A 113,369-nucleotide genomic window follows, 5' to 3' on the forward strand; every position below is an offset into this window, starting at 1 on the left:
CGAACAATCTCCCGAACCTTAGCACCACCAGAACACAGCGCCAAAACCCGGGAAACCCCACCAACAAACCCGACCAGACACAAACCAACCCCGAAACAAGAACCACGGAAAGGAATGCAAACCCGACCACCAACAACAGCCGAGCACCTGGCCGACCCCTGCCGGCTCGACTACCTTACGCGCCCGGGCTGGACGCCGCAAAGCAGGGTCCCCCAAAGTGGCGTCTGCCGGATACCCGCAGGTCACCAGAGGTTGGGCGGCCTCTGCTTCGGGCTGGACCGCGGATGGGCGCGCTGGGGGTGGGCGCGGGTGCTTGCCCGCGAGCATCACACAGACAGACAGACGGAGGGGCGGGCGGCCAACACGGCCGCCCGCCCCTCCGTCAACAGCCGCTCAGCTGGTGATCAGCTGGGCGCCGTAGCGCTGCAGGATCTCGTTGACAGGCTGGAAGTAGGTAGTGCCGCCGCTACTGCAGTTGCCACTTCCGCCAGAGGTGACGCCCTGGGCCTGGCTGCCGGAGATCGCCGATCCGCCCGAGTCGCCAGGCTCCGCGCAGACGTTGGTCTGGATCAGCCCGGTGACGCTGCCCTGCGGGTAGGTCACCGTCGCGTTGTAGCTACGGATCGTGCCGCAGTGCCAGCCCGTGGTGGAGCCGGAACGGCAGATCGAAGCGCCCACCGTCGCCGGGGTGGAACCGGCGACCCGGACCACACCGCCTTTGTAGTTGTTGACGGCGCCCTGCAGGTTGTGACCCCCGTCTACCTTCACCACGGCGAGGTCATCGCCGGGGAACGTCGAGCCGTGGAACGAGCCCAACGCGGCGCCCTCGCGGGTGGTGACCCGCGCGCCGGTCTTGCCACAGTGGCCGGCGGTGACGAACCCGCCCTGCACCGCGAAGCCGACGGAGCAACGACCTGAGCTGTTGATCATGTAAGCGTTACCGCCCACGATGTCAGCGAGCAGTCGCGGGCTCTCGTTGGTAACCTCGTACCGGACGGCCTCGGCGGCCACACCGGCCGCCTTGACGAAGGACCGGGCCTTGGTCATGGAGTTGGCGGGCGCCTGGACGACGACGGCGTTGGTCGTCGGGTCGACGTACCAGACCGAGACGCCGGCCGGGGCCTTGCCCTTCGCGGCGTCTAGGCGGGCGACGGCCCCGTCGAGTTGGGCGAGGGTGCGCGACACCGCCCGGACCTCAGCGCCGGCCGCGCGGGCCTGGTCGGCGCGGGCCTGGTCGGTCACGCCGACGACGAGCCGGCCGTTGTCGAGCCAGGAGCCACCGAAGACGTCGCCGAGGTCGGTGCGGAGCCGCTCCCCGGTCAGGCTCGCCTGGTGCTCGGCGGCCAGCCGGGCGCGGACGGCGGTCGTGGTGAGGCCGAGGTCCCGGCTCATCGCGTGGACGACGTCGTCCGAGACCGCCGGCGCCGGGGCGGGGCGGGTCGTCGCGCTGGCGGGCAGGGTCGTGGCCATGAGACCAAGGACGGATGCGGCGCCGAGGAGCGCCGTCACAGCTGTGCGTTTGCGGGTCATGGGGGGTGCTCCGATTCTCGGGGGTGGCCGACGGAGGTCACATCAGGGATCGAAAGACACGATGTCAGACATCGATGAATGTGACTTGATCGCCCGACTGTAGCCAAGGAGAACGAGCATCATCAATACCTTCATCAAAATCTTTGAGCAGAGCTAGCGCCACACACCCGAGGACCCACGCCGGTGACTGCCGACCAGATGCGTATCCACCATGCCAATGGCCTCCATCAGGGCGAACATCGTCGTCGGCCCAACGAAGACGAACCCTTTACGACGTAACGCCTTCGACAACGCCGCCGACTCCGCAGACACCGTCGGCGCCTCGGCCAGCGTTCGCGGCGACGGCGTCGAATCCGGCCGGAACGACCACACGAACGCGTCCAGACCGCCCTCGTCCCGCAGCGCCAACGTCGCCGCCGCGTTCCCGACGGCCGCACGGATCTTCGCCCCGTTGCGGACAATGCCCGCGTCTGCGAGCAGCCGCTCCACGTCAGAGTCGCCGTATCCGGCCACCACCTCCGGGTCGAACCCGTCGAACGCCAGCCGGAACGCCGGACGCTTCCGCAGGATCGTCACCCACGACAATCCGGCCTGGAACGCTTCAAGGGTGATCCGCTCATACAGCTCCCGCTCGCCGTGGACCGGCATTCCCCACTCGTTGTCGTAGTACTCCCTCAACAACGCGTCACCCGCCGCCCAGGCCGGCCGGGCCAGCCCGTCGTCACCGACCACCAGATCGGTCATGCCGCGCCACGCTCCAGATCGATCAGCCACCGCTTCGCCACGACGCCACCCGCATAGCCGCCGCAACCGCCGTCGGCACGCACCACCCGATGGCACGGCAGCACCAACGGCACCGGATTGGCCGCGCACGCCGACCCCACCGCGCGCACCGCCAGCGGACTCCCCACCTCGGCGGCCACCTGCGAATACGTTGCCGTACCCCCGAACGGGATGGCCGCCAACCGGGCCAACACCGCAGCCCGGAACCGCGGCCCCACGGGAAGATCCAACGGGACGTCGAAGTCCCGACGGCCCCTGGCGAAGTACTCGTCGAGCTGCCGGGCCACCGGATCGAGCCGGGCCGGGGCGGCCAACACCCGGGGGCTCACCGTCGCGGCGAGATCCGCCAGCACGGCGTCATGGCCCTGAGCCGGCAGCCCGACCCGGACCAGGCCCCGCGCCGTCGCTGCCAGGAGCAACGGTCCGAGCGGCGAGTCCACCACCCGGTACGCCACGTCCAACAGGCCCTCGTCCTGCGCCGCCCGGACCAGGCGCTCACGCAACCGGTCCAGCTCGCCGCCCGTCACCGGGAACGCGCCGAGGACATCCGCCCCCACGTTGTGATCCATCACTACGCCTCTCTCCGATAGCGCCGGCGGAGCGCGCTCACCCCGTCCGCGGCCGCCCGGCGGGCGGCGTCCACCGATCCGCCCACGACCTCCGCGACCTCCCGGTACGGCAGCCCGCCCAGGTAGTGCAGCGCCACCACCACCCGCTGCTTGTCGGGCAGCGCCGCGAGCGCCGCCCGCAGATCCAGATCGCCCGCCGCCTCCGGAGCCGCCCGCTCCGGCGGCGTGCCGACCGGGACCGCCCGACGGGTCCGCGCCCGGAGCAGATCGACACAGCGACGGTGGGCGATCGTCACCAACCACGCCTCCAGGTTCGCGTCCGCGGGAAGCGTCGGGTAGGCGCGCAAGGCCGACAGGAACGTCTCGGACCAGGCGTCGTCCGCGTCGTCGGGGCCGACCAGGGCACGGCAGACCCGCAGCACGGTCGCCGCGTGTCGGGCGACCGTCAGCTCGAAGGGGGGCAGGCTCACGACGGGTAGACGCTGCTGACGCACCGAACGTGAGCTGCTCAGAACAACCGATCCGGCTGTTCGAGATCAAGCAGGAAGCGTTTGCGGTCCAGACCGCCGGCGTACCCGGTGAGCGAACCGTCAGCGCCGATCACCCGGTGGCAGGGGATGATCACCGCGATCGGGTTACGGCCGTTCGCGGCGCCGACAGCCTGCGCGGCGAGCGGTTGGCCGAGCTGTCGGGCCACCTGCCCGTAGCTGCGGGTCTGCCCGTGAGGGATCTCGCGAAGGGCTGACCACACCCGGCGCTCGAAGACGCCGCCGGCCGGGCGCAACGGCAGATCGAAGCTGGTCCGGCGGCCGGCGAAGTACTCGTCGAGCTGGCTGGCGACAGCAGCGAGCACGGGATGCGCCTCGGGCGCGACCTCATCGACACCGGGCCCGTCCTGATCGGGGCCTGGTATCGGGCACCGGTCGGGGCCGGTCTCGGCGGCGCGTCCGGCGCCGAAGGTCAGCGTGGTGAGGGCGCCGTCGACGACAGCTGCGGTGAGGTCACCGACCGGTGACCTCAGCACGGCCCGTGTCAGGCTCATGACGGCTCCTTCGCGCACAAGGTCGCGCCGCCGCGCGGGCCGCGGAGCGGACGGAACCCATCCCATCATGTGACTCGGACACCGTGCCGCGGCGACAGGCGTGACGCTCAGGCGACCTTGGCGTTGAGGGCCCGCACCGCCGGGTTGGCGTCCAACCACTCGACCACCTTGGTCACCGAGACCCTGCTGTCGCCGAAGTGGCTGACCACCATCGAGATGAGGGCGAAGTCCTCCATGGTGTCCAACGTCAGCCGCAGGTGCGCGCGGCGCGGCGGCACGGTCAGGCCCACCACGCGGTAGTCGTCGAGGTGATCCCGCAGGTAGCCGGTGAGCTCGGCCCGGTCCTCGCCGGCGGCCAGCGAGTCGACCGCCCGCAACGTGGACGCGCGGACCACCTCGATGTCCATGCCCTGTGGCAGGGTGCGCGGCAGCGCCGTGCTGAGGTAGTCCAGGCCGGGCATGGCCCGGAACACCCGGACGCCGACCGCGATCAGCTCCGGGTCCAGCAGCGGGCAGTCGGTCGAGAACGGCATGACAGCGTCGGCCGGGTGGTCGTCGAGCGCGCCGACGACCTGGCGCAACGGATCGCCCGCCGGACCCCGGTGGACGGCCACGCCGAGCCGGGCGCACTCGGTGGCCACCGCGTCGTCGCCGGAGCCGGTGGTGGTGACCACGACCAGCCCGTCGAGCTCGGCGCTGTCGCGGACCGCGCGGACCATCCGTTCCAGGACGCTGCACCCGCCGAGTAGCTGGAGAACCTTTCCTGGTAGGTGGGTAGTGGCCATGGGGGCCTGCATGATGCCGACGACGCGCACCGTCGCTCCTTTCGTCAGTGAGGGGGTCGTGAGAGTGGGCGACGGCGAGCGCTGGTCAACCGAGGATCTGGCGAAGCTCGGCGACGACCTTGTCCTGCTCGGCGTCGGTGAGATCGGGGAAGATCGGCAGCGAGAGCTGGTCGGCGTAGAAGGCTTCGGCCCGCGGGCACATGCCGCGCCGGTAACCACGTTCGGCGAAGACGGGGTGCCGGTAGACCGGCAGATAGTGGACGGCGACGCCGATCCCGGCGGCGGTCATCCGGTCGTAGACCTCACGGCGACGGCCGTCGGAGACACGCACCGGATACAGGTGCCAGGCGTGGGTGACGTCGTCGCGGACGGTAGGCAGGCCGAGGCCCGGGATGTCGACGAGCAGTTCGGCGTAGCGCCGGGCGATGGCCGCGCGGCGGGCGGTGAAGAACGCCACCCGGCGTAGCTGGCTGCGCCCGAGGCCGCAGAGGATGTCGGAGAGCCGGTAGTTGAGCCCCAGCTCCTGGACCTCCTGATGCCAGCCGCCCTCATTGGGCTGGCGTTGGTCGCCGCCCTCGCCGACCTGGCCCAGGTCCCGGAAGTAGCGGGCGCGACGGCGTAGCGCCGGGTCAGCGACGGCCAGCGCGCCGCCCTCGCCGGTGGTGATCGGGCCGTTGGGAAAGAAGGAGAAGGCGGTGAGATCGGCGAGTGTGCCCACCTGGGCGCCCCGATAGGTGGCGCCGAACGAGTGGGCGGCGTCGGCGACCAGGGCGGCGCCGGCGTCGGCGGCGACGGCGCGCAGCGGCTCGTACTCGGCGGGGTGGCCGGCGTAGTCCACCACCGAGATCACCCTGGTTTTCGGGGTGACGGCGGATCGGACGGCGTCGGGGTCGATGGTGGGGGCGCCGTCGTCGCGGACGTCGGCGAAGACGACGGTGGCGCCCCGGAGGACCGCGGTGGTGGCGGTGGCCGCGAAGGTGATCGGCGAGGTGATCACCTCGTCGCCGGCGCTGAGGCCCGCCGCCGCGTACGCGGTGTGCAGCGCGGCGGTGCCGCTGCTGACCGCGACGCAGGGCGTCCCGCCGACGTGCTCGGCGAGCTCCTTCTCGAAGGCCACGACCTGCGGGCCGGAGGTCAGCCGGTCCCCACGCATGGCCTCGACCACGGCAGCGATGTCATCGGAAGTGATTGATTGACGACCGTACGGAAGCATTGAGCTACCACCTCTGACTGGATGTCGCACGCCAGCGCCTCGCGGTGGACGCCCCGTACGTCCACCGGCCGCAGCCGCACGCTGCCGTCACCGTGACGAACGGCCGGGTCGCGGTCGAAGCCATGGAGCGCAATGCAATATCCCCCATTTAGGGGTGAATTTAGAAGTTATGAGGTGTTTCCGGGTGGCAAACCCGGCGCCAGCAGCACCCGATCACATGACAGTCTGAACCCGTGACTGATCTTGAAAAGGCCGCGCCACCGCTGCCACCGGCCGCCCCCACCCCGGCCGAGGCGCTCGCCGACCTGCTGGCGGGAAACCACCGGTTTGTCACCAACACCCGGCTGCACCCCCACCAGGACGCCGAGCACCGCGCCGCGCTGGCCACCGCCCAGCGCCCGTTCGCGGTGCTGTTCGGCTGCTCCGACTCGCGCCTCGCTGCCGAGATCATCTTCGACCGCGGCCTCGGCGACCTGTTCGTCGTGCGCACCGCCGGCCACATCGTCGGGCCAGAGGTGCTCGCGAGCATCGAGTTCGGCGTCGCCGTCCTCGGGGCGCCCCTGGTTGTCGTGCTCGGCCACGAGGACTGCGGCGCGGTCAAAGCCGCCGAGTCCGCCCTCGGCGGCGCGCACGCCCCCGACAACCTGCGACCCATCGTCGACGGAGTGCTGCCCAGCGTGCGTGCGGCACACGCCGACGGCGTCACCGACTACATCGGGATGGCCGACATTCACGTCCGACACACCGCCGCCGCTGTCGCGAAGGCCGGCTCGGTGGTCGACGCCGTCGCCGCCGGGCGCTGCGCCGTGGTCGGCATGTCCTACTGGCTCGCCGAAGGCCGGGTCTCGGTCGTCGCTCCGCTGTGACCGCCGCGCCGACGACCACCGCCCAGCCCGGCGCGTCCGGGTAGAGTCCCGGCCGTGGAGCCCACCGACGCCGATCCCGCGCCCACCGGCGAGCCGAGCTCGGAGAACGCGGCAGCCCCCGCGGCGCCAACACTGTCGGTGGTCGTCCCCATGTTCAACGAGGAGGACGCGCTCGTCCCACTCATCGACCGGCTCCGCCCGGTGCTCGACGCCCTCGGCGAGCCGTACGAGGTCGTCGCCGTCGACGACGGCAGCGCCGACGCCACCGCCATGCTGCTGCACGGGGCACGGCGGGTCTGGCCGCAGCTGCGGGTGCTGCGGCTACGCCGCAACAGCGGCCACCAGGCCGCCCTGACCGCCGGACTGCGCCGGGCCCGCGGCCGGTACGTGGTGAGCATCGACGCCGACCTTCAGGACCCGCCGGAGAAGATCGTCGACATGCTCGCGCTGGCCCGACGGGACGGCCTGGACGTCGTATACGGGGTCCGGGACGACCGCGCCACCGACACCGCCTTCAAACGTCACACCGCCGCGGCCTACTACCGGCTCATGCGTTCGCTCGTCGGCGGCTGGGTGCCCGGCCAGGCGGGGGACTTCCGGCTACTCAGTCGCGAGGTCGTCGACACCCTCGCCCAACTGCCCGAACACGAGCCGGTGTACCGCCTGCTGGTGCCGTCGCTGGGCTTCCGGTCCGGGCAGGTCCGGTACGCGCGGGCGCCCCGGGTCGCCGGGACGACCAAGTACCCGCTGGCCCGGATGCTCCGGCTGGCCTGGGACAGCGTCACCAACTTCTCCGCCGCGCCGCTGCGCCTGGCCACCTGGCTGGGCCTGGCCAGCTTCGTGTTCTGCCTGCTCATGATGCTCTTCGGCGTGATCGCCTACGCCAACGACGTCACCGTGCCCGGCTGGGCGTCGCTGTTCGTGGCGGTGCTGCTGCTGGGCGGGGTGCAGCTGGTCTGCCTGGGCCTGCTCGGCGAGTACATCGGGCGGATCTACACCGCGGTCCAGGACCGGCCCCGCTACCTGGTGGCCTCGGACTCCCTGCTCGACCCGCCCGGGACCCCCACCCGGCCGGCCGGAACAGACGACGCCATGCGTCCCTCCGCCGGCACAGCCACCACAGGTCCCTGACCACGGCACGACGGCACGACCTCGCCGAGGAACACCCGGCGCGCCACCCGCTCCGCGGCCCGGCCGTCCTCCCAGGAACAGAAGCGACGCCGGAACGCCGCCCGCGCCCGCTGGGTCGACTCCGACTCGACCTCGTCCTTGCGGAACAGCTCCGCCAACGCGTCAAACGTCGTCGCCACCGGCCCGGGCGGCGTGGCGAACAGGTCGAAGGTGACGCCGCGGGTGCTGCGGTACGTCTGCCAGTCCGGGGCGTAGATGACGATCGGCCGGTCCAGCACCGCATAGTCGAACATCGCCGACGAGTAGTCGGTGACGAGCACGTCGGCCGCCAGATACAGCTCCTCCACGCTCGGCCGGTCGGACACGTCCAGCACCCGACCCAGGCCGGCGCCCACCGCCCGCGCCCCGGCGCCGTCGCCGAAGTAGTGCCCGCGCGCCAACAGCCGACCCCGCGGCCCGAGCGCCTCGGCCAGCTCGTCCACGTCGAACGGCGGACGGTACCCGGGGTGGTTCGACCGGTGCGTCGGGGCGTAGAGCACCACCAGGTCGCCGTCGGCCGCGCCCACCGAGGCTTTGGCCCGCGCCACGTCAGCGGCGTCGGCCAGCGCCAGCCGGTCGTTACGCGGGTACCCGAACTCCAGATGCTCGTACGCACACGGGTACGCCCGCTCCCACACCTCCGTCGACAGCGGGTTCGACGACAGCGAGAAGTCCCAACGGTCACAGCGACGCAGCAGCCGCCGGTAGTCGATATCCGCGCCGCCAGGGAACCGTGCCTGTTCCACCCCCATCACCTTCAACGGGGTGCCGTGATGGGTCTGCAGGTGTTTCGTGCCCCGCCGCTTCACCACGAAGTCGGGGAAGTTGACGTCATTGACCAGGTAGCTGGCGCGGGCCAGCGCACGGTAGTAGGCCAGGCTCCCGGCGACCACGGTCGGCGTCCCGGGCGGGAACTGGCCACGACGGTCCCGACGGGTCACCCAGACGCCCCTGACCTGTGGCGCCAGCCGCGTCACGGCCTCGTAGACCGCGGCCGGGTTGCCCGAGTACCCCCGGTACCAGTAGGAGGCGAAGACAGCCAACCGCTCGTCGCGCGGCAGCAGCAGGCACAGTCGGTACCAGGCCCGACCGACCACGCCCACCGCGGACCGCGCCGTGCCCGACGCCACCCGGACGACCGGTCGGAGCGCCCGACGCGCCACCGCGACCCCACGCCGTCGCAGCCGCACCACCGCCCGCAACAACAGGAACGTCCGCCAGGACCGGCTGGCGACCAGCCGGTGCTTGAGGCCCTCGATACCCGCGGGCACGCGGTAACCGGCGTCCGGACGGCGCGCGGCGAACTCATCGCAGATCCGCAGGAAGAACCGGCGCCGGGAGCCGCGCGGGACCCGACGGTCGCTGCCGAGCACCGTCAGGAAATGCCAGACCATCCGACCGAACAGCTCCGGCCGCAGCTCATCGATCAGCCCACCGACCGCATCGAGGCGCTCCCAGGCGCGGTCCCAGTGGTCGAACATCTCGAAGTGCCGGTCGTTCACGGTGCTGGTGATCGCCCCGACCCGGCGCTGCCGGTACTCCACACACACCCGGCTGAGCGCGCTGATCCGCGCCGCCGCCGCGACCGCCGGGTAACTGAACGACACGTCCTCGTACCAGCCCGGTTCGAACCGCAGGCCCAGCCGCAGCAGGAACTCACGACGCACGATCCGGTTCCAGGCGACATGCAGAATCCACAACACCTGCGGCTGCTGCCGGGCGTCGAAGACCAACGGGGCGTCCGCCAACACCCTGGCAAGGTCGCTGCGAACGGTGCCGCCGTCATCGCCAAACCGCACGAAGTCGACGATGAGCACGTCCGGATCGGTCTCCACCAGCCGCCGGGAGACCGCCTTCAACGCCCCCGAGGAGAGCCGGTCGTCGCTGTCGACGAACCAGACGAACTCGCCGGACGCGGCCTCCAGGCCATGGTTGCGGGCCGGGCCGAGGCCCTCGTTGACCGGCAGCGAGACGAGCCGGACCCGCGGGTCGCGCTGGACGTACTCGGCGGCGATCGCCGCGCAGCTGTCCGGCGAGCCGTCGTCGACGACGATCACCTCCAGGTCGTCAACACCCTGGTCGAGAATCGAGTCGAGGCACTCGCGCAGGTAGCCCTGCACCCTGAAGGCCGGAACGACGACACTGAGCAGTGGCACACGACTCCCTACGGCACCGGCGGATCGGACTAGGCGGGGCTGGCGTACCCCAGCCAGCCCCGGTAGACGCCCCAACAGAACACGACAACGACGTATGTTGACAACAGGACTAACAACGGCAGCGCCACCGGGGTTACCGACGCCACCGCGACGGCAAAGACGCGCACATGCCAGGGCACGTCCCATCGGGCCCGGGGAACCGTGGGGGCGCCCTTCTCCGCGCGGGCCATCGCGTCGTAGTACCGCAACGCCAACGAGGCGAGCAGTCCGTACACCACCGGCCACGGCACGTCGGCGACCGCGCCGACGGCCACCACCGCCAGCAGCTCAGCCGCGCGCAGCCCGGCCGGGACCAACCAGTCCAACGGTCCGTCGTGCGGGTGCCGCAACGGCAACCGGCCCACACCCACCAGCAACAGCGCCACGAGCACCGCCAGGCTCGCCGTCCCCGCCGGCGCCATTCCCCCCGCCGCCAGCAGCGCGCCCCCAGCCGACGCCACGGCCACCGCGACCCACGGCAACGGACCCAGCCGCTGGATCGCCGGGTGCGACACACCCCGTCGCATCGACCATGGCTCGTCACGGTGGTAAGGCAGGTCGACGGTCGTCATCACCGGAACCCGCATCGACCGGGCCCGCATAGACCGCAGCGCCAACGTGTACGCCCCGGCGAACGCGCCCCAGGTCAGCACCGCCAGCAGGGCCACCCGGCCGTCGAACAGCGCCGCCGTCACCGCGATGAGCGCCCATCGCTCGCCGATCGGGAAGACCACGATACGTTTGAGCCAGTAGGCCGGCGAGCCCGTGCCCGACTGGACCCGCTGCGACATCCGCCCCAACGCCCCGCCGACGTCCCCGCCCGGACGCCGGGCAGCCTCGTCGTGCAGCGCGCCGTACCAGTAGTCGGTCTGGTGCCGGACCGTCTGTAACACCAGCGCCGCCACCGCCAACGGCCACACCCCGGTCGCGCCGACGCGCTCGGCGCCGAAAGCCAGCCCGGCGTAGACCAGGTACTCCTTGCCCCGATCGGCCATCGTGTCGAGCCACCCGCCGAACGGGCTGAACTCACGGGTGTAACGGGCGAGCTGGCCGTCCACACAGTCCAGCACGAAGCTCAGGTACAGCAGCGCCGCGCCGGCGACGAGCCCGCCCCGCAGGCCCGTGGCGAACCCGACGGTCGCCAGCGCCGCCAACGCCACCGACAGCCCGGTGACCGCGGCCGGAGTCAACCGCAACCGGGCGCACGCCTTCGTGACCCACGGCGACCAGGTGCTGATGAAGTAGGTCGTGAAGAAGTCGTCGTGCTCCTTGACCGCCATCCGCAGCCGGGCGGCGTCCTCGTCGATGGCGTCCCGCTCGGCCCGGCGACGCTCGGCATCGGCCTGGTCGACTGCCGTCGCGGCGTAGAGCCGGCCGGCGCGCTGGCGACCCACCCGGGCGCCGGTGGCGACGAGGTCGGCGAGCAGCCGGTCCAGCGGACGCTCGTCAGCGCCGGCCGCCGCCAGCAGCGGCAGGTCCGCGGGCGCCACCCGGACCGCGCCGAGGAGGACGGCGTCGCCACCGACCCCCACGATCTGGCCTCGCTCCTCGCGCACCGCGAGCCCACCGCCCACCCCGCCCGGGTCGCCCGGCGGCGAGTCCCCCCGCGCGCCGATGAGCACAGTGGTCCGGCCCCCGGGCTCGGTGGCCAGGTTCCGAAGGACCGCGGTGTGTGCCACCAGGTCGGCACGGACCACCAGGACGGGTCCGGGTCCGTCGAGCGCGGAACCCGGTGTGCCGTCCACCGCGTCGACGTGCGTGATCCCGGCGTCCCGGAGCTGGTCGATCAGCGGCGATCCGGTCGCGGGGAAGCCCTCCACGCCCAACAGCAGCGCCCCGATCACACAACCCCCTCGTTCGTCTCGGTCAGCATTCGATGACGTTGACGGCCAGTCCGCCGCGCGCCGTCTCCTTGTACTTGACCTTCATGTCGGCCCCGGTCTCCCGCATCGTCTTGATGACCTTGTCGAGGGAGACGAAGTGCTGCCCGTCGCCGCGCAGCGCCAACCTGGCGGCGGTGATGGCCTTGACCGCCGCGACGGCGTTGCGCTCGATGCACGGGATCTGCACCAGACCGCCGACCGGGTCGCAGGTGAGGCCCAGGTTATGTTCCATGGCGATCTCGGCGGCGTTCTCGACCTGGCTCGGCGTGCCGCCCATCACCTCGGCCAGGCCGGCGGCGGCCATCGAGCACGCCGACCCGACCTCGCCTTGACAACCGACCTCGGCGCCGGAGATCGATGCGTTTTCCTTGAACAGCACGCCCACGGCGGCCGCGGCCAGCAGGAACCGGACCACGCCGTCGGCGCTGGCGCCCGGCACGAACCGCCAGTAGTAGTGCAGCACCGCCGGGATGATGCCGGCGGCGCCGTTGGTGGGGGCGGTCACCACCCGACCGCCGCCAGCGTTCTCCTCGTTCACCGCCAGCGCGAACAGGGTCACCCAGTCCATCACCCGCAGCGGGTCGGTGGCGAAGTGCTCGGACTCCAGCGCCTTGCGCACCTCGCCAGCCCGGCGGCGGACCTTGAGACCGCCGGGCAGGATGCCATCGGTGGCGCAGCCGGCCGCCACGCAGTCCTGCATCACCTGCCAGATGCGCAGCAGCCCGGCGCGCACGTCGTCCTCAGATCGGCGGGCGGTCTCGTTGGCCATCATGAGGTCGCTGATCCGGTGGCCCGACTCGGCGGCCATCGCCAGCATCTGGCCGCCGGTGAGGAACGGGTACGGAACGGCGGTGGTGTCCGGCACGATCCGGTCGGCGCCCGCGGCGTCCTCGTCGACGACGAAACCCCCGCCGACGCTGTAGTAGGTGCGGGCGCGCATCAGCTCGCCGGCGCTGTCGAACGCCGCGAACGTCATTCCGTTGGGGTGGTACGGCAGCGACTTGCGTCGGTGCATGAGCAGGTGGACGGCCGGATCGAAGGTGACCTCGTGGACGCCGAGCAGCGTGAGGCGCTTGTCGGCGACGATCTCGCCGACCCGTGCCTCGATGGTGGCGGTGTCGACGGTCTCGGGCTCGTCACCGGCCAGGCCCAGCAGCACCGCCTTGTCGCTGCCGTGGCCGTGCCCGGTCGCGCCCAGGGACCCGAACAGCTCAGCTTTCACCACGCCGACGGAGGTCAGGAGTCCATCGGCTTTGAGCCCGGCGACGAAGGTGCGGGCCGCGCGCATCGGGCCGACGGTGTGGGAGCTGGACGGCCCGATCCCGACCGTGAAGAGATCAAAAACGCTGATCATGTGGCGCCACTCCCTTGTTCCAGCCCGCGCGCTGACCGCCGCCGGCGGACCGGGGGCGAGCCTACGGCAACAGGAGGCGCCCGGGCCGGACACGGCCGTTGATCACACCGTACGGCCGATCCGGTCCAGGACGTTACGGGTGGCCCGTTCGATTCTGGGATCGCGCCGACCAGGGCGGGCCATCGCCACCGGCCAGTCCATCGATCCGGCCAGGAACACCAGCGCCCCGTTCGGCAGCTCCCGAACGACGGTGTGCTGAGTCTTCGACGCGCCGCCCCGGTCCCGGTACGGCGAGGCGGCCAGGACGGTGCGCGATCCCTCGACCGGGACCGAGGACGCGACGCCGTCCGCCTCGACGCCCACCACGCCGCCGATGTGGTCGCCGTCGGCGACCCCGCACCCGGCCCAGAACCAGTGATCAGCGCCGGTGACCACGAGTGGCCAACGGCCCCGGACGATGCCGTTGAACTGGGCGCCGAGCAGCCGCTGCTCCGGTTCCCGCGGGCTGGCGCGGTCGTCGCGCCAGCGGTGGGTTCCGCCCGGTCGGGGGTCGGGGGCCTCCTTGTAACAGACCAACGTCCGGGCCGGCCGGCCGCGTCGGGCGCCCTCGACCCGCGACCGCCAGTACACGTTGTTCGCGGCCAGGAAAGCCAGGCTGACGCCCTGCGCCAGCAGCGACTCAGCGTTACCGCGCATGGCCGCGGTCCAGTACTCGTCGTGGCCGCAGAAGACCAGTCCACGCTGACGGCCCGCCTCGGTCCGGCCGATGTCCAGATCGTCGCTGGCCAGGTAGGCGACGTCGTAGCTGTGGCGCTCCAACCACCGGACCGCGTCCAGGTCGACGGCGCACCGGGACGGCAGGCCGGCGCCGGCGTAGGGCCGGTCGAAGGAGACCTTGGCGGCCCGCTCGGTCCAGACCCGCTGCCCGGCCCGGTCGTAGCCGTAGTACAGGCTCTTTCCGGCCCGGCCGTCCGCTGGCCACTGGTTGTACGCCTGGTAGGTGTAGAACGGCAGCACCACCCGTAGGGCTGCGGTCCGGCTGTCGTCGCGGACGACGAATGGCGTAGCCGATCGCCAACCGTTGGCGCTGCGGAAGACGGCCAGGTAGACGCCAGATGTCCAGTCGGGGGGCACGGCCAGCCGCCATGAGCGCGGCCACCGGCAGCGGATCTGGCCGGCGTCGCCGGCAGCGGGCGCCCGTCGCGGACGACCCCGTAGGCGTGGGCTCCGGGCGACCCGACGTCCGCCGGCGCCGCCATAGTGGCCGATCCGGACGATGTCGATCGCGAAGTCCTCTGCGTTGGCCAGCGCGACGTGGAAGTCGATGTTCTCACCAAGATTGACGCTGGAGTGTGAGGCGTATCCCTGGATCTGCCGGCCAACGTCGTCAACGACCCGCAGGCCGCCGACCTTCCACCGGGTGTCGCCGCGAAGTGCGTTCTCGATCCCGACCGGATTCACTCGTCTTGCCCATTGGCGAGGGATGCCGGCGTGTGTGCGCTCAACGGTGGGGGTGAGGTGTGGGCCGGGAGCACGACCGGCCGGCGTGCCCGCGCCCTGTCCACCGCCGACGGCAGACGCCGGGTGGGTTGTCGGCCCGGGGCGGCGCTGGCTGGCGATCACCGCGGCGCCGATCGCCCCGACCCCCAGTAGCGACAGCAACGAGCGGCGCGATACGCGTCCCAATCGACTGCCCTTCGTCGGCAACCAGACCAATAGGCGGGGATGGTATCGATATCGGAAGATCAACAGAAATCGGTCACCTCACTGGACTGCCGCGACGACGACCTCCACCTGGTCGAAGCCCAGCGACCGCAGCAGGCCCTCGATCATCTGTCGGGTGTTGCCAGCGGCCCGCTCAAGCAGGCCGCTGGCGCCGGCCGCGGCGCCGATCCGCTGCTCGGCAAGCTGGTAGACGACCCGCTGCCGGTCCGGGGCCCCGCCGAAGACCTCACTGAGCCGGTTGAGGAGGCCGCGCTGCTCGGCGAAGACGTAGCTACGCGCCAGGTCCAGCCGGGGTGGACCGAGCTGCGGGCCGGGCAGCGCCACCCTGACGGAGCGGCGATCCTCGGACACCGTGACGGCGCCGTCCGCCAGGGAGGCGAAGTCGACGTACGCCTCAGCAGTGCCGGTCCCGACGAGGAGGGTGCGCTCTTCGAGGAGAAAATCGGGGACGTAGCGCCGGTCGCGTTGAAGGTCGATGACGACCTGGTAGGTGCCCTCGGCGGCAACGAACCGGGACAGGTCCCGCATCGACTGGAGCAGCACCGGCTGGCTCCGGTCGGTGGTCTGGGCGCCGAAGACGCCGCCGAGACCAGGCCACCGGGACCCCACCAGGCTCCCGACGGCCAGCCCCGCCACCACCAGGAGCGCCGCGACCGCGGCAGCCCACCGCAGCCGCCTCGGAAACGCCGACAGGCCGGACGCACGGACGGGGACAGTGGCGTTGCCCTGCGGGGATGGATCGCTGCCAACCATGGTCCGAGCCTAGAGGAGCCCGCCGACAGCACGGAATGGACAATTCGCCTGTATGCCATTCGGTGGACCAAGATCGGGTTACTCAACTGATTGTTCAGCCCCGATGGTGTCCTTTACCTTTTCTTCACGCCGAGTACACCCCCGCTGGCGGACGTGAGGTCACTGGATGAGCAACCGAGTTTCCATCGACGAGATCAGGTCCCGCACCTACAAGGCCCGGGACGCCTGGTGGACCGTGATCCTCGTCGACCCCGTGGCCTCCCGTCTCGTTCAGTGGGCGGCGCCCTACCGCTGGATCACCCCGAACCTCCTGACCGGCGTGGCGCTGCTACTGGGCCTGGCGTCGGCGGCGTGCTTCGCCACCGCCGAATCGGCCTGGCTGATCGTCGGTGGCCTGCTCTTCCACCTGAGCTTCGTCGTCGACTGCATGGACGGCAAGGTCGCCCGGCTCAACGGCACCGGCTCGTTCTTCGGCGTCTGGCTCGACTTCATCGTCGACGAGATCCGCATCATCATCGCGGCGGCCGCGCTCATGGGCGGTCAGTTCGCGGCGACCGGCAACCCGCTGTACCTGTGGGCGGCCTTCGGCATTCTCGCCGTCCACCTCATCCGCTACATGAGCGCCTGGCACATGGGCAAGGTGCGGGCCGCGATGCGTCGCCGCCGGCGGGAGATCGCCGAGCTGGGGGCCGACTACGACGCCCGGTCGCAGGCCGAGCAGGCCGAAGTGGACGCCGAGGACGACGACGACTCCGCCGAAACGCCACGTGACTCGCTGAGCCTGGTCAGCCGAGTCCGCACGGCGCTGCTGCGGCGCCGGATCCGCACCCACCTGGTCAGCGGCATCGAGTTCCAGATGGCGGCGTTCATCATCGGTCCGATCACCGGTGCGGTGATCGCCGCGCCGGTGATCGCGGGAGCGGCGATGCTCGCCTTCGAGGTGCTGCTCGCCGCCCGGCTGCTTCGTCAGGTCGACCGGTTCGAGGCCACCAACCCGACGCCCGCGGAGATCACCGCCACCATCCCCAGGCCGAGGTCGGCGACCGCCCGGGTGCCCGCCGACGCCTGAAGACCGGTCAGACGAACGCCGCCTGACCCGTCAGCGCCTGCCCGATGACCAACTGGTGGATCTCGGACGTGCCCTCGTAGGTGAGCACGCTCTCCAGGTTGTTCGCGTGCCGCATGATCGGATAGCCGCCGCTGACCCCGTTGGCGCCCAGGATCGTGCGGCACTGCCGGGCGATCGCCAGCGCCTCCCGCACGTTGTTGAGCTTGCCGAGGCTGACCTGCTCCGGGCGGAGCCGGCCGGCATCGGCGAGCCGCCCCAGGTGCAGCGCCAGCAGGTACCCCTTGTGCAGCTCGACGGCCATGTCGGCGAGCTTGGCCTGGGTGAGCTGGAAGGTTGCGATGGGTCTGCCAAACTGCTCCCGGCTGGTGGCGTAGTCGACAGCCACGCGTAGGCAGTCACGGGCCGCGCCGAGCGCCCCGAACACGATCCCGAACCGCGCCTCGGTCAGGCACGACAGCGGCGCCTTGAGCCCCCGGGCTTCGGGCAGCAGGGCGTCGGCGGGCAACCGGACGTCGTCGAAGGTCAGCGCGCCGGTGGCCGAGGCCCGCAGCGACAGCTTCTGCCCGATCTCCCGGACGCCCACCCCGGGCAGGTCCAGCGGGACGATGAACCCGTTCACACCGGCCTCGGTGCGGGCCCACACGACGGCGACGTCGCCGACCGGGGCATTGGTGATCCACATCTTCCCGCCGGTGAGCAGCCATCCGTCGCCGTCGCGGACGGCGCGGGTGGCCATGGACGCCGGGTCGGAGCCGTGGTCGGCCTCGGTGAGCCCAAAGCAGCCGATGGTCTCCCCGGCGGCCATCGACGGCAGCCAGCGCAGCTTCTGCTCCTCGGCGCCGTACTTCCAGATGGCGTACATGGCCAGCGAGCCCTGCACCGACACCAACGAGCGCACCCCGGAGTCCCCGGCCTCCAGCTCCAGGCACGCCAGTCCGTAGGCGACGGCGGACGAGCCGGCGCAGCCGTACCCGTCCAGGTGCATGCCGAGGAGACCGAGCTTGCCGAACTCGCGGGCCAGCTCCCGTACCGGCGCCCGCCCGCTCTCGTACCAGTCGGCGACCTGCGGGCGCACCTTCTCGTCGACGACCCGGCGGACGACGTCGCGGATGTCCCGTTCGGCGTCGCTGAGCAGGCGGTCGGTGTCGAGGAGCTCCATCACGTCGGCAGGCATGCGCTCCACCCTAGGCGAGCGGGTTGACGCCGGTGAGCGCCAGCAGGTGCCAGGCGCTGGCGGCCACATCACATAATGTGAACGCGCGCGTGGATCTGCGTGCGCTGCTGCAACGCGGCCCGCAGCGCCCGGTGCAGTCCGTCCTCGAGATACATCGACCCTTCCCACTCCACGACGTGCGGAAAGAGGTCGCCGAAGTAGGTCGAATCCTCCGCCAGCAGTTTGTCCAGCGCCAGCTCCCGCTTGATCGTGATGAGCTGATCGAGACGCACCTGCCGTGGCGGGATCGCCGCCCACTCCTTGAGGGTCAGCTCGTGCGGGGGGTAGGGCCGCCCCTCGCGAACCGCTTTGAAAATCACGTCGCAGCCCTCCTCCGGCTCGGTGGCCGCGCCCAGCTTAACTTTCGACTCCGAAGACGTGATCCATACCAGAGTGTCGGATTTCCGTCATTTACCACGCCACCTACCATGGTGCACCACGTCGTCAACCGGGCGTCTCCGCCGACGCGCCGCCGACCCGGAGGCGACCGACCCGGACGGCCCAGACGCCGACTCCGCGGGGAACCCCACCGTCAGCGCCCCCACCGGCGCGAACTCGGCAGGCACCCCGAACGCCGCCCTCAGCTGACCGACGCGGCCCGGCGGAACCCCGAAGAAACAGGCGCCGAGGCCCTCGTCCACCGCTGTCAACAACATCAGCAGCGCCGCGAAGCCCGCGTCAACGTGCCAGTAAGGGGCCGACCAGCGCGCCGGGTCCCGGTCCGTCCAACCCTTGTCCGGCTCGGCGTAACGGTCCAGATAGGCGGACTCGCTGGAGAACGGCACCACGATCAAGGGCGCCCGGCGCAGCCCCTGACGCCACCGGGACCGGCCCGTCGGCCGGTCAGTAGGCGTGGCCGCCGTCCAGAACGCGGCACGATCATCCCGCTCGGTGAGCGCCAGGAACGCCCAACCCTGGGCGAAGCCGGCGGACGGCGCCCGCGTCGCATGGTCCAACAGCCGGTGGACGACCTCCGCCGGGACCGGCCGGTCCGGGTCGTAGTCGCGAACCATCCGGCGGCGCCGGATCACCTCCCGCAGCTCCATCAGCCCGCCCGTCGCGCCGTCACGGCATGAGCCGCTCGATGAGCCACCCGTCGCCGTCGCGGCGGTACCGCAGCCGGTCGTGCAGGCGGTTGGTCTGACCCTGCCAGAACTCGACCGTCTCCGGCCGCACCCGCACGCCACCCCAGCTCGGCGGCATCGGCACCTGCTCGACGTCGGCGAACCGCTGCTGGACCTGCTCGAACGCGGCCACGACCTCGGCCCGCCCGCCGACCACGGACGACTGACGGCTCGCCCACGCCCCAAGCTGGGAGCCACGCGGCCGGGACGCGAAGTACCCGGCGCTACGCTCGCGTGCGAGCGCTTCGGCCCGCCCGCACACCACCACCTGACGGTGCAGCGGCAGCCACGCGAACAGCAGACTCACCCACGGGTTCGCGGCGATCTCGACGCCCTTACGCGACTCAAGGTTGGTGTAGAACACCAACGCATCGTCGGCAAGCTCCTTGAGCAGCACGGTCCGGCTGCTTGGCCGTCCGGTGGCGTCCGCGGTGGAGACCACCATGGCGTTCGGTTCGGGCAGGTCGGCGTCGACGGCGTCGGCGAACCACCGGCCGAACTGCGTCCTCCAGTCAGGGGCCAGCATCCGCCTGGTCAACGCGCCGCCGCCGTAGTCGCGGCGCATCGGCGCCGGATCAGGTGTGTTCACTGTCACGTCGCAAGCCCTCCATGTGGGCGTTGAGCAGGCAAGACAATGGTTAGTGGAGCCTCAGCGAGTTAGCCCACCCCACCAGCCGCGCGTTTCAGCGGTGATGATGACACCCGGTTCCGTCAGCTCCGGCCCGGGACCCACCACCTGTTGACCGAACCGGCGCACCCGGCAGACCCGGGACCGCCCAATCACAAGGGGGCCGGCATGTCCGACTTCAAACCTGGTCTCGAAGGCGTGGTGGCATTCGAGACTGAGATCGCCGAGCCCGACAAGGACGGCGGCTGCCTTCGCTACCGCGGTGTCGACATCGAGGATCTCATCGGCCGCGCCTCCTTCGGTAACGTCTGGGCGCTGCTGGTCGACGGCGAGTTCGGCCCCGGATTGCCGCCGGCCGAGCCGGTCCCGGTGCCAGTGCGCTCCGGCGACATCCGGGTCGACGTCCAGTCCGCCGTCGCCCAGCTCGCCCCGCACTGGGGCCTGGGCCAGCTGCTCGACATCTCCGACGACCAGGCTCGCGACGACCTGGCCCGGGTCTCGGTCACCGCGCTGAGCTTCGTCGCCCAGTCGGCGCGCGGCGCCGGCGTCCCCGCGGTGCCGCAGAAGGAGATCGACAAGGCGACGACGATCGTCGAGCGGTTCATGCGCCGCTGGCGCGGCGAGCCCGACCCCCGGCACGTCCAGGCCGTCGACGCGTACCTCATCTCGGCCGCCGAGCACGGGCTCAACGCGTCCACGTTCACCGCCCGGATCGTCGCCTCCACCGGCGCCGATACCGCGGCCTGCATCTCGTCGGGCATCGGCGCGCTGTCCGGACCGCTGCACGGCGGGGCGCCCATGCGGGTGCTCAGCATGATCGAAGAAGTGGAGCGCACCGGCGACGCCGAGGGCTACGTGCGGGGGGTGCTGGACCGCAGCGGGCGGCTCATGGGCTTCGGACACCGCATCTACCGGGCCGAGGACCCGCGGGCGCGCGTGCTGCGCCGCACCGCCAAGGAGCTGAACGCCCCCCGCTACGAGGCGGCGGCGGCGCTGGAGCAGGCGGCCCTGGCCGAGCTGCGGGCCCGCAAACCCGACCGGGTCCTGGAGACCAACGTGGAGTTCTGGGCCGCGGTGGTCCTCGACTTCGCCGAAGTGCCCGCGGACATGTTCGCCTCGATGTTCACCTGCGCCCGGGTCGCCGGATGGAGCGCGCACATCCTGGAGCAGAAGCGGCTCGGCAGGATCGTCCGGCCGGCGGCCCGGTACGTAGGCTCGGGTCCGCGTCGCCCCGACGAGGTGGCGGGCTGGGACCTGGTCGTCTCCTGACCCCGGCGGTCCACCGCGGAAAGGGCAGGTCCACCTGGACGGGCCCTTTCCGCGTGTCGATCAGTCACCGGTCGCACGGGTGCGCCGGCCGCGGTGCGAGGATGGGCGGCGTCGCGACCAATCCGAGGAGGCCATGGTGGACATCCGTATCCCTGACGAGTTGAAACCCGCCGACGGCCGGTTCGGCTGTGGGCCGTCCAAGATCCGGCCGGACGCGGTCGCGCGGCTGGCCGCGGTCGCCGATGGGTACCTGGGCACCTCGCACCGGCAGGGCACGGTGCGCGGCCAGGTGGCCCGGCTGCGCGGCGCCATCACCACCCTGTTCGACCTGCCCGCCGGCTACGAGGTGATCCTCGGCAACGGCGGCGCCACCGCGTTCTGGGACATCGCCGCCTTCGGCCTCGTCCGGGACCGGGCGCAGCTGGCCTCGTTCGGGGAGTTCGGGTCCAAGTTCGTCACCGCCGTCGCGGACGCGCCGTTCCTGGCCGAGCCGAGCGTCCGGCGGGCTGACCCCGGCTCGGCCCCCGCCCTGGTCGCCGAGGCCGGCGTCGACGCGTACTGCACCCCGCACAACGAGACCTCCACCGGCGTCGCCGTTCCGGTACGGCGGGTCGACGGCGCGGACGACGGCGCGCTCATGCTGCACGACGCCACCTCGGCGGCCGGCGGGCTGGACGTCGACATCAGGCATACCGACGCGTACTACTTCGCCCCGCAGAAGGCGTTCGCCTCGGACGGCGGCCTGTGGATCGCCGTGCTGTCGCCGGCGGCTCTCGCCCGCGCCGCCGAGATCAAGGCGTCCGGACGCTACATCCCGGCATTCCTCGATCTCACCACCGCGATCGACAACTCCCGCCTGGAGCAGACCTACAACACCCCGGCGCTGGCCACGATCTTCCTGGCCGCCGAGCAGGCCGAGTGGCTCATCGCCAACGGCGGCCTGCCGTGGGCGGCCAAGCGGTGCGCCGAGAGCGCCGGCATCCTGTACGGGTGGGCTGACCGCAGCCCCGTCGCCGAACCGTTCGTCACCGATCCTGACCTGCGCTCCCCCGTCGTGGCGACGATCGACTTCGCCGACGACATCGACGCCGCCAGGATCGCGGCGACGCTGCGGGCCAACGGCATCGTGGACACTGAGCCCTACCGCAAACTGGGACGAAACCAACTCCGGGTGGCGCTGTACCCGGCGATCGATCCGGCCGACGTCAGCGCATTGACCAGCTGTCTGGATTACCTCATCGAAAGACTGTGATCGGGATCGTCGGCGTGGCCTCACCCCAACGGGTGACCCATGTCGTACCGTGGACCCGCGGATTGACCCTGCATGTCAGGCTCCGGCATGGAAGGCTTCCGCATGGGAGACCCTCGGCGGAAGCTCCGTCGTACGGGGCTCCACACGGTCCACAACGGCGCCGCGACCGAGCTGACGTGCGAGCGCCACAGCGGGAGGGGAGGCAACGCGATGCGGCCAGTGCGCTTCGTCGCCCTCGCTGAGGACGGCCAAGGTCTTGTGCTCACCGACGAGGTGGGCCGTCTGCTCGCCCTACCCATCGACGATCGCCTGACGGTCGCGCTGCGCAACGACCGCGCGGCCGGCGACAAACCGGCGCCCGTGGCGACGGTGGTCGACCCGTCCCGTTCGTTGGCGCCGCGCGACATCCAGGCGCGGATCCGCTCCGGCGAGTCCGCCGAGGACGTCGCCCGCATCGCGGGCGTGCCGGTCGACCGGGTGCTGCGGTACGCCGGCCCGGTGCTCCAGGAACGGGCCATGCTCGCCCAGCACGCCCGCCGGACCAGGCTGCGCGGCTCGGAGAAGGGCGCGTCGCTGGCCGACGTGGTCGATGCCCGGCTCGCCCAGCACGGCGTTGACGCCGACAAGATCTCCTGGGACGCGTCCCGTCGCGACGACGGCGCCTGGCGCATCGTCGCCACCTGGCCGTCCGGCAAGGCCACCGCGCAGGCGGTGTGGGAGCTGGACAAGTCCCGCCAGCAGGTCAGCGCCTACGACGACATGGCCCAGTACCTGTGTGCCGAGCGCCCGGTGCCGCTGCTCGGCCATGATCAGCCGCTCGACCGGCCGGGGCAGGCCGCCTCCGCCCGGGTCGAGTCCGGCCGGGGCCACGGCCTGCCGTCGGTGGTCGAGTCGCGCTCCGAGCACAGTAGGGCGACCGAGCCCGCGGCACGCGGTCGGGCGCTGCCGGCGGCGCTGGCCGAGCCGCCACGGCGGGACCCGATCCGGTCCGGCCGGGACGCCCTGTTGGCGAGTCTGGAACGTCCGCTCAGCGGGGCCCAGGCCGGCGGTCTGGCCGAGCCGACCCGTGCGGGCCGTTCCGCCGCCGGGGGCGCCGCGGCGCTGCTCGGCGGGGCGGGCTCCGCCTTCGACGACGACCCGGACGCGCCGAAGGAGATCCCCGACGTGCCGTCGCTGGCGGTGCTGCGGCCGCGCCGCACCCCGGCCGACGGTCAGGAGGCGCCCCGGTCGCGCAAGCGCCTGCCCAGCTGGGATGACGTGCTGTTCGGCGGCGCCCCGGCCGCCGCCCGCGAAACGTCCTGACCCGAGGGGCGCTAGCCGCTGGCGCTCAGTGGCGCCCGGGCGATCACCCGGTGCTCCGGCGCCGGGCCCAGTTCGCTACGGACCAGGCACAGCTCGTCGATCGTCCACTCCGGTCCCTGGTACCCGTCCAGCGCGGCGAGGTCGGCGCGCACGTCAACCCGGTCGCCGGGACGGGCCAGGGTGAGGTGGGGTCGTAGCGGCCTGCGGTCGGACGGCAGTCGCGTCTTGCGCAGCTGGGCCCGGGTGGCCCGGACCAGAGTGTGCAACGCCCCCACGTCGCCGGCGACACCCGCCCACAGGATGATGAACCGTCCGCGACCGAAGCAGCCGCCCCCGGCGATCCGCAGCTTCGGCGCGCTCTCCGCTGACGCGCGGGCCGCGGCGGCCTGCCAGATCACGGCGGCGCGGTGTGTCGCCCCGGTCGCCACCGCCAACTGGTCTCGTTCCACGTCACCGAGAAACGCCACGGTGAGGTGCCACTGCCATGCCGGGACCAGTCTGGCGTTGACCCCGGCAGCGGCGGCCCGGCCGACAGCAAGCCCCTCGACGAACCGACGCAGGTGCGTTACCGCCGCCGGTGGTGGGTAGAGCGCCAGGAACAGCCGCGCCGGTCGGTCAGGACCGGCTGGTTCGGCTGCCGGGCCGGACGGCGCCGCCCGGTCGCGCCCCTGGGCGGCCGGCACGCCTGACGCTACTGGGTGACGGCACGCATGAGCGCGCTCAACCGGGCCAGCGCCGCGTTGTCGCCAGAGAGCTGGACCACCTCGGGGCCGACCCGGCGCCACAACCAGCGCAGCACCGGGTCCGGATCGCCTGCGACCACGGCGGCCGGGTCGGCGGCCCGGCCGTCGCTGACGGTGACCCCACCCGCCGCCGCTGTCAGCGTCCACGCCTGGTCACCGGCCGCGACGACGAACGTCAGACCGAACGCCTCGGCCAGCGCCGCCCCGCATTCGTCGGGCCACTCGGCGGTGCTGAACTCCAGGAACACCCGGAGAACCTCGTCGATGCCGTCGAGAGCCAGCCCGGCGTCGATGGCGGTGACCGCCGAGCCGGCAGTCAGCTCGGCGTCGACGCGGTGGATGAGCGTCTCGTGCGCCATCCGCCTGATCCAGAAACCGACCGTCTGGTCCGGCTGGTACCAGGTGTATGCCGCCGATTCCGGCTCACGCTGGTCGAACTCGTCGGTCAACGTCTGGTAGCTGGAGCGCAGCAGGTCGATCGGGGCTTCGTCAGGGTGCTCGGGCGGCCAGTTGGCGGGTTCGCCGTGCCGCATGCACTGGACCTTGTCCAGGTAGACCAGAGCGACATGCCGCGCCAGCTCGGCGCCGGTCCACTCCGGGCAGGTCGGAACCTTGGCGTCGAGCGCGGCCGGCAGCGCGGCGAGCAGCAGGTCGCGCTCGTCGTCGAGGTGGCGGCGGAACTGGGGCGCGTTCATCTCCATGAGCGTCACCTCACCACAGCCCACTGACGCTGGCGCTCGGATTTGCGCTAATCGCCGCCGGTCAGGGCTGCTGGACAACGCTGAAGCGTGGGATCGGCAGCAGTCGCACCCGGAGTCGTTCACCGGTGCGGTGCAGCTTCCACAGCAGGCCGACGGCCGCGGCGAGCGCGGAGCCGACCCCGCCCAGCCAGATCGACGCGCCCGGGTCGATGTGCTCGGCGATCCAGCCGACGAGCAGCGCCCCGACCGGCGTGGTGCCGAGGAAGACCACCACGTACAGGGCCATCACCCGACCCCGGTAGGCCGCGGCGGTGCCCATCTGCACCCGCTGGTTCGCCGCCTGCGCGAACAGGATCATGAAGAACCCGGTGGGCAGGAGCAGAAGCGCCGCGGCCAGGAAGCTGGGAGCGAAGCCGACGACGGTCTCCAGCGCGCCGAACGCCATGGCCGCGCCCAGCACCAGGTAGACCGAAGGGCGGGCGCGACGTCCGCTGCCGGCGAGCGCCCCGGCCAGCGCTCCGGTGGCCAGCGCGGTGGTGAGCAGTCCGAACGAGGCGGGTCCGGCGGCGAAGACCGTCTTGGCGAGGACGGCCAGGGTCACGGTGAAGTTGAAGCCGATCATGCCGATGACGGCGATGAGGCCCATCGGCAGCAGCAGATCGGGCCGGGCGGCCACGTACCGCAGCCCATCCATGATCTTGGCTTGCGGGCGGGCGCCCTTACCGGCGGGCGGGTCACGGAATAGGTCCGCCGAGCGCATCAACCGGTAGGTGACCACTGGGGCGATCGCGGCAACGGCGCTCACCACAAACGCTCCACCGGTGTCCCAGACGGCGATGACCAGCCCGGCGAGCGCTGGGCCGACGACCCGGGCGGAGTTGAAGGTGGCCGCCGAGAGCGCCAGCGCGTTGGGCAGCAGGTGGTTGCCGACCAGCTCGGAGACGAACGCCTGCCGGGCGGGGGTCTCGATGGCCCCCTGGACGCCGAGCGCGGCCGCGAAGACGAAGACATGCCACAGCTGGACGGCGCCGGTGACGACCAGGACGGCCTGGACGACCGCCAGGACCAGCCAGACGATGTTGGTGATGGCGAGGAGCTTGCGCTTGTCGAACCGGTCGGCGAGGGTGCCGCCGTAGAGGCTGAGCAGCAGGACCGGGGCGAACTGGAGCGCGGTGACGGCGCCGAGCGCGGTGGCTGAGTCGTCGGTGAGCTGGAGGACCAGCCAATCCTGGGCGGTGAACATCATCCACGCGCCCACCAGCTTGATCATCTGGCCGGTGGCGAAGAGCCGGTAGTTACGGACCTGGAGTGACGCGATCGCGCTGTTGAGCTTGCCCCGCACGCCTGATACGCCTCCTCGAACGCTCGCTCGTCACGGCGGATACGGTCCGCCGGCCGGACGGAGCGCCCCGGCGGCTACTCGCAGGCGAGCCGGCGCAGGATCGCCGCCGCCGCCAGGAGCGTGCGCCGGTCGGCGTCGCTGAGCCCTTCGAGCCGCTGGGCCAGCCAGGCGTCGCGCTCCCTGCCGAACCGGGCGTTGATCTCACGACCCTGCTCGGTGGCGGCCAGGATGACCTGGCGTCGGTCCCGCGGATGCGGCGTGCGCGCGACGAGACCGCGCTCTTCGAGCTTGGCGACAATCTTCGTCATCGTCGGCGGCCGTACCCGTTCGACCTCGGCCAGGTCGCCGGGGCTCAGCGCGCCGGCCAGCTCAAGGCTGGTCAACGCCGACAGCTGGGCGATGGTCAGATCCCCGACCGCCCTGGCCTGCCGGACCCTGCGTCCCAGCCTGGTGATCGCGTCACGCAGCTGGGTGGCCAGGTGGTACGGGTGGACCGGTTCGCTGTGGTGCTCCGTCACTTGTTACCCAGCCTAACTGTGAGCATGGCTAACGAATAGCAGTTTACGGTGGCCATCACCGAGGCGCGGATCACACCTGCGGCGCGTACCCTTGCGGAATGCCCGATACAGGATCATCGGCGCCCGCCCGGCGGGACGGGCTGCGCCGGCTCACGCCGCTGGATCCCCCGATGACACCGTTCATGATCGGCGGCCTGGTGATCTGGGCCGCCGCGTGGATCGTCGGATACGCCGCCGACGACCTTCCCAACGCGGCCGACCGGGAACGCTGGCTCGGCATCTGCGCGGCCGGGTTCCTCCTCGGTCTCGCCGGCCTCGCGCTCATGATCAGACACGACGCCCGCCGCGACCGCGACAGCTGACCTACCGGTCAGCCGTGCCCGTACGGCTCCTCGGACTCCTCCGCGGAGACCGAGCCGGCGGAACGGGACACCTCGACCGACTCGACCTCGCTGTCGTCGTAGACCGTCGGCAGCTCCTCCACCACCGCGATCTGCTCCACCAGCACCTCGGAATGGGCGCCGCAGCCGTGGTCAAGGCTGACGACGCGGCCATCGTCCGGGGCGAAGACGTTGCCACAGACGCCGAAGGTCTGCCGCAGGGCGCCGGCCAACGGCAGGTAGAAGCCGCAGGCGCCGCAACGCGCCGCCTTCGGGGCGGCCGTCGCGATCGGCGCCTGCGGGCCGTGTTCGCCGTCATACCAACGCTGCGCGGTCTCCAGCCGGCCCAGACGCGTCATGACCCGGACCCGGCCGAGGCCCAGCTCCCACGGCACGTCCTCGACAGCCGGGTCGTCCGAGAGCAGGTACGCCGGTTCGAGCCGATCGTCGTCCGGGGAGGTCGGTAGGAGATCGCCGACACCGAGGTCGCCGGGCTGGAGGCGCTCGTGCCACGGCACCCAGGGCGGCGGGCTCAACGCGCCGTCGCCGGGCAGCAGGACCGTCTCGCAGACCGTCACCGTCTTGCTGCGCGGAACCCGGGTGAGCGTCACCGACCACCGCCAGCCGACATAGCCGGGCAGGCCGCAGGCGAAGTAGTGGCTGACCAGACGCTCCCCCTCGGGGACGACGCCCAGGTGCTCGCCAACCGCGTCCGGCTCGACCTCGACGACCGCGGCACGGGCCAGCGCGACGGCCTCGACGCAGACCTGGTCGAGTTTGGCCGCCCGACCGGCGGCCGGGCGCGTCGACACGCCGCCGGCTGGGTCGTGCTTGGACCCGGCGTGACCGGCGCCGCCCACCCCGCCGACGGCCTCGCTGTCGCGGGCGTCAGGGTCGTGGGTGTCGATGTCGTCGGCCGCGCTGATCTCGGCCTGGCCGGCGGTGCTCCTGGTCACGGACGCCATTGTTCCGTATCCACCCCACGCCGTGTTGCCGGACTCCCCATCCGCCGCGCATAGGCGAGGATGTCCACCATGCCGCTACTTCGCGGGATCGGATACCTCATCAGCGGGCTCGTCTACGCGCTCGGCGCGCTCACCCGAGCCGGCGTCGGCGCGGGTCGCGCCGCCGGAGCGCTCAAACGCGACGCCGCCGGCGACGCCCGCCGGCTCCGCCTGGTCAATCTGCACGTCGCCGCGGTGATCGGCGACGTGCTGGTCGTCGTCGGATCGGTCCGGGCGCTTATCCATCCGACCCTGGCCGTCACCGACCGGGCCCGGCTGGTGTGGCTGGCCGCCGGCGCCGTCGCCGTCCTCGCCGTGCTGGCGCCGGTCGCCGGGCCCGTGCTGGACCGCTGGCGAAGCGGGCGCCGTCTCAGCCTCGCCGGGCTGTTGCTGGCCCGCGCGGCCCTTGCCTGGCTGGCCGCCTCCGGTGGCGCGAGCCTGCCGGCGACAGCCGGCGCCCTGCTCGCGCTGTCAGCGCTCACCGTGGCGGTACGCGCCCCCGACACCGAGCGACTCGCCCCCGGCGACGCGGCGCGGTTCGGCATGACCGTCCACATCACGGCGGTGGCGACAGCCGCGCTGGTCGCCCCGCTGGCGATCCTGGCCATGTGGATCGAGCCAGGCTGGCCGACGCGGGCGGCGGCCGTGGTGTTCCTCGCCGGCGCGGCGCTCGCGGCACGGCTGCCAGCACGCGACCCGACAACCGACGCGCAGCCGATGCCCTGGCGCGCCGGGCCGTTCCGCCGGCCCGGCTGGCCGGTCACCACAGCCGCGCTGCTCGCCCGGGGAGCGACGGCCTACCTGCTCGTGCGGTTCGTCGACGCCCTGCTCGTCGGCGAGCTGGCCACCGGCGCGCCGAACACCGCGTTGGCGGCAACGGCGCTGCTGGTCACCGTCGGCGCCGTCATCAGCGCGACGATCGTCGGCCGGGCCCGGCCACGGCGGGCGGCGCTGGTGGCCACGACCGCCCTCACCCTGACGGCGGCGACGGCCGCGGTGGCAGCGTCGCGACCGACCATCGGCGCGGCGGTCGCGACCCTGGTCGCCGCGACCGTCCTGGGCGGACTCAGCTGGGCCGCCGCCGAAGCCGCCGGGGCCACCCCTGACGCCCCGGACGCCTGGCGTGCCGAACGGCACGGCTGGGGAGCGGTCGTCGCCGCCGCCGCGATCGCCGCGGCCCTCGTGCCCACGCCGTGGCCCACCGCGCTGGCCGTCGTCAGCGGGACGCTGCTGCTCGGGGCGACCACCGCGGCCGTCATCCGCCGCCGGGCCATCGCGGGCGCCGCACCCGGCGCCGGGACGGCCGGCACGGACACGACACGGCCGGAGCCAGGTGGACCGACCCTGCCCGCCGCGCGGTCACCGCGGCCCGACAGCGCCCCTGCCGGGCCACCGGTCGGCGGCCCGGCGGCGCCGCCAGGTTTCCACCTGTACCGTCCGTCCAAGCCAACCCCCAGCAGCGACGCGCCCCCGGAGAACACGCCATGAGCATCCTCGTCGTCACCGCCGTCGCGGCCGAGGCCGACGCCGTCGTCGCCGGCCTACCGACGAGCGTCGGGCTGACCGTCGCCGCGGTCGGGGTCGGACCAGTCGCCGCCGCCGCCGGCACGGCCCGGCGGCTGGCGCTCGCCGAGGCGGCCGGACGACCACACACCGCGGTGGTGAACGCCGGCATCGCCGGCGGCTTCGTCGGCCGTGCCGCTGTCGGGGCCACCGTCATCGGCGCCAGCAGCGTCGCCGCCGACCTCGGCGCCGAGTCGGAAGAAGGCTTCCTCAGCCTCGACGACCTCGGCTTCGGCACGCCCACCGTCGTCACCGCCGACCCCGCCCTGCTCGCGGCCCTGCGGGGCGGGCTCCCGGACGCCGTCGTCGGCGAGATCCTCACCGTCACCACCGTCACCGGCACCGACGCCAGCACGGCCGCGCTGCTGGCCCGCCGCCCGGAGGCGGTGGCCGAGGCGATGGAAGGCTTCGGCGCCGCGCACGCCGCCGCCGAGGCCGGGTTGCCGTTCGTCGAGCTGCGGACGATCTCCAACCCGATCGGACCCCGGCACCGGGACGGCTGGCAGATCGGCGCGGCTCTCAGCGCGCTCACCGCCGCCGCGCCCGCCGTCGGCGCCCTTACTGCGGCGCGCTGACCGCGCCACAACCGACCGCCGCGGGGCGCTGGCCTGCTAACGTCCGGCGACGGAGGTGAGTCGATGCTGGTCAGCGTGCAGACGGCGTACGCGGACACGTCCGCCGACAAGCTGAGCTTCGCCCTGGACGAGCCGCTCGCGGACGCGCTCCACGTGCTCGACCTGCCCACCGTCGGGCTGCAACTGCGGCTGCTCGGCGCATCCCATCAGGTCGCCCTGCCCGACGGGCGGATCGAGACGGTGGCCTGTCTGCCGGGCCGGCCGTCGCGGCTGCCGGAACGGGCCGAGGCGCCCGGGTACCGGTTCGTGGCGCGGGTACGGCTGCTCTCGGCCGGCGAGCTGTCCGTCGAGGTCGCGCAGCTGCGCCGCACATTGGTCAGCGACCCGAACGCCCTGCTCGGGGAGTTCCCCGGCCACCCCGACGCGATCACCGCGATCCAGGTCGAACCGCTTGCGGGCGGACCGTTGCGCTGGCGCACCTGGCACGCCTACCCGCAGTCCGGAGAGCTGGTCACCACCGCGACCGAGGCGAGCCGGTGAACCCGCGCGCCTGGCAGGTCGTCGCCGGTCTGCTGGCGGCCGTCGGACTGGTCGTGGCCGGTTTCGCCCTCCTGCACGGCGGCGGCTCCCCACGCGGTTTCGTCGCCGACCGGTACGTCAGAGCCAGCGGCGAGGACATCGGGGACCAGGCGACGGCGTACACCTCGACAAGGCGACCCAGCCAGGTGGCTAAGGACGTGACCAATGCCTGGCGGCCAGCCGACGAGTTCACCGACGGCAGCGGCGTCTACCTGCGGTACGCCGACGACGCCGTGGTGATCCTGCCGGCGGCCGAAGGCTCGCTGGTGCTGGTCGAAAAGGTCGTCACGGCCTACCCACGGCACCGGGCCCGGGTCGGCGGGGCGTGGGGTTGGGGGCGGGGCGTCCCGGCACTGGTCAGCGAACCCGCACGGTAGGCCCGTACACCGCCGGCCGGCGCAGCACAGGAGGCTCACATGATCAAGATGTTGTTCACGGACCTGCTGGTCACCGCCGGGTACGCCGGGATCGGTCTGGCGCTCATGGCCGCCGGCTGGGCGCTCGCGGACCTCGCCACGCCCGGGCAGCCGCACCGGCTGGTCGGCGTCGACCGGAACCGCAACGCCACCATCGTCCTGGTGTCCAACATCGCCAGCATCGCGGCGATCGCCGCTGCGGCGGTCACCGCCGATCCGGGAGACGTCGGCGGCGGCATGGCCACGGCCGCGGTCCTCGGCCTGGTGGGGCTCATCGTCCTCACCGGCGCTTTCCTGCTGCTCGACCTGGCCACCCCCGGTGACCTCGGCCAGCTGATCGGCGAAGGCCAGACCCACCCGGCGATCTGGGTGACGGCCACCGCACGCCTGGCCGCCGGCGTGATCATCGCGGCGGCGATCAGCTGATGGGCCGTCAGAGGGCAGCGCTCGGGGCGACGCTGGGGTTCGCGTTGGTCGGCTGCTCAGCCCCCGCCGACGCCGTCCCGATGCCGGACGAGACGCAGTCCGCGGCGCTCGCCGCCCAGCTCGCGCTCGCCAGCGACCAGCAGAGCGTCTGCTACGGCTGGCGGCTCGACGGCGACCAGCGCAGCAGCGCCGGCTCCAACCTGGGGCCGGGCATCGACGTCCAGCAGGACCCCGGACGTTGCCCGCGCTGGGTGCAGCTCACCGTCTCGGTCAGCTACGCCACGACCGGCGACGGCTCGGCTGACATCGCCGTCACCAGCACCGCCGGCCTGCCCGGGGGGAGCAACGCGCTGGCCGGGCTCAGCCGGTTCGGGGTGGACGAGGCGGCGTTCGTCGCGGACCCGGTCTGGGCGCTCGTCAAAGGCGCGTCGTCCCTGCCGCTGCTCGCGGTCGAAACCGGCACCGTCGACCCGGCGCTCGCGCCGCCGGACCCGGCCCCCACCGACGCGCCGGCCGCCATGCCCGACGCCGGCGGCGACCTCTGGCGGGACCGCGCCGGCTACCTCGTGGGCGCGGCGATCCTGCTGGCCGTGGCCGCGGCTTTCAACGGCCTCGGGCGGTGGCGGCGGCGCCGGGACGCCCGCGCGGGCTGACCGACCGTACGGTGACGGGGTGACCCTGTCGCTGGCCTTCTCGCCGTGTCCGAACGACACGTTCGTCTTCCACGCCCTCGCTCACGGGCTGGTGCCCGGAACCCCCGACTTCGCGATCACGTACGCCGATGTCGATGTCACCAACACGGCGGCCGAACGCGGCGGCTACGACCTTGTCAAAGTCAGCTACGCGGCGCTGCCATGGCTGCTGGACCGGTACGACCTGCTGCCGTGCGGCGGGGCGCTGGGTCGTGGCTGCGGACCCCTGTTGCTGACCCGCGGCGACACCGTCGACCTCACCGCGGCCACGGTGGCGGTGCCCGGCGACCGCACCACGGCCTACCTGCTGATGCGCCTGTGGGCAGGGCGGCGGCAGCCGGCGCGGATCGAGGTCGTCCCGTTCCACGAGATCATGCCGGGGGTGGCGGACGGCCGATTCGACGCCGGCCTGGTGATCCACGAGGCGCGGTTCACCTACCCCCGGCACGGTCTGACCGCCGTCGTCGACCTCGGGCAGTGGTGGGAACAGGACACCGGGCTGCCGATCCCGCTCGGCGCGATCCTGGCCCGCCGGGGCGTGGTGGACCCGGCTGAGGCGGCGTCCTGGGTGCGGGAGTCGGTCCGGCAGGCGTGGGCCGACCCGGCCGCGTCCCGGACGTACGTGCTGGCCCACGCGCAGGAGTTGGAGCCCGCGGTCGTGGACCAGCACATCGCCTTGTACGTCAACGCTTTCACCGCCGGCCTCGGCGACGAGGGCTACGCCGCCGCCGAGGCCTTGCTGGGCCGGGCGGCGGCCGCCGGCCTGACCCCCCCGGTCGGCCCGCTGCGTTGAGCCCGGCGGTCGCGCTCAGACCTCCAGCTCGCGTGCGACCGCGTGGACGACCTGGGCCACCGTCTGCGCGGCGCGCTTGTCCGGGTAGCGGCCCCGCCGCAGATCGGGCTGGATCTTTGCTTCCAGAACCTTGATCATGTCTTCGATGAGCCCGTGCAGCTCCTCGGCCGGCCGGCGCCGCAGCTGGGCCATCGACGCCGGGGCGTCGAGCAGCTTCACGCCGAGCGCCTGACTGCCCCGCCGACTGTCGACGACGCCGAACTCGATCCGCTGACCCCCTTGAAGCTCGGTCACCCCAGCCGGCAACGCGCCCTTTGGCACGAACACGTCGCCGCCCTCGTCGCTGGTGACGAACCCGTAGCCCTTACCGGCGTCGTACCACTTCACTCGACCCGTAGGCACCGCTGACCTCGACTTCGACTAGAACTGGTCCGGTATGACCGCTTCAGCCCGTCCCCAGAAAGGGAACCGGCAGCGGAACCGGACGTGACGGACACAAGGCTAGCCCCGAATCAGCCAACCGGGCAGGTCCACCAGGCCCGGCAGAACGACCGTCGCGCCGGCGCCCCGTAACTCGTTCGCGGTACACGGCCCGGTGGCAACCCCGATCCCCAGCGCCCCGGCGGCCTGGGCCGCAGCCATGTCCGCGACGTGGTCGCCCACATAGGCCCGGACTCCGTGATCGGCCATGGCCTGCGACTTCCCGTCCCCGAACCTGTCCCCGGCGACAGCGTCAACCGTGAGTCCCAGGTGGTCCAGGTGCAGTTGGACCAACGGCGCGATCTTGGCGCTGATGACAACGGCGACACCGCCGTCGGCCCGCGCCGCCGCCACCGCCTCGTGGGCGCCCGGCAACGCCGGGGACCGCGCCACCGCGAGCTGCGGATACAGCGACCGGTACAACGCCACCGCGTCATCGACCTGGTGGGTCGGGAACCAGTTCGCCAACTCCACCCGCAGCGGCGGGCCGAGCCGGGAGATGACGAGATCGACGTCGACGGACGCGCCGGTGCGGACGTTCAACTCCCGCAGCACGGCGGCGACGCCGGGCCGGGAATCCACCAACGTCAAGTCCAGATCGAAACCCACCACCCATGGCTGCCTCACGCGGCGACCCTACGTGGCCGGAGCCGGTAGCGTGGTACGACGATGCCCACGACGCTGACCGAGCACCTGCGAGCCCTGACCAACGAGGCGCTCGCCGACCTGCTGCGCCACCGACCGGATCTGGTCGTCCCGGTGCCCGCCGACACCGAGGCGCTGGCCGCCCGCGCGCAGGCCCGCGCGTCGGTCGGTCGGGCTCTCGACGAGCTGGACGAGTTCACCCTGGCCGCGTTGGACGGGGTCCGCCTGACGAGCGCCGACGACGGTCGCACCAGCCTCGACGCGGTGCGGGCGTTGGCGCCCGAGCACGCCGACGCGCTGGGCGGGGCGCTGACCCGGTTGCGGGAACTGTTCCTGGTGTACGGCCCCGACATCGAGCTGCGGCTGGCTGGGGGCGTCGCGGACGTCACGTCGGCGTACCCGGCCGGTTTGGGCCGGCCGGCGGCGGCGCTGAATGCGGCGGTGGCCACCGTCTGCGCCGAGCCGGCCCGGCTACGCCGGGAGCTGCTGGCCACGCCGGCGCCGGCGCGGGCGGTGCTGGACCGGCTGGCGGCCGGCCCGCCCGTCGGCCTGGTCTCCGGTTCCCCGGACGGTCAGCCCGAACGCCGGGCCGCCGGCCGACGCGGCCGCACCGGCGGTCCGGAGCCGGACAGCCCGGTCCGCTGGCTCGTCGAACGTCACCTGCTCGCCCCGATGAACGCCCCCGGTCCCAGCGGCGTGCCCACCCCGCGCTCTGACGACCGGTACGAGGCGGTGGAGCTGCCCCGCGAGCTGGGTCTGCTGCTGCGCCGGGAGTCCGGTCCGCTCGGGGCGCTGCGCCCGTACGCGCCGACGGTGACTGCTGACGCCCGCAAACTGACGGCGGTCGACTCGGCCGGCGCCGGTCAGGCGATGGAGGCGGTACGGCAGGCCGAGGCGCTGCTGTCAGAGCTGGCCAACGAGCCGGCGGCCCTGCTGCGCTCCGGCGGCGTCGGGGTGGTGGGGCTGCGCCGGTTGGCGCGGGCGATCGGCGCCCCGGAGCCCACCGCCGCGCTGTTGGTGGAGGTCGCGCACGCCGCCGGGCTGGCCGCCGAGAGCGATGTGCCCGGCGACCGCACGGCCGGCGCGCCGACGCTGTTCCTGCTGCCCACCCCCGCATACGACGTGTGGCGGGCGTTACCGCTGGGGCGTCGCTGGGCGGACCTGGCCCGCGCCTGGTGGTCGATGACCCGTCAGCCCGGCCTGACGCTCGAACGCGACGACCATGGCCGGCCGGTGAACGTGCTCTCCGAAGGGGTGGAGCGTTCCAGCGCCCCGGCGGTGCGCCGGGCCGCGTTGGCGACGCTGGGCGCCTTGCCGGCCGGGGTCGGCCCAGCCGCCGACGAGCTGCTGGCGCTGCTGGCCTGGCGCCGGCCGCGCCGGTTCGCCGGCCGGGCGGACGCCTTCGCCGACGCGATCGCCGACGCCGCGAAACTCGGCGTCACCGGCTTCAACGCCCTCACCTCGTACGGCCGTCTGCTGCTGGCCGACGACGACACCAGCGACGCCGACCCGCTCGGGGTCACCACGACCGGCGGCGCGAGCGCCGACCCGTTGGCCGCGGCCATCGCGCCGTTGCTGCCGGCGCCAGTCGACCATGTGTTGCTCCAGGCGGACCTGACGCTCGTCGTGCCCGGACCGGCGGCGCCGGAGCTGACCGCCGAGCTGGAGCTGGTAGCCGAGCACGAGTCTGGCGGCGGGGCCAACGTCTACCGGATCACCGACGCGACGGTGCGTCGGGCGCTGGACGCCGGTTACACCACCGCCGACCTGCACGAGCTGTTCGCGAAACGCTCCCGCACCCCGGTCCCGCAGTCACTGACGTACCTCATCGACGACCTGGGCAGACGGCACGGCGGGCTGCGCGCCGGGCCCGCCGGCGCGTACCTGCGCAGCGACGACGAGGCCCTGCTTAGCCAGGCGCTGCTGGACAAACGGCTATCGTCGCTGGGGCTGCGACGGCTGGCGCCCACGGTGCTCGTCACCGCCCAGCACAGTGGACGCCTCGCGCACGCGCTACGGGAGGCCGGGTACGCGCCGATCGCCGAGGACGCCTCCGGGGTGGCGGTGCCGCACACCGCGCGCGCCCGGCGGGCTGTCGGCCCGGCTGGCCCGGTCCGCACCGCCGCGCCGACGATGCCGGCGCTCACCGCGCCGCTGCTGGCGGGCATCGTCGAACAGATCCGCCGCGGCGACGCGCAGTCCCTGGCCCGTCGGGCGCCGGCGGCGCTACGGGCCGCCCAGGGCCGGGGCGACAGCGGGCCCACCGCGGTCCAGGCGCACGCCGACGCCATGGCGGTGCTCCAACAGGCGGTCCGGGACCGCTCCCACGTCTGGGTCGGGTACGTGGACGCCCACGGAGCCACCCTGTCCCGGCTGGTGCGCCCGGTCTCGATGGGTGCCGGCTACCTGCGCGCCGAAGACGAACGCACCGAAACCCTGCACACCTTCGCTCTGCACCGGATCACCGCCGCCGTGGTGGAGACGCCCTGACGTGTCATGCTTGAAGATCGCTCCCCGCGGACGGAAGGCATGCTCAGGTGACCGGTGGACCGCTGATCGTCCAGTCTGACAAGACGCTGCTGCTGGAGGTCGACCACGTCGACGCCCAGGCGTGCCGGATGGCGATCGCCCCGTTCGCGGAGCTGGAACGTTCCCCCGAGCACGTCCACACCTACCGACTGACCCCGCTCGGGTTGTGGAACGCCCGCGCCGCCGGCCACGACGCCGAGAGCGTCGTCGATTCGTTGCTGCGGTTCTCCAGGTACCCGGTCCCGCACGGCCTGCTCGTCGATGTCGCCGAGACGATGGACCGCTACGGCCGGCTGACCCTGGCCAACGACCCCGCCCACGGCCTCGTTCTGCACGGCAAGGACCGGGCGGTCCTGGTGGAGGTGACCCGCTCCAAGAAGCTCGCCGGGATGCTCGGGGCCTGGGTCGACGCCGACACGATCATGGTGCATGGCTCGGAGCGCGGCCGGCTCAAGCAGGCGCTGCTCAAGGTCGGCTGGCCTGCCGAGGACCTGGCCGGCTATGTCGACGGCGAGTCCCACCCGATCGACCTCGCTGAGCACGGCGGCGAGCACGGCTGGCGCCTACGCGCCTACCAGCGGGAGGCCGTGGAGCACTTCTGGGCGGGCGGCTCCGGCGTCGTCGTGCTGCCCTGCGGGGCGGGCAAGACCCTCGTCGGCGCGGCCGCGATGGCCGTGGTGAAAGCCACCACGCTCATCCTGGTCACCAACACGGTCGCCGGCCGGCAGTGGAAACGGGAGCTCATCGAACGCACCACGCTCACCGAGGACGAGATCGGCGAGTACTCCGGCGAACGCAAAGAGATCCGGCCGGTCACCATCGCCACATACCAGGTGCTCACCGCCCGTCGCGGCGGGGTCTTCACCCACCTGGATCTGTTCGGCGCCCGCGACTGGGGCCTGGTCATCTACGACGAGGTACACCTGCTGCCCGCCCCGATCTTCCGCTTCACCGCCGACCTACAGGCCCGGCGCCGGCTCGGCCTCACCGCCACCCTGGTCCGCGAGGACGGCCGCGAAGGCGACGTCTTCTCGCTCATCGGCCCGAAACGCTACGACGCCCCGTGGAAGGACGTCGAGGCGCAGGGCTGGATCGCCCCCGCCGTCTGCACCGAGGTGCGGGTGACCCTCACTGACGCCGAACGGATGTCCTACGCCACCGCTGAAACCGAGGACCGCTACCGGCTGGCCGCCACCGCCCGCACCAAACTGCCCGTGGTGAAAGCGCTCGTGGACCGACACGCGGGCGACCAGATCCTGGTCATCGGCGCGTACCTCAACCAGCTGGAAACGCTCGGCGAGTACCTCAACGCCCCGGTCCTCCAAGGGTCGACCACGAACAAGGAACGCGAACGGCTGTTCGACGCGTTCCGGGCCGGCGAGATCGCTACCCTGGTTATCTCCCGGGTGGGCAACTTCTCGATCGACCTGCCGGAGGCGGCGGTGGCGATCCAGGTTTCGGGGACGTTCGGCTCCCGGCAGGAGGAGGCGCAGCGCCTCGGCCGGGTGCTGCGGCCCAAGGCCGACGGACGGCAGGCGCACTTCTACAGCGTGGTGGCCCGGGACACGATCGACGTGGAGTACGCGGCGCACCGGCAGCGGTTCCTGGCCGAGCAGGGGTACGCGTACACGATCGTCGACGCCGACGACGTGATCGGCCCACCCCTGCCCGCCCCGGATTCCGTTGACTAAGCAGCCGGGTAGGTGGGCTACTTCTTGCTACAGGTCCGGGTCTTCAGTTCGAGCTTGATATCAGCTTCGGTCGTGTCGAGAGCCATGTAGCCCACGCCGTCCTTGGAACTTCCCGGCTTGTGCGACAGCGCGATCGAGGATTGAAGGATGAGTTTCTTATTCAAGCCACAAGGGGTCCAGTAGTCCTCTCGTGGGAGCACGTTGGTTACGAGGTCGGCGTAGCCGGCATCGTAACTTTCGGTCTTTTCGTGAATGCGCAGGTCCGGTCGTCCTTGCTCGCCAGGGTAGTAGTACTTGGTGTGCAGAGTGCCGGTCATTCCGCTCCCGACGTCTGCGTATCCACTCTGGACAATCTGCCGCACTGCATACTGGGTACCCTTGGCCGCCCGCAACCTCACACTAATTTCACACGACTTTGGCTTGTCCGCGACAGCAGGTTCCAGCCGAACTTCGTACGCGTCATAAATGACCGTCATCGTCTTGTCGCCATTAGAAAGATTGGACTGAGCAGTCCCCTTCTCGCAGCCAGTCCCCTTAAAACTGACCCCCTCAATCACGGATTCCTTTTGGAGTGGAGCCGCGTTGGCGACGGCAGCGGTGCCCAACATGGCTATGGCACCGGCCGCAGCAACGAGAACCTTGATACGCAGGTAACCCATGTCGATGTCCCCTCGGTTCACTAAATACTTGCTTTAGTACCACAAAAATTCATCCAGGTAAATCGATCGGCTGGCCGCAGTCGGCGATATGTCGTCGAGGCCACTTAGCCGCGGCAGACCTCCTGGTATGAGAAGTTTCGGGGTGTATCGCACCTATTAGTTGCCGTCAAGGCCGCCTCCCGGCAAAGTCGCGCATCCCGCCGCCGGGTATCGCTGTGCGCAAGGGGCCTGAGTGTCCCAGAGCAGGGGGCGCGGGCCACCTCAAGACGGATTGTCATTCGGTCGAATATGACTTATCGGGCGCGCCGAGCCGGCTTTGCCGGAGCCTTGGCCCCGACCTGCCACTACGAAGGTAATGCAGCTCAATAGCGGCCAGATCTGCCGACACCGTCACCCGCCACACGTCGGGCGGTACGGAAACTCAGGGACAAAACGTCTCCATTCAGCAGCTGTAAGTCCACGGCCAACGCTGGTACAGGCGTGCATAGCCGGGTCAGCCCGGAGTTTGTTCAGCTCTGCATAATCCCAGAGGGTGATAGATCCTGAATCCGAGGGACCATAGAATCCGCCGGCAACCAACACGTTCCGGTCCGCGCCAAATGCCATGTAGTAAGTCTGGAGATCGCTGCGCTTGAGAGCGACCAGCTGTGTTGGCTTTCCCCGATCGGTCACATCCCAAATCACCATTGCGCGGCCGACGGTTCCTGTTGCCAAAGTCTGCCCGTCCTGATTGAAGGCTAGCGCTCCAACCCAATCGCTATAGCCAGTCAGACTCGCGACCGGAGTGGGGCTAGTCGGATTCGTCAAATCCCACATCACAACGGTGCGATCGGAAGTCGCCACAGCTACGGTGCGGCCATCTGGACTGAAGGCCATCGATCTTACCCAGTCGTTGTGCTTAAACCTGGCTACCCGAATTGGAACGGAAATATTGCTGATGTTCCACAGTTCGGTCCAAAGGCCGTAGCTGGCCGCCACGGTTTGTCCATTCGCGTTAAACGCCAGGTAGTTAGGTGTTCTGAGAGCTGAGAGGGTGGCAACGCGATATGGACGAGCCTGGTCTGTGAGATCCCAGAATATGACTCCCATTTTACCGGGAATCGCCATTCTGCCTCCGTCTTTACTGAAGGCAATCGCCTCAGTTACGGGCTTATCGGTGGGAAATATCCGCCGCCGATCGCGCCGCACGGGATTTGCTATGTCCCAGAATGTCACACCGCCATCTTGATCAGCCGTGGTCAATGAACGCCCGCTCTGGTGGTACGCCGCTGCGATCAACGGTTTGCCGCCATGAGCGAGCTCAGCGCGCGTAGCTGGAACGCCACGAAAATCCGAAACGTTCCAGAGAGTAAGTGGTTCCCTGTACCCTCCGGTGATCAGAGTCCGGCCATCCGAGCTGAAGTTAGCACGCTGGATAATGCCAACTTTGCGACCCATGGAAAGTATTACGGGATCTGCCGAGTTCACGAGATCCCACAACGCTACCGTCCCGTCGTCGTCGCCCGCTGCAAGCAGGTTTCCGTCTGGACTAAAGGCAATCGCGGCAATCCACCCAGAGAGGCTGCCTGTCAAATCCGCCTGCCGTTTAGGGAGAGCACGGTTCGTGACATCCCAAAGCGTCACGGCGCCCCTGCCATTTGCAGTGGCCAGAGCACTGCCGTTCGCGTTGAAAGAAGCCTGGGAAGACTTCTCACTTAGTTGATAGAGACGAATCGGCCGACTCGGTTCGCGGACGTCCCACAAAGTAACGTCTTCAGACCTACCGATAGAAGCTATAGTGCGCCCGTCCGGGCTGAAGACTATAGTCTCCGCCCCTGAGGGTCCGGCCGGCAGAGGTGGAAGTTGCCTTGGTTGGGCTCTGTCGGTCAGGTCCCAGAACATTACTCTCCCACGCCAGCTCACGGTAGCCACGAAACGCCCGTCCGGACTGAAAGTCGTATGAGCTATCTGGTCATCACCTGAAGACCGAGCCAGCGGGGCCAGCCTGATGGGAAGAAGGGGGTTGGATGTATCCCATAGGAGAACCCCGCCTTCTCGGATGACGGCAAGCGTTCGTCCGTCCGGACTGATGTCCAAGGAATCAGGCGTACTATATCCACAGCCCCCGTCAAATGTGGTCAGTGGCGTAGGCATCTGTAGGTGTTTTAGAGTCGATAAAGACACAGACCCGTTCTGATTACAGGTCACCATAATGTTATTGGCGGCGGTGCCAGCCATTAAGGCGTCGTCGACTGTTCCGATATAGTGGGTCGATGTCATGAGGCTGACAAGTTCAGCACCCGCTTGGATATCGCCTGCTTGGATATCGCGGGCGGCGAGGCCAATCATCAAGGCAGTCCTCGGGTCTGATCCGATAATCGCCTTGGCCTCGCTCGTCAGCCGGCGCCCGATGGCGAGCCGCTGCTGGCGATCTGCGTTCGCTTTCTGCCGCCCTGCCTCCACAGCGGCCTTCTTGGCCAACTGTTGCTGCTCCTCGGCGATCTTCTGCTGACGCGCTGCTTCCCTGGCCGCCTTGTCGGCCAACTGTTGCTGATCTCGCGCCCGAGCAGCGGACCAGGCTGCGAACTGCTCCTGTCGCCGCGCGTTGGCTTCCTGCCGGGCCGCCTCCGCCGACGCGCGCTTGGCCAACTCACGCTGCTGCAGCGCGAGCCGCTGCTCCCGTTGGGTCTGCGCCGCGGCATCACTCGCCCGGGATTCCTGCTGGTTGGCGTTGCTTTGCTGGCGCTGAGCCTCCTGCGCGAACCGCTCAGTGTTCGCTCGCTGCTCCGACGCCAGTTCCTCCTGCCTGCGCGTCTCTTGCATCGCGGCGGTCGCCCGCTCGCCGTTGCGTGCCGCCAGCAGCCCCGCCAGCGACGCCACGAACCCGAGCACCAGCAGCGCTGTGACCCCCACCGACCGGAGCCGACGCATCCGCCGGTGCTGCCGAACGTCCTCGCCTGCAAGCTCGTCCTTGCTCACCCCGTGCATGGGCGCGGCGAGCTGAGCGATGGCATCCCGGAACCGGGGATGCCGAAGGCTCAGATGCTGCTCTTTGCGCGTCCATCTCAAATCCAGGAACAGCGGCTCCTCGGTGAACACCCCGCGTAAGGCAGCCGGCACGGCGGTGGAGTCGTCGGTGAAGTCGCCGCGCGTCTCGTCCCACTCCCAGTGGCCGTCGGTGACGACCGGGAGAATCCGGTCGGCCGATTTAGTGGTCGTCCAGTGCTCGATCTCTCGGTTCACCCACACCGAGTTGGCTGCTGCCGGCGATGCCAACAAGACGAAATAGTGGGATTTATCCAGTGCATCCTGAATGGATGACCACAGGCCGGGCGTCACCGCCAGTCCGGTCTGATCCCGAAAGATCCATAGCGCCCGGCGTCGATGCCACGGCTTCGCCAACCGGTGCAGACCTCGCTGGATCATCGGCGCAAGTCGCCCGTCAGCCGCATGACTGTACGAAATAAACCCGTTGAAGGACATTGACCACGGCCCCCGCAGTTCGGCACAGTCGGACGACCGATTGTCCATGCACGAGCCCAGTGAAGGAAACCGGGCTTCGGGCGGAGACCAGAATCGCAAAGGCCCTACAGGCGCGGCCCAGGACGCAGCAGCGGGGACCACAGATCTCCCTGGTCGGCGACCCGGGCCAGAACTTCGTCGGGCCGCAGTTGCCGGGCGGCACCGCCGGACCAGGCCGCCGCCGCCACCTCGTCCCACGTCAGCGGCGCCGACGCGGTGGGAGTGGCTCCGGCCCGCAGCGAGTACGGCGTCACCGTCGTCTTGGCGGCGTTGTTCTGGCTCCAGTCCAGGAACACCTTCCCGGGGCGGTGCCGCCTCGCCATCACCGCGGTCACCTTGGCCGGGTGGCGCTTGGCGAGCAGTTCGGCCAGTTGACGCACATACCCGGAGACCACGTCGGCGCCCTGTTCGCCGGAGATCGCGCAGGACATCTGCATGCCTTTCTTCCCGGATGTCTTCGGCAGCGGGTCGAGCCCGTCGGCGACGAGCAGGTCCCGCGCCCACAACGCCACCTCGCAGCATTCCACCAGGCCGGCGGGCGGGCCGGGGTCCAGGTCGATGACCAGCAGGTCCGGGTCGTGGCCAACCCGCCACTGAGGAGTGTGCAGTTCGATGGCGGCCAGGTTCGCCAGCCAGACGAGGGTGGGCAGGTCGTCGGCGACGATGTAGTCGAGGGTGGTGGCGCCCTTGGTGGAGCCGGGCGCGGGCAGGGTTTCGGTCCGCACCCAGTCGGGGGTGGCGGTGGGGGCGTTCTTCTCGAAGAACGAGGGCGCTTCGACGCCGTTCGGGTACCGGATGCGGGTCACCGGCCGGTCCCGCAGGTGCGGCAGCATGACCTCGGCGATGTGCGTGTAGTAACTGATCACCTCGCCCTTAGTGAAGCCGACGGCCGGATACAGAACCTTGTCGAGGTTCGACAGCTCCAGCTCGCGGCCGTCGACGGTGACCTTGATCCGGCTCATGCCGTCTCCTCCGGCTCTACGACTGCCGCCGCCGGGACGTCGGGGCGGATCCGCAGGAACGACGGGAAGCGGAGGCGTCCGTCCGGAGTGAGCTGGCCGTACCGGACCTCGACGACGACCTCCGGCCGCACCCAGACCGCCCCGGCGGCGACGTCCCGGGGCACGTCGGCGAACGGGTCGGTCGGAGCGAGTAGCGGTTCCAGAGCGGTGAGCAGCGCCCGTTCGGCGGCCGCGCTGATGCCGCCCCCGACCCGGCCCCGGTACCGGAGACCCCCCGCGGTCGGGACGCCGACGAGCAGGCCGCCGATGGCGCGGGCGCCCGGCCGCCAGCCGCCGACGACCAGGTCCGCCGACCGGACGAACTTCACTTTCACCCAGTCCCGGGTGCGCTGGCCGGGGCGGTAGGCGGCGGTGACGCGCTTGGCCATGACGCCTTCGAGGTCATGCTCTCGGGCGGCGGCCAGGGTCGCCGGGCCGTCGGTGAACACCGGCGGCACCACCCAGTTGGGTCCGCCGAGGCGCAGTTGTTCGAGGCGGGCGCGTCGCCGATGCCAGGGCTGGCCGGTGGCGTCGGCGTCGGCGTCGGCGTCGGCGTCGTGAAGAAGGTCGAAGATCATGTACGTGACCGGGCTGCCGGCCGCGAGCGCCGCCGCCCTGGCCCGGTCGCGGACGTGCATGCGTTCGCCCAGCGCGACGAAGGACGGCCGGCCGGCGGCGTCCAGGAGGACGATCTCCCCGTCGAGGACGGTGCCGGGTTCCAGCTGCCCGGCCAGGGGTAGCACCTCCGGGTAGGCGGCGGTGATCTCCGCGCCGGTGCGGGCGAACAGCCGCAGCCCGTCGGCGGCGCGCGAGGCGATCGCGCGCACGCCATCCCATTTGAACTCGTACGCCCAGTCCGGGCCGGTCGGCAGCGGGCCGGAGCTAGCCAGCATCGGCCGAACCGGCATCCCAGACATTCTGCCCATGCTAGACATCGGTTGACGGGTGAGGAGTGCGAAGCATGCGGGCGATCTGGAAAGGCGCCGTCTCGTTCGGGCTGGTCTCGATCGGGGTGAAGCTGTACTCCGCCACCGAGGAAAAGGACATCCGGTTCCATCAGGTGCACCGCGGCGACGGCGGCCGCATCCGGTACAAGCGGACCTGCGAGGTGTGCGGGGAGGTCGTCACGTACGACGACATCGCCAAGGGCTACGACCTGGGCGGCGGCGAGATCGTCGTGCTCACCGACGACGACTTCGCCGAGCTGCCCCTCACCACCTCCCGCGCCATCGACGTCCTGGAGTTCGTGCCGGCCGCCCAGATCGACCCGATCCTGTACGCCAAGGCGTACTACCTGGAACCGGACAAGGTCGGCGCCAAACCGTACGTGCTGCTGCGGGACGCGCTCGCCGGCTCCGAACGGGTGGCGATCGTCAAGGTGGCGCTGCGGCAGCGCGAACAACTCGCCACCCTGCGGGTCCGCGACGACGTGCTGGTCCTCAACACGATGCTGTGGCCCGACGAGATCCGCGCCCCGTCATTCGGCTTCCTCGACGAGGATCTTCCGGTGCGCCCGCAGGAGGTGGCGATGGCCAACTCGCTCATCGAGTCGATGGTCGGCGACTTCCAACCCGACGAGTTCACCGACGACTACCGGACGGCGCTCCAGGAGGTCATCGACGCGAAGGTCGCCGGTCGGGAGGTCGTCGCCCCGGCTGAGCCGGAGGGCGCCCCGGCGCCGGCGATCGACCTCATGGCGGCACTGAAGGCGTCGGTGGAACGGGCCAAGGCCGCGCGCGGCGAGGACGGCCCGGCGGCGTCACGACGACGGACGCCGAAGAAGACCACCGGCGCGGCCAAGTCGACGGCCCAGCTTCGGGTCGCCGACCCACCCGTTGAGAAGCCCGCTGTGGAGCCCACAGAGACGCTTGGCGACAAACCGGCTAAGGCCGACAAGCCAGCCAAGACCAAGACCCAGAAGCCGGCCAAACGGACCCGAAAGACCGCCTGACCGACGCTCACAGCATCGTCTGGGACTGGGCCTCCATGTCAGCGGCGGCCTCGTCCGGCGACTCCTTCACCAGCGACGGGCCGCGCAGCACCTCGTCGGGCATGAGAAGCGTGACCACGAAGGCGATGACCGCGAGCAGGCCGGTGACGGTGAAGACGGTCTGTAGCGAATCGACGAAGGCGAACTGGACCGCCTCCCTGATCGGGGCCGGCAACTCCAGCACCCGGGCCGGCTCGTTGATCGAGAAGTCGCTGGCGTCGAACTGCGCCGCCAACTCCGGCGGGACCTGCGCCAACGCGGCCGTCAGCCGGGTACCGATACTGCGCCCCAGCTCGGCGGCGAGCACCGCGCCGAGGATCGCCACGCCGAACGAGCCGCCCATGGACCGGAAGAACGTCGCCGACGAGGTGGCCGCGCCAAGATCCCGCGACTCGACGGAGTTCTGCACACCCAGGATCAGCGCCTGCATGCACAGTCCCATCCCGACGCCGACGATCACCATGTAGACGAACGCCACCCCCATCGAGCTGGACACCTCCAGCCGGGAGAACAGCAACAGCCCGGTGACGAGCACGACGCTGCCGGCGACCGGGAACCACTTGTACCGGCCGATCCGGCTCATCGCCCGACCGGCCAGCAGCGAGGTGATGATGATGCCGGCCATCATCGGCAGCATGAGCATGCCGCTGCGGGTCGGCGAGGCGCCCTTGACGATCTGCAGGTACAGCGGAATGAAGATGATCGAGCCGAACATGACCAGGCCGAAGACGAAACCGGCGATGTTGGCCAGCGTGAAGGTGCGGTTGCGGAACAGGTACAGCGGCAGGATCGGCTCCGCGACCCGACGCTCCTGCCAGATGAACAGCGCCGCCAGCGCCGCCCCCGCGCCGAACAGGCCGACGATCACCGGGGAGCCCCACGGGTGCTCGTTGCCGCCCCACGACAGCGCCAGCAGGATGCTGCTCACCCCGGCCACCAGCACGGCCGCGCCCAGCCAGTCGATCGAGTGCGGCCGCCGCTGGAACGGGATCAGCCGCATGACGTGGTAGCAGACGACGATCGCCAGGATGCCCAGCGGCAGGTTGATGAAGAAGATCCAACGCCAGTTGTGCTCGGCGAAGTAGCCGCCGATGAGCGGCCCGGCTACTGACGACAGACCGAACACCGCCCCGAAGACGCCCTGGTAGCGGGCGCGCTCGCGCGGTGACACCACGTCCGAGATGATCGTGAAGGCCAGGGTCATCAGGCCGCCGGCGCCGACGCCCTGGATGCCCCGGGTGACGATGAGCTGGGTCATGTCCTGCGCCAGACCGGCCAGCAGCGACCCGATCAGGAACGTCACGATCGCGAACAGGAACACCGGGCGACGCCCGTACAGGTCGGAGATCTTGCCGTAGAGCGGCGTCGAGGCCGTCGAGGCCAGCAGGTACGCGGTGACCACCCACGAGTAGTGGTTGAGGCCGCCGAGCACCCCGACGATGGTCGGCAGCGCGGTGCCGACGATCGTCTGGTCGAGGGCGGCCAGCAACATGCCGGTCATCAGCCCGCCCATGAGCATCTTGAGCTGCCGGGGCGTCAGTGCGGCGCCGGACGGCGTTGCCAACGGATCGACAGTGTTCATGCCACTCCCCTCGCCGCGACGTCCATGGGCCACGGCCACGGGCGCTGGCGGGATTCGACTCGACGCCGGGAGACTCGTCCGGCAGCATCACCGTACGTGACATCTCAACGGCGCCGGCGGCTGACCCTGGACCTCGCCCCGCTGCGGACCTCCCGTGAGTTCCGGCTGCTGTTCGGCGCCTCGTCCATCTCCGGCCTGGGATCGTTCATCACCTATGTGACGGTTCCCTACCAGGTCGCGCGGATCACGGACGACCCGCTGATGGTGGGCCTGCTGGGGCTGACCGAGCTGGCTCCGTTGCTGCTCATGGCGTTCGTGGGCGGCGCCCTCGCCGACTACCTCGACCGGCGGTTGCTGGTCGTCGGGGGCGAACTGGCGCTCACCGCGCTCACCGGCGTCCTGCTGGTCAACGCGATCTCCGACACCCCGCACCTGTGGCTGCTGTACGTGGTCGCCGGTCTCACCGCCGCCGTCGACGGCCTGCAACGACCGGCGATGGAGGGCCTCACCCCACGGGTGGTGACCCCCGAGCAGATCCCGGCCAGCAGCGCGCTGAACTCCCTACGGATGCAGATCGCCAGCCTGGCCGGCCCCGGCATCGCCGGTCTGCTCATCGCCGGCGCCGACCTGGTCTGGGTGTACGCGATCGACCTGGCCACCTTCGCCGTCTCGCTGCTGCTGCTCCTGCTCATGCGGGCGGTCCCGCCACCGCCGGACGCCGAGCGCCCGTCGCTGCGAGCGGTGGTCATCGGGCTGCGGTACGCCGGCAGTCGGCCGGAGCTGCTCGGTTCGTACCTGGTCGATATCAACGCCATGTTCTGGGGGATGCCATCCGCGCTGTACCCGTTCCTGGCCGACAAGATGGGCGGGCCGAAAGTGCTCGGGCTGCTCTACGCCGCGCCGGCGATCGGCTCGCTGCTGGCCACCCTCACCTCGGGCTGGACCGGGCGGGTGCGCCGGCACGGGCTCATGGTCCTGCTCGCCGCCGGCGGCTGGGGCGTCGGCATCATCGGCGCGGGGCTGACCGAGCTGCTCTGGGTCACCGTCGCCTGCCTCGCCTTCGCCGGCGCCGCCGACATGGTCTCCGGGCTCTTCCGTATGACCATCTGGAACCAGACGATCCCCGACCACCTGCGCGGCCGGCTCGCCGGCATCGAAATGATCTCCTACACGACCGGCCCGCTGCTCGGTCACACCCGCGCCGGTCTCATGGCCAAGTGGACGGGCGTCAGCGGCTCGATCGTCGCCGGCGGGGTGCTCTGCGTCGCCGGGACGGCCGCCCTGGCGTTGGCGCTGCCCCGGTTCCGCCGCTACGACGGCCGCGACGGCCTGGCCCGCAAGGAGGCCGAGGAAGCCGCCTGGGCGGCGCGGACGTCCGATCCCTGAAACGTCCGGGCGGGCCGTTGCGCAGCCCACCGCACCGTCGGGTCAGGCGTGCCGCGCGTCCGGGGCGGTCGGCGTCGGAGGTCACCGTTAGGCTGGCCAGACGGCGAGAGCGGGTCGAGGGAGAGAACGTGGCACAGGCACCGACCAGCGGCGCGGCGCGCCCGACGCCGATCCGCACCGCTGAGTTCTTCGCCGGCATCGGACTGGTCCGGGCGGCGCTGGAGCCGCTGGGGGTCGAGGTCGCCTGGGCCAACGACATCGAACGGGCCAAGCGCGACGCGTACGCCGCCAACCACAGCGCCGACCACTTCGACCTGCGGGACGTGCGCCAGGTCACGGCCGCCGATCTGCCCCCCGGCATCGAGCTGGCCACCAGCAGCTTCCCCTGCGTCGACCTTTCCCTTGCCGGCAACCGGCTCGGCCTCGGCGGCGCCCAGTCCGGCATGTTCTGGGAGTTCGCCCGCGTCCTCGACGAGCTGGGCGGGGCGGCCCCCCGGGTAGTGCTGCTGGAGAACGTCCACGGCTTCGCCACCAGCCACGGCGGCCGGGACCTCGCCGAGGCGCTCGCCCGGCTCAACCAGCTCGGATACTCCAGCGATGTGCTGGCGATCGACGCACGCCACTTCGTGCCACAGTCCCGGCCCCGGATGTTCATCGTGGGCGTCCGCGGCGACCTGCCCAAGGGCGCCGACGTGGGCGTCCCCCCGGTCAGCGACGCCCGTCCCGAGTGGGTCGTCAGGGTCCACGAACGGCACCAGCGCCTGCGGATGCACCACCTACGCCTGCCTGACCTGCCAACCGGGCCCGCTGATCTCACCAGCGTCGTCGAACGCCTCCCGGCCGACCACCCGGCCTGGTGGGGGCCGGAGCGGGTGACCGCGTTCGAGGCCTCGCTCAGCGAGCTGCAGACCGAGCGTCTCGCCGGCCTACGCTACGACACGACGCCGCGTTGGCGGACCGCCTACCGGCGCACCCGCGGCGGCGTCGCCACCTGGGAGCTGCGCCGCGACGCCATCGCAGGCTGCCTGCGCACCACCGGCGGCGGATCCAGCAAACAGGCGCTCGTCGAGACCGGGCGCGGCGAGCTGCGCATCCGGTGGATGACACCGTTGGAGTACGCCCGGCTGATGGGCGCCGGGGAGTACCAGCTCAGGGCCGGCACCCCGAACCAGGCGCTGTTCGGCTTCGGCGACGCGGTCGTGGTGGACGTCGTCCGGTGGATCGGCGAGCATTACCTGGTGCCGACGCTGCGGCCCGAGCCGACGGCGGCCTGACGGCGGCCCGCGGCCCGGGCCGACGCCGCCCGACAGGAAGGACAGCGACGTGGAGCTGTGGCGGTCCATCGACATGGCGACCACCCAGCTGCCCCGGGAGGTCCGCGCGATCCGCGACGCCATCAGGACATTGCTGAGCCGTCCCGACCCGCAGCGACCCACCCAGACCATCGGCCAGGCCCGCGCCGGCATCTACGCCTTCTACGACTACGACGACGAGCCCGTCTACGTAGGCCAGACCGCCGAGGGATTCAGCAACCGGCTCGGTCGACACCTCACCGGCCAACGCTCGGACGCGGTCGCCAAGTACGTTCTCGACCCGTTCGAGGTCTGCGACGTGGCGCTGTGGTCGCTGCCGCACATCGGCGACCTGCCGTCCGCGGCCCGCAAGGCAAAACTCGACCCCTACGAGCGGACGGTATACGACAAGCTCATCAGCGAGAGCGCCTATGACGCCATCCTCAACGAGGGCGCCATCGCCCCCGGGCGGGCGATGCCGTTGCCCGAGCCCGTCCGGGGCACGATCATCCCCGACGAGATCTTCCCGGACCGCGCCCACCCCGATGTTCGGATCGCCAGACGGGCGCAGACCATGGCGATGTTGGCCCGGAACATCAGCGAACGCAAGGTGTCGACGGGGCTGCGGCGCACTCTGCTCACCCAGACCATCCGGCTACAACGGCTCGCCGGCGCCCGCTTCGCGGCCCTCGGCGGCGTCGTCGAGCCGGAGGGGCCCGAGGGCGACGTCCCGGCCCCGGACGACCTGTGAGCCGGCCCGGACGTCCGGTGAGCCGGCCAACGCCGCCCATGCCGCTCCCGCCCGCGCCGCCGCCGTCGGCCGCGACCGCGACGATGAAGGCCAACCGCAGCGCCGACACCCGTCCGGAGTTGGCGCTGCGGCGCGAGTTGTTCGCCCGCGGCCTGCGCTACCGGGTCGGGCTACGCCTCGTGCTGCCGAGCCGCAAGGTGCGCCCCGACGTGGTATTCACCCGTTCGAGGGTGGCTGTCTTCGTCGACGGGTGTTTCTGGCACGCCTGCCCGACCCACCACCGGATGCCGTCGGACCCGACCGGCTACTGGAAACAGAAGATCGCACGCAACGTGGCCAGGGACGCAGCGGTCGATGCCGAACTGCGCGCCGCCGGCTGGAAAGTGATCCGGGTGTGGGAACACGTCCCAGCGGCGGTCGCCGCCGGGCTGGTGCAGCAAACGGTGGTCGAGCTGACGAGGTGACCCTTGGGGCGGCGGCTCGTTGAGACCTGAGCACCCCACACAATCGGAGGAACTTGATGCGCCGCAACATCTCCCTCGTCGCTACCGCCGCGATCGCGTTCACCATCACCGGCTGCTCCGGCGACAAGCCCGAGACCACATCGGACGCCCCAGCCGCCGCGGCTCCGTCCGCCGCGGCCGACGCGGCGGACGCGTCAGGTCCGTTGGCCCTCGGCAGCGCCACGACGATCGCCGAGACGTCCCTGGCCATCACCGCGCACGCCTTCAAGGCTGCACAGGCCGGCGCCGGGGCGGTCGACGTCGAGACCTGCAACAAGAGCCAGGAGCCCGCGTCGGTGTCGTCGGCGCCGTGGTCGCTGGTGCTCGTCGACGGAACCACGGTCAGCTCGCTGGGCGTCGTCAGCGGGGCCAAGGCGGTCGCGCCGGAGTACAAGGAACAGACCGTCCAGCCGGGCGCCTGCCAGCGGGGCTGGATCACCTTCGAGGTGCCCGACCCCAAGCAGGCCAAGGCGGTCTCGTACGGGCCGGAGCCGGAGCCGGGCAAGTTCCTGCAGCCGGTGACCTGGACGGTCGCCTGAGGATGTTTCGCCTCGAGACCGGCCGCGGCCCCTCGCCGCGGCCGGTCGCCGTCCAGTGGACCAGTCCCACGGCGACAGTTCGGCGCCCCGCGTGACATACCGCGGCCCGGGGACTAGAGTGCCCGAGATAGACACTCGTGGATACATTGGATCGTTCGACAGGGGGCACCATGTCCGCTCCGCAGGTCATCGGGTGGGCGGCGTGCGTGCTCTGCACGAGCGCGTTCCTGCTCGACTACTTCGCGCCCAAGCCGCCGGGCGGGTTCTCGTGGCTGTGGTTCGCGTTGTTCACGCCGGGAATCACCCTTTGGGCCGTGCAGGCGCTCATCCTCAGCAACGCCCCGTTGGTCGTGGCGAACTTCATCGTGGTCGTCGTTCTGCTCCACAATAGCTATCGCAGGATCCGTCCGCGCCCACAAAGGTCGACCACAGGCGGCCCCCGCCACGCCGAAGCCGCGCGTTGACCGGTCGGCCTGGCCGGTTGGGCCGGTGGGTCACTCTTGATGCGATCACAACCAGTGTGTGACGCCTAGCAGATCGTCAGGAATCTTCATATCCGTGTGACGGCCCGCCACACTCAGAGTGGCGGGCCGCGTCGCGTACAGGCGTCGCTCTCCCCGCTGTGTGCCCCCTTCGCTCTGGCCACTCGACCGATCTTAGTGGAAGCTGCGCGCGTGATTGATGAAAGTCAATGTCGATAAGGGCACCGAAGCGAGGCGTCGCACCAAAACTTTCTGAAGATCAAATAGTACGGTCACTCAGGATTTCCCAGGTCAGAGGGTTCGCGTCGACGAGCGATCGATGGCTATGCAGACGGGGTATACCCTGCTGGCATTACCGTGCCAATGTGTTGCAGCCCACACTCCATATCGAACCTTGATATCGAGTGGAGGCAGTGATGACGGCCTATGTGATGGAACCGCTATCCGGCGATTGCGAGGCGGTGCTGCGGCAGAACGAGCATGTGTGCATTGGCGTCAGCCCCTTCAACAGCTACTTCAGCACGGAGCGGCTGGCGAGCCTGGCCAGGTGGGCCTACGGCAGCTTCGCGAGCTTCCACTTCTTCGTCCCGGACGAGATCACGGCCTACACGTTCGAGGCGCTCGGGTACTCGGCGAGCCGGTCCCGGCAGAAGGCGCGCCAGCAGGCCCGGTACACGCACAACAAGATCAGGACCGCGATGGCGGCGTTGCCGGTGAACCCGGGTGACCACGTGCTGGGCATGGAGCAGCTCAACGCGAACCCGCACTACCAGGAGCTTTTCGCACAGGTTGAGCGGCTCTTCTCCTTCAGCGAGTCGTTCCGCGAAGCGTGTCTGGACGCGACCCGCTGGGTGCTCGACGGCAAGGTCGCGGACGGCAGCCCTGCCTCGCTCGAACAGCTCAACCTCGGCGTCCGGTACTTCCTCGCCGAGCTGCCGCTGTTCGCTGGCTCCGGCTACATCGTCGGCGCGCACACCTCGCTGTTCGCCTACCACCAGCGGGTGCGCTTCCTGGAGAGGTTCTTCGACCGCGAGCTGGAGTGGGCGCCGCAGCCCGGTCAGGGATTCCTGGTCGTCCGCGACGGAGTAGCGGACGAGCGCCCCGACCACGTGCTTGCCTCCGCCGGAAGTGCGAGCTAGGCGAAACTGTGACCAACCAGCTGACATCCCGTGCCACGACTGTCGGGCACGATGACTACTCACTCGTCCGGGTCCCGGAATCCGCGCGCCGTTCGTGGATCTCCGTAGCCGTCCAGCGTTTCGGCCAGGTGTCGTCCTTCCACCAGTTCATGGTGGGCGCGATTCTCGGGTACGGCATGACGTTCTGGGACGCTGTCCTCGCCATCACCATCGGCTCCGTGCTGCTGGAGATCCTCACCATCCTGCTCGGCGTCGCCGGCGTCCGCGAGGGTCTCTCCACATCGGTTCTCGCCCGCTGGGCCGGGTTCGGACGACGCGGCTCAGCGCTCGTCGGAATGCTCGTCGCGATCAGCCTGGCAGGCTGGTTCGGCGTCCAGAACGGCGTGTTCGCGCAGGGCATGCACGACCTGACCGGCTGGTCGTCGGAGTGGCTCTGGGCGCTGCTCGGCGGCGCCGTGATCACCGCGATCACCACCTACGGGTTCCGCACCATGGCCTGGGTCGGCTACCTGGCCGTCCCCGCCTTCCTCGCGCTCGCCCTGGTCTCGATCGTGGACGCGCTGCGCAGCCACTCGCTCGGCGACCTCATCGCCTCCGCGCCGCCCGGACCGCCGCTGTCGCTCGGCGCCGGCATCACGCTGGTCTCCGGCGCTTTCATCCTCGGCGCGATCATGACGCCGGACATGACCCGGTTCAACCGGCGACCGTCCGATGTCGTCAAGCAGACGCTGATCTCGGTGACACTCGGCCAGTACCTGATCGGACTGATCGGAGTGCTCCTGGCCCACGCGGCCCGCACCGACGACGTGGTCGGCATCGTCGTCTCGTCGTCCGGGGTGCTCGGCACGCTGGTGCTGGTCACCGCGATCCTGAAGATCAACGACTGGAACCTCTACTCGTCCTCGCTCGGTCTGGTCAACTCGATCCACGTGCTCACCGGACGACGGGTCGGTCGTGTCCCGGTCACCGTCGCGCTCGGCGCGCTCGGCACGCTGCTGTCCGCGCTCGGCATCGTGCACGGCTTCGCAGGTTTCCTCACCGCGATCGGGATGCTCGCGCCGCCGGTCGCCGGAATCATCATCGCCGAGTACTTCGTCGTGCGGACGTACCGGCCGGCGCTGGATGCCGCTCGCCTCGCCGGCACGCTGCCCTCGGATCCGCCGGACTGGGCGCCCCGCGCCCTCATCAGCTGGGCCGCAGGCAGCGCCGCCGCCGTCGCCGGCCTGGGCAGCGCCGCCATCACCTCGGTCGTGATCGCGTTCGCCGTGCACGCCATCCTCGGCCGGATGAGCGTGGCGCGCGGCCGGCGCGCCACCAAACCGGCGCCTCCAGTTCCCGCTACCCCCACCGCCAGTACGAAAGGACCCTGACGTGCTCCCGCTCATCACCCGTGACCAACTCGCCGCCGAGATGGAGGCCGGCACGGTCGTCGTGGTCGACACGATGCCCGTCGCCTACTACGAGCAGGAACATATTCCTGGCGCCCGCAACATCCCCGGATTCCCCTACGAGCAGGCCGCCGAGTTCACCGACGCGTGCGCGCCCACCGTGCTCCCCGACAAGTCCGTGCCGGTTGTCGTGTACTGCGCGAACATCCCCTGCCGCAATAGCGGCCTGGTTGGCGAGCGGCTGCTCAAGCTCGGCTACCAGAACGTCCGCAAGTACCGCGAAGGCATCGAGGACTGGGCGGCTGCGGGCCTGCCCACCGAATCGTCCGCGGCCGCTCAGGCCCGGATGAACCCCACAAGGAAGGAAGTTTCATGATGAAGCGTACGATCGCAATGCTCGCGGGGGCGCTGTCCCTCGCCGGCGCGCTCGCCGTGGCCGCTCCCGCCAACGCCGCCTTTGCTCCCAAGGCTGACGCGTCAGTGCCGTTCGCCGACCCGACCATCATCGATGTCACGGCGGCGAACTTCCCGCAGGTCCTGGAGATGTCCAACACGAAGCCCGTCGTGCTGGACTTCACCGCCACCTGGTGTCACTGGTGCCAGGTGCAGTACCCGCACCTGAAGAAGTTCAACGAGCAGGACAACGGCTCGTGGATCCTTGCCAAGGTCGATGTCGACCGGAACAAGGACATCATGCGCAAGTACAGCGTCCGCGGCATTCCCGCGCTGGTCAGCATCGGCAAGGAAAAGGAGTACGGCAGCCGCTCCGTGGGCTTCGACTCCGCCAATGCGCTGCGTGCCTGGCTGACCAACGTCGTCACGAAGTACCCCGCGTCGCGCTGATCAGCCACGTCACCCACGAGGACTGATCCGGGTCGCCCGGCGGGCCCCACCGACGCCGGGCGACCCGTTTGTATGTCCCGTTAGACGTGTCAGGGCCCGCCTGGCGTGCGAGCCCTGACACTTCCCCGCTCCGGAAGGAAGTCATGCACACCAAGCACTGGAGGACGGTCGCGCTCCTGGCCGTCTCGCTCGCACTCCCGCTCGCCCAGTCCGGTACGGCGGCCGCGGCGCCCGCCCAGCGCGCCGCCCAACAGGGCGACACCGCGGTCTACATCGTGGCGCTGCGCGACGTCCCGGCTGACCCGGCCAAGGTGACCGCGGTCGCCCAGGAGATGACCGGGACGTACGGGGGGCAGCTGCGGCGCGTCTACCACTCGGCCATGCAGGGGTTCTCCGTTGACCTCACCATGGACCAGTACATTGAGTACCTGTCGGACGGCCGCATCGACTCCGTCACCTCAGACAAGACATTCCGCGTCGCCGGGGAGCAGAAGCGCCCGCCGTCGTGGGGCCTCGACCGCATCGACCAGCCCGAACTGCCGCTCAACCGCACATACAAGTACCCGAACGACGCCGCCAACGTACGTGTGTACGTGCTGGACACCGGCGTCAGGACGAGCCACTTCGAGTTCGGCGGTCGGGCACGCGGAGCGTTCGACGCGCTCAACCCGTCCGGTTCGGCCGGTCGCAGCGGCCAGGACTGCAACGGCCACGGCACCCAGGTCGCCGCGACGATCGGCGGTCGCTTCACCGGCGTCGCCAAGGGTGTCCGTATCGAGTCGGTAAGGACTTTCGGCTGCGACGGCACCGGGACCGGCGAGCAGATCCTGACCGCCATCGACTGGGTGGACGCGCACGCCCAACGTCCCGCCCTGCTCAACCTCAGTTTCTCCGGGCCGGCCCAGTCGGTGATCGACCTCGCCCTGTACGCGATGACCGAGAAGGGCCTCGCGTACACGGCCGCGTCGGGAAATGACAATGTAGACGGCTGCTACACCACACCCGGACGGCAGACCACCGCGATCACCGTGGCCGCGACCGACCGGTCAGACCGCCGGCTCAGCACCGCCAACTTCGGCACCTGCGTCCACCTGTTCGCCCCCGGCGAGGACATTGTGACGGCCAACGCTGCCAACAACCTGTCCTACACCAAGGCGAGCGGCACGTCGATGGCTGCCGCGCACGCCGCGGGGGTGGCCGCGATGTACCTCGCCAAGCACCCAGAGATGACCCCTGTGGACCTGGACAAGGCACTGAAGAACGCGGCCGCGAAGGACAAGGTGCAGGACCCGGGCGAGGACAGCCCCAACTTCCTGCTGCAAACGGGCTGACGGACATCCAGCCCGTCGTCACAGCTGTTACCGAACGGTAACCTGTGACACAATGTTCGCGATCGAGCGGCCGCCCAGGGCCGGAACCGCAGCGTTTCGGGCGCGAGGCGATTCCACAACACACCGCCTCGCGCTCCCCTGGGCCCGTCTCGACCCCGTTGGGAGGGGATATGCAGCTGGAATTGCATCACCTCAGAAACCTTCGAGCCGTGGCCACGGCCGGCAGCCTCAACCGGGCCGCCGAACAGCTCAAGCTGCCCCAGCCCGCGTTGAGCCGACAGCTACGTCGGCTTGAGGACCTGTTCGGCGGCCCACTGTTCGACCGTCACCACTGCGGCGTCCGGCCGACTGCGCTCGGCCGCGTCGTCCTGCACCACGCCGCCGAGATCCTGGACGACTGCGCCGCCATCCACGACGATATCGCCCGGCACCGCGACCGGCAGGCCGGCACGATCCGGCTCGGGTGGACGGCAAGCTCCGTTGCGGACCTGCTGCTGGACGAATTGCGTCGCCGCTTCCCCGGCACCGCCATCGAGGTGACCGTCGCCGAGTCGACCAGGCAGGTGACGAACCAGGTGCTCACCGGCGAGATCGACGTGGCGCTGGTCCACGAGCTCACCGGGATGTCGTGCCCCCGGCCAGCCGAGCTCGGCGTCCAGCACATCATCGACGAGCGTCCACACATCATGATCAGCTCCAGCCATCCGCTGGCGCAGCGGCCCGCCATCACCGTGCCAGAGCTGCGCGATGAACGGTGGATCGCGGTCTCCGGATCGGACAACTGCATCGCGTTCCTGCACCGGGTGTGCCGCCCGTTCGGGTTCACCCCCGAGATCGTCCACCACCTGCCGCCGTACGGGCCGCACGAGGACGTCGTCCGGCACGACGGCAGCGTGGCGATGACTCAGGGGTGGGGGCCGTCCGCGGAGGGAACCACCCGCCGTCCGCTCGCCGGGCTGCCCTGGGTGTCCCGGCACCTCCTCATGTACCGACCGGACGGCTTCTGGGCGCAACAGGTCCCGCACTTCGCACGCGCGGTCGCAGAGGCCCACCAGGCGAGGATCGACGCGGGCGTGCAGCATTAGATGGACATCGAACCCGAGCAACTGCGCATCCTGCACACCGTCGCCGAGATGGGCAGCATCAACAGCGCTGCCGAAAAGCTGGGCATGAGCCAGAGCGGCGTCAGTCGCGCCGTGCAACGCCTAGAGCGAGCAGTCGGGCTGCCAGTGCTGCACCGCCAACCGTCCGGCATCACGCTGACCACCGCGGGCGCGATCCTGTTCGAACACGCCGGCAAGGTGCTCCCCGCGGTGAACCGCATGTTCGCCGACGTCCGTCGCTGCCTGGCCACCGACAACGGGAAGCTGTCGGTCCGCCTGGGCGCCGCGCCCACGCCGACACTGACTCCGTTCGTGCGCTGCGCGGAGAATCTCGGCATCGCGCCCATGTCGCTGCTGGTGGACGAGTTCGGCCAGCGACTCATCCAACTCCTCGGCAACGGCGAGATAGACGTCGCCATGTTCCGCCACTACCCGGGCCTGGACCCGGATCCGCCGGAACACGTTCGACACGAGCAGATCGCCGCCCAGGACCCGTACCTGTGCCTGCCGGACAGCAACCCGTTCGCCGACCGCCCCACCATCGGGCTCACCGACCTCGGGGACGAGCACATCGTCCTCGCGTATCCGGAGTGCCAGCCGCTGACCGCCCACTTCCAGACGGCGTGCACGGCAGCGGGCATCCGGCCACGCGTCAGTTTCGCGAACAGCGCGTCCGCGGCGGTCGCGCTCGGCCACGCGCTCGGCGCGATCACGTTCACCTACTGGCCGAACATCAACAAGGAGGCCCGGATGGCGCACGTCGCGCTCGAAGACACGCCGCTGAGGGCCGCCCTGGTGCTGGCCTGGCGCCCGGACGGACCGCTAGGCGACGAGCTGGGCGAACAACTGCTGGCGTCCGTCCGGACCATGCACACCGAGTTCATCAGCGCTGGAAGCGGCGTGCGGCGGACCGGGGCCTAGCGTTCGTCCCTCATGGCTCCGTTGTAGAACGGAGATCCAGGCAGATTCGGGCGCGCCACCGCGATCGCCTACCCCACATGAGGAGGGGGAAGTTCGTGGCGACGATCCACCGACTGGTGTGAGACCATCGCGCGATGCCTGAGGTGACCGTACGCGAGATGACCAGCGACGAGTTCGAGCAGTGGCGCGGCCGGGCCGTCCGGTTGTTCGCCGATTCACAGGTAGTAGCCGGTAGTTGGCCAGCGGACGAGGCCCTCGAAATTGCTGTCAAGGCGAATGAAGCGCTGTTACCGGACGGCTTTGCAACCACCGGAATGCTGTTCTTCCGGGCGGTGCTCCCGGACGGCGCCTGTGTTGGTGCGTCGTGGCTGAGCTTGACGCATCCGCGCGGGGTGCCGGACTGCGCCTTCATCTACAACATCGAGATCGACGAGCCGTACCGCGGAGCCGGATTCGGTCGCGCGCTCCTGGCCGCCGTCGAGGACGCTGCCCGCTCCCATGGGGTGGGCCGCGTGGAGCTCAACGTCTTCGGCACGAACAGCCGGGCGATCCAACTGTACGAGACGTCCGGCTACCGCGTGGTGGCCCAACAGATGCGAAGGTCACTCAGCTGACCGATCGGTCCGTGCCAAGGTGGGCGACGCCACCCGCGGCCTGATCCACAGAACCGGCGCTCGGGCGAGAGTAATCAAGATCCTGACGATCGACTTACGATCGTCGGACTTTAGATATATTGGCTTGTTTGCCCGTTTTCCGGCGGCTTCTTGTTGAGGTGTTTACGGTGGAGGGATGAGCGGCGTCAGCGGGCAACCGCCAGCCGATCCTGAAGTTGGGCCGGTCGTAGGTGACAGCCAGGTCCGCCAGGTCGAACTGACGGCTGCCGGCATCTCAGCCGAGGCCGCGGACGCGCTCGCTGAGCTGACGGCCAGCAGCGTCGGCGCGCCCACGGTGATGATCCACGTGTTCCAGGATGAGAGGCTGCGGCTGGTTGGCGGCTGCGGCCTCCCGCCGCAGTGGGAGCAGCTACGGGGGGCGCCAATGGCGTCAACGCTGGCGGGGATCGTGGTGGACAGCAACCTGCCGCTGATCGTGACCGATGTCGACGCAGACGCTCGGGTGCCGGCCGAGGCACCGCTGCGGCTGATTGGGGGCGCAGCGTATGCAGGATTCCCGATTCGTGATCCCCGGGGTGAGGTCACTGGGGTCGTCTGCGCGGTGGACTACCGACCCCGGGAGTGGTCGGCCGCGCAGCTGGCTGCCGTGGACCAGGCCGCACAGGCGGCCACCGCGTTCGTGGCCGAACGCCACGCCGCGGCTGAGGCCGCCCGATGGAGCCGGTTCCTCGACTTGCTGCTGGCCAACCTGCATGTAGCCGTCGGAGCCTGTGACGCCGCCGGCAAGGTGGTGTTCGCCAACGAGGCTATGCGCCAAGCCTTTCCCGCCCACACCGACACTGCGATGCGCGACGTGCGCGAGTGGGGCGCGGACCTGATGTTGTGCGATGCCACCGGGCGGCCGTTAACGCCGGAGCAGATGCCCCTGCTGCGGGCGCTGCGCGGAGAGACCTTGCGCGACTTCTTGATGACCGCGTACCAGCGGGGAGCTGCCCCGCGGGAGTTCTCGGCCAGCGCCCAGCCGATCCCGGCCGGCGAAGACGCCATTCAGGGCGCGGTGATCTGCGCCCAGGACGTGACCGCGCAGCGTCGCGCGCACCGGCTGCACCACTGTGAGCTGCGCCTGGCCACGATCCTGGCCCGCAACGACGTCACCGTGGAACACGCCGGCGGCGAAATGCTGCGGGAGCTGGCCGACACGCTGGGGTGGCCGCACGCCGAGCTGTGGCTCGTGGACGAGGACGCCGGCCTGCTGCGCCCGGCAGCTCGCTACGACGCGCCCGGCAACGCGGGGGACATCGACATGCCGCAGCAGTTGCGCTGCGGGCAGGGCCTGGCCGGGGCAGCGTGGGAGAACCAGGACCACATCTGGGTCCACGATGCCACCATCGACGCCCGCATCTGCGGCTCTGCGGCCGGGTCCGGTCTCCGTTCGGCGTTGGCGGTGCCTGTGCCGGCCAGCCAAACGCACATCCTGGCGGTGCTTGTCCTGTTCGCTGACGTGGTCGAGGAGCCCGAGGAAATCCTCATCATGCTGGTCAACGGGCTGGCCGGACACCTGGGGCAGTTCCTCGAACGCCGCAGATCGATGGAACTACAGCTGACCCTGCTGCGCACCAAGGACGAATACGTCGCCTTGATCGGCCACGAGATGCGTACCCCGCTGACCTCCATCGGCGCCTACGCCGACCTGCTCGGCGGACTGGATGCCGGCGACTTCGACACCGAGGGCCGGCAACTGGCCGAGGTCATCGGGCGCAACACCGCCGAACTGCGGCAGATCATCGACGAACTGCTCGACCTGGCCGCTATCGACACCGGCCACGCCACCTTCACCTGCCAACAGTTCGACCTCGCCGAACAGGTACGCCAAGCCGTCGCCACCATCGACCTACCCCCGGACGGGCCGCGCCCGTCCATCCACGCCGACCTGCCTGACCAATGCCTGCTCAGCGCCGATCCAGTCCGCATCCGACAAGTGGTCGATGCCCTACTCAACAACGCCGTCACCTACAGCCCCGACGGCGGCCAGATCACCGTTGCCCTACGTGCCATCGCCGGCGCGGTCGCGGAACTCACCGTCACCGACGAAGGCATCGGCGTCCCCGACGACGAACGCGAACGGCTCTTCTCCCGCTTCTACCGCAGCAGCCGCACCCGTGACCGCCGTATCCCCGGCGCCGGCCTGGCCCTGGCCATCAGCCGCGCGATCCTGGACCGACACCGCGGAAGCATCGCCCTGTTACCCAGCGACAAAGGCACCCGCATCCAAGCCCGCATCCCCAGCGACTGCTAGCAGCACCGGCCCCGCACCGGCCCCAGCGATGAAGCCTCGGCACGGGCCGTCCAACGCCGACTACCTGATCAAGCAACTCCGGCTGCGGACGTTGACTGCGCGGATCAGCCGAAGACCCAAGAACCGCGCCCCGACACTGTTCGTGGCCTCCCGTCCCACCGTCCGCGACGGCGTGACCACCACTACGGCCGTCAGCACCGCTGATCGACGGCGCCGCATACCGTGGTGGGCGCCCAATTGACGGGCCAGCACCTACGGCAGCCAGCACCTGACTCGCTGAACCCGATCTTCCGCGCGGATTTGTCGAGGGCGATTCAAATCCGCATCGACAAGTCGAGGCCCTGACCGGCGTTTCAGCTGGTCAGGGCCTCTGGCCTGAGCCGCCTGACAGAATCGAACTGTCGACCTACGCATTACGAGATCAAGTTATGCATGCCGATAGACCTGCGGTAGATGTACCTGAGCTGCCGATACACCTCGCGACGTTTCATGGCTTCCGGTACGGCTTGCGGCCCTCCTGCGGACTCCGTGCGGACCGACCGACCCTTGATCTACGGATTGCCGCGCCCGGCTTGGCATTGTCGCGCTGCGCTGGTAGCGGGCTTCACGCGGCTCGGTGCAGTCGGTCACGGAGATGGGCTGCTGAGAGCCAACGCCGCCGAATCGATGTCGATTCATGTGCGGCTTTTGACGTAGGCCAACATGGCAGTACGTCATGGCCAAATGGCTGACAGCAACGGGCAAACCAGAAGCGCAGACTGCAATCGTGACCAACTCGACACCTCAAGAGCCGTGGCCGCAAGGTACTCCGATGCCGCAGCGACCACATGGCTGGTTTCGCGGGAATCCAGCCGCCAAGGCCACGCTCGTCGCGGTAGCGATCTTCCTGGCGGGCTGTGGCGGCGAGACCCAGAAGACCGTCAACGCCAGCAACAGCACACCGACCCCTGTGTCGACGGAAACAGGCGAAGCAACGCCCTCCGCGGACGTCACGCCGTCGGCAGTCACGACAACCGGGCCCGTTGTCGTGAAGCGCACAGTCACTGAGACAGAGGCGATCCCGTTCACAACGAAGCAGGTAAACGATCCGTCTCTGCCGTCGGGTACCACGAAGGTGAAGGTCCCAGGCGTGGCAGGCGTCAAGACACTGACATTCGAGGTGACCTCAACCAACGGCGCGCAGACAGGAAGGAAGCTGATTCGCACGGTAATCACCAAGCGACCGGCAACCAGAGTCATCGCGAAAGGAACTAAGCGGCAGCAAAGGTGTGATCCCAACTACAGCGGTGCCTGCGTACCCATCGGAAAGGGCGACGTCGACTGCGCAGGTGGCTCGGGCAACGGACCGGCCTACGTCAGCGGACCGGTAAAGGTGATCGGCGATGACACCCACAAGCTTGATCGAGACGGCGACGGCTACGGGTGCGACTGACCGCACCCATACGCCGCGAAACCGTCCACCCGAGCCTGTGCCATCCCGTCTGCTGTCGTCCCGCCCTCTGGGGGTGCGGGCCGGCCCCGGGGTGACCAGGTGGAGCGCCCTACGGACGTACGACCTGGTCACCCCGGGGCCGGTCTGCTCGGCTTGCCCGGGACGTCAGCAGGCGGGATGGCACCCACCCCAGCCCCAACCACGCGACCAGCGCAACGGCCTGACGAACCATTGGCCATCCCGGAGCTGGAGGCCCCCGCCGGAGGCGCTCTGATCGCGACCCGTCACGATCAGCAGCCCTGCATCGGGCTTGTCGTTCACCCTTACGACGAGTACGACCCGCCGTGTGCGCCGGGGCGTGACCGGCCGCCAGGCCGCACGCGCGCCCCGGCGTGGCACGGCGGCGGGCCGCAGGCCCGCCTTGACCAAGTAAAGAAAGTTTGAACACACATGCCTCCGAGCCGAGCCACAGTGTCCCTGCGGACCAAGACGCGAGAGCTCTACATCCCAGCGACACACCCGGAAGCGCGCTCGTCGCGGCAGTTGAGTGCGCCGGGGATCTAGCGAGTTAATGGCTTACCGGTTCAATGCAGCCGAACTCGTTAGCAGCGCCTTCAACTTGGACGAGTAGCCGCTCGGGCCGTATATCCCCGTCGACGCATAGACGCTCATGCTGAAGCGCGAACACCGCACCCAGCGGTGGATTGGGGGTAACGTCGGTGCGGTACGAAGGCACGCTCATCGGGTTAACAGTCAGTTCAAAATCGGCGATCTTCAACGCACGCAGCGTCCTATCGGTCGTCGCAGCGTCAAACTTCTTAGCCGCCCGTTGCCTGCCCAGAGCGGCCCGTACAAGAGCTGCAACATCGTCGCCACGGCGTTGTTGATCAATGCTGATGCCGTGCCGACGCTTCCAAGCATTGTTCTCGGCACCGTGCGGGGCTACGTCGCCCGGCCCTGACCCCTGGTTCACAGCCTCCGGGTTCGCTGCGGTCGAGCTCGGCGTCGGCTGTGGCAGGCCCTCGGCGCTCGAGGACGCCGGATCGACGCAACCGCCCAAAGTTAGGAGCGCCGTGGCGGACACAGCCAACACGGCAGGCCACGTGACTACCGAAGGCGATCGCATCCACAAAGTATGACCGCCGTGCGCAACCAGCCTGTCGCAGATCCGAGGTAGCAGCGGGGCCGGGTGCTGGTGGCAGACCAAGGCAGCGCGCTCGGCGGCAGTTGAGGATGGGCTGCCCATGTTGGTATCGAGCCAGCTCGGCGGCGTCCGGGCACGATCGAGGTCATCAATCAATGACCTTCGCACGCCATGACTCTGGGATGGTGGTTCAGACGCCACGAGGGGGAACGGGAGCGCTCGCATGTCAGCCGACGGAAGCGGAAACAGCCTGTTCGACGGATACGAAGCCTACCGAGGGATTGACCAAGACCACCTCAAGGATGTGCTGAAGAATGGCACCGTGGCACTCGATACAAACGTCCTACTCGACCTTTATAGATACGGGAAAGTGGCCCGAGAGCAAATCTTTTCTGTGCTGAGTGCGATTTCATCGTCTGGATCGCTCTTCATGCCAGCACAGGTTCAGCGGGAGTTTTGGAGAAGGCGCGACGACGTCGTCCGGGAAATGGCAGCCCTTAATTCCGTCGCGGGACTTCGCGAGGCGCGCAAGAAGGCAATCGCCGAGATTGGGTCGTGGGGCAAGCGAACAATGGCGATATCTGATGCTGACAAGCTTGCTGCCGACTTCGAGGAAGTTTTCAAGAAGGCAATCAGTCAAATCGGCCACGGAGAGGGTGCACTGAACCTACGCGGGGCGCTGAAAGACGTCGAACAGGATCCAATTGTTCAGAAGCTGCTGGAGCTCTTCGACAAGAGGGTGGGCAGTCCGTACAGCTCGGAGCGGTTTGCAGAGTTAGTAAGCGCGGGATGCCGTCGCTTCGAGAGCAAGATTCCGCCTGGCTACATGGATGCAGCAAAGTCGGCCAACCCGGAAGCAGGAACGGGCGACTATCTGTTGTGGGAACAACTTATCGAGAGGGCAACGGGCGACGGCAAGGACGTCCTCTTGGTGACACGGGACAGCAAAGAGGACTGGTGGCGCCTGGATGCAGACGGCGAGCCAATCGGTCCGCGGGTGGAGCTGATTCACGAGATGATGGAGCGAGCCTCTGTGAGGCTAGTCATGGCACAGCCAGGCGGCCTACTCTCGGCGGCTGCAGATGCCTTTTCCGTCGACGTGGACGAAAGTACACTCGATGACGCTGCCCGGTTTAGCGAAGAAGAGGAGGCGGTGTCGGTCGGCTGGGACCGTGCAGCCTTTGAGAGCCTGTTGTGCCGCCTTGTGGAGACAGGAAACGAGGCTCAGGCCACCGTCCTAGGTGAGGCATCCCGCACACCCATGGGCTTCGTGACTCGATCACGGGTGTATGAAATCGGCGGTTACGACCAGGGAAGGTTGCTCGTTGGGTTCACCAGGCCGATCCAAACCGCGATTCGCGCACTGGTCAGTTCTGGCGAACTTCCCGATGGAATCGAATTTCCGCTGCATGCGAAGTATTCGAAGCCGGGCAAGGCCGACGGCTTCTTCATGCCACGATCGGTAACGGAAAGCCTTTCGCGCGAGTCGCCGCTGGACCCACCCTCTGACGACGAGTAGGCCGATCGTGAAGTGATTGGCGTACGCAAGCGCCATACTCCTCTCGGCATGTCCGGACACTGGCGGAACCGGGTGGCTATGACATCTGCGCTTCACGCGTCTCGGCTGCAATCCATTGCAGATACGCCGGATTCCCACCGCTAATTGGTAATACGATGATACACGGTACCTCGTAGGGGTGATCCTTCGTAGTCCGCGCGACTATTTCAGGCAATAACTCCCGCCGGGTATGAAGAGCAACGCGCGCTTCTGTTTGGTCGTGTATTGCGCCTTGCCAACGGTAGACGGAGCGAATGTGCGAAATGTTGTGGCCGCAGGCAGAGAGCCGGTCCGCGACGAGCTTATGCGTGAAGTTGGTTAACCAGTCAGCATCTGGACCGGTGATGATGACCTCGCATACCTCAACTGTCATCGCTAGTCCTCTCGTCTTTGAGATCCTGGATTACGGCCTTTGCGTCCTGCTCAGTCCGCGCCATCGCACCCCAACCCGTTACGATCTTGCCGTCGTAGCTGATTCCGACCCACCGTCCGGCCATGCGCTGTCCGTGTGGGTGCAGTACGAAGTAGATCGTGCCCTTTGAGCGGACTGAGCCGTCGTCGGCTGCGTACCAGCCCATTAGGATCTCGTTATCCCAGAGTCGGAGCTCGCCGCGCCAGTGGTACCCGCCGTCCTCGACGCCGATGCCGCGTGTCGTCGTCTCGATGCTGATCAGGTCGCCCTGCTGTCTAAATCGTACTTCTTGCAGGGTAATGACCTCCTCGCCGTCCTTCGCAGTCTGCCAAGATGCCCACCAGTCGCCGGTGAGGTTGACCTTGTGTGCAGGTATGCCGGCAAGCTCGCCAACTGAAATCTTCAAGGCCTCGGCGATCGCGACAGCCACGGAGAGCACGGGTTGTTGCTCGCCTGCCTCGTAACGCCTGATTTGCCGCTTATCAACCCCTGCCGCCGTGGCTAGGTCGGCCTGTGACATGCCTAGCTCGGCACGTCTCCGCTTCAGAACCTCCGCCATGTCCACGCCCTCCATTGTCAGGGGACCTCTACGTCCCCACCAACCGGACTCACGCGTCCCAGGTGAGGACTGATTAGTCCTTGACACCAGACGCTTGAGTCCTCATAGTAGGGGAAGAGTTAGTCCTATGGGAGGGACTGATCAGGCACCGGCCGCCGCGGGCTGGGACAGGGCAGGGGCGACGTGTCGTCCAGACAGGTAGCGAGGGAGAGATCAAGATGCGGAACATTCCGGTCAATCTGGCTGGGTTCAAGCTGCGTGTGGTGGAGGAGCCGTCGATCAAGGTGGATCAGGAGGGGAAGGTGAGTACGGCGTATGGGACGGATGAGCCGCTGTACACCGTCGGTGTGTTCGCCAAGCCGGCCGCGACCGACGACGGCTACCGGGGCAAGGGCGAGGAGTTGAGGGTCACCCTGTCGGCCAACCCAACCGGGGTCCAGGAGGGCGACTTGGTGGAGTTGATCGGGGCGACGGTGTCGCACTGGGAGCGGGACGGCCGCTCGGGTTTGACGTGGAAGGCGCAGGGCTTGAAGCCGATCAGCGCGTAAAGAGGTCTTCGCCCCCCCCTGTTTTGGTGGGTGACCTGTTCGAGTCGGGTCGGGGCGCTCGTCAGGTGGTCGGCCTGTGATGGTTCGTGTCTGGCGTCTTGTTCATTGACAATTCCACAGTGGCTAGAACCTTGCCAAGAACAGACCATATTGCTGCTATCGCATTGAGAGGGGAGGTTGTTGTGTCGAACGGCGAGTTGATTCTAAGCGGCCTGCTGTTGCTGTCGATTTCATTGAACATGGCGCTTGTTCGTCGTGAGGGGCGGCGGGTGCGTCGGATGTGGCGGTCCGGCGGGAGTAGCTGCCGCTGGTAAGCGCTAGAACAGGAGAGGAGTTAGGGATGGATTTGGTGCCGGAGCTGGTGAAGTCGTTGACCGGCAAGTCACGGTATGAGGCGTTGATGGGGAACGTTCAAGGGTTGGCGATGCTGCTGGATGGGGCGAAGAGCCTGATCAAGGGCTGCGAGCCACCACCAGGGACCCTGTATCAGTACGCGGCCCGGGTCGAGGACTTGGAGGACGCGCACAAGCAGGCGGCGGAGTCTTTACGGGCGTTCCACACGCGGGTGAAGACGTTCGAGGCTGACCTAATCGCCAAGCCATGGAAGGTCAACTGATGGCGTATCAGATCAGCGACACCTACGACAGCATTGATCAGGCTATGCGGTTGATGCGGTCGTCAATGAAGGGCATGCCTCAGCGGTACCGGTACCTGCGCCATTATGACGAGCTTCGTCGGTCGGTCGCGGTGCTGTTGGTGCTTTTGGAAGAGGCAGGCCCGTGGATGGATGAGACGCGGGAAGCGGAAAAGTCAACGACCCGCGCTAAGCAAATGCTCGCGGCGGTCCGCTAACAGGAACGTGTTCGTTGGTGAGGCCCGGATTGGTGACCCTAATCCGGGCCTCACCCTTTGCCCAAACAGACAGACAGTTTCGTATATCGGTATTGAGGGTGGGTGCGGTTGATGGGAAAGCAGCGTAAACAAGGCGGGGAGTGGCGGGCTGCGGGCTGGGCGGCCAGGCACCCGGGTTTCTTGGCCGTTCCGGCGGCTGCGGCTACCAGCGTGGCCCAGTTCGGGCCGGTCACCACCGGTGGTGTGGTCGCCGGGGCTCTCGCGGCCGGGGTGGGTTGGTACCGGGCTCACCCCCACTCGTGGGAGCAGGTGGCGGCCCCGCAGTTGCGGGCGGTGCGGCGACGCTGGCTATCGCGTACCTATCTGGGGCCGTGGTGGGGCCGGGTGACTGAGGCGTGCAACCTGGTGACCGTCAACCGCAAAACGGAGCGGATCAACGTGCCCCGGATCATCCGGGTCCGGTCCCATTCCCCGTCGACGGAGACGGTGTATGTGCGGCTGCTGCTGGGGCAGACGCCGAAGCTGTGGGAAGAAGCCACCGAGGCCCTGGCGGTGGCGTTGAAAGCCGAACGGGTCGGGGTGGAGCGGGTCCGCCCCCAGATCATCGCCCTGATTGTGCAACGGTCGGAGCCGTTCACACAGGTGATCATCCCGCCGGACATCCCCGCCGACGCCGACACGGTGAGCCTGGGCAGCGTGTACCTGGGCGAGACCGAACACGACACCGACTGGCACGCCCCGCTCATCGGCCAGCACTGGCTGATCGCTGGCGCTACCGGGTCGGGTAAGAACTCGGTCACCTGGATGGCGTTGCGGGCGTGCGCGCCGCTGATCCGCGACGGCCTGGTCCGAGTCCACGTGATCAACCCCAAAGGCACCGAGCTGAACGCCTTACGCCCGGTGTCGTACCGGTACGCCGAGGCCGACACCGACATCGTGGACGTGCTGGGCTCGTTCTGGGAGACCATGCAGGCCCGGAAGAAGGTCCTGGCTGATCAGGGCCGGCGCACGTTCGAGATGTCCCGGGAAACCCCGCTGGATGTGCTGGTCATTGACGAGTTGGGGGCGGTGACCGGCTACGGGGACCGGTCGTTGACTCGGGGCGCGCAGGCGGTCCTGCCGCTGATCTTGTCGCAGGCCCGGGCGTTGGGTGGCAGCGTCATCGGCGCGTTGCAGGAACCGACAAAGGACGTCATCCCTCAGCGGGACCTGTTCAGCCTGCGGGTATGCCTACGGGCCACCTCAGCCGGGCACGTGGACATGGTCCTCGGTGACGACATGCGACGCCGAGGCGCTCTGGCCGACGAGATCCCCAACGTGCCCGACTCGGCCGGTATCGGGTTCGTGGTCAAACAGCGTTCCCGCACCCCGATGCGCGTGCGGGCCGCGTACTGCGACGACAACGACATCGCCGACCTCGTCCGCGTAGCCGGCTGGCCCCACACCGAACTCGCCACCACCACCGCACGGTGAACGCTATGCCGGGCCACACCACCAACACGTCAGAGCCGGCCCGGCCGTCACGACCGGTCCGGCCGCCGCGACCGGTCCGCAAGCTCAGCAAACGGCTGGATGTGGCGCGTCAGCTCCACGACCTGGAACAAGACGCCGCCCTCGACATCGTGGACCTCGAACGGCTACGGGCCAGCGTCACCCGATCCCTGTGGCTGTTCCTAGCCTTGGGGTCGGTGTTCACCACCACCGGGGTTCAGGACTTCCTCGCCGGGCACCTCACCCCCACCGACCCAGTGTGGTGGGGGTGCTGGGGAGTCGAACCCTGCTTGGTCGGCATCCTCATCACCGTCTTGCGTTGGGAAGCCGCGATGCTGGCACGCGGTATAGCCGTCGACTCCCGGGCCGTCGACTGGCTGAAACGGTTCCTGCTTGGCTCGACCCTGGTCATGAACGTCGTGCCCGCCCTGTGGCCAAGGGAAGGCGGAATCAGCGCGGGCATGCTCGCCGCGCACCTCATGGTCCCGATCCTGGTGTTCTTCCTCGCCGAAGTCATGCCCATCGTGCAGGCACGCTGCACCCAAGCACGACGAGCCATCACCCTCCCCAAACTCCCAGCGGCACCGGCTCCCGAACCCCTCCCGACGCTCGCACCCGACCCGGTGTCGGTCGCTATCGCGGAACCCGTCGCCTCAGCGCTGGTCACTGCGGTCCATGGGCCAGTTCGCCAGGCCGAGGAAACCCCGGAGAGCGACGACGCGCCGGTAGAGCTGCCCGCCCTGGCGCTTGACGGGCTCGGTATCCCGACCGGGATGCAAACCCAGATCCGGCGGCTCGTCGCCGACCTGGACCGGCCCGTCACCGCCGCTGACATCCAGCAAGCCACCCGGCTACCCCTACCGATCGCATCCAAGGTCGCCGAACGGGTCACACCGGCCGCCCTCAACGGCGCGCACTGACCCCTCGTCACTCACCCGCTTTCACCTGCCGTGCTCCTCGCCCTGGGGCACGGCAGGCCTGTCGTGAAAGGAGAACCCATGACATCAGCACCTCAACCGGTGCATGACGGCGAGGCAGCACTAGAACGATGGATGCGCACCCCGGCCTACAAGCAATGGCGGGCCGGCGTCGAAAGCGTCAAAGGCTGCCTGAAACCAATCCGCCTGATCGGCAAATGGGAAGCCCGACACGCCGCCACCGGTCACCTCATCGCCTCCCGGCAAGGCCGGGTATGGGCCTCCTGCGGAACCCGCCGCGCCGCCGTCTGCCCCTCCTGCGCCGACCGGTACGCCGCCGACGCCTGGCACCTCATCCACGCCGGCATGTCCGGCGGCAAAGGCATCCCCCACACCGTCGCCACATCCCCGCGGCTGTTCGCCACCCTCACCGCCCCATCCTTCGGCCCAGTCCACAACCGGCCCGGGAAACGACCCTGCTCCTGCCGACGCTGGCACCCCGAAGGACACCCCCAACTCGGCAACCCGCTGAACCCGCAAACCTACGACTACACCGGAGCCGTGCTGTGGCAAGCACACAGCGGCCAACTCTGGCACCGCTTCACCATCGCCCTACGCCGCGCCATCGCCACCGCCGGCGGCCTCACCGTCCGCGAATCCGGTGAACACCTACGAATCTCCTACGCCAAAGTCGCCGAATACCAACGACGCGGCCTGGTCCACTTCCACGCCATCATCCGCGCCGACGGCCCCACCGGCCCCGACTCCCCACCCCCGACCTGGCTGACCCCCGACCTCCTCGCCGACGCGGTGCGCTCTGCGGCTGCGGCCGTCGAGCTGGAGACCACCCGACCTGACGGGACGCCGTTGGCGCTGCGGTGGGGTGGACAAGTCGATGTCAAAGACATCACCGCCACCGACATCGACATCGAACCCGGCGACGACGACGAGGACCAGGCCGTCGCTGACACCCGCCTTGCCGGCTACATCGCCAAGTACGCCACCAAAGGAACCGGCGCCACCGACACCGGCGACCGGCGCATCCGCTCCCAAACACACATCAACCAACTCGCAGTCACCGAACACCACCGGGCCATGATCCAAACCGCGTGGAACCTCGGCGGACTCGACCAGTACGCCCACCTCAACCTGCGGCACTGGGCTCACATGCTCGGCTTCCGAGGCCACTTCCTCACCAAATCCCGCATCTACTCCACCACCTTCAAACACCTGCGCGCCGAACGCCAACAACACCAACTCCGAACCGCGCTCACCGACGCCGGCCTACCCGAAGACACCGAAACCCTCGTCATCAACGACTGGCAAATCCTCGGCATCGGCTACGACACCCCCGAACAACTCGAACTCGCCACCGCCATCGGCGACCGCATCCGCACCACACGACAGACCAGAAAGGAATAGAAATGACCACCACCACCATCCCCGCCAAACGCCTGTGGGGCATCAACGACGTATCGCTGTACCTCGACATCCCGGTCGGAACGCTCTACCAATGGCGCTACCACCGCACCGGACCCAGAGCGTTCAAAGTGGGCCGTCACCTCCGATACGACCCCGCCGACGTCCAAACCTGGCTCCACGAGCAGGCGGCCTGATCGTGAGTGTGGAGAAGCGCCCGAACGGCAAGTGGCGCGCCCGCGTGCGTGACGCCTCGGGTCGGGAGCTGGCCCGTCATTTCGACCGGAAGGTCGACGCTGTCCGATGGGAAACGGGTGCCAGGTCCTCGATGGCCCGTGGTGACTGGATCGACCCGTCGCGCGCCAAGGTCACAGTCGGGACGTGGGCAGAACAGTGGATGACCAGTCAGGTGCAGCTCAAGCCCAGCACCCGCGCCCGCTATCAGGTCGCGCTCCGTCGGCAGGTCCTCCCGTCCTGGTCGTCAACGCCGCTGGCGTCGGTCACCTTCGTCGGGGTTGGCTCCTGGGTGCAACGACTGGCAGCGTCGGGGTTGGCTCCGGCAACCATTCGGTACGCCCATCGGGTGTTCTCGCTGGTCTTGGCCCATGCCGTTGATGATGGCCGGATCTCGCGCAATCCTGCGCACCGGGTTCGGTTGCCGCGGGTCGTCAGTGAGGAGCCGGTATTCCTCGACCACGACCAGGTCGCGCAGCTTGCAGAGGCGTGCGGCAGGTACCGGCTTCTGGTGCGGTTCCTCGCCTACACCGGGCTTCGCTGGGGTGAGGCGTCGGCGCTTCGGGTGTCCCGCTTGGATCTGACGAAACGTCGGGTGAATGTCGCGGTGGCGTACTCGGAGGTCAGCGGCAAACTCATCGAGGGCACTCCGAAGAGCCATCAGCGCCGTTCGGTGCCCGTCGCGCGGTTCCTCGTCGATGAGTTGACCACGCACATCGCGGGCAAGCCTCGTGACGCGCTGGTGTTCACTTCTCCCAAAGGCGGGCCGTTGCGCAACACCAACTTCCGGCCCCGGGTATTCCAGCCTGCGGCCGTCTCGCTCGGTCTGGGTGACCTCACGCCGCACGATCTGCGGCACACGGCGGCCAATCTGGCAGTGGCGGCCGGCGCGAACGTCAAGGCGGTTCAGCGGATGCTCGGGCACGCCTCGGCGTCGATGACTCTGGACGTTTACGCCGGTCTGTTTGGTGACGACCTGGACGCCGTCGCCGACGCCCTGGACGAAGCGGTGGCCGGGCGGACTGCGGACCGGAAGCGGACTGACGACCGAGGACCGGATGAGGAACATCGATGAAAAAGCAACCCACAGGCCGCTGACCTGGGGTTTTGTGTGGAGCCGCCTGACAGAATCGAACTGTCGACCTACGCATTACGAGTCGTTGCCGCGCCAAGGCCAGCCGGCAGGCGGACCAGCTCGGCTGGCCGGACCTTGCCGCCCCCGTCCACGGCTGTCCGTCGACTTGGCTGCTCAGTTGGCTGCTCGGCGCTTCGTCCCGAACTGCTGGCGGTAGGTCTCGGTGGAGGTCCGTTCGAGGTCAGGGCGCTGGTCAGCGGCTGGTTCGGCGCCGTCCGGGTGGCACAGTTGCTGTACTTCGTTGCTGTACCGCTCGGCCCGCCCGGGGCGGTGCCAGGCGGGCGTGCCTTAGTCTGGCTCGGCATCGAGCCCTGCGGGCTGGCCACCTCCAGTGACCCATCCGATAACGAACCGCCCGCCTCCGACGGCGGACGGAGCTACCAGCCTAGAGTTTGTCGGGGTCGAGCAGAGGGAGTCCCTAGGGTGAGCGAACGTCTTCCAGTCATCAGCCTCTTCTCGGGCGCGGGTGGCCTTGACCTGGCGGTGGAAGCGTGTGGCCGTACCGCTGACCGAGACGGCATCCTTCGGGTTGCCGTAGCCACCGACTACGAGGCGCAGGCGCTCAGGACCCTGTCCATGAACTTTCCCGAGACGCCAACGCTCTGCAAGGACATCCGCCACACGACTGCGGATGAACTTCTCCAGCTGGCGGGCTTGTCGGCCGGGGAGCCGACCTTGGTGATCGGCGGCCCTCCTTGTACGCCCTTCAGCAAGTCCGGCTTCTGGCTTGAGGAGAAGCGCGAAAGCCTCGACCCGAACGCATCCCTCCTCGATGAGTATGTACGGGTAGTCCGTGACACACGGCCGGAAGCCTTTATCCTTGAGAACGTCCAAGGCCTCACCTACTCAACTCACCGTGCGCAGTTCGCCCGCCTCCTGCAACAGCTCGAAGATTTGGGCTACAATCCTCGGTATAAAGTCCTACTTGCTGCGGAGTACGGGGTTCCACAGTTACGTCGGCGCGTGTTCGTGGTCGGCCGACGAGACGGAAGGGCGTTCGAGTTCCCGCCTATCACACACTCGGGCTTGAGTGAGCGGGACCGGAAGATTGATGTAACTAAGCGGCCCTTTATCACCGCCCATGACGCAATCGGCGACTTGCTTCCTGGCACGCCTGAGCCTGGTGAGGCCGTTAATGGCGAGTACGGCGAGTTGGCCTCTGAGGTACCTCCAGGCCAAAACTACCTCTGGCACACTGACCGCTATGGCGGTCGCAATGTTTTCAAGTGGCGAAGCCGGTACTGGACGTTCCTTCTGCGATTGGACCCGGGTCGGCCGGCTTCGACCATTCAGGCGCAGCCGGGCCCTTACGTCGGCCCCTTCCACTGGGAGAATGTCGTGAACGCCGACGGCGAAAAAAGGGCACGTCGCCTTCGGGTGCCGGAGCTACTCAGGCTCATGACATTCCCTAACGACTTCAAGCTGAACGGTAACCGAGCTGATATCCAACGTCAGCTTGGAAACGCTGTTCCAGTTCAGCTCGGTAAGGTCGTAGTAGACGCACTAATGGAGCAGCTCGGCCACCTTGGCGATCCATGCACACGCCAGCAACAGCAGCTGGAGCTTGGCGTATAGGGAGCCATATCTGGTTTCTATGCCTGCGCTGAGGGCACCGCATCTCGGTGCCCTCAGCGCTGTCACTTCTCGAAGAAGCTGGATCGGGTTAGTTCAGCCCACCGCTTTTGAGTAGAGACGGGAAGCCCCACTTCCACCATCCGCTTTACCATCCCGCGAGCGAGGGTTCGCACGTTGACCTCCACTCCCCTCGGACTCCAAGCGAAAGCATGAAAGACTAACTCTTCCACGCCCCAAATCCATGTGAAGACGCAGTTTAGTTCGCGCGCAACGTGGCTAGCGTCCAAACCCTGTAGTGCCTGCTGGTCGGACTTCAGACCAACGTACATGACGTTCCTGATGCCCTTGTTCGCGCAACGCCGAATGAAGGCCCACACTTCACCTTCCGTCACCTCGCGCTGCTTTACTTCGATTGCCACGAGCGGCACCTTCTCGGCAGCTTGGAAGACGTGTACATCACCTGGCCAATGTCGGCTAGGGTCGTTTATCTTCCCAGTCCTGACATCCGACCAAATCATACTCAGAGCCGCAGCAGTTAGTGCTTGGCCCCTGCCGCCTCGCTCAGGGTTCTCGAGCACGAAACTCTCCGCAGCGGAAACTATCTGCGCGAGATCCGCCTCAGTTTCGGCAATTACGATCGGCTGATTTTTGAGCGCAACGGCAAATCGCTCCCGCAGCCATGCCGCAAAGGCGTAAAGGGCCTGTTCCTCGTCAAGCCTGTCGACTTCGCCGAGCACTTCCAATAGGAAAGCAAAGCTTTCCTTTTCACGGGTCACAATATCGTGCAGAGTACGCGGCTTCAGCCAGGTGCTTCCGTTGGTTGGATTAGCACTTTCGGAGCCTAGATCAAATCCGTAATGATTTCGAGCCGGCGCGAGAACGTGATCACCGATCCCTCTCATGTGATAGCCACGTTCGGTCACGCCCAGCTTGACCACGAACGGATCAATCCGACGATCGCAGGCTTTGGCAAGTAGCGCGCAACCAAGGACGACGGTGTCTCCTCCCCGTGTCGAATGTCCAACGTTTCGGGCCAATTCAGACCAACGGTCTGGAACGGGCAGGTCCGACTGCGCGATCGACATGGCTTCCTCGAACCGCTGCTTGGCGAACGGAATGCTGATGCTGATCCCGATTCTCAAACTGTCGTCCTTCCCGGTGGTCTGGACCAGTAACCTAGAGGATCAGTCGGGTCGATGTGGCCCCCGACACGGCAGATCCGTCGGCATGTGGCCGATACCTGGTTGATCAGCGACTCCATGATGGACCTGTGATGCTCCGCTCGGGGCGAGGCAGATTCATGCGGCCGCCAACCTGGTCAGGCGGGGTCCCGTGGCTCGGCTGGGTCGGGTGTGGCGGCCTGGGTGCCGTACTTCGCTGCTGTATCGCGGGAGCCAGCGGCGCGGTGTCCTCGTCCCCTCTTTGCTGACCACTCGGCTGGCTCCATGGAGGCCTCTGCGCGCATCGTCTCGGTATCGTGATGGACGTGTTGGGTTTGGCAGGCTTGAAGTCCTGGGACTGGGAAACGATCGGTGATCAAGCTACGAGCATCGGCGTACTAGTTGCGCTGTTGGTCGGCATCACTACGAACGTGATCATGGCGCGACAGGAGAAGGTAACCCGGCAAGGTCTGCTGCTACAGCAGCGTCTCGGCGAGGAAGCCGCCAACCGAGCTGACGCGGCGGCCCTCCGCACTGAGGCGGCGGCCCGCCTGACCGAGGAGTACACGCGTCGCGTCGTTGTTGCGCTGGAGACGCTTGCAGCATCCAATCTTCAGGGAAGTCCAGCGCCTACGCGCGGCGTGCAATGGAACCTTGTCAATGATCGAAAATCCCGCTATCGACTAAGCAATGTAGGCGATAAGACTGCGCGAGACGTTGTGGTCACGGCCCACGAGACGCTCATTTTGCGTGACGTGCCCGAGCACGCAGTTGTCCAGCCGACAGAGGCAGTCACCTTCCTAGCACTCCAGACCTTCGGTACCAAGGACAGCACCATTACGGTTAGCTGGCTGGATGACAAAAATAGCGAGCGGCAGATATGGCGTTACCCGCTTCCGCCCGCGTCTTAGCCATCCCGTCTGCTGTCGTCCCGCCGCTTCGCGGGTGCGGGCCGGCCCCGGGGTGACAAGGTGGAGCGCCCTGCGGACGTACGACCTTGGCACCCCGGGGCCGGCCTGCTCGGCTTGCTCGGGACGTCAGCAGGCGGGATGGCACCCACCCCGACCCTGACCCGCGATCAGCGCAACGGCCCCGCGGGTCTCGGCCATCCTGGAGCTGGAGGCCCCCGCCGGAGGCGCTCTAACCGCAACCGGCCTAAGGTCCGCAGCCCGCGTCCCCCCACCGAGCTGGTCGCTCACCCGGTGCGCGTACGGCCCGACGTTCACGGCACCCAGCTCGACTGGTACGCGCCTCGTGCCTGCTTCGGCGGTCCGGGGCGTTTTGTTGTCTCGCGAAGCGCCAGTCGCCGGGCGTCTTGCGCGAGCTGCGAGGAGCGGCCGAGCGACGAGCAGCTGCGCGCCCTGGCGGCGGCGCGTGCGGCCCGCTTGTCGGGCCGCCTTGAAGGCGTACAGAAACTTAGCGCAGGATTGGGCTCGTCGGTTGGCGGCCGGTCATCTATCCCTTCGCGCTACGCCGTGTTCTAGGTAAGCGGTCTCACCACTGCGACGGGCCGTCAGGGCCGCACGAATGCGCACGGCTAGGCGGGGAAGAGTGACCTCGTCCAGCTCGTCAGCGGGGATGTAGACGGCTGCGGCGATCTCGCCGTCAGCGAAGGGAAGCTTGGCGACCTGGTCCTCGGACAGGTCCCCCCGTCGAAGATGAACAGCAGCTTGTCGCCCTCCTCCGGGTGCGGTGCCCAGTCAACAGCGAGCAGACGCCCGACTGGACGGGACAGACCCAGTTCCTCGCCAAGCTCCCGTAGGCATGCCTCGCTGGGCAGTTCCCCGCGGTCGATGTACCCGCCAGGGATCTCCCACGCGTCCTTGTACGTCGTGCGCAGCATGAGCACCCGGTCAGCAGCGTCAGCGATCAACACACCGGCAGCGACACGGGGCGTGGCGAAACGGGACGGGTCAACGTTCACACTACGACCTTAGTTGTCATGACGGCACCGACTGGCCGAGCAGTCCACGTCGTCAGGAGACCTCTGCCGTCGCAGACTCATGACTTCGAAGCAGAGCGGCCCCCACTAGCATGAGGGCCGCTCAAAGTTGCGCTTCGCCTACTCGCTGGAGTCGACATATCCGTAGGCGTACGTGCCCAGCTGCGGGGCCTGCGCATCGACGCCGAACCCGAGGGTGTCTCCGGCCCGATACGGTACGGACTTTCGGTACATGCTGTTGTCACACTTTCGTTGCTCAACGCTGTCGGGGATCTTGTCGCCGTTACGCTTCAGCGTGATGGTGTACGCAGTGCCGCCGGTGCATACGAACAGCACCGAAACCGATCCGGCTTTGGTCTGCGGACCAATCGTGTTACCCACTGCGCCGGCCATCGGCCCGGCTCCCTTGACTGGGTCAGCTTCACCGGGGAGCGATTGCTTCAAGATCTCGCTGGCTTGCGGCGTTCCCGCATCGCTAGAGGTGGCCGACGCGGTGGCCGTCGGGGTGACGTTCGGCTTAGATTCGGCGGTGCAGCCCACGAGCGTTGCCGCCACGACGAGCGACAGAGCGCCGCCGGCACCAACTATGATATTTCGCAAACTATCCCCTTAGTTCTTGAAACGGCCGAGGGTGAGGTCGCCCGGATCCGGGGCAACAACATCCCAAGTCGTCCTCGTGACTGCCTTGCATGGCGGGACGATCTTAGTCATCGTCTCGATGACGCGGTAGCCAGCGTTACCAAGGCGCACCCGGTACGCCTTCTTCGTCTTGTTCGTGTCTGAGACCTCTCTGCCGGTCCCAGCCACCCACTTGTTGCTGACCTGAATATCGAGCTTCGCCGCCGCCTTGGCTAGGAACGCTCCCGCCTCAGCCGACACACCGACGGTCACCTGGGCCTGGAACTCGTTGGACTTCGTCGTCGTGTACTTGGCGGTCTGCCCCGGCTGGAGGAAGCTGGAGAACGGGTCAGTCTTCGCGATGATGAACTTGACCGACTTCTTCAGCTTGTACCTCGGCGGATTGTTGACCTCAGGGCAGGCGAAGGTGCCATTGGTGTCGATCGGTGGAACCGGGTCGCCGGTCCACTCGACCTCAGTTTCCTGTGCGTCGCCTTCGATGACGTTGCCGTCTTCATCGAAGAGTGGTGCCTCAACGGCCCCATGGTCGCCCGGCGCGACGGCGGCTGCCGGTGCCGCTGCCACACCACTAGCCACCAGGATCGAGATTCCGAACATCGCCAAGGCACGAGACGTCACAAGCACTCCTCAAAGCGTCAATGATTCCGACAGCCTGCCGCAGGGCAACCGTCGCCGTGCACAGTAACCGGCGTGGGCCACATCCAACTCGGAGCGTCACGAGGCTTTCGTCAGCTCTCCCAACAAGGCACAGGCATCTGAATAGGATCTTTGGGAAAAAACGGCAGGACTCAACGGGTCTGCGGCAGTCGATGGGCCGCTGCCGTATCACGACCAGAAAATTCACGCAGTCCCCTCCTGCGCCCTTCCATGTGGGAAGCGCAACAGGCGACTTCCTGCCCACTCACCGTTTCATCACCCCTTGTGATGGCGATGTGGGCGGCGAAACGGTCGACGAGCATGCAGTAAGACATCAGCGCGGTTTCGGGAGCGGGCTCCGGCACGGCTGAGGCCCGCAGGTAGACGAGCGCGCCCGGTGGCGCGTGTCGGTGGTGCTCCCTACGCTGAGCGCATGTCCGATGCCGTCGCTGCCGCTCGTTCGGTGGCCGAAGGTCTGCTTGCTGAGGCGTTGCCACGCCGCTGGCGTCATGTCCAGGCGGTTGGGCACAAGGCCGAGGAGATCGGTCGTATTCTCCCGGCTGAGGACCGCGGGGTGCTGGCGTGCGCAGCCTGGCTCCATGACGTCGGGTACGCCCCGTCCTTGGTCGACACCGGGCTTCATGCGCTCGACGGTGCTCGTTGGCTCGCCCGATCTGGCCATGCTCCACGAGTCGCGGCGTTGGTCGCTCACCACTCCTGCGCCAGTTTCGAGGCCGCTGAGCGTGGCCTCAGCGAGGCACTGGCTGAGTTTCGAAACGAACAGTCGCCGACCACCGACGCCCTCTGGTTCGCCGACATGACCACCGGCCCCGATGGCCAGACTCTGAACGCCGCCGACCGCCTCGCCGAAATCCGGCGGCGCTACGGCCCCGACGACGTCGTCACTCGCTTCTGGGCTAAGGCCGAGCCGACCTTGCTGGCGGCCATCAGACGTGTTGAGGCGCGGCTTCGTCAGCCGATGTAGGGCTCTGGTCGATCTTCAAACCCATGGTCAATCCGCAGGCGCATCGACGGGTGGATGGCAATTTCGTCTAGATGGGCTCGCTCCACCCACTGCGCGGCGGATGTCTCGCTGCTGGTGCCCAGCTCGCCACTGACGTACCGACCGCGGAAGCAGATGGAGAACTGCTGACGCACCTCGCCGTCGCTGAACTCGACCAGGTGGTTCGGGTTGGTGTAGATGCCCACCAAACCAACGACCTCGATGATCACCCCGGCTTCTTCACGGGTCTCGCGGACCGCTGTGTCGGCGATGTACTCGCCGAAGTCCTGGGCTCCGCCGGGCAGCGCCCAGAGACCGTTGTCAGTACGTCGGATGAGCAGCACCCGGTCATGGTCGTCACGCACGAACACCGTCACCGCTACCACGATGCTGTTCGGCATCGGGGCGTCCGGGTTGTGGAAGTGCTCGGTACGGGCCATGGCTCTACCCTGCCACGGCCGACCCCCATACCGGCTGGCCACCGGACCATACGCGGTCGAAGCTGTCGGCGTACGTGCCGAACAGGTCGCCTCCCGAAAGCTCCCGCAGGTGCAGCACTGGGGCGTGTGCGGCTGGGAAGCCGTAGGCGTGGGTGTTGACGAGCATGTCGTCGTCGAAGCGGTAGATCGAGTTGTAGAGGGTCGTGCTGTGGAATCGAGCCTCGACGTTGGGCACGCCCTGGAGCTGGTTGTAGAACGACAGGACGTTGCGGACCTTGCTCGCCATCGCGTCGCCGATGCCCTCTTCCGCGCCCCGCTGGGCGACCGTCGCCGACTCGGGATCGCCAAGGAGCAGTTGCACCGAGGCACCTGACTCGGCTTTCCTACGCATCAGGCGGATCAACCGCGGTTCGATCTCCGGCAGGAACAGACCCGCATAGACGAGGATGCTGATTCGCTCCTCTGCCTGCTCCACCAACCGCCGCCAGACCTCCGTCGGCACCGCCGAACGACGCGGGTAGACGTGAACCAGCTCCGACTCAGCGACCTTCACCGACCGCTGCTCCGGCAACGCCGACGGCCACAGGTAGGACTCTCGCTCCCGCAGGAGCGCAGCGATCGAGTGCCGGTGACGCGGGTACGGCGGACGGTCCATCGTGATCCAACGCTCGGCGGTCTTAGCGTTCACCCCGACATGATCTGCCAGCGCAGCGGGGGTCAGACCTGCCTTGAGCAGCGCGTCGCGCAGTCGCTCATTCGCCATACCGCCGCCTTCATACGTGACGTATAGGGACGTCTTGAACGTACCGAGGACGTCCTTAGATGTCCAGCGCTGTGGTGATGTCGTCACCTTCCCTCGGACGACAGTGGACCTCAACGGAGCAGTCGTCCAGCAAGGACGCGCTCATGATCTAGGAGGACACCCATGAAGTTGCTGGTGGACATGACGGGTAAGCAGTTCACGGTGGCCAAGGATGTGGAGCCGAAGACGGACCAGCATGGTAATCAGCGATCGGAGAAGGGTACGGGCCGGCTGATGTGGTCGACTCAGGTCATCGTGCTCGACAAGTCGGGCGGCGACGTGATCGCCATCACGACGGCTGGCGAGAAGCCGAACGTGAAGGTGGGTCAGGTTGTTGTTCTGTCTGAGCTTGAGGCCATCCCGTGGGCGACCAACGGGCGTAACGGCGTCGCGTACCGCTCGACCTCGCTGCACGCCGCACCTGCTGGCGGGTCTTCCCCGGCTGCTAAGTAGTCCTGGCGTTACCGTTCGACTGCGTCACCTGTAGGTGTCTTGACTGCAACTCCAGCGGGCTTTCCCCGCTGATGATCAGCGGGCCGGTTCCATCAAGGTTCCGGTATGCCCGCCGGTCGCCGACGTCGTCGGTTTGACCATCTCGCCGGCGTGGGGTCGGCAACAGGCTCGCAACCAGCCGACCCCCGCCACCACTTTCTGACTCCGTCTCCTTGCAGGGAGGACTTTGTCGTGTCCAAGTCTAAGCCCACGCGCGCTTTCGGGCGTCGTGCTGGCGGCACCGTGACCGTCATCGAGGCCAAGGTTCACCGTTCCAGCGCCCGCCGGGCGTTGCTGGCGTTCTACCTCACGGGCATCGGCTCGTGGCTGCTGTTCGCGCTCATCATGGCTGATCGGTGGCACCCGATCGCCGCGTCCATAGCCGGCGCAGCCGTCGGGCTGCTGTCCGGTTCCGCCGCTTGGGTGGCAGTTCGCATCTGGCCGGTCATCGTCCGGATCTGGTGGTGGCTACCAGAAATCCTGCTTACCGCCGCCTTGGGCTTCGGGTTCGTGGCCCTGGTCGAGAACACCAACCTGCCCACCCGCATCGCGGTCGTGATCGTGCTCGTCGCCGTCCCCGCGGCCATCCCCGTGTCGCGCCGGTTCATTGTGTCCTGGGCGTGGTGTTTGGTCATCCGCCACCGACTGCGGGTGTGCTTCACCGCCTTCATCATCTCCAACCAACAAGGCTCCCTCCCCCTGATCCTGTGGGCGCTGCCCACCCCGGTCGGGGTCCGCTGCTGGGTGTACCTACGCCCAGGCCTCGCCCTGGCCGACCTACACGGCCGGCTCGACAAGATCGCCGTCACCTGCTGGTCAGATGCGGCCACTGTCGAACGAGCATCCACCTCCAACGCCGCGTATGTGCGGCTGGACATCAAACGCAACCGCGTCCTCGGGCACCCGGTCAGCTCACCGCTGGCCGACCTGCTCGTCGACGAGCAACCCACCACCACCGCTGTGCCGGCTGAGCCGGCCATCGAGCCGTCGGCAGTCAACCTCGCCGACGTCACCACCCCGCCGGTGCCGCCGGCACCAACCCAACGGGCCACACCGGCAAAGCCGGGCCCGAACAAACCCACCACCGCCGACAGCGGCCCCGGCGATGACATCGCCGACTGGATCTAACCCCTTCCCCTTTCGACTGCTGAGGAGCTTTCGCCATGTCTGAAAACTCGCAGGTCACGTACTACGTGGCGTTCATGCACGCCAAGGGCCACGGCCGCACCGTCGTCACCACCCCGGCCCCGATCGCCACCGCCGCCGACATCGACCGGCTGCACAAGTACCTGACCAACGCCGGGGCCATCGACCCCACCGTCATCAACTTCATCCGCCTCAACGACACCGCGGAGGGACAGGCATGAACCTGACCAACGCCCTCGACGACCTCTACGCCGACGACTACACCCCCAACAACGTCACCGCCGCTACTGCGGCCATCGGGGAACTGGTCCGCTACCTCAACCACGCCACCCTCACCGACAACGCCGCAACCACGTTGCCGTACCCGTCCTCGATCGCCGACGTGCTGATCGACCTGCACCAGGCCGTGCAGCGACTCCCGCAAACCCTGCACCAGCTCGGCGTCCACCTCGACGCCATCGCCGACGACACCGACGCCGCAGTCGTCGCCCTGAACACCGCGTTCTTCGGCGCTTGTGCGTTGGCCGACGACCTGGCCACCGCCGCCAGGCACGCCAACCAAATCCCCGCCCGCGACCCGATCGCCGGCTAACCAACATCGCGTGAGCGGGACGACCAACGGCCCACAGCCCTGGTCGTCCCGCCCGCCACTTCCCAAGAATTGAGGTGCCACCCCGTGAACAGCACATTCGCCGACGTCTACCCCGTCGGCATGTCGATCTTCGACCCGATCGACCTCGGCATCGACGAATACGGCCAACCCGTCACCCTCGACCTCGTCTACCGCAACCTCCTCGCCGGTGGCGAACCCGGCGGAGGCAAATCCGGACTCCTCAACCTCATCACCGCCCACACAGCCCTATCCACCGACACCCGCCTGGTCCTGTTCGACGGCAAACTCGTCGAACTCGGCCAATGGGAAGACAGCGCCGACGAATTCGTCGGACCCGACATCACCCACGCCCTGGCCGTCCTACGCCGCCTCCAACAAGTGATGAACAACCGCTACGCCTGGCTCCGCAACCGCAAACGCCGCAAGGTCACCGCGGGCGATGGCATGGACATCATCACCGCGATCATCGACGAGATCGCCTACTACTCCGCCACCGTCGGAACCAAACAAGAGCAAGACGAGTTCGTCGCACTCCTGCGGGACCTGGTCGCCCGGGGCCGCGCCGCCGGCATCCCCGTGGTGGCCGCCACCCAGCGGCCGTCGTTCGACATCATCCCAACGTCCCTGCGGGACCTGTTCGGATACCGGGCGGCGTTCCGGTGCACGACACCTAACAGCTCCAACATCGTCCTCGGACACGGCTGGGCCGAACAAGGCCACAACGCCGCCGACATCCCACCAACCAACCAAGGCGAAGCCCTCCTCCTCGCCGAAGGCGGATTCCCCCGCCGCATCAAAGTCGCCTACCTCGACGACGGGCAGATCACCAACATCGCCGCCCACGCCGCCCGGCTACGTGCCGGAACCACCGGACGGGCGGCCTGAACCATGCGCTCGACGCTGGACATCACACCCCGCACCCCGGCACCCCCGGCGGCTCGGGGTGCGGTGTCGAACGCCGACCGCACACCACCCGGCGTCAGCTCCCTGCTGGCGCGAGCCGGCCAGCCGGACTACTTCGGGTGGTTGGAACACGTCCGGTCCGCTGCCGGTTGCACCCGCCCGGTCCGGCTCGCCGGCGACCTGTTCACCGTCCAGTCGTCCACCGGCCGCATCGTCGAGCACCGGCACACCAACGACCTGCCCGACGCCACTATCTACAAGGCGTGCGGCACCCGCCGCGCCAGGCTGTGTCCATCGTGCGCCCGCACCTACCAGGCCGACGCCTACCAGCTCATCCGCGCCGGCCTCATCGGCGGCAAAGGCGTCCCCGCCACCGTCGCCGGACACGGCACCCTGTTCGGAACCTTCACCGCGCCCTCCTTCGGAACCGTTCACACCCGCTACGTCAAGACGTGCGCCTGCGGCAACCCGCGCCGATGCTCCTGCCGCCCGGAGCCCTGCCACGCACGCCGCGACCCGGCCATCTGCCCCCACGGGGTCCAGATCGCCTGCTTCGACCGGCACGACGACACCGACCCGATCGTCGGCACGCCGCTGTGCGCGGACTGCTACGACTACGACCACCACGCCATCTGGAACAACCACGCCGGCCTGCTGTGGCGACGCACCAAGGAGATCGCCGAACGGCAGCTCGCCAAACTCTGCCGCGCCCGACGGATCCCCTTCGTGCCCAAAGTCTCGAACTCCGGCCGCGTCACCTACAAACCACCGGCCCGCATCGCACACGGCAAGGTCGCGGAGTTCCAACGCCGCGGCGTCGTCCATTTCCACGCCATCCTGCGCCTGGACGGCGTCGACCCCCACGACCCGGCCGCCGTCATCCCTCCCCCGGACGGCATCAGCATCGAGGACCTGGTCGACGTCCTCACCCACGCCGTTCACACCGCACAGCTGCGTACCGCGGCGCACCCGGACCACCCGCGCGGCTGGCTCATCAATTGGGGAGACCCAGACAAGGCGCTTGACCTGCGGCCGGTCACCCTCCACGGCGACGGCTCGATCACCGACGGGCAGGTCGCCGGCTACCTGGCCAAGTACGCCACCAAAGCCACCGAGGATGCCGGCCATTCCTCGACCCGCCTGACCGACGACACCGTCGACCTCTACGCCAACCCCGAAGGCAGCCACACCGAACGGCTCATTGACGCCTGCTGGCACCTCGGCCGACCCGCCGCAACCGGCTTCGACGGCCTACGCAGATGGGCACACATGCTCGGCTACGGCGGCCACTTCCTCACCAAGGCCCGCCGCTACTCCACTACCTTCGCCGTCCTGCGCGCCGTCCGCGTCGACTTCCGCCGCGCCGAAACCACCCAGGCGTCAACGTCCGGCCCCCTCGCAACCGCCGTCGACGTCGACGAGGACCAGGCCCTCGCCGTCGCGGCGCTGCGCTTCGCCTCCTCCGGCTGGCACACCACGGCCGACGCCTTCCTGGCCAACACCGCCGCCGACATGGCCCGTCGACGAGCACAAGCCGCCCGCGACGAACTCGCCCACGAAATCGGCACCGCCCTCAATAACGCCCAGTCCCATGCATGAACAGGAGCACCGCCATGGAAAAGCTGTTGTACGACCCCAGAGAAGCGGCGCGGGTGCTCAGCCTCGGCCGTTCCACCGTCTACGAGTTGATGGCCTCCGGCCGGTTGCGGTCCATCCGGGTAGGCCGGTCCCGCCGCATTCCCGCCGAGGCACTGCGGGAGTTTGTCGTGGCCGAGATGGAAGCGGCGGCATGAGCGGGAAACGTCGAGGCCGGGGCGAAGGTTCGATCTACCAGCTCACCGATGGCAGGTGGCGCGGGGTGGTCGACCTCGGTTGGAGCAACGGGAAGCGCAGACGGAAGTACGTCACCCGCAAGACCCGGGCCGAGGTCGCCAAGTCGGTCCGAAAAATGCAGGCCCTGGCGGAAGCCGGTCGGTTGAACACCGGTCGGGTGCCAACCCTCGGTCAGTGGATGGAGACCTATCTTGCCGAGGTGGCGGCCGCCAAGGTTCGGCCCAGCACGCTGCACCGGTACCGCGAGGAGGTCGAGCACCACATCGGCCCGCTGCTCGGGCGGCATCGGCTGGACAAGCTGACTCCCGTACACATCACAGCCTTCTACCGGGACCGGCTGGACGTCCTGTCTGCCGGTAGCGTCCGTCGTCTGCACGCGGTCCTGCGTCGGGCGTTGAACATCGCCGTCCGGTGGAGTGTGATCCACACGAACCCGGTGACCCTCGTCGACGCGCCGTCGCTGCCGCACACCGAAGTGGACCCGTTCACCCTCGACGAGGCCCGGGCCTTCCTCAAGGCCATCTCCGGGTTGCGTCTGGAAGCACGCTGGCTGCTGGCGGTGTCCCTGGGGCTGCGGCAGGGCGAGACGCTGGGCCTGCACTGGGATGACGTCGATTTCGAGTCGGCCACGGTCCGCATCCGCGCCCAACTCCAGCGCGACCCCGACTCGGGCGAGCTGGTCCGGGTCGACACAAAGACCGCCCGTTCCCGACGCACCCTGCCGCTGCCACCGTCGGTGTTGATGGCGCTGCGCGTTCACCAGGAGCGGCAGCACGACGAGAGGACGAACGCGGACACCTGGGCCGATCCGCGGCTGGTCTTCTGTACCGGGCTCGGAACGCCGGTCCACCCGCGCAACGACTACCGGTCGTTCCGGGAGATCCTGCACCGCACAGGCTTGCGCCGCGTCCGCATCCACGACCTGCGGCACACCGCCGCGACGGTGCTCCTGGCCCAGGGCGTCCCGGCCAGGGTCGTGATGGAGATTCTGGGTCACTCGCAGATCAGCGTCACGCTCAACACCTACGCCCATGTCGCGCCGGAGGTCGCTCGGGACGCTGCCGGCCGGGTGCAGGGCGCTCTGTGGGGCGAGAAGTAGTTGGCTGCTCGGTTGGCTGCTCTGGCCTCTCCGACAAGGTCAAAGGCCCGGGTCATGGTCCGTCAAGAACGGTCTGACCTGGGCCTTTGGGTGGAGCCGCCTGACAGAATCGAACTGTCGACCTACGCATTACGAGTGCGTCGCTCTACCAACTGAGCTAAGGCGGCAACGATGGATCAGTGTACGCGATCCGCCATCGGCGCATGCGGGGTGGCGGGCTGCGCCACGAGATGGCGGGCGATCCGACGACGAGCCGGAGGCGCCCCGCTACCCTCGATCCATGACCGGCGATGCCTCCGCCCCGCGCGTAGCGTCCGACCCCAGCCACGAGGCCGGACCGGGCGATCCCGCGACCAGGGACAAAGCGTCTCGCCGGGCGGCCCGGCTACCGCGCCGCCCGGCGAGCCTGGATCCGCGCGAGTTGGGTTTCACGCCCCGCGGACCGGTGCCGTGGCTGGCGCCGTTGCTGCTGTTGAGCACCGGGCTACGGTCGCTGCTGGCGACGCTGTTCGGGGCGTACCTGGACAAGCGGGAGTTGCAGAACTCTCTGCCGTCGGACATTCACCACCAGCCCGGCGACGGTGGCGAGCTGTGGTTGGACTATGTCGCGGACCTCGGTGACGGCTTCGACGCCACGTACTCGGTGGCGTACCTGTTGGCGCAACCCGAGTTGGTCGTCGACGGGCAGCGGCTGCCGCGCGGGCATGCGCTGGTGCTGGGCGGCGACCAGGTTTACCCGACGGCGAGCATGGACGACTATGAGGACCGATTCAAAGGGCCCTACCGGTCCGCGCTGCCGGTTCCACCGCCGTCGGGGCCGCGGCCGACCATGTACGCGCTGCCGGGCAACCACGACTGGTACGACGGCCTGACCGCTTTCCTGCGGGTGTTCGTCCGGATGAGGACCGGGTCGGTGGGCGGATGGCGGACGGAGCAGTCGCGGTCCTACTTCGCGGTCCGACTGCCCGGGGACTGGTGGCTATACGCCATCGACGAGCAGTTCGGATCCTACCTAGACGATCCGCAGTTGCGGTACTTCGAGCAGGCTGGCGGACAGCTACGGTCCCATCACCGGGTGATTCTGGCGACCCCGTCTCCGTCGTGGGTGAAGGCAAGCGACCGGCCGGACGCCTACGACACCCTCGACTACTTCCTCCGCACGGTGATTGCTCCGACCGGGGCGAGCGTCCGGCTCATCCTGGCCGGCGACCTGCACCACTACGCCCGGTACCACGGCCCCGACCGGGAGCTGATCACCTGCGGCGGGGGCGGGGCCTACCTTGCCGGCACGCACCAGCTGCCGTCGACGGTGACGGTCCCCTCGCCGGATGCCATCCGGCCCGACCACAGTCCGCCGCGGACGTTCACGCTCGCGGGCGCCTTTCCGACGGCGCAGCGGTCCCGCCGGTACGCCTGGGGCGTGGTGGCCCGGCTCCCGTGGCGCAACCCCGGCTTCCTCACCATGCTGGGCATCCTGCACACGCTGTGGATGCTTAGCATCGCCGAGCTGGTAGTAGGACCGGGCGACGGCGAGGAGCAACGGCTGTTCAGCATCCCGGCCGGCATCATGCTGACCATGATGACGCTGGCGACGGTCCTGTTCGCCAAGCCGCCGAGCACCGGCGCCCGGCGGACCGCCAGGCATGTGACGCTCGGTCTGGCGCACGGGGTCGCGCACCTGGCGCTGGGGCTGGGCGGGGCGTTGCTGTGGACGCGACTGCCGGTCATCGACTGGGTGTGGCCGCTGCCGCCCTTGACGGCCGCTGCCGTGTACGGGCCGGCGCTGGGGGTGCTGGGTGGGGTGCTGGTGGCGGTGTATCTGCTGGTCGCCAGCCTGTTCCGGGTCAACCTGAACGAGTTGTTCGCCGGCCAGGGGATCGAGGACGCCAAGTCGTTCCTGCGCCTGCGGATCACCGACGACGGCACGCTGACGATCTACCCCCTGGCCGTCGACAACGTCTGCCACCAGTGGCGCCCGCGCCCGGACGACCCCGCCGACGCGCCCTGGCTGGCCCCCGCCACCCCCCTGACCGTCCGGCTTGCCGAGCCGCCCATCGTACTGACCCCGGGCGGGCCGGCCCCGGGCGAACCAGCGGGCACTGCCGCTCAGGCCGGGGTGTCAGCGCCGGCCGGCCGGGACTCGTAGGCGCGGCGCGATCCGCAGACCTCGGACAGGCCGCACCGCTTCGTCGAACCGTCGGAGACCTGCCGGACGGTCACCGTCCCGCTCGGGGGATGACGGGAGACGACCTTCGCGGACCCGTCCGGCGTCTCGACCCGCTGGCCGGCCGCGGGGTAGTCGCCGCCGTCGGCGTACAACGGGTGCTCGTACTTGAGGCAGCACATCAGCCGGCCGCACGCGCCGGAGATCCGCATCGGGTTCAGCGGAAGGTCCTGTTCCTTGGCCATCCGGATGCTCACCGGCTCGAAATCGGTGAGGAACGTGGCGCAGCACAGGTCCCGCCCACAGGAGCCGATGCCGCCCTGGACCCGGGCGGAGTCGCGGGCGCTGAGCTGACGCAGCTCCACCCGGTGTCGCAGGGTGGCGCCGAGGTCCCGCACCAGGGAACGGAAGTCGACCCGGTGCGGCGCGGTGAAGTAGATCGTGGTCCGCGCCGAGGCGTCGCTGGTGGCCAGGAGGTGGTCCACGCCGACGATTTTCATGGGGAGGTCGTGGTCCCGGATGAGGCGTTTCGTCGCGACCTTGGCCTCAGCCTTGGCGCGGCGCAGCAGCTCGTCGCGCCGCAGCTCCGGCTCGCCCGCGATGCCCACCAGGCGGGGGAAGCCCGCGGTGTCCTCCTCAACCCAGCCGGCCGCCCATACGCACTCGGCCACCTCGGGGCCCTCGTCGGTGGGCACCAGGACGCGGTCGCCGACCTGCGGCCGGAGGTCCCCGGGATCGAGGTAGTACAGCCGCCCGTAGCGGTTGAAGCTGACCGCGCACAACATGCCCATCCCGCAAGCCTGCCACTTGCCGGTGGCGGCTCAGGGGCGGGACCCGACCACCCGGACGCCGTCCGCCCAGACGACAGCTGACGGGCTGCCGAGCGGCGCGTACTCCACCCGTCGCCCCCACGCCTCGATGAGGCGCTGCCCGTCGTCGTAGACGGCCGCGAGCGCCCCCAGCACCTCGGCGGCGATGTCGGCCGCCGCGCTGACCACGTCCAGGTCGGGGCCGGCGTTCCCGGTGAGCGTGACCGCCTGGGCCGATCCGATGACCCGGCCGAGGGTGCGGGCCAGTTCGGTGCGGGCGGTCACCATCCACGCGGCGATCGCCTCCCCGTAGGCGACGGTGTCCCCCATTCGGGCGGCGGCGCCGTCGTCGATCTGGGTGGCGAGCGCCCCGGCGCGGTGCGCGTACGCCTGTGCGGCCGGGCCGGACCAGGTCGGGGAACAGCTCACCGCGTGGTGGGTCGCCGCGTAGGCCTCACCGAGCGGGCCGAGGTCTCGGCGGGCCGAGGCCAACGCCCCCGGGCGTAACGCGACGACCGCGGCCACCGCGTCGACGGGGAGCGCGCCCAGCTCGCGCAGCAGGGGACCGACCGCATGGCCGGCGGGCACCCCGGCGTGGCGGATCACGCTCTCGACCTTGTGGAGCATCGGCCAGGCGGCCTCCAGGACGAGGTCCAACGCGTCCATCACGTCTCCCGACGTCCGAGCAGAGCGCTCGCGGCCGCGTCGACGTCGGCGTAGGCGGCCCCGGCCCGACGCACCACCGCGTCGAGTTCGGTGAGCTGCTCGATCGTTTCGCCGATCTCGCGCTGCCGGGCGAGCAGCGTCTGGCTCCAGTGTCCGAACAGCTCACGGCCCAACGCTCCGGCGCGGCCGCCGTGGTCGCCGCCGAAGTCGACCGCCGAGCCTTCTGAGGCGGCCAGCCGGGGCGCAGCGGCGGCGAGCCGGTCGCCTGCCTCGCTCAGCGAGTCGGACACGCTGATGAGGTCACGGACGGCCAGGGTGTGCGAGGCGGCCGGGGTGTGCGAGGCGGCCGGGAGACCGTCGGTCGGCACGGGCTCGGCGATCCTGTCGCCGGGCGGCGGGACCGAGGCGGCAGCGCCGAACCCGGGCGGATGCGGGGCGAGCGCCTCGAGGTCGGCCAACACCGGCGTCCGTGGCGGCAGGCGGTGGGTGTCGCTACCGGTCATGCTGTCCACGCAGGACCCCCTTGAGCGAAGGGAACTCACTGAACACGTCCCGCCATAGCTTGTCTCTGGCCCACCTGGCGCCGTCAACGGCCGCGGTGACGGCTTCCAGAACCGAGGAGGCGAGTTTGTCCCCGCGCGCTTCCCGGGTGAACCGGATACCGGTGATGTCACCGGCGGCGGTCACCCGGACCTCTACCCACCCGTCGGCCGAACGAACCGTGACCTCCAGCCGCGCCGCCGCTCCGGCGAACTCGGCCTGGCGCTTCTCGATCTGCCGGTGCCGCTCGAGAGCGTCATCCAACCAGGACTCGTCAATCTCCACCGGCATACCGCAAGACCACCCTTTCCAGCTGACGACAACACGTCAGCGACCGGTGACGGATGACGCTCAGTCCCCCGGTTGGGCACGGTACCTGGCGAATGTGGCCGCAGTCGTCACACTGTCGGCTTTCGGTCAGCCCCGCCAGAGCGCGAGCGTCATCGCCTCGGCGGCGATCCGCGGCTTGACATTGGCGGCGATCGCCGCCCGGCAGGCCAACACGGCCTCCAACCTACGCAGGGCGCTCTCCGCGGACCAGGCGGCCGCGGCGCGGGCGGCCGCGGCGGCGACCTCGCCGTGCACCTGGGGGACGTCGGCGCGGAACTGTCGGGAGAGGACGTCGCGGTAGAACCCGGCGAGGTCGACGAGGGCGCGGTCGAGGGCGTCGCGTTGGGCCCGGGTGGCGCGGGACTTCTGACGCCGCTCCAACTCTTTGAGCTGACCGCCGGCCCCACGAATCGCGCCGGCGGCGCCCCGGCCGGTGCCGCCGGCGCCGAGTGCGGTCTCCAGAGCGGAGCGTTCCGCGCCGTCCGTCTCGGCCACTGTCGCGGCTGCCTCCGCCTCAGCGGCGGCGATGAGCGCGGCGGCGGCGTCGAAGCAGGCGCCGACGCCGGTGAGCTGTTGCGGGATAGCCAGGACGGCGGCCTGCCGCTCCCGGGCCGCCGGGTCGCTGGCCAACCGGCGGGCACGCCCCACATGGCCCTGGGCGGCCGCGGCGGCCCAGGCTGCCCGGTCGGCGGGGATGCCGTCGCGGCGGGCGAGCACGGCGGCCACGTCGGCGGCGGCGGGCTGGCGCAGCGGGACGACCCGGCACCGGGACCGGATGGTCACCGAGATGTCATCGGGGTGGGTGGACGGGGCGCACAACAGGAAGACGGTTCGCGGCGGCGGTTCCTCGATCGCCTTGAGGAGGGCGTTTCCGGCGGCTTCGGTGAGCCGGTCGGCGTCCTCCACCAGCACCACCTGCCAGCGTCCGCCGGATGGGGCGCTGGCCGCCCGCAGGATCAGCGCGCGCATCTCGCCGACGCCGATCGACAGCCCTTCCGGGGCGACGACCCGCACGTCGGCGTGGGTGCCGGCAAGGGTCGTGTGGCAGCCGCGGCAGGTTCCGCAGCCGGCGCCGGTGTGGCACTGGAGCGCGGCGGCGAACGCGCGGGCGGCCACCGACCGGCCGCTGCCGGGTGGCCCGGTGAAGATCCAGGCGTGGGTCATGGCGGCGGTGTCCCCGGGCTCGCCGCGCAGCAACGCGGCGGCGGACGAGGCGGCGGCGGCCAGTGTGGCGACCACCTCGGCCTGGCCGACCAGATTCTCGAAGACCGGGGCGCCCATCATCGGACGCCCACGGCGGGGCCGGAGACGTCGGCGGCGGCGAGCACCTCGCCGACCCGGTCGCGGATCCGCTCCGACAGCTTGTCGCGGTCGGCGGCGGCGTCGATGACGAGGTACCCGGTGGGGTCCTCGGCCGCCCGGTCGAGGAACCCGTTACGGACCCGTTCGTGGAACGCCACCGACTCGGCCTCCAACCGGTCCGCCGACCCGCGCGACGCCACCCGCGCCAGCCCCACCGCCGGATCGATGTCGAGCAGCACCACCAGGTCGGGGGTGAGGTGGTTGGTGGCCCAGGAGGAGAGCCAGGCGAGGTCGGCCACGGCCAGTTCCCGGCCCGCGCCCTGGTAGGCCAGCGACGAGTCGACGTAACGGTCGCTGATGACGATCTCCCCGCGCTCCAACGCCGGCCGGACGACCGTCGCGACATGGTGCGCCCGGTCGGCGGCGTACAGCAGCGCCTCCGCCCGCGCCGTGGGCGCCGGCGCGCCGTCGGGATGGTCCAGCAGCAGCGCCCGGATCTGGGCGCCGATGCGGGTGGCGCCGGGCTCGTGGGTGACGGTGACGGCCCGACCCTGGGACCGCAGCGCCTCGGCGAGCGCCGCGACCTGGGTCGACTTGCCGGCGCCCTCGCCGCCTTCGAAGACGACGAACAGCCCGGTCGTGACCGCTGGCGGCGTCATCGTCAGCGGGCGCCCGCGCATCGACCACCAGAGGTCGGCCAGCACCGGGACGCCGGGCTTGTCGTCCATCTGTCGGAACGCGCTGATGCCGGCGACGACGCTCACCACGCCGGCGACCAGCAACAGCACCCGGGTCGACGACAGCGACACGTCGACCACGCCGATGTTGACGCGCCGGGAGCCGGCGACGCCGGCCAGGGTGGCGGCGAGTCCGATGGCGAGCACGAGCACCGCCCGGGTGGCGGTCTGGATGAACGCGAAGACCCGGCCCCGGACGTCGTCGCCGACCTCGCTGCCGAGCAGGGTGGTGCCGGCCAGGAACGCCATTCCGGCGCCGGCGCCGACGAGCACCGCGCCGATGAGGGCCATGGACAGGTGGATCGCCAACGCCAGGATGAACACCGACGCCCCGGCCAGCACGATGCTCAAACCGAACCAGCGGCGACGCGACAACGCACGGACGAGGGCGGGGCCGGCGCCGATGCCGATGCCCAGGCCGATGAACATGGCGCCGAACAGCAGGTAGAAGGCGGCTTCGCCGGCCGAGAGGGATCGGGCGAAGAACGGCGCGGCGCCGATGACGACGCCGGCGCAGGCGAACGCCCCGAGGATGCCCAGCACCAGGCCGCGGACCAGCCGGGTCGTGCCGATGTACTTCCAGCCGTCGATGAACTGCCGCAGCATGCTCTCGCTGTCGCGGGGCGCGGCGCTGGCGCGTCCGCTGATCTCCTTGATGCCGTAGAAGACGACCACGGCGAGCGCCAGCCGGGAGAAGGCGTTGAAGTACATCGACAGGCTGGCCGCTTCGGCCCAGGTCGGCGGGGTCGGCACGGCCGAGCGCAGCACCCGGTCCAGCGCCGACAGCCCCAGCGCGGCGGCGACCGGGGCCAGTCCGTAGGTGGTGATGAGGGTGAGCTGGTTGGAGGTTTCGAGCCGGCTCCGCGGGATGAGGTTGGGGACCGCCGCTTCCTTGGCCGGGATCCACACCAGGGTGATGCTCTCGATGAGGAAGGTGGCGATGCCGGCCCAGCCGACGGTCGCCACGGCCGAGCCGCCGAACAGCGGCACCAGGGGGATCGACAGGAACAGCAGGAACCGCAGCAGGTCACAGACGACCATCGTGTAGCGACGGTCCCACCGGTCGGCCAGGACGCCGGCGATCGGGCCGAGGACCAGGGCCGGGAGCAGCCGGACGACGATGAGGGAGCCGAACGCGACACCTTTCGCGGCGTCGCTGTCGACCTGGGCGGAGGCGAACGTCGCGGTGGCCAGCAGGCCGAGCCAGTCGCCGAGCGAGGCGACGCCGAGGACCATCCAGAGCCGCCGGAAGGGGCGGATCCGCAGCACCGAGCGCAGGGCGGCCAGGCCGCCGAGGTCGACCTGGTTGGCGGCGGAGGGGGGCGCGGTGGTGGCACGGGGCCCGCTGGCGCCGTTGTCCTCGCTGGCGTTGATGTCCGTACCCCTTAGTGAATCCGGACCGCACGTGCGCGCGGTCGCGGCAATCACTGTAGCGGCGGTCGCCGACCCGGCCGGCCGGACGTCTTACCGGATTTAATTCTAAATCAGGCATTACGTTCGCGTATGGTGCCTTCGGTCGCCGGATCGATACCGCCGAGGAGTCCGCGCATCTCGCGCAGCCGGGGCCCCGCCGAGCGGGTCCGGCTGGATGAGGCGGCGGCGCAAGAGCCGCCAGCCCCATATGCGACGGCGGCGACCCAACCGGCGGCGATACGATGCAGCGTTGCCTATCGCCGACCGGTCCCCGAGAGGAGTCGCAGGTGTCCCGATCGCCGTTCACCGCCCTGCCGCCACGGATCGACCTGCCGGCCATCGACCACGAGATCCTGGCCTTCTGGCAGGAGCGTGACATCTTCGGCAAGACGCTGGCCGCCACCGCCGACGGCCCCCGCTGGGTCTTCTATGAGGGCCCCCCGACGGCCAACGGCCGCCCCGGGACCCACCACGTCGAGGCCCGCGTCTTCAAGGATGTCTTCCCCCGGTTCAAAACCATGAAGGGTCACCACGTGCCCCGGATGGGCGGCTGGGACTGTCACGGCCTGCCCGTGGAGATCGCCGTCGAGAAGCAGTTGGGCATCAACGGCAAGGGCGAGATCGAGAAGTACGGCGTGGCCGCCTTCAACGACCGGTGCCGCGAGTCGGTCATGAAGCACGTCGCCGACTTCGAGCAGATGACCGAACGCTGTGGTTACTGGCTCGACATGGACCACCCCTACCGGACGATGGACCCGTCGTATGTGGAGAGCGTGTGGTGGGCGCTGTCGCAGATCTTCGACAAGGGTCTGCTCGTCGAGGACCACCGGGTGGCCCCGTACTGCCCGCGCTGCGGCACCGGGCTGTCCGACCACGAGGTCGCCCAGGGTTACGAGAACATCGTCGACCCGTCGGTGACGGTCCGGTTCCCGCTGGTCGAGCCGGTCGCCGGGCACTCTGGGGCTGAGCTGCTGGTCTGGACGACCACCCCGTGGACGCTGGTGTCGAACACCGCCGTCGCCGTCCACCCGGACGTCACCTACGTGCTGGCCCGCGCCGCCGACGGCCTGTTCGTGGTCGCCGAACCGCTGCTGGCGGCGGTGCTCGGCGAGGACGCCGAGGTCGTCGCGTCCTTCCCGGGCCGGGCGCTGGAGCGGGCCGCGTACCGACGCCCGCTGGACCTCATCGACATCCCGGACGCCCACTACGTCATCCTGGCCGACTACGTCACCACCACCGACGGCACCGGCGTGGTGCACCAGGCTCCGGCGTTCGGCGCCGACGACCTGGCGTCCTGCCGCTCGTACGGGCTGCCGGTGGTCAACCCGATCGGCCCGGACGGGCGCTTCGACGCCGCCGTCCCGATGGTCGGCGGAATGTTCTTCAAGGACGCCGACGCGACGCTCACCGACGAGCTGCGCGCGCGCGGCGTGCTGTTCAAGGCCGTGAAGTACGAGCACAGCTACCCGCACTGCTGGCGCTGCCACACGCCGCTGATGTACTACGCGCAGCTGTCCTGGTACATCCGCACCACCGGAATCCGCGACGCCCTGCTGCGGGAGAACGCGAAGACCGGCTGGCACCCCGAGCACATCCGGGACGGACGTTTCGGCGACTGGCTCACCAACAACGTCGACTGGGCGCTGTCGCGCAACCGGTACTGGGGCACCCCGCTGCCGCTGTGGCGCTGCGAGGCCGGGCACCTGACCTGCGTCGACTCCCGGGCAAAGCTGTCCGAGCTCACCGGCGCCGACCTGTCCGGGCTGGACCCGCACCGCCCTTACATCGACGAGGTCACTTTCGCCTGCCCGCAGTGCTCAGGCGTGGCGCGCCGGGTGCCCGAGGTCATCGACGCCTGGTTCGACTCCGGGTCGATGCCGTTCGCCCAGTTCGGCTACCCGCATCTGCCGGGCAGCGCGGAGAAGTTCACACAGGCGTACCCGGCGCAGTTCATCGCCGAGGCCATCGACCAGACCCGCGGCTGGTTCTACACCCTCATGGCCATCGGCACGCTGGTGTTCGACCGGTCCTCGTACGAGAACGTGCTGTGCCTGGGGCACATCCTGGCCGAGGACGGCCGGAAGATGTCCAAGCACCTGGGCAACATCATCGAGCCGATGCCGCTGATGGACAGGCACGGCGCGGACGCCCTGCGCTGGTTCATGCTGTGCTCCGGCTCCCCGTGGGGCTCCCGTCGGGTCGGCGACACGCCACTTGAGGAGATTGTCCGGCGGACGCTGCTGACGTACTGGAACACCGTCTCGTTCTTCACCCTGTACGCCGAGGCCAACGACTGGACGCCCGGTGACGGCCCCGCCGAGCCAACCCCGTTGGACCGCTGGCTGCGCGCCGAGCTGCACCACCTCGTCGGCGCGGTCGACGCGGCGATGGAGGACTACGACACCGCCACCGCCGGACGGCTCCTCGCCGAGTTCATCGATGACCTGTCCAACTGGTACGTGCGGCTGTCGCGGTCCCGGTTCTGGTCCGGCGACCCGGCGGCCATGGGCGCCCTGTACGAGACGATCAACGTGCTGACCAGGCTGTTGGCACCGCTGACGCCGTTCGTCGCCGAGCACGTGTGGCGTTCGGCGGTGCTCGCCGGCGGCCCCGACGCGCCCGAGTCGGTGCACCTGTCGGCCTGGCCCACCGTCGACGAGTCCGCGTTGGACGACGCGCTGCGCTCCGAGATGGCGACCGTCCGGGCGCTGGTGGACACCGGTCGGGCCGCCCGCAAGGCCAGCAGCCTACGGGTACGGCAGCCGCTGGCCCGCGCGCTGCTCGGCGTCCCCGAGGGCGCCATGCCGTCCGACGAGCTGCTGGCATACGTGTCGGAGGAGCTGAACGTGCGTTCGCTGGCGCCGCTGGCCGCCGCCGGCGAGGTCGTCGACATCACCGTGAAGCCCAACTTCCGGGAGCTGGGCAAGCGGTTCGGCGGGCGGACCCAGTTCGTCGCCAAGGCGATCACGGCGGCCAACCCGGCGGAGCTGGCCGCGGCGGTCGCCGACGGCGGCGCCTACGAGGTTCTAGTCGACGGCGACAAGACCCCGGTGACCAGCGACGACGTCCTGGTGACCCAGGCGCCGCGCTCGGGCTGGGCGGTATCCACGCAGCGGGGGGTGACCATCGCCCTCGACGCGACGATCACCCCCGAGCTGCGTCGGGCCGGTCTGGCCCGGGAGGTCATCCGGCTGGTCCAGGAGGCCCGTAAGCAGGCCGACCTGGCGATCACCGACCGCATCACGCTGGTGTGGTCGGTGGCGGGCCCGGCGGACGGTCCCGGCGCCGGGACCGCCACGGCGGTCCGGGAACACGCCGGCGAGATCGCCGACGCGGTGCTCGCCACGTCCATGTCCGAAGTTGACACCGGGCCCGCCGCCACCGTCGAGGACGACCTGGGCTTCGCCTTCACCATCACCCGCGCCTGACCGACGCGCTGTCACGCCGTGACGTGGCGTTCCAGATACTGGCGGATGAGGGCACGGGCCTCGTCCAGAACGGCCGGGTCGCCGTCGGGGTGGCGGCGGAACGCCATCTTGATGAGGGCGTCCGCTGCCTGGAAGGCCACCTCCAGGGTGAACCGCAGCGTCGCGGTGTCCGCCATCGCGAACTTGCCCGCCAGAGCCAACGCCAACTGGTCGGCGATGACGCCGTTGTTGTCCCGCTCCGGGTCGAGCAGGTGGACGTCGACGACGTCACCAAAGTGCAGGGTCCGGAACCCGGGAACAGTCCGGTGCATCTCGATGTACTCGTCGACGGCCGCGTCGACGCCGTCCCACCAGTATGGGAACTCACCGGCGGTGAACCGTCCGGCCAGTCGCTCCAGATACGCCTCCATGTTGCGGACCGTCAGGGCCTGCACAATGGCCCGCTTGTCGGGAAAGAACTGGTACACCGAACCAATAGCGACGCTCGCCCGCTCGGCGAGCAACGTCGTTGTGAGCGCCTCGTAGCCGACCTCGTCGACAAGTTCGGCGCACGCGTCGAGCATTCGTTTGACCCGAGCCACACTGCGGCCCTGGACCGGAACTCGACGCAACGGCCCGCTGGCGACAGAAGCCGTCACCCGGGCACCCCCTCTCGCATTGCCCGACGCGGCGTCAACAGCTGCCCGCCGGGATGACGAATCGCAGAAACTACCCTCCCTAACGATCGGGGCGGGGTGTCCGCTCGCGTCTGCCCCGAACTCACGGCGCGCCGACGGGCCGCCAACCGCTAGATTGGCGTTCATCATTGTCTTACTGACGCCCCCAAGCAAGAGATCGGTGCCGATGCGGGTCTACGGCCGAACCCTCCGTGACCAGCACATTCATCTGAAACGACGGATTCAGGTGGGTGAGATCACCCGCAGGGGCTCGACCGCTCCCGGAGACTGACCGGAACGGCGTGGCGGTCCGGCGCCCGCTCCTGGGCCGCTTCCGGAAGCTGCGCCTAAGCAGTCGCAGCCGGTGTCTTGGCCGCCGTCTTCTTGACCGCTGGCGTCTTCTTGTCCGCCGTGGTCTTTGCCGTCGCCGTTTTCTTGGCGGCCGTCTTCTTGGCGGTGGTCTTCTTCGCGGTGGTCTTCTTCGCGGGGGTCTTCTTCGCGGCCCCGTCAGCGGTCTTCTTCACGGCCTTCTTGGCCGCCTTCTTCTTCGGCGCCGGGCCCTTCGCCCGCTTCTCGGCCAGCATCTCGGAGGCCAGCTCGACGGACATCTCCTCAATGGTCTGCCCGCGCCGCAGCGACGCGTTGAACTCGCCGTCAGTTACATAGGGGCCGAAGCGACCATCCTTGATGACCATCGGCCGCTCGGTGAGCGGGTCATTGCCCAGCTCCCGGAGCGGCGGCTTGGCCTCCCGACGCTGCCGGGCCTTCGGCGCGGCCAGCAACGCCAACGCCTCGTCCAGAGTGACCGTGAAAATCCTGTCCTCGGTCTCCAGCGAACGGGACTCCTCGCCCTTCTTCACGTAAGGCCCGTAGCGCCCGGCCAGCGCCAGCACCTCGGCGCCGTCCGGCGCGACCCCCACCAGCCGGGGCAGCCGCAGCAGCTCCACCGCCTGCTCAAGGGTCAACTCGTCCGGTGTCTGGGACTTCAGCAACGACGCGTTCCTGTCCCCGCTGCTGACGTACGGGCCGAACCGACCCGACTTGAGCGTGACCAGGTCCCCGGTCTCCGGGTGCTGACCCAGCTCACGCTCGCCGCCGCCGGCCAGGAACAGCTCGTCCACCTTCTCGGGGCTCAACTCGTCCGGCGCCAGACCCTCCGGCAGCGCCGCCCGCTCGCCCTCCGGCGGCGTCTCACCCTCCGCTGTCGGCCCCGCCGGCGTGCGTTGCAGGTACGGCCCGTACCGACCGACCCGCACGACGACGTCGCGGCTCTCGGCGTCGGTGAACAACGGGATCGAGTTGACGCTGCGGGCGTCGATCTCGCCGAGGTTCTCGGTGACGAGCTTCTTGAGCCCGCCCTCGCGGGCCACCGACCCGAGCGCGGCAGAGTCTGAGCCGAAGTAGAACGCGGTGAGGAAGTCCTTCGCGGCGGCCTGGCCGCCAGCGATGTCGTCCAGCTCGTTCTCCATGCCTGCGGTGAAGTCGTAGTCGACCAGGCGCGGGTAGTAGCCCTCCATGAGCCCGATCACCGCGAACGCTGTGAATGACGGGATGAGCGCCTGACCGCGCTTGACGACGTAGCCACGGTCCTGGATCGTCCGCATGATCGACTCGTAGGTGGACGGGCGACCGATGCCCCGCTCCTCCAACGCCTTGACCAGCGAGGCTTCGGTGTACCGGGCCGGCGGCTGGGTGGTGTGCCCGATCGCGGCCAGCTCGTCGGCGGTCAACGGCTGGTCCTTGGCCAACGTCGGCAACCGGCGCTCGGCGTCCTCGGCCTCGGCGTTCTCATCGTCGCTGGACTCCACGTACGCCTTCAGGAAGCCCGGCTCGGTGATGGTCTTGCCGGTGGCCCCGAAATCGGCCTCCTCGTTGGAGGTAGACACCGCGCGGATCCGCACCGACACCGACGAACCCACCGCGTCGATCATCTGGGACGCGACGGTGCGCCGCCAGATCAGCTCGTACAGCCGGTGCTCCTCCGCTGACAACTCGCCAGCCACCTCGCCCGGGGTGCGGAAGTTGTCGCCCGCCGGGCGGATCGCCTCGTGCGCCTCCTGGGCGTTCTTGGCCTTCGAGGTGTACCGGCGCGGTTCCGTCGGCACATTACGCTCACCGTACAACTCGGCGATCTGCCGCCGGGCCGCCGCCAACGCCGTCTCGGACAGGTTCACCGAGTCCGTTCGCATGTACGTGATGTAACCGCTCTCGTACAGCCGCTGCGCCGTCCGCATCGTCTGCTGCGCGGAGAAACGCAGCTTGCGCGACGCCTCCTGCTGCAACGTCGACGTGATGAACGGGGCGTACGGCCGACGCCGGTACGGCTTCTCCTCGACCCGGGTCACCGTGAACGGACGGTCGGCGAGCCTGGCGGCCAGGCCACGTGCGCCGTCGGCGTCCAGGTGGACAGCCCCCACACCGGCCTTGAGCAGCCCGGTAGTGGCCTCGAAGTCCTTGCCGGTGGCGACCCGGTCCCCGCCGAGCGCCACCAGGGTGGCGCTGAACGTCCGCGGGCCGTCACCCGGCCGCTGCACCGCGAGCGTGGCGGTGATGTCCCAGTACTCGGCGCTACGGAACGCCATCCGCTGGCGCTCGCGCTCCACCACGATGCGGGTGGCCACCGACTGCACCCGGCCCGCCGACAGCTTCGGCATGACCTTCTTCCACAGCACCGGCGACACCTCGTAGCCGTACAGGCGGTCCAGGATGCGACGGGCCTCCTGGGCGTCCACCAGGTCGCGGTCGATCTCCCGCGGGTTCGCCACCGCCGCCTGGATCGCCGGCTTGGTGATCTCGTGGAACACCATCCGACGCACCGGGACCTTCGGCTTCAACGTCTCCACCAGGTGCCAGGCGATCGCCTCGCCCTCGCGGTCCTCATCCGTCGCCAGCAGGATCTCGTCCGCGTCCGCCGCGAGCTGCTTGAGCTTGGCGATGTGCTGTTTCCGGTCCGCCGACACCACGTACAGGGCGGCGAAACCGTTGTCGACGTCAACGCCGAGCCGGGCCCACGCCTCGCCCTTGTGCTTGGCCGGCACGTCCGCGGCGTTGCGCGGCAGGTCACGGATGTGGCCGAGACTGGCCTCCACCACATACCCAGGGCCGAGATAGCCAGAGATCGTCTTGGCCTTCGCCGGTGACTCGACGATGACCAGACGGGTCCTGCTCGCGCTGCTCGCCACGGCTCTCCTTGACTTCATTTCCGCCCACGCCGCCTGCGCTGTCGGTGACGCTGGGTGCCGACCACGGTGCCCGGCCACAGCCGACATCCAAGGTAACGCGCCTGCCGTAGGCCGATTTGCCCGGGCCGGCGCTCCGGCTGCTCCCGCGACAATAGCCCTGTGACCGCCACCGGCATGTCACTGCGCCACCTAAACCACCGCCATGAGCGGTCCAGCGCCACCCATCACTGACAGTCAGGAACCTGCTCGAACGCCCGCTTCAGCTCAGCCGACTCCAGCCGGGACGTGTCCAGGACGCCGGCGTCGTACTCGCGTTGCAGAGTGGTCATCGCCGCCGCCACCCCGTCATAGAAGGGCTCGGCCTCGGTGGTCGGCAACACCGAGACCGTGTCACGGGCCCCGCCGTACGCGTCGCGGACCGCCGCCAGGGTCGCCTGGAACCGGCGAGCCACCAGGTCCCCGTTGTCGACGTCCGGCGTCCCGGCCCGGACCACGCCCCGCCACGCGGCGTCACTGGCGTCGTGGGCGCCGCCGAGCAGCCGGGTCAGGTTCTCGCGCGCCTGCGGGGGCGTGGTGCGGGCGGTCATCTGTTCCTGGGTGGTGCGGGTCAGTTGGCCGATCTGCGCCCGCCACGGGCTCATCGCCCGGCACACCGCCGTCGCCCAGGCCGGGGCGCCCGGGCCGCTGGCGCAGCCGCCGGCCAGGCCGGCGAAGGTTACGAGGACGGCGACCGCCGCCGCGGGAGCTCGAAGCGAGGGCATGCCGAGCAGCGTACGAGTTTCCCAACGACGAATGTCGATCGGACCCTCCGCTGTGGAGAGTCCGATCGACATTCGTTATCTACAGCGCGCCTGTCCCGGGACCAGCGCGGTCAGACGTTCACCCGCGCCGGGCGCTGGCCGGGCGTCGACCGGCCGGGGAGTCCGTCGTCCCCACCGTTTCCGCCGCCGCGGCCGACGCCGCTGGCATCGTCGTCCATGGCCACCGGTCGACGCTTGGAGAACGCGACCGCCGCCACGATCACCGCGGTCGCCACGAGCGCGATGGTCACCCGCAGCCCGGTGTTGGCCTCGTCGCCGATGCTGTACGCCACCACCGCCGGGGCGATGAGCAGCGACACCAGGTTCATCACTTTGAGCAGCGGGTTGATCGCCGGTCCGGCGGTGTCCTTGAACGGGTCGCCGACGGTGTCACCGATGATCGTGGCGGCGTGCGCCTCGGAACCCTTGCCACCGTAGGCGCCGTCCTCGACCAGCTTCTTCGCGTTGTCCCAGGCGCCGCCGGAGTTGGCCAGGAACACCGCCATCAAGGTGCCCGCGCCGATGGCGCCGGCAAGGTAGCTGGCCAGGGCGCCCGCGCCCAGGCCGAAACCGACCGCGATCGGCGCCAGGATGGCCAACAGGCCCGGGGTGATCAGCTCACGCTGGGCGTCCCGGGTACAGATGTCGACGACCCGACCGTACTCGGGGCGCTGGGTGCGGTCCATGATCCCCGGGAACTCGCGGAACTGACGTCGGACCTCCATGACGACCGCGCCCGCGCTGCGGGAGACAGCGTTGATGGCCAGCCCGGAGAACAGGAACACCACCGCGGCGCCGATGATCAGGCCCACCAGGTTGCGCGGGTTCGACACGTTCATGAGATTGAGCACCTCGGTGCCGACGTCGCCGATCCCGGCCTCGGTCAGCGAGCTGACCAGCGTGTTCGTGTACGAGCCGAACAGCGCGGTGGCGGCCAGGACCGCCGTCGCGATCGCGATGCCCTTGGTGATGGCCTTCGTCGTGTTGCCCACGGCGTCCAGTTCGGTGAGCGTGCGGGCACCCTGCTCGTCGACATCGCCGGACATCTCCGCGATGCCCTGCGCGTTGTCGGAGATCGGGCCGAAGGTGTCCATCGCCACGATCACCCCGACGGTGGTGAGCAGACCGGTGCCGGCCAACGCCACGGCGAACAGCGACAGCGTGATCGAGCCGCCGCCGAGCAGGAACGCGCCGAAGACGCCGCCGCCGATGAGCAGCGCCGAGTAGACCGCCGACTCCAGCCCGACGCTGATGCCGGCCAGCACGACCGTCGCCGCGCCGGTGAGCGAGGACTTGCCGATGTCCCGCACCGGGCGGCGGGTCGTCTCGGTGAAGTAGCCGGTCAGCGCCTGGATCGCGGCGGCGATGAGAATGCCGATGATCACCGCGGCGATGGCGACACCCCGGGGCCCGAGCGGCAGGTCCCCGTCGACGTCCAGGACCGTGCGCCACTGGTCACCCAGCAGCTGCGCCCAGGTGGGCTGCAGGTACAGCGTCGCGACAAGCCACACCGCGAGCGCCGACAACACCGCCGAGGCGTAGAACGCCCGGTTGATCGCGGTCAGGCCGGAGCGGTCGGACTTACGCAGCCGGGTGATGAAAACGCCGACGATCGCCACGATGACGCCGATGGCGGAGACGATGAGCGGGAACACCAGCCCGGACTCGCCGAAGGCCGCGCGGCCGAGGATCAGCGCCGCCACCAACGTCACCGCGTACGACTCGAACAGGTCGGCCGCCATACCCGCGCAGTCGCCGACGTTGTCGCCGACGTTGTCGGCGATGGTGGCCGGGTTACGGGCGTCGTCCTCGGGGATGCCCTTCTCGACCTTGCCGACCAGATCGGCGCCGACGTCGGCGGCCTTGGTGAAGATGCCGCCGCCGACCCGCATGAACATCGCCAGCAGGGCGGCGCCGAAGCCGAAGCCTTCCAGCACGGTCGCGGCGTCGCCCTTGAAGATGAGGACGACAGAAGCGGCGCCGACCAGTCCGAGGCCGACGGTGAGGAAGCCGACGACGCCTCCGGTGCGGAACGCGATCCGCATGGCGTTCTCGCGGCCGCCGGCGGCCTCCCGTGCGGCCGCGGCGACCCGCAGGTTGGCCCGGGTGGCCAGGGCCATCCCGGCGCCGCCGATGAACGCGCTGAAAACTGCGCCGACGACGAAGAACGCCGACCGGCCGATCTTCACCATCGTCTCGTCGCCGGAGACGTCATGCACCGGGAGCACGAACAGCAGCGCCACGGCGAGCACGACGAAGATCGCCAGCGTCTTGAACTGCCGGTACAGATACGCCGACGCGCCCTCCTGGACCGCGGCGGCGATCTCCTGCATCTTCTCGGTGCCCTTGCCGGTCGCGAGCACCGAGCGGGTGAGCGCGGCTGCGAAGCCCAACGCCACCAGGGCGATGACCGCCGCGACAACGATATAGCTGACGTTGTCGCCGGTAAGGGATGTCGCTCGGCCCTCAGCCGACAAGTAAATATCGGACATCCAGTCCTCCTGTACGAACGCGCGCCCGCAGCGATGGGGAATCACCGACGCGGACGGGCACTCCGCCTCGGGCCGGTCCCGTGCGGAGCACGTGAAAGCCGCGTGCGGGCGCACGAAAGCCCAGCTCACGGCGCCCGGAGCCGCACCAGCGCGAACCCCGGGGTTGACCCGCGTACCTTAACTGCCTAATTGTCCGAAAACAGGAAAGTTAGTGCGTTGTGTCTGGGTGATATCGTGCGCGCGCCGCCGCCGAAGATAAAGAGGCGCGCGGCATTTGTTCTCGAATGCCGGAACAGGCGACCAGCGCGAACGCGGAGAATCAGCGCGCGACGAGCAGGGTCAGCGGCGGCTACGTGCCCAGGACATCCGGACCTCGGTGCCGATGCCATCAGCCACCGGGCGCACCTGGAGATCCTCCACCAGACCGGCCAGGAGCGCGAAGCCCACCCCGACGGTCAGCGCCTCGTCGGTGAGGGACTCGTCGGCAAGCTCGTCGGGCGGCAACGCCGTCAGGCCCAGACCCGCCTCGATCGGCGCGCGGTCGATCACCCGCACCGTGTACGGCTCGTCGTCGGAGATCTCCACCTCTACCTGGTCCCGCAGGCCGTACTGCCGGTGCAGAGCCACCGCACGGGCACACGCCTCGCCGATGGCCAGCCGCACCTCGTCAAGCAGCTCGTCCCGGACGCCCGCCCGCCGCGCCACCGCGACACCGACCAACCGCGCGGTGCGCACGTGCACCGGCGCCGGGGAGAAGCGAAGCCGCACGCTCGCCATCAACGGGCCACCCTCACGCGGCCGAGCCGTCGCCGACCGCGGCCTCCACTGTGTCATGCAGCGGGAAAACCTGATCGAGAGCGGTGATCCGGAAGATCTTCAGCAGCGGTTCCTTGGAGCACACCAGGCTGAATGTCCCGCCGATCGGACGAAGTCGCTTCATCGCGCCGACCAACACGCCGAGCCCGGTGGAGTCGAGGAACTCGACCCGGCCGAGATCGACGACGATCGCGCGGACGCCGCCGTCGATGAGGCCCTGCAACCGCTCGCGCAGTCTGGGCGCCGTGTAGACGTCGACCTCGCCGCCGACCTCCAGCACCGTGTAGCCGTTGACAGTGCGGGTCGTCAGCGCCAGCTCCATCCGGTGAACCTCCCTACGCGCCCGCGGCCGCCCAGGCTGGGCCGGATCTACTCCGCACCGAAATCTAACCATCGACGTACAGCACGACGCACCCCGATGGGGACTTTCTGCCCCGAGCGGTTGGACGCTAACCCCCGCGGGCGCCACAGTGCAGGCGTGACCAGCGCGCCGACTTCGGATGGCACTCCCACCGCCGCCCCATTCGCCAGCGAGTTGCTCGACCGGCTCACCCGACGGGTCGGTCGCGGCGCGCTTCTACATGTGGTGGAAATGGCCGCCCGTCCCGGCGAGGCGACCCCGTGGCCGGACTGGACGCCGCCGCAGCTCCGGGCCGCGTACGCGGCCCGAGGGGTCAGCAAGCCGTGGCGGCACCAAGCGGAAGCGGCGGAGCTTGCCCATCGCGGCGACCACCTCGTCATTGCCACCGGCACCGCCTCCGGCAAGTCGCTGGCATACCAGCTGCCGGTCCTGTCGACCCTCCTGACCGATCCTCGGGCGACCGCGCTGTACCTGTCGCCGACCAAGGCGCTCGCCGCCGACCAGCTGGGCAGCCTGACCGGGCTCGACCTGGCCGACGTGCGCCCGGCCGGATATGACGGCGACACCCCACGCGATGAACGGGACTGGGCCCGCCAGCACTCCCGACTGGTGCTCACCAACCCGGACATGCTCCACCACGGCATCCTGCCCGGGCACCGCGGCTGGGCGTCGTTCCTGCGGCGCCTGCGCTACGTCGTCATCGACGAGTGCCACAGCTACCGCGGCGTGTTCGGCACGCATGTCGCCCACGTCCTGCGCCGGCTCCGCCGGTTGACCGGACCGCAGGTGACCTTCGTGCTCGCCTCGGCGACCACCGGCGACCCGGCCGGCGGCGCCACCAGGCTGACCGGTCTTCCGGTCCGGGCGGTCAGCGTCGACGGGTCGCCGCGGGCGGCCGTGACGTTCGCGCTGTGGGAGCCGCCGTTGCTGCCCGGCGGCCTCGATGGGCAACGCAGATCCGCGCTCACCGAGGCCGCCGACCTGCTCGCCGATACGATCATCGAAGGGCGTCGGGCGTTGGCCTTCGTCCGGTCACGCCGCGGCGCCGAAGTCGTGGCCAGGGCGACCGCGGGCATCCTCGACGAGGCCGTCGCGGGTCTGGGCGCCCGGGTCGCCGCTTACCGCTCCGGGCTGCTGCCCGAGGAACGTCGTGACATCGAACGACGGCTGCGCAGCGGAGAGTTGCTGGGCGTGGCCTCCACCAACGCCCTGGAGCTGGGGGTCGACATCACCGGTCTCGACGCCGTGATCATGTGCGGCTACCCGGGCACCCGGGCGTCGATGTGGCAGCAGGCGGGACGGGCCGGGCGACGCGGGCAGGACGCCGTCGCGGTGCTTATCGCGCGCGACGACCCGCTCGACAACTACCTGGTCCACCACCCTGACGCGTTGTTCGAACGGCCGGTGGAGGCGACGGTGCTCGACCCCACCAATCCTTACGTCCTGGGGCCCCAGCTCTGCGCCGCCGCTGCGGAACGGCCGCTGACAGCTGACGACATCGACCTTTTCGGCGGGGCTGTCGCCGCCGCGACCGTCAAGCAACTGGTCACCGACGGGGCGCTGCGACGACGGCCCACCGGCTGGTACTGGACCCATCGCGGTCGACCCGATGTCGACCTGCGGGGGTCCGGCGGGCAGGTCACCATCGTCGAATCGGCCACCGGTCGCCTGCTGGGGCTGGCCGACACCGCCTCGGCGTCCTACCTGCTGCACCCAGGGGCGGTGTACCTGCACCAGGGATCGCCGTACCTGGTGGAGACCCTCGATCTGGAGTCCGACGTCGCGCTGGTGCGGGCCGAGGCGCCGGACTGGTCGACACACGCCCGCGACGTCACGTCGCTGACGGTGACCGGGGTGCGCCGGTACCGGGACGCCGGCCCGGTCGGGCTCTTCCTCGGCGACGTGCAGGTCACCAACCAGGTGGTTTCCTACCAACGACGACGACTCAGCTCCCGGGAGGTCATCGACACCCGGCCGCTGGACCTGCCGGCCCGGAACCTGCGAACGGTGGCGGTGTGGTTCACCGCTTCCACGGCGTCGTTGGCCGGCGCCGGCATCGACATCGCGGACACGGCCGGGGCGCTGCACGCCGCCGAGCATGCCGCTATAGGTCTGCTTCCGCTCGTGGCTACCTGCGACCGGTGGGACATTGGCGGACTGTCCACTGTCGCCCATGTTGACACCGACGCGCCGACGGTGTTCGTCTACGACGGCCAACCCGGCGGCGCCGGATTTGCCGAGCGCGCCTACGAGGTGGCGCCGGGATGGCTCACCGCCACCAGAGACACCATCGCCGAATGCGGCTGCGCGACCGGCTGCCCGTCGTGCGTTCAGTCGCCCAAGTGCGGCAACGGCAACAACCCACTGGCCAAGGATGCCGCCATCAGCGTGCTGGACGTGGTGTTGCAGGCCCTGGCCGGCCGCTGACGTCGCCCCGGACTCATCCGTGGCGGCAGGGGCGCCCGGCGCCCGCGCCGGGCCGGCCCGGGCGGTGGCGGTCACTTCCCTCTCGACCTCAGGCAACGGTCGGACCTGTCTGCCGACGGTGACGGTCAGATCCCACCCGGACCTCACGCAACCGATGAGCCTGGCGCCATTGGCGGCGGCAAACCTGCCAGCGGCATCGCAGCCCGGCCCGGCCCGTAGGGTGGCCGCTGCCCCGGCGAGCGCTGCCAGGTCCGCTGCCGCCTGCGCCTGGTGGCGGCCGGCGACGGCGGCCCCGACGGCGGCGCCGACCACGCCGCCGCCGACCACGAGCAGGCCGAAGGTCGCCAGCCACAGCGAGGCCGCGCCGCGGTCCCGCTCCATCACCGTTCCGAGGGAACGACTGGCGCCCCTGGCTCCAAGGCGGCGATGGCGACCGCCGATACGGTGACAGGGACGCGGAACCGTCCGATGCCGACCGCCGGGGCGGCCACCGTGGCCACCGCCTGATCGCCATCGACCGTGACCCGGATGACCGCTCCGGGGATGGGCGCGCGGGGCGCTGTCCCGCCCCGTGCTACCGCCAGCGCCGCGTCCCGCGCCGCGTCGACACACCGCAGCCTGGTGGTCGCCGCGGAGACCGCGGCGCCACCCACCGCAAACAGCAGCAGCAACGCGGGCAGTCCGGCGGCGAACTCGGCGGTGAACATCCCGCTGTCGCCTCGCCAGCGATACCTCGGGCGCCTCACCCGAGCGCCCTCTCGACGAGGCCGGTGAGCGCGCTCTGGACTTTCGCGCTGGTGACAACCTTGAGCAGCAGGCCGGCGAAGGCCACCGCCGCGAGAATGCCGACGGCGTACTCGGCGGTTGCCATCCCGGTGTCGCGGCGAAGGCGGGCGATTCGTTTCATCATGGCTTTCCTTTCAGGAGAGGGTGAGAACGTCGTCAAGAACGGTGATAACGACCGGCGCCAGGCCGGCCAGCAAGAACGCCGGCAGGAAGCACAGACCCAGGGGCAGCACGATGAGGACGCCGGCCCGACGGCCGGCCACCTCCAGGGCCGCAGCCCGGTCAGCACGGAGGTCCTCGGCGAGCAGACACAACGCGCCGGCCAGCGCGCCGCCGCTGTGGCTGGCGCGCTCAGCGGCCGCCCGCATGCGGCGGGCGCCCGGATCGTCGCCCAGTTGGCTCCACGCCTCGGCCGGATCAGCTCCAAGGCGCAGCATCCGGGCCACCCGGCTGAGGCGGTCGCCGACAGGACCGCCCAACGCCTGACCCACCGAGCCCGTCGCCCGGTCCACCGGCGCTCCCGACCGCAACGCCGCCGCCATCAGATCAGCCGCCAGCGGCAGGGCCGCCACGAAGGCCGCCCGCTCACGACGCTGCGCCGGTGTCGGCGCCTGTCGCAGCGCGTGGTCGACGGCGACAGCCGCGACCAGCCCCAGGCCAGCGCCCCACCATTGCGCGACCAGCGCCCACACCGAGACGCCGGCCAGCGCCGCCGACGCCAGAGTCCGCCAGCGCCGCTGCCTCGCCGACCGCCTACTCATCCCGCGGCCCGGTCAGCGTCGGTGATCCGCTGTGACCAGGCGATGCCAACCGCCTGCAACCCCACCGCCGCCAACGCGCATCCGGCGCCGAGCGGCGTATGCAGAAGGAGCGTCAGCGGATGCGCGCCGATGCCGTACCCAATGGCGACGCCGCCCAGTGGCAGACCGGCGAGCAGCCACGCCGTCGCCTGGGCGCTCGCGGTCTGCGCCTCGACCGCCGTCCGGGCCCGGCTCGCGGCCCGGGCGTCGGCGGCGATCCGTTCCACCAGGTCGGCCAATGGAGCGCCGGTGGTCTCGGCCAGGGACAGCGCGGCGCCGACCCGCCCGGGCAGGTCTGAGGCGGCGCGGGGAGCCGCGCTCATGACAGCAGCTGGCGGCACGCCAGCCCGCAGGTCCGCGGCCAGGGCGCCGACCTCGTCCAGCTCCCGGCGGCGCCGCTCGCGGGTGTGCCGTTCGCGGCGCTGCCGCCGCAGCGCGGCCGCGGCCAGGGAACAGTAGGACACGGTGATGACGGCGGCGACTGGACCGGACGCCACCAGCATGAGGGCGCCACCGGCGCCGATCGTTGCTGCCAGTCGGGGCCACGACCGGACCAGGCTGTCCGTGGCGCTCTGGGCGGCGGACGCCTCCGATCGAGCGGGTCTGACCGATGGCGCAGCGGCAGCGGGTCGGCCGAGCCTGGCCCGCCACCCCGGTGGCGCCGCTGAGCGGGGCCGCCTACCGGCGACGCTGTCGAGCCGTCGCCGCACCTCACGGTTGCGCAACCGGACGTCCACGAGCCGGGCCGCTACCGGATTCACCTGACGTTCCTCAGCGCTGCCGGCGGAGCGACATCCCGAGCCGCCAGCAGGTCGGCGAGCTGCCCGGCGGCCGGCCCGGCGCCGCCGTCGGCCTCCCAGGCAGGGGACGCGACCACAGTTCGGCTCATCGGGTCGGGCGCGAGCGTCCACACTGATCGGACCTGCCGACCAGCGCGGACCCGGCGCACCTGGATCACGACGTGCAGCGCAGCGGCGAGCTGAGCATGCAGGGCGCCGCGGGGCAGGCCGCCGAGCAGCCCCAACGCCTCGAGGCGCGCGGGCACGTCAGCCGGCGTGTTGGCGTGCAGAGTCCCGGCGCCGCCGTCGTGGCCGGTATTGAGCGCGCCCAACAGATCCACCACCTCGGCGCCGCGGCATTCGCCGATGACCAGTCGATCCGGACGCATCCGAAGGGCCTGACGCACGAGGTCCCGCAGGCTCACCGTGCCGGCGCCCTCGACGTTTGGCGTGCGGGCCTGAAGCGCGACCACATGCGGATGCTCTGGCCGCAACTCAGCCGCGTCTTCGACAATGACGAGCCGCTCGGTCGGAGGAACGAGCCCCAGAAGGGTGTTGAGGACGGTGGTCTTGCCGGCGCCGGTCCCGCCGACCACGAGGAACGCCAGCCGAGCAGCAACAATAGCCGCCAGAAGCTGGGCGCCTGCCTGGCTGACCGACCCAACGCCGACGAGCTGGCTCAGTGTCATCGGGCGCCTGCGGAAGGTCCTTAGCGACAGGTACGGCCCACCCACGGCGACCGGGGGAAGCACGGCGTGCATCCGGGCGCCGTCC

109 protein-coding genes, 2 tRNA genes and 2 pseudogenes (1 of these 113 running past the window's edge) are annotated in these 113,369 nt (G+C 69.5%); 56 read left to right on the top strand and 57 right to left on the bottom strand.

Annotated features, from left to right (window positions below; all coding sequences use genetic code 11):
* Nucleotides 1–393: 393 nt before the first annotated feature.
* The 7 genes from ABD287_RS00005 to ABD287_RS00035 form a co-directional block, all read right to left on the bottom strand.
* Entirely contained in the window at nucleotides 394–1,530 is a 1,137-nt protein-coding gene (locus tag ABD287_RS00005; protein WP_344166467.1) for a S1 family peptidase, read from the bottom strand.
* 153 nt (nucleotides 1,531–1,683) lie between these two features.
* Nucleotides 1,684–2,274, bottom strand: coding sequence for a DNA-3-methyladenine glycosylase I (locus tag ABD287_RS00010; protein ID WP_344166469.1), 591 nt, complete (start codon nucleotides 2,272–2,274; stop codon nucleotides 1,684–1,686).
* Nucleotides 2,271–2,882 carry a methylated-DNA--[protein]-cysteine S-methyltransferase gene (locus ABD287_RS00015; protein WP_344166471.1) on the bottom strand — a complete coding sequence of 204 codons (612 nt, stop codon included), beginning with the start codon at nucleotides 2,880–2,882 and terminating at the stop codon, nucleotides 2,271–2,273. Before ABD287_RS00015 ends, ABD287_RS00010 begins: the two co-directional genes overlap by 4 nt.
* A 2-nt stretch (nucleotides 2,883–2,884) precedes the next feature.
* Complete coding sequence (locus tag ABD287_RS00020; RefSeq protein WP_344166473.1) at nucleotides 2,885–3,352, bottom strand: RNA polymerase sigma factor; 468 nt, start codon at nucleotides 3,350–3,352, stop codon at nucleotides 2,885–2,887.
* A gap of 38 nt (nucleotides 3,353–3,390) precedes the next feature.
* On the bottom strand, nucleotides 3,391–3,924 hold the full coding sequence (locus tag ABD287_RS00025) for a methylated-DNA--[protein]-cysteine S-methyltransferase (protein ID WP_344166475.1): 534 nt from the start codon (nucleotides 3,922–3,924) through the stop codon (nucleotides 3,391–3,393).
* A gap of 107 nt (nucleotides 3,925–4,031) precedes the next feature.
* Nucleotides 4,032–4,721, bottom strand: coding sequence for a cytidylyltransferase domain-containing protein (locus ABD287_RS00030; protein WP_344167668.1), 690 nt, complete (start codon nucleotides 4,719–4,721; stop codon nucleotides 4,032–4,034).
* 73 nt (nucleotides 4,722–4,794) lie between these two features.
* Nucleotides 4,795–5,922 carry a DegT/DnrJ/EryC1/StrS family aminotransferase gene (locus ABD287_RS00035; RefSeq protein ID WP_344166477.1) on the bottom strand — a complete coding sequence of 376 codons (1,128 nt, stop codon included), beginning with the start codon at nucleotides 5,920–5,922 and terminating at the stop codon, nucleotides 4,795–4,797.
* A gap of 233 nt (nucleotides 5,923–6,155) precedes the next feature.
* Between ABD287_RS00035 and ABD287_RS00040 the strand changes: the two genes are divergently transcribed.
* Both ABD287_RS00040 and ABD287_RS00045 read left to right on the top strand, forming a co-directional pair.
* Nucleotides 6,156–6,788: a carbonic anhydrase gene (locus ABD287_RS00040; RefSeq protein ID WP_344166479.1), complete on the top strand. Its 633-nt coding sequence runs from the start codon at nucleotides 6,156–6,158 to the stop codon at nucleotides 6,786–6,788.
* Between the two features lie 54 nt (nucleotides 6,789–6,842).
* The gene (locus ABD287_RS00045) at nucleotides 6,843–7,919 is read left to right on the top strand and encodes a glycosyltransferase family 2 protein (protein ID WP_344166481.1); all 1,077 of its coding nucleotides are present in this window, start codon (nucleotides 6,843–6,845) and stop codon (nucleotides 7,917–7,919) included.
* On the opposite strand, the gene ABD287_RS00050 is transcribed toward ABD287_RS00045, so the two are convergent.
* The 5 genes from ABD287_RS00050 to ABD287_RS00070 all read right to left on the bottom strand — a co-directional run bounded on the left by ABD287_RS00050 (nucleotide 7,808) and on the right by ABD287_RS00070 (nucleotide 15,868).
* Nucleotides 7,808–10,114, bottom strand: a complete 2,307-nt coding sequence (locus ABD287_RS00050; RefSeq protein ID WP_344166483.1) for a bifunctional glycosyltransferase/CDP-glycerol:glycerophosphate glycerophosphotransferase — start codon at nucleotides 10,112–10,114, stop codon at nucleotides 7,808–7,810. The two genes, ABD287_RS00045 and ABD287_RS00050, sit on opposite strands and share 112 nt — an antisense overlap.
* A 29-nt stretch (nucleotides 10,115–10,143) precedes the next feature.
* Nucleotides 10,144–11,997, bottom strand: coding sequence for a CDP-alcohol phosphatidyltransferase family protein (locus tag ABD287_RS00055; RefSeq protein WP_344166485.1), 1,854 nt, complete (start codon nucleotides 11,995–11,997; stop codon nucleotides 10,144–10,146).
* Between the two features lie 22 nt (nucleotides 11,998–12,019).
* A complete protein-coding gene (locus ABD287_RS00060; RefSeq protein ID WP_344166487.1) occupies nucleotides 12,020–13,390 on the bottom strand; it encodes an L-serine ammonia-lyase in 1,371 nt (456 codons plus the stop codon).
* Between the two features lie 102 nt (nucleotides 13,391–13,492).
* Nucleotides 13,493–15,052: a N,N-dimethylformamidase beta subunit family domain-containing protein gene (locus ABD287_RS00065; protein WP_344166489.1), complete on the bottom strand. Its 1,560-nt coding sequence runs from the start codon at nucleotides 15,050–15,052 to the stop codon at nucleotides 13,493–13,495.
* Between the two features lie 102 nt (nucleotides 15,053–15,154).
* Nucleotides 15,155–15,868, bottom strand: coding sequence for a DUF4230 domain-containing protein (locus ABD287_RS00070; protein ID WP_344166491.1), 714 nt, complete (start codon nucleotides 15,866–15,868; stop codon nucleotides 15,155–15,157).
* Nucleotides 15,869–16,034: 166 nt separating this feature from the next.
* Here ABD287_RS00070 and ABD287_RS00075 point away from each other — a divergent pair, with 166 nt between their 5' ends.
* Nucleotides 16,035–16,937 carry a CDP-alcohol phosphatidyltransferase family protein gene (locus ABD287_RS00075; protein ID WP_344166493.1) on the top strand — a complete coding sequence of 301 codons (903 nt, stop codon included), beginning with the start codon at nucleotides 16,035–16,037 and terminating at the stop codon, nucleotides 16,935–16,937.
* A gap of 7 nt (nucleotides 16,938–16,944) precedes the next feature.
* Here ABD287_RS00075 and ABD287_RS00080 read toward each other — a convergent pair whose 3' ends face one another.
* From ABD287_RS00080 to pdxH, 4 genes are all read right to left on the bottom strand, one after another.
* A complete protein-coding gene (locus ABD287_RS00080; RefSeq protein ID WP_344166495.1) occupies nucleotides 16,945–18,111 on the bottom strand; it encodes an acyl-CoA dehydrogenase family protein in 1,167 nt (388 codons plus the stop codon).
* Between the two features lie 68 nt (nucleotides 18,112–18,179).
* Nucleotides 18,180–18,470, bottom strand: coding sequence for a type II toxin-antitoxin system VapB family antitoxin (locus ABD287_RS00085; protein ID WP_344166497.1), 291 nt, complete (start codon nucleotides 18,468–18,470; stop codon nucleotides 18,180–18,182).
* Between the two features lie 87 nt (nucleotides 18,471–18,557).
* Nucleotides 18,558–19,196 carry a nitroreductase family protein gene (locus tag ABD287_RS00090; protein WP_344166499.1) on the bottom strand — a complete coding sequence of 213 codons (639 nt, stop codon included), beginning with the start codon at nucleotides 19,194–19,196 and terminating at the stop codon, nucleotides 18,558–18,560.
* Nucleotides 19,197–19,215: 19 nt separating this feature from the next.
* On the bottom strand, nucleotides 19,216–19,869 hold the full coding sequence (gene pdxH / locus ABD287_RS00095) for a pyridoxamine 5'-phosphate oxidase (RefSeq protein ID WP_344166501.1): 654 nt from the start codon (nucleotides 19,867–19,869) through the stop codon (nucleotides 19,216–19,218).
* Between the two features lie 201 nt (nucleotides 19,870–20,070).
* Between pdxH and ABD287_RS00100 the strand changes: the two genes are divergently transcribed.
* From ABD287_RS00100 to sepH, 3 genes are all read left to right on the top strand, one after another.
* Nucleotides 20,071–21,171 (top strand): citrate synthase 2, encoded by a 1,101-nt coding sequence (locus tag ABD287_RS00100; RefSeq protein WP_344166503.1) that lies wholly within the window; start codon nucleotides 20,071–20,073, stop codon nucleotides 21,169–21,171.
* A gap of 133 nt (nucleotides 21,172–21,304) precedes the next feature.
* On the top strand, nucleotides 21,305–22,423 hold the full coding sequence (gene serC / locus ABD287_RS00105; protein ID WP_344166505.1) for a phosphoserine transaminase: 1,119 nt from the start codon (nucleotides 21,305–21,307) through the stop codon (nucleotides 22,421–22,423).
* A gap of 210 nt (nucleotides 22,424–22,633) precedes the next feature.
* The gene (gene sepH / locus ABD287_RS00110; protein ID WP_344166507.1) at nucleotides 22,634–23,725 is read left to right on the top strand and encodes a septation protein SepH; all 1,092 of its coding nucleotides are present in this window, start codon (nucleotides 22,634–22,636) and stop codon (nucleotides 23,723–23,725) included.
* An 11-nt stretch (nucleotides 23,726–23,736) separates the two neighbouring features.
* Here the strand turns inward: sepH and thpR are convergent, their stop codons facing one another.
* From thpR to ABD287_RS00130, 4 genes are all read right to left on the bottom strand, one after another.
* Nucleotides 23,737–24,408 (bottom strand): RNA 2',3'-cyclic phosphodiesterase, encoded by a 672-nt coding sequence (thpR, locus tag ABD287_RS00115; RefSeq protein ID WP_425565438.1) that lies wholly within the window; start codon nucleotides 24,406–24,408, stop codon nucleotides 23,737–23,739.
* Between the two features lie 8 nt (nucleotides 24,409–24,416).
* Entirely contained in the window at nucleotides 24,417–25,163 is a 747-nt protein-coding gene (locus tag ABD287_RS00120) for a maleylpyruvate isomerase N-terminal domain-containing protein (protein ID WP_344166509.1), read from the bottom strand.
* Between the two features lie 67 nt (nucleotides 25,164–25,230).
* Nucleotides 25,231–26,511 (bottom strand): MFS transporter, encoded by a 1,281-nt coding sequence (locus ABD287_RS00125; protein ID WP_344166511.1) that lies wholly within the window; start codon nucleotides 26,509–26,511, stop codon nucleotides 25,231–25,233.
* A 74-nt stretch (nucleotides 26,512–26,585) separates the two neighbouring features.
* Nucleotides 26,586–27,029: a MarR family transcriptional regulator gene (locus tag ABD287_RS00130; protein ID WP_344166513.1), complete on the bottom strand. Its 444-nt coding sequence runs from the start codon at nucleotides 27,027–27,029 to the stop codon at nucleotides 26,586–26,588.
* Nucleotides 27,030–27,127: 98 nt separating this feature from the next.
* On the opposite strand from ABD287_RS00130, the gene ABD287_RS00135 reads away from it, so the two are divergent.
* Complete coding sequence (locus ABD287_RS00135) at nucleotides 27,128–27,391, top strand: DUF2530 domain-containing protein (protein ID WP_344166515.1); 264 nt, start codon at nucleotides 27,128–27,130, stop codon at nucleotides 27,389–27,391.
* 8 nt (nucleotides 27,392–27,399) lie between these two features.
* On the opposite strand, the gene ABD287_RS00140 is transcribed toward ABD287_RS00135, so the two are convergent.
* Entirely contained in the window at nucleotides 27,400–28,269 is an 870-nt protein-coding gene (locus ABD287_RS00140) for a DUF3027 domain-containing protein (RefSeq protein WP_344167674.1), read from the bottom strand.
* A 174-nt stretch (nucleotides 28,270–28,443) separates the two neighbouring features.
* Between ABD287_RS00140 and ABD287_RS00145 the strand changes: the two genes are divergently transcribed.
* The 7 genes and pseudogenes from ABD287_RS00145 (at nucleotide 28,444) to ABD287_RS00175 (ending at nucleotide 33,545) form a co-directional block, all read left to right on the top strand.
* Entirely contained in the window at nucleotides 28,444–29,901 is a 1,458-nt protein-coding gene (locus ABD287_RS00145; protein WP_344166517.1) for a hypothetical protein, read from the top strand.
* Complete coding sequence (locus ABD287_RS00150; protein ID WP_344166519.1) at nucleotides 29,898–30,551, top strand: futalosine hydrolase; 654 nt, start codon at nucleotides 29,898–29,900, stop codon at nucleotides 30,549–30,551. Before ABD287_RS00145 ends, ABD287_RS00150 begins: the two co-directional genes overlap by 4 nt.
* A 63-nt stretch (nucleotides 30,552–30,614) precedes the next feature.
* Entirely contained in the window at nucleotides 30,615–31,091 is a 477-nt protein-coding gene (locus tag ABD287_RS00155; protein ID WP_344166521.1) for a DUF2617 family protein, read from the top strand.
* Nucleotides 31,088–31,507 (top strand): DUF4247 domain-containing protein, encoded by a 420-nt coding sequence (locus tag ABD287_RS00160; RefSeq protein WP_344166523.1) that lies wholly within the window; start codon nucleotides 31,088–31,090, stop codon nucleotides 31,505–31,507. Before ABD287_RS00155 ends, ABD287_RS00160 begins: the two co-directional genes overlap by 4 nt.
* 39 nt (nucleotides 31,508–31,546) lie before the next feature.
* A complete protein-coding gene (locus ABD287_RS00165; protein ID WP_344166525.1) occupies nucleotides 31,547–31,972 on the top strand; it encodes a DUF350 domain-containing protein in 426 nt (141 codons plus the stop codon).
* Nucleotides 31,972–32,625 carry a hypothetical protein gene (locus ABD287_RS00170; RefSeq protein WP_344166527.1) on the top strand — a complete coding sequence of 218 codons (654 nt, stop codon included), beginning with the start codon at nucleotides 31,972–31,974 and terminating at the stop codon, nucleotides 32,623–32,625. The genes ABD287_RS00165 and ABD287_RS00170 overlap by 1 nt, the downstream gene beginning before the upstream one ends.
* A gap of 19 nt (nucleotides 32,626–32,644) precedes the next feature.
* Nucleotides 32,645–33,545 (top strand): annotated as a pseudogene (locus ABD287_RS00175) (1,4-dihydroxy-6-naphtoate synthase).
* Here the strand turns inward: ABD287_RS00175 and ABD287_RS00180 are convergent.
* Together ABD287_RS00180 and ABD287_RS00185 are read right to left on the bottom strand one after the other, a co-directional pair.
* The gene (locus tag ABD287_RS00180; RefSeq protein ID WP_344166531.1) at nucleotides 33,473–33,859 is read right to left on the bottom strand and encodes a cold-shock protein; all 387 of its coding nucleotides are present in this window, start codon (nucleotides 33,857–33,859) and stop codon (nucleotides 33,473–33,475) included. The pseudogene ABD287_RS00175 and the gene ABD287_RS00180 overlap by 73 nt on opposite strands.
* A gap of 99 nt (nucleotides 33,860–33,958) precedes the next feature.
* Nucleotides 33,959–34,564, bottom strand: coding sequence for an HAD family hydrolase (locus ABD287_RS00185; RefSeq protein ID WP_344166533.1), 606 nt, complete (start codon nucleotides 34,562–34,564; stop codon nucleotides 33,959–33,961).
* A gap of 42 nt (nucleotides 34,565–34,606) precedes the next feature.
* Between ABD287_RS00185 and ABD287_RS00190 the strand changes: the two genes are divergently transcribed.
* Both ABD287_RS00190 and ABD287_RS00195 read left to right on the top strand, forming a co-directional pair.
* Nucleotides 34,607–37,072, top strand: coding sequence for a helicase-associated domain-containing protein (locus ABD287_RS00190; RefSeq protein ID WP_344166535.1), 2,466 nt, complete (start codon nucleotides 34,607–34,609; stop codon nucleotides 37,070–37,072).
* Nucleotides 37,073–37,119: 47 nt separating this feature from the next.
* A complete protein-coding gene (locus ABD287_RS00195; RefSeq protein ID WP_344166537.1) occupies nucleotides 37,120–38,802 on the top strand; it encodes a DNA repair helicase XPB in 1,683 nt (560 codons plus the stop codon).
* A gap of 17 nt (nucleotides 38,803–38,819) precedes the next feature.
* Here ABD287_RS00195 and ABD287_RS00200 read toward each other — a convergent pair whose 3' ends face one another.
* The 4 genes from ABD287_RS00200 to ligD (ABD287_RS00215) all read right to left on the bottom strand — a co-directional run bounded on the left by ABD287_RS00200 (nucleotide 38,820) and on the right by ligD (ABD287_RS00215) (nucleotide 44,880).
* A complete protein-coding gene (locus ABD287_RS00200) occupies nucleotides 38,820–39,461 on the bottom strand; it encodes a DUF4360 domain-containing protein (RefSeq protein ID WP_344166539.1) in 642 nt (213 codons plus the stop codon).
* 390 nt (nucleotides 39,462–39,851) lie between these two features.
* Entirely contained in the window at nucleotides 39,852–42,971 is a 3,120-nt protein-coding gene (locus tag ABD287_RS00205; protein WP_344166541.1) for a TIR domain-containing protein, read from the bottom strand.
* Between the two features lie 56 nt (nucleotides 42,972–43,027).
* Complete coding sequence (gene ligD, locus ABD287_RS00210) at nucleotides 43,028–43,924, bottom strand: non-homologous end-joining DNA ligase (protein ID WP_344166543.1); 897 nt, start codon at nucleotides 43,922–43,924, stop codon at nucleotides 43,028–43,030.
* A complete protein-coding gene (gene ligD, locus ABD287_RS00215) occupies nucleotides 43,921–44,880 on the bottom strand; it encodes a non-homologous end-joining DNA ligase (protein ID WP_344166544.1) in 960 nt (319 codons plus the stop codon). The genes ligD (ABD287_RS00210) and ligD (ABD287_RS00215) overlap by 4 nt, the downstream gene beginning before the upstream one ends.
* Nucleotides 44,881–44,924: 44 nt before the next feature.
* Between ligD (ABD287_RS00215) and ku the strand changes: the two genes are divergently transcribed.
* Nucleotides 44,925–45,914: a non-homologous end joining protein Ku gene (gene ku / locus ABD287_RS00220; RefSeq protein WP_344166546.1), complete on the top strand. Its 990-nt coding sequence runs from the start codon at nucleotides 44,925–44,927 to the stop codon at nucleotides 45,912–45,914.
* 7 nt (nucleotides 45,915–45,921) lie between these two features.
* Here ku and ABD287_RS00225 read toward each other — a convergent pair whose 3' ends face one another.
* Nucleotides 45,922–47,535: an MDR family MFS transporter gene (locus ABD287_RS00225; RefSeq protein WP_344166548.1), complete on the bottom strand. Its 1,614-nt coding sequence runs from the start codon at nucleotides 47,533–47,535 to the stop codon at nucleotides 45,922–45,924.
* A 96-nt stretch (nucleotides 47,536–47,631) separates the two neighbouring features.
* Here ABD287_RS00225 and ABD287_RS00230 point away from each other — a divergent pair, with 96 nt between their 5' ends.
* The 16 genes from ABD287_RS00230 (at nucleotide 47,632) to ABD287_RS00305 (ending at nucleotide 63,555) form a co-directional block, all read left to right on the top strand.
* Nucleotides 47,632–48,921 carry an MFS transporter gene (locus ABD287_RS00230; protein WP_344166550.1) on the top strand — a complete coding sequence of 430 codons (1,290 nt, stop codon included), beginning with the start codon at nucleotides 47,632–47,634 and terminating at the stop codon, nucleotides 48,919–48,921.
* Between the two features lie 128 nt (nucleotides 48,922–49,049).
* Nucleotides 49,050–50,195 carry a DNA cytosine methyltransferase gene (locus ABD287_RS00235; RefSeq protein WP_344166552.1) on the top strand — a complete coding sequence of 382 codons (1,146 nt, stop codon included), beginning with the start codon at nucleotides 49,050–49,052 and terminating at the stop codon, nucleotides 50,193–50,195.
* Between the two features lie 49 nt (nucleotides 50,196–50,244).
* Entirely contained in the window at nucleotides 50,245–50,964 is a 720-nt protein-coding gene (locus ABD287_RS00240) for a GIY-YIG nuclease family protein (protein WP_344166554.1), read from the top strand.
* 38 nt (nucleotides 50,965–51,002) lie between these two features.
* Entirely contained in the window at nucleotides 51,003–51,428 is a 426-nt protein-coding gene (locus ABD287_RS00245; protein WP_344166556.1) for a very short patch repair endonuclease, read from the top strand.
* 56 nt (nucleotides 51,429–51,484) lie between these two features.
* Entirely contained in the window at nucleotides 51,485–52,006 is a 522-nt protein-coding gene (locus tag ABD287_RS00250; protein ID WP_344166558.1) for a DUF4352 domain-containing protein, read from the top strand.
* A 170-nt stretch (nucleotides 52,007–52,176) separates the two neighbouring features.
* The gene (locus tag ABD287_RS00255; protein ID WP_344166560.1) at nucleotides 52,177–52,470 is read left to right on the top strand and encodes a hypothetical protein; all 294 of its coding nucleotides are present in this window, start codon (nucleotides 52,177–52,179) and stop codon (nucleotides 52,468–52,470) included.
* A gap of 434 nt (nucleotides 52,471–52,904) precedes the next feature.
* A complete protein-coding gene (locus ABD287_RS00260) occupies nucleotides 52,905–53,627 on the top strand; it encodes a tRNA-dependent cyclodipeptide synthase (protein WP_344166562.1) in 723 nt (240 codons plus the stop codon).
* 8 nt (nucleotides 53,628–53,635) lie between these two features.
* Nucleotides 53,636–54,997: a purine-cytosine permease family protein gene (locus ABD287_RS00265; protein ID WP_344166564.1), complete on the top strand. Its 1,362-nt coding sequence runs from the start codon at nucleotides 53,636–53,638 to the stop codon at nucleotides 54,995–54,997.
* Nucleotide 54,998: 1 nt separating this feature from the next.
* On the top strand, nucleotides 54,999–55,391 hold the full coding sequence (locus tag ABD287_RS00270) for a rhodanese-like domain-containing protein (protein ID WP_344166566.1): 393 nt from the start codon (nucleotides 54,999–55,001) through the stop codon (nucleotides 55,389–55,391).
* Entirely contained in the window at nucleotides 55,388–55,858 is a 471-nt protein-coding gene (locus ABD287_RS00275; protein WP_344166568.1) for a thioredoxin family protein, read from the top strand. The genes ABD287_RS00270 and ABD287_RS00275 overlap by 4 nt, the downstream gene beginning before the upstream one ends.
* A gap of 143 nt (nucleotides 55,859–56,001) precedes the next feature.
* The gene (locus tag ABD287_RS00280) at nucleotides 56,002–57,189 is read left to right on the top strand and encodes a S8 family peptidase (protein ID WP_344166570.1); all 1,188 of its coding nucleotides are present in this window, start codon (nucleotides 56,002–56,004) and stop codon (nucleotides 57,187–57,189) included.
* A 170-nt stretch (nucleotides 57,190–57,359) separates the two neighbouring features.
* Entirely contained in the window at nucleotides 57,360–58,274 is a 915-nt protein-coding gene (locus ABD287_RS00285; protein WP_344166572.1) for a LysR family transcriptional regulator, read from the top strand.
* Entirely contained in the window at nucleotides 58,275–59,213 is a 939-nt protein-coding gene (locus ABD287_RS00290; protein WP_344166574.1) for a LysR family transcriptional regulator, read from the top strand.
* Nucleotides 59,214–59,371: 158 nt separating this feature from the next.
* A complete protein-coding gene (locus tag ABD287_RS00295) occupies nucleotides 59,372–59,827 on the top strand; it encodes a GNAT family N-acetyltransferase (RefSeq protein WP_344166576.1) in 456 nt (151 codons plus the stop codon).
* A gap of 175 nt (nucleotides 59,828–60,002) precedes the next feature.
* Entirely contained in the window at nucleotides 60,003–62,123 is a 2,121-nt protein-coding gene (locus ABD287_RS00300) for a sensor histidine kinase (RefSeq protein WP_344166578.1), read from the top strand.
* 715 nt (nucleotides 62,124–62,838) lie between these two features.
* Nucleotides 62,839–63,555, top strand: coding sequence for a G5 domain-containing protein (locus tag ABD287_RS00305; RefSeq protein WP_344166580.1), 717 nt, complete (start codon nucleotides 62,839–62,841; stop codon nucleotides 63,553–63,555).
* 568 nt (nucleotides 63,556–64,123) lie between these two features.
* Here the strand turns inward: ABD287_RS00305 and ABD287_RS00310 are convergent.
* Complete coding sequence (locus ABD287_RS00310; RefSeq protein WP_344166582.1) at nucleotides 64,124–64,639, bottom strand: hypothetical protein; 516 nt, start codon at nucleotides 64,637–64,639, stop codon at nucleotides 64,124–64,126.
* A 283-nt stretch (nucleotides 64,640–64,922) separates the two neighbouring features.
* Between ABD287_RS00310 and ABD287_RS00315 the strand changes: the two genes are divergently transcribed.
* Entirely contained in the window at nucleotides 64,923–66,218 is a 1,296-nt protein-coding gene (locus ABD287_RS00315; RefSeq protein ID WP_344166584.1) for a PIN-like domain-containing protein, read from the top strand.
* Between the two features lie 76 nt (nucleotides 66,219–66,294).
* On the opposite strand, the gene cutA is transcribed toward ABD287_RS00315, so the two are convergent.
* A complete protein-coding gene (gene cutA / locus ABD287_RS00320; RefSeq protein WP_344166586.1) occupies nucleotides 66,295–66,630 on the bottom strand; it encodes a divalent-cation tolerance protein CutA in 336 nt (111 codons plus the stop codon).
* On the bottom strand, nucleotides 66,620–67,228 hold the full coding sequence (locus tag ABD287_RS00325; protein ID WP_344167677.1) for a helix-turn-helix transcriptional regulator: 609 nt from the start codon (nucleotides 67,226–67,228) through the stop codon (nucleotides 66,620–66,622). The genes cutA and ABD287_RS00325 overlap by 11 nt, the downstream gene beginning before the upstream one ends.
* 218 nt (nucleotides 67,229–67,446) lie before the next feature.
* Between ABD287_RS00325 and ABD287_RS00330 the strand changes: the two genes are divergently transcribed.
* The 8 genes from ABD287_RS00330 to ABD287_RS00365 all read left to right on the top strand — a co-directional run bounded on the left by ABD287_RS00330 (nucleotide 67,447) and on the right by ABD287_RS00365 (nucleotide 73,764).
* Nucleotides 67,447–67,776: a hypothetical protein gene (locus tag ABD287_RS00330; RefSeq protein ID WP_344166588.1), complete on the top strand. Its 330-nt coding sequence runs from the start codon at nucleotides 67,447–67,449 to the stop codon at nucleotides 67,774–67,776.
* A gap of 340 nt (nucleotides 67,777–68,116) precedes the next feature.
* On the top strand, nucleotides 68,117–68,392 hold the full coding sequence (locus tag ABD287_RS00335; protein WP_344166590.1) for a hypothetical protein: 276 nt from the start codon (nucleotides 68,117–68,119) through the stop codon (nucleotides 68,390–68,392).
* Nucleotides 68,392–68,628, top strand: a complete 237-nt coding sequence (locus ABD287_RS00340) for a hypothetical protein (RefSeq protein ID WP_344166592.1) — start codon at nucleotides 68,392–68,394, stop codon at nucleotides 68,626–68,628. The genes ABD287_RS00335 and ABD287_RS00340 overlap by 1 nt, the downstream gene beginning before the upstream one ends.
* A gap of 384 nt (nucleotides 68,629–69,012) precedes the next feature.
* Complete coding sequence (locus tag ABD287_RS00345; protein WP_344167680.1) at nucleotides 69,013–70,101, top strand: FtsK/SpoIIIE domain-containing protein; 1,089 nt, start codon at nucleotides 69,013–69,015, stop codon at nucleotides 70,099–70,101.
* Between the two features lie 5 nt (nucleotides 70,102–70,106).
* Nucleotides 70,107–71,039, top strand: a complete 933-nt coding sequence (locus tag ABD287_RS00350; RefSeq protein WP_344166594.1) for a hypothetical protein — start codon at nucleotides 70,107–70,109, stop codon at nucleotides 71,037–71,039.
* 132 nt (nucleotides 71,040–71,171) lie between these two features.
* Nucleotides 71,172–72,458 (top strand): replication initiator, encoded by a 1,287-nt coding sequence (locus tag ABD287_RS00355; RefSeq protein WP_344167683.1) that lies wholly within the window; start codon nucleotides 71,172–71,174, stop codon nucleotides 72,456–72,458.
* Nucleotides 72,459–72,460: 2 nt separating this feature from the next.
* Nucleotides 72,461–72,652, top strand: coding sequence for a helix-turn-helix transcriptional regulator (locus ABD287_RS00360; protein WP_344166596.1), 192 nt, complete (start codon nucleotides 72,461–72,463; stop codon nucleotides 72,650–72,652).
* Between the two features lie 2 nt (nucleotides 72,653–72,654).
* Nucleotides 72,655–73,764, top strand: a complete 1,110-nt coding sequence (locus tag ABD287_RS00365) for a tyrosine-type recombinase/integrase (RefSeq protein ID WP_344166598.1) — start codon at nucleotides 72,655–72,657, stop codon at nucleotides 73,762–73,764.
* Between the two features lie 37 nt (nucleotides 73,765–73,801).
* On the opposite strand, the gene ABD287_RS00370 is transcribed toward ABD287_RS00365, so the two are convergent.
* Nucleotides 73,802–73,893, bottom strand: a tRNA-OTHER gene (locus tag ABD287_RS00370).
* Nucleotides 73,894–74,247: 354 nt separating this feature from the next.
* On the opposite strand from ABD287_RS00370, the gene ABD287_RS00375 reads away from it, so the two are divergent.
* A complete protein-coding gene (locus ABD287_RS00375; RefSeq protein ID WP_344166600.1) occupies nucleotides 74,248–75,399 on the top strand; it encodes a DNA cytosine methyltransferase in 1,152 nt (383 codons plus the stop codon).
* Nucleotides 75,400–75,461: 62 nt separating this feature from the next.
* Here the strand turns inward: ABD287_RS00375 and ABD287_RS00380 are convergent, their stop codons facing one another.
* Nucleotides 75,462–76,541 (bottom strand): restriction endonuclease, SacI family, encoded by a 1,080-nt coding sequence (locus ABD287_RS00380; RefSeq protein WP_344166602.1) that lies wholly within the window; start codon nucleotides 76,539–76,541, stop codon nucleotides 75,462–75,464.
* 335 nt (nucleotides 76,542–76,876) lie between these two features.
* Between ABD287_RS00380 and ABD287_RS00385 the strand changes: the two genes are divergently transcribed.
* Nucleotides 76,877–77,470 carry a hypothetical protein gene (locus tag ABD287_RS00385; protein WP_344166604.1) on the top strand — a complete coding sequence of 198 codons (594 nt, stop codon included), beginning with the start codon at nucleotides 76,877–76,879 and terminating at the stop codon, nucleotides 77,468–77,470.
* Between the two features lie 626 nt (nucleotides 77,471–78,096).
* Here the strand turns inward: ABD287_RS00385 and ABD287_RS00390 are convergent.
* The 3 genes from ABD287_RS00390 to ABD287_RS00400 all read right to left on the bottom strand — a co-directional run bounded on the left by ABD287_RS00390 (nucleotide 78,097) and on the right by ABD287_RS00400 (nucleotide 79,758).
* The gene (locus ABD287_RS00390; protein ID WP_344166606.1) at nucleotides 78,097–78,483 is read right to left on the bottom strand and encodes an NUDIX domain-containing protein; all 387 of its coding nucleotides are present in this window, start codon (nucleotides 78,481–78,483) and stop codon (nucleotides 78,097–78,099) included.
* A gap of 138 nt (nucleotides 78,484–78,621) precedes the next feature.
* A complete protein-coding gene (locus ABD287_RS00395) occupies nucleotides 78,622–79,101 on the bottom strand; it encodes a hypothetical protein (RefSeq protein WP_344166608.1) in 480 nt (159 codons plus the stop codon).
* Between the two features lie 9 nt (nucleotides 79,102–79,110).
* On the bottom strand, nucleotides 79,111–79,758 hold the full coding sequence (locus ABD287_RS00400; protein WP_344166610.1) for a hypothetical protein: 648 nt from the start codon (nucleotides 79,756–79,758) through the stop codon (nucleotides 79,111–79,113).
* 451 nt (nucleotides 79,759–80,209) lie between these two features.
* Between ABD287_RS00400 and ABD287_RS00405 the strand changes: the two genes are divergently transcribed.
* A complete protein-coding gene (locus ABD287_RS00405) occupies nucleotides 80,210–80,761 on the top strand; it encodes an HD domain-containing protein (protein ID WP_344166612.1) in 552 nt (183 codons plus the stop codon).
* Here the strand turns inward: ABD287_RS00405 and ABD287_RS00410 are convergent.
* Both ABD287_RS00410 and ABD287_RS00415 read right to left on the bottom strand, forming a co-directional pair.
* Nucleotides 80,749–81,219 (bottom strand): NUDIX hydrolase, encoded by a 471-nt coding sequence (locus ABD287_RS00410; RefSeq protein ID WP_344166614.1) that lies wholly within the window; start codon nucleotides 81,217–81,219, stop codon nucleotides 80,749–80,751. The two genes, ABD287_RS00405 and ABD287_RS00410, sit on opposite strands and share 13 nt — an antisense overlap.
* Nucleotides 81,220–81,223: 4 nt before the next feature.
* Nucleotides 81,224–81,982, bottom strand: a complete 759-nt coding sequence (locus tag ABD287_RS00415) for an XRE family transcriptional regulator (protein ID WP_344166616.1) — start codon at nucleotides 81,980–81,982, stop codon at nucleotides 81,224–81,226.
* Nucleotides 81,983–82,144: 162 nt separating this feature from the next.
* Here ABD287_RS00415 and ABD287_RS00420 point away from each other — a divergent pair, with 162 nt between their 5' ends.
* The 8 genes from ABD287_RS00420 to ABD287_RS00455 all read left to right on the top strand — a co-directional run bounded on the left by ABD287_RS00420 (nucleotide 82,145) and on the right by ABD287_RS00455 (nucleotide 88,107).
* On the top strand, nucleotides 82,145–82,474 hold the full coding sequence (locus tag ABD287_RS00420) for a hypothetical protein (protein ID WP_344166618.1): 330 nt from the start codon (nucleotides 82,145–82,147) through the stop codon (nucleotides 82,472–82,474).
* A gap of 231 nt (nucleotides 82,475–82,705) precedes the next feature.
* The gene (locus ABD287_RS00425; protein ID WP_344166620.1) at nucleotides 82,706–83,641 is read left to right on the top strand and encodes a hypothetical protein; all 936 of its coding nucleotides are present in this window, start codon (nucleotides 82,706–82,708) and stop codon (nucleotides 83,639–83,641) included.
* 35 nt (nucleotides 83,642–83,676) lie between these two features.
* Entirely contained in the window at nucleotides 83,677–83,880 is a 204-nt protein-coding gene (locus ABD287_RS00430; protein ID WP_344166622.1) for a hypothetical protein, read from the top strand.
* Nucleotides 83,877–84,251, top strand: a complete 375-nt coding sequence (locus ABD287_RS00435; protein ID WP_344166624.1) for a hypothetical protein — start codon at nucleotides 83,877–83,879, stop codon at nucleotides 84,249–84,251. Before ABD287_RS00430 ends, ABD287_RS00435 begins: the two co-directional genes overlap by 4 nt.
* A 120-nt stretch (nucleotides 84,252–84,371) precedes the next feature.
* Entirely contained in the window at nucleotides 84,372–85,157 is a 786-nt protein-coding gene (locus tag ABD287_RS00440; protein ID WP_344167686.1) for an FtsK/SpoIIIE domain-containing protein, read from the top strand.
* Nucleotides 85,158–85,160: 3 nt separating this feature from the next.
* Nucleotides 85,161–86,774 (top strand): replication initiator, encoded by a 1,614-nt coding sequence (locus tag ABD287_RS00445; RefSeq protein WP_344166626.1) that lies wholly within the window; start codon nucleotides 85,161–85,163, stop codon nucleotides 86,772–86,774.
* 14 nt (nucleotides 86,775–86,788) lie between these two features.
* On the top strand, nucleotides 86,789–86,968 hold the full coding sequence (locus tag ABD287_RS00450; RefSeq protein ID WP_344166628.1) for a helix-turn-helix domain-containing protein: 180 nt from the start codon (nucleotides 86,789–86,791) through the stop codon (nucleotides 86,966–86,968).
* Nucleotides 86,965–88,107, top strand: coding sequence for a tyrosine-type recombinase/integrase (locus ABD287_RS00455; protein WP_344166630.1), 1,143 nt, complete (start codon nucleotides 86,965–86,967; stop codon nucleotides 88,105–88,107). Before ABD287_RS00450 ends, ABD287_RS00455 begins: the two co-directional genes overlap by 4 nt.
* Nucleotides 88,108–88,198: 91 nt before the next feature.
* Here ABD287_RS00455 and ABD287_RS00460 read toward each other — a convergent pair.
* A tRNA-Thr gene (locus ABD287_RS00460) sits at nucleotides 88,199–88,274 on the bottom strand.
* Between the two features lie 113 nt (nucleotides 88,275–88,387).
* Between ABD287_RS00460 and ABD287_RS00465 the strand changes: the two genes are divergently transcribed.
* The gene (locus ABD287_RS00465) at nucleotides 88,388–90,253 is read left to right on the top strand and encodes a metallophosphoesterase (protein ID WP_344166632.1); all 1,866 of its coding nucleotides are present in this window, start codon (nucleotides 88,388–88,390) and stop codon (nucleotides 90,251–90,253) included.
* On the opposite strand, the gene ABD287_RS00470 is transcribed toward ABD287_RS00465, so the two are convergent.
* The 6 genes from ABD287_RS00470 to tmk all read right to left on the bottom strand — a co-directional run bounded on the left by ABD287_RS00470 (nucleotide 90,214) and on the right by tmk (nucleotide 95,891).
* On the bottom strand, nucleotides 90,214–91,062 hold the full coding sequence (locus tag ABD287_RS00470) for a PSP1 domain-containing protein (RefSeq protein ID WP_344166634.1): 849 nt from the start codon (nucleotides 91,060–91,062) through the stop codon (nucleotides 90,214–90,216). The two genes, ABD287_RS00465 and ABD287_RS00470, sit on opposite strands and share 40 nt — an antisense overlap.
* A gap of 30 nt (nucleotides 91,063–91,092) precedes the next feature.
* Nucleotides 91,093–91,746 carry a hypothetical protein gene (locus ABD287_RS00475; RefSeq protein WP_344166636.1) on the bottom strand — a complete coding sequence of 218 codons (654 nt, stop codon included), beginning with the start codon at nucleotides 91,744–91,746 and terminating at the stop codon, nucleotides 91,093–91,095.
* Nucleotides 91,746–92,258 (bottom strand): hypothetical protein, encoded by a 513-nt coding sequence (locus ABD287_RS00480; RefSeq protein ID WP_344166638.1) that lies wholly within the window; start codon nucleotides 92,256–92,258, stop codon nucleotides 91,746–91,748. Before ABD287_RS00480 ends, ABD287_RS00475 begins: the two co-directional genes overlap by 1 nt.
* A complete protein-coding gene (locus tag ABD287_RS00485) occupies nucleotides 92,239–92,577 on the bottom strand; it encodes a YbaB/EbfC family nucleoid-associated protein (RefSeq protein ID WP_344166640.1) in 339 nt (112 codons plus the stop codon). The genes ABD287_RS00480 and ABD287_RS00485 overlap by 20 nt, the downstream gene beginning before the upstream one ends.
* Nucleotides 92,578–92,703: 126 nt before the next feature.
* On the bottom strand, nucleotides 92,704–93,897 hold the full coding sequence (locus ABD287_RS00490) for a DNA polymerase III subunit delta' (RefSeq protein WP_425565471.1): 1,194 nt from the start codon (nucleotides 93,895–93,897) through the stop codon (nucleotides 92,704–92,706).
* On the bottom strand, nucleotides 93,897–95,891 hold the full coding sequence (gene tmk, locus ABD287_RS00495; protein WP_344167689.1) for a dTMP kinase: 1,995 nt from the start codon (nucleotides 95,889–95,891) through the stop codon (nucleotides 93,897–93,899). Before tmk ends, ABD287_RS00490 begins: the two co-directional genes overlap by 1 nt.
* Before the next feature lie 464 nt (nucleotides 95,892–96,355).
* Between tmk and ileS the strand changes: the two genes are divergently transcribed.
* Nucleotides 96,356–99,496, top strand: coding sequence for an isoleucine--tRNA ligase (gene ileS / locus ABD287_RS00500; protein WP_344166644.1), 3,141 nt, complete (start codon nucleotides 96,356–96,358; stop codon nucleotides 99,494–99,496).
* 11 nt (nucleotides 99,497–99,507) lie between these two features.
* On the opposite strand, the gene ABD287_RS00505 is transcribed toward ileS, so the two are convergent.
* The 6 genes from ABD287_RS00505 to ABD287_RS00530 all read right to left on the bottom strand — a co-directional run bounded on the left by ABD287_RS00505 (nucleotide 99,508) and on the right by ABD287_RS00530 (nucleotide 107,764).
* Complete coding sequence (locus ABD287_RS00505; protein ID WP_344167692.1) at nucleotides 99,508–100,059, bottom strand: TetR/AcrR family transcriptional regulator; 552 nt, start codon at nucleotides 100,057–100,059, stop codon at nucleotides 99,508–99,510.
* 440 nt (nucleotides 100,060–100,499) lie between these two features.
* Nucleotides 100,500–103,334, bottom strand: a complete 2,835-nt coding sequence (topA, locus tag ABD287_RS00510; RefSeq protein ID WP_344166646.1) for a type I DNA topoisomerase — start codon at nucleotides 103,332–103,334, stop codon at nucleotides 100,500–100,502.
* A 224-nt stretch (nucleotides 103,335–103,558) separates the two neighbouring features.
* On the bottom strand, nucleotides 103,559–104,095 hold the full coding sequence (locus ABD287_RS00515) for a hypothetical protein (RefSeq protein WP_344166648.1): 537 nt from the start codon (nucleotides 104,093–104,095) through the stop codon (nucleotides 103,559–103,561).
* Between the two features lie 110 nt (nucleotides 104,096–104,205).
* Nucleotides 104,206–106,626, bottom strand: coding sequence for a sodium-translocating pyrophosphatase (locus ABD287_RS00520; RefSeq protein ID WP_344166650.1), 2,421 nt, complete (start codon nucleotides 106,624–106,626; stop codon nucleotides 104,206–104,208).
* Between the two features lie 339 nt (nucleotides 106,627–106,965).
* Nucleotides 106,966–107,406, bottom strand: a complete 441-nt coding sequence (locus ABD287_RS00525) for an ATP-binding protein (RefSeq protein WP_344166652.1) — start codon at nucleotides 107,404–107,406, stop codon at nucleotides 106,966–106,968.
* A gap of 10 nt (nucleotides 107,407–107,416) precedes the next feature.
* The gene (locus tag ABD287_RS00530; protein ID WP_344166654.1) at nucleotides 107,417–107,764 is read right to left on the bottom strand and encodes an STAS domain-containing protein; all 348 of its coding nucleotides are present in this window, start codon (nucleotides 107,762–107,764) and stop codon (nucleotides 107,417–107,419) included.
* Nucleotides 107,765–107,860: 96 nt separating this feature from the next.
* Between ABD287_RS00530 and ABD287_RS00535 the strand changes: the two genes are divergently transcribed.
* Entirely contained in the window at nucleotides 107,861–110,230 is a 2,370-nt protein-coding gene (locus ABD287_RS00535; protein ID WP_425565442.1) for a DEAD/DEAH box helicase, read from the top strand.
* A 108-nt stretch (nucleotides 110,231–110,338) separates the two neighbouring features.
* On the opposite strand, the pseudogene ABD287_RS00540 reads toward ABD287_RS00535, so the two are convergent.
* The 6 genes and pseudogenes from ABD287_RS00540 to ABD287_RS00565 all read right to left on the bottom strand — a co-directional run.
* A pseudogene (locus tag ABD287_RS00540) lies at nucleotides 110,339–110,611 on the bottom strand (Rv3654c family TadE-like protein); the annotation flags it as partial.
* Entirely contained in the window at nucleotides 110,611–110,937 is a 327-nt protein-coding gene (locus tag ABD287_RS00545) for a TadE family type IV pilus minor pilin (RefSeq protein WP_344166656.1), read from the bottom strand. The pseudogene ABD287_RS00540 and the gene ABD287_RS00545, both read right to left, overlap by 1 nt.
* Before the next feature lie 35 nt (nucleotides 110,938–110,972).
* Nucleotides 110,973–111,137: a DUF4244 domain-containing protein gene (locus tag ABD287_RS00550; protein ID WP_344166658.1), complete on the bottom strand. Its 165-nt coding sequence runs from the start codon at nucleotides 111,135–111,137 to the stop codon at nucleotides 110,973–110,975.
* A 13-nt stretch (nucleotides 111,138–111,150) separates the two neighbouring features.
* On the bottom strand, nucleotides 111,151–111,777 hold the full coding sequence (locus ABD287_RS00555) for a type II secretion system F family protein (RefSeq protein WP_344166660.1): 627 nt from the start codon (nucleotides 111,775–111,777) through the stop codon (nucleotides 111,151–111,153).
* On the bottom strand, nucleotides 111,774–112,577 hold the full coding sequence (locus tag ABD287_RS00560; protein WP_344166662.1) for a type II secretion system F family protein: 804 nt from the start codon (nucleotides 112,575–112,577) through the stop codon (nucleotides 111,774–111,776). Before ABD287_RS00560 ends, ABD287_RS00555 begins: the two co-directional genes overlap by 4 nt.
* Nucleotides 112,574–113,369, bottom strand: partial view of a TadA family conjugal transfer-associated ATPase gene (locus ABD287_RS00565; protein WP_344166664.1) — the 3' portion only. 413 nt of this gene lie beyond the right edge of the window; the window shows 796 of its 1,209 coding nt (coding positions 414–1,209); its start codon lies off the right edge, out of view — the gene reads right to left on this strand; the stop codon is at nucleotides 112,574–112,576. The genes ABD287_RS00560 and ABD287_RS00565 overlap by 4 nt, the downstream gene beginning before the upstream one ends.

It is taken from the genome of Pilimelia columellifera subsp. columellifera (genome assembly GCF_039532605.1).
Classification (GTDB): domain Bacteria; phylum Actinomycetota; class Actinomycetes; order Mycobacteriales; family Micromonosporaceae; genus Pilimelia; species Pilimelia columellifera.

Excerpts from the sequence above, each read along its gene's own strand:
- ABD287_RS00015 (WP_344166471.1), bottom strand. The coding sequence starts at position 2,882 with ATGGATCACAACGTGGGGGCGGATGTCCTCGGCGCGTTCCCGGTGACG.
- ligD (WP_344166544.1), bottom strand. The coding sequence starts at position 44,880 with ATGTCTGGGATGCCGGTTCGGCCGATGCTGGCTAGCTCCGGCCCGCTG.
- ABD287_RS00150 (WP_344166519.1), top strand. The coding sequence starts at position 29,898 with ATGAGCATCCTCGTCGTCACCGCCGTCGCGGCCGAGGCCGACGCCGTC.
- ABD287_RS00300 (WP_344166578.1), top strand. The coding sequence starts at position 60,003 with ATGAGCGGCGTCAGCGGGCAACCGCCAGCCGATCCTGAAGTTGGGCCG.
- ABD287_RS00245 (WP_344166556.1), top strand. The coding sequence starts at position 51,003 with ATGCCGCTCCCGCCCGCGCCGCCGCCGTCGGCCGCGACCGCGACGATG.
- ABD287_RS00550 (WP_344166658.1), bottom strand. The coding sequence starts at position 111,137 with ATGAAACGAATCGCCCGCCTTCGCCGCGACACCGGGATGGCAACCGCC.
- ABD287_RS00360 (WP_344166596.1), top strand. The coding sequence starts at position 72,461 with ATGACCACCACCACCATCCCCGCCAAACGCCTGTGGGGCATCAACGAC.
- ABD287_RS00205 (WP_344166541.1), bottom strand. The coding sequence starts at position 42,971 with ATGGACAATCGGTCGTCCGACTGTGCCGAACTGCGGGGGCCGTGGTCA.
- cutA (WP_344166586.1), bottom strand. The coding sequence starts at position 66,630 with ATGACAGTTGAGGTATGCGAGGTCATCATCACCGGTCCAGATGCTGAC.
- ABD287_RS00165 (WP_344166525.1), top strand. The coding sequence starts at position 31,547 with ATGATCAAGATGTTGTTCACGGACCTGCTGGTCACCGCCGGGTACGCC.
- ABD287_RS00190 (WP_344166535.1), top strand. The coding sequence starts at position 34,607 with ATGCCCACGACGCTGACCGAGCACCTGCGAGCCCTGACCAACGAGGCG.
- ABD287_RS00255 (WP_344166560.1), top strand. The coding sequence starts at position 52,177 with ATGTCCGCTCCGCAGGTCATCGGGTGGGCGGCGTGCGTGCTCTGCACG.
- ABD287_RS00030 (WP_344167668.1), bottom strand. The coding sequence starts at position 4,721 with ATGCAGGCCCCCATGGCCACTACCCACCTACCAGGAAAGGTTCTCCAG.
- ABD287_RS00350 (WP_344166594.1), top strand. The coding sequence starts at position 70,107 with ATGCCGGGCCACACCACCAACACGTCAGAGCCGGCCCGGCCGTCACGA.
- ABD287_RS00445 (WP_344166626.1), top strand. The coding sequence starts at position 85,161 with ATGCGCTCGACGCTGGACATCACACCCCGCACCCCGGCACCCCCGGCG.
- ABD287_RS00070 (WP_344166491.1), bottom strand. The coding sequence starts at position 15,868 with ATGGTTGGCAGCGATCCATCCCCGCAGGGCAACGCCACTGTCCCCGTC.
- ABD287_RS00330 (WP_344166588.1), top strand. The coding sequence starts at position 67,447 with ATGCGGAACATTCCGGTCAATCTGGCTGGGTTCAAGCTGCGTGTGGTG.
- ABD287_RS00090 (WP_344166499.1), bottom strand. The coding sequence starts at position 19,196 with ATGGAGCTGCGGGAGGTGATCCGGCGCCGCCGGATGGTTCGCGACTAC.
- ABD287_RS00465 (WP_344166632.1), top strand. The coding sequence starts at position 88,388 with ATGACCGGCGATGCCTCCGCCCCGCGCGTAGCGTCCGACCCCAGCCAC.
- ABD287_RS00080 (WP_344166495.1), bottom strand. The coding sequence starts at position 18,111 with ATGCCTGCCGACGTGATGGAGCTCCTCGACACCGACCGCCTGCTCAGC.
- ABD287_RS00450 (WP_344166628.1), top strand. The coding sequence starts at position 86,789 with ATGGAAAAGCTGTTGTACGACCCCAGAGAAGCGGCGCGGGTGCTCAGC.
- ABD287_RS00515 (WP_344166648.1), bottom strand. The coding sequence starts at position 104,095 with ATGCCCTCGCTTCGAGCTCCCGCGGCGGCGGTCGCCGTCCTCGTAACC.
- ABD287_RS00290 (WP_344166574.1), top strand. The coding sequence starts at position 58,275 with ATGGACATCGAACCCGAGCAACTGCGCATCCTGCACACCGTCGCCGAG.
- ABD287_RS00420 (WP_344166618.1), top strand. The coding sequence starts at position 82,145 with ATGAAGTTGCTGGTGGACATGACGGGTAAGCAGTTCACGGTGGCCAAG.
- ABD287_RS00075 (WP_344166493.1), top strand. The coding sequence starts at position 16,035 with ATGAGCAACCGAGTTTCCATCGACGAGATCAGGTCCCGCACCTACAAG.
- ABD287_RS00405 (WP_344166612.1), top strand. The coding sequence starts at position 80,210 with ATGTCCGATGCCGTCGCTGCCGCTCGTTCGGTGGCCGAAGGTCTGCTT.
- ABD287_RS00025 (WP_344166475.1), bottom strand. The coding sequence starts at position 3,924 with ATGAGCCTGACACGGGCCGTGCTGAGGTCACCGGTCGGTGACCTCACC.
- ABD287_RS00285 (WP_344166572.1), top strand. The coding sequence starts at position 57,360 with ATGCAGCTGGAATTGCATCACCTCAGAAACCTTCGAGCCGTGGCCACG.
- ABD287_RS00275 (WP_344166568.1), top strand. The coding sequence starts at position 55,388 with ATGATGAAGCGTACGATCGCAATGCTCGCGGGGGCGCTGTCCCTCGCC.
- ABD287_RS00260 (WP_344166562.1), top strand. The coding sequence starts at position 52,905 with ATGACGGCCTATGTGATGGAACCGCTATCCGGCGATTGCGAGGCGGTG.
- ABD287_RS00100 (WP_344166503.1), top strand. The coding sequence starts at position 20,071 with ATGTCCGACTTCAAACCTGGTCTCGAAGGCGTGGTGGCATTCGAGACT.
- ABD287_RS00530 (WP_344166654.1), bottom strand. The coding sequence starts at position 107,764 with ATGGAGCTGGCGCTGACGACCCGCACTGTCAACGGCTACACGGTGCTG.
- ABD287_RS00355 (WP_344167683.1), top strand. The coding sequence starts at position 71,172 with ATGCGCACCCCGGCCTACAAGCAATGGCGGGCCGGCGTCGAAAGCGTC.
- ABD287_RS00135 (WP_344166515.1), top strand. The coding sequence starts at position 27,128 with ATGCCCGATACAGGATCATCGGCGCCCGCCCGGCGGGACGGGCTGCGC.
- ABD287_RS00035 (WP_344166477.1), bottom strand. The coding sequence starts at position 5,922 with ATGCTTCCGTACGGTCGTCAATCAATCACTTCCGATGACATCGCTGCC.
- ABD287_RS00325 (WP_344167677.1), bottom strand. The coding sequence starts at position 67,228 with ATGGCGGAGGTTCTGAAGCGGAGACGTGCCGAGCTAGGCATGTCACAG.
- ABD287_RS00200 (WP_344166539.1), bottom strand. The coding sequence starts at position 39,461 with ATGGGTTACCTGCGTATCAAGGTTCTCGTTGCTGCGGCCGGTGCCATA.
- ligD (WP_344166543.1), bottom strand. The coding sequence starts at position 43,924 with ATGAGCCGGATCAAGGTCACCGTCGACGGCCGCGAGCTGGAGCTGTCG.
- ABD287_RS00520 (WP_344166650.1), bottom strand. The coding sequence starts at position 106,626 with ATGTCCGATATTTACTTGTCGGCTGAGGGCCGAGCGACATCCCTTACC.
- ABD287_RS00305 (WP_344166580.1), top strand. The coding sequence starts at position 62,839 with ATGGCCAAATGGCTGACAGCAACGGGCAAACCAGAAGCGCAGACTGCA.
- ABD287_RS00145 (WP_344166517.1), top strand. The coding sequence starts at position 28,444 with ATGCCGCTACTTCGCGGGATCGGATACCTCATCAGCGGGCTCGTCTAC.
- ABD287_RS00315 (WP_344166584.1), top strand. The coding sequence starts at position 64,923 with ATGTCAGCCGACGGAAGCGGAAACAGCCTGTTCGACGGATACGAAGCC.
- ABD287_RS00430 (WP_344166622.1), top strand. The coding sequence starts at position 83,677 with ATGTCTGAAAACTCGCAGGTCACGTACTACGTGGCGTTCATGCACGCC.
- ABD287_RS00475 (WP_344166636.1), bottom strand. The coding sequence starts at position 91,746 with ATGGACGCGTTGGACCTCGTCCTGGAGGCCGCCTGGCCGATGCTCCAC.
- ABD287_RS00005 (WP_344166467.1), bottom strand. The coding sequence starts at position 1,530 with ATGACCCGCAAACGCACAGCTGTGACGGCGCTCCTCGGCGCCGCATCC.
- tmk (WP_344167689.1), bottom strand. The coding sequence starts at position 95,891 with ATGGTCCTCGGCGTCGCCTCGCTCGGCGACTGGCTCGGCCTGCTGGCC.
- ABD287_RS00295 (WP_344166576.1), top strand. The coding sequence starts at position 59,372 with ATGACCAGCGACGAGTTCGAGCAGTGGCGCGGCCGGGCCGTCCGGTTG.
- sepH (WP_344166507.1), top strand. The coding sequence starts at position 22,634 with ATGCGGCCAGTGCGCTTCGTCGCCCTCGCTGAGGACGGCCAAGGTCTT.
- ABD287_RS00490 (WP_425565471.1), bottom strand. The coding sequence starts at position 93,897 with ATGGGCGCCCCGGTCTTCGAGAATCTGGTCGGCCAGGCCGAGGTGGTC.
- ABD287_RS00170 (WP_344166527.1), top strand. The coding sequence starts at position 31,972 with ATGGGCCGTCAGAGGGCAGCGCTCGGGGCGACGCTGGGGTTCGCGTTG.
- ABD287_RS00415 (WP_344166616.1), bottom strand. The coding sequence starts at position 81,982 with ATGGCGAATGAGCGACTGCGCGACGCGCTGCTCAAGGCAGGTCTGACC.
- ABD287_RS00435 (WP_344166624.1), top strand. The coding sequence starts at position 83,877 with ATGAACCTGACCAACGCCCTCGACGACCTCTACGCCGACGACTACACC.
- ABD287_RS00340 (WP_344166592.1), top strand. The coding sequence starts at position 68,392 with ATGGCGTATCAGATCAGCGACACCTACGACAGCATTGATCAGGCTATG.
- ABD287_RS00455 (WP_344166630.1), top strand. The coding sequence starts at position 86,965 with ATGAGCGGGAAACGTCGAGGCCGGGGCGAAGGTTCGATCTACCAGCTC.
- ABD287_RS00010 (WP_344166469.1), bottom strand. The coding sequence starts at position 2,274 with ATGACCGATCTGGTGGTCGGTGACGACGGGCTGGCCCGGCCGGCCTGG.
- ABD287_RS00155 (WP_344166521.1), top strand. The coding sequence starts at position 30,615 with ATGCTGGTCAGCGTGCAGACGGCGTACGCGGACACGTCCGCCGACAAG.
- ku (WP_344166546.1), top strand. The coding sequence starts at position 44,925 with ATGCGGGCGATCTGGAAAGGCGCCGTCTCGTTCGGGCTGGTCTCGATC.
- ABD287_RS00335 (WP_344166590.1), top strand. The coding sequence starts at position 68,117 with ATGGATTTGGTGCCGGAGCTGGTGAAGTCGTTGACCGGCAAGTCACGG.
- ABD287_RS00505 (WP_344167692.1), bottom strand. The coding sequence starts at position 100,059 with ATGCTCGACGCGTGCGCCGAACTTGTCGACGAGGTCGGCTACGAGGCG.
- ABD287_RS00120 (WP_344166509.1), bottom strand. The coding sequence starts at position 25,163 with ATGAACGCGCCCCAGTTCCGCCGCCACCTCGACGACGAGCGCGACCTG.
- serC (WP_344166505.1), top strand. The coding sequence starts at position 21,305 with ATGGTGGACATCCGTATCCCTGACGAGTTGAAACCCGCCGACGGCCGG.
- ABD287_RS00555 (WP_344166660.1), bottom strand. The coding sequence starts at position 111,777 with ATGAGTAGGCGGTCGGCGAGGCAGCGGCGCTGGCGGACTCTGGCGTCG.
- ABD287_RS00250 (WP_344166558.1), top strand. The coding sequence starts at position 51,485 with ATGCGCCGCAACATCTCCCTCGTCGCTACCGCCGCGATCGCGTTCACC.
- ABD287_RS00060 (WP_344166487.1), bottom strand. The coding sequence starts at position 13,390 with ATGATCAGCGTTTTTGATCTCTTCACGGTCGGGATCGGGCCGTCCAGC.
- ABD287_RS00280 (WP_344166570.1), top strand. The coding sequence starts at position 56,002 with ATGCACACCAAGCACTGGAGGACGGTCGCGCTCCTGGCCGTCTCGCTC.
- ABD287_RS00410 (WP_344166614.1), bottom strand. The coding sequence starts at position 81,219 with ATGGCCCGTACCGAGCACTTCCACAACCCGGACGCCCCGATGCCGAAC.
- ABD287_RS00535 (WP_425565442.1), top strand. The coding sequence starts at position 107,861 with ATGGGGACTTTCTGCCCCGAGCGGTTGGACGCTAACCCCCGCGGGCGC.
- ABD287_RS00225 (WP_344166548.1), bottom strand. The coding sequence starts at position 47,535 with ATGAACACTGTCGATCCGTTGGCAACGCCGTCCGGCGCCGCACTGACG.
- ABD287_RS00485 (WP_344166640.1), bottom strand. The coding sequence starts at position 92,577 with ATGCCGGTGGAGATTGACGAGTCCTGGTTGGATGACGCTCTCGAGCGG.
- ABD287_RS00545 (WP_344166656.1), bottom strand. The coding sequence starts at position 110,937 with ATGTTCACCGCCGAGTTCGCCGCCGGACTGCCCGCGTTGCTGCTGCTG.
- ABD287_RS00470 (WP_344166634.1), bottom strand. The coding sequence starts at position 91,062 with ATGGGCATGTTGTGCGCGGTCAGCTTCAACCGCTACGGGCGGCTGTAC.
- ABD287_RS00440 (WP_344167686.1), top strand. The coding sequence starts at position 84,372 with ATGTCGATCTTCGACCCGATCGACCTCGGCATCGACGAATACGGCCAA.